Raw genomic sequence first — 112,257 nt, 5'->3', positions numbered from 1 at the left:
GCACCGAATGGATCGTGTTGGCGACACCAAAGAAATTGACATCAAACAGGCGACGGGCGTCGACTTCGGCGGTTTCTTCAATAGCACCGAAGAAACCGATCCCGGCGTTGTTGATCAGAACGTCGATGCGTCCGAAGTGTGCTTCTGCTGCATCAACGACCTTTTGGCACTGATCCTGGTCGATGACGTCGAGCGGGAGGATCAGGGCATCGCCCTTCTGCTCAAGATCCGCGATTTTGTCAGTCTTGCGAGCCGTCACCACGACCTTTTCACCGGCTTCCAGCAGGTGTTCCGCGATGTAGCGACCGAAGCCTGTAGAGCATCCGGTTACAAGCCAGACTTTAGGGTTTTGCGTGCTCATTTCATATACTCCTTTCTGTTTCAGGCCCGCGGAGACCGTTGCTGGTAGCCGCAGATTTCCACGTCTTCGACGCACAGGTCCGGGACCTTCGCCATGAAAGCCTGGACGTAAGGCGTGCTCATATGCAGTTCGAAGTCGGATGCATGCCGCCAGTCTTCGAGCACCATCCACACGTCGGGAACGTCATTGGATTGGTGGATCTGATAGCGTAGGCAGCCTTCCTCGTTGCGGGATGGAGCGACGAGCTGAAGCAGTTCGTCACCCAGATCGCGTGAGCGGCCCGGCTTTGCAGTGAAGTAGGCCACGTTAGTCAGTTCAGCCATTTCCGGTCTCCTTCTTGGTTGGAGCGGCACCCGCATAATTTACGGCATGAGCGGATAAGATCTCTCGCCCCTATGCGGGAGCTGTCGCGATCTTGCTCTTTTCAGACTCCGTCGAGTGCGATGATGCGCGATGCGGCCGCAGCCTGCCGCTGTGCGGCCAATGGCGCGTATTCGGGTGATGCGAAGAGCTGACGGATCGCATCCTTGTCGGGAAACTCGATGATGAGCACGTTGGTGGCTGTCCAGCCTTCTAACTTCAGAGGGCTTTCATCGATGGCGATGAGCTTCCCACCGGCTTCGGCGACGAGCGGCAATGCCTTCGACCGGTAGTCTTCGATAGACTTCATGTCGTGGATGTCGAGATCGACAACGAGATAAGCAGACATGGCACTCTTCCTTTCGTAAGGGGTTTTCAGGTGTATTCTGGGACGGAGCCTCTCAGGGGAGATGGCGCCACTTGACCATGCGGTCTTTGAGATCGAGTGTGCTGCCATCGACGGTGAACGTGCCGTCACCGCGGTGATGCATCATTCGACGCTCTTTTCGGTTCTCGTTGATCCACATCCTCGTGGCCTCAAGGATGAAGAGGTTGTAAGGCTCTAAGAGCCTGGTATCGACAACTCGACATTCTATGTTGGCCAAGCAGTCGGAGAGGAGCGGTGCGGACACGTCCTTGGCAGGTCGTGTCCTTAGACCGTACCTTTGGAACTTGTCCACCTGATCGCCCGAGCAGTTCCCGACGTCGACAACGGTTTCGGCGAGATCGAGAGCGGGTACAGCGATGACACACTCGCCGGTTTTTCGGAGAGCCTGGTAGCTGTGATCCCAAGGCCCGATGACACAACCGATCAGCGGCGGGACATGCTGCATCATCATATGGAAGCCCATGGTCATCACGTTGGGCTTGCCGTTATCACTCGTTGAGACCATGACGATCGGGCCAGGTTCCAGGACGCGGTAGGCTTGAGAGGCGGGTAATTCCTTCATGACAATCTCCCTTGAACGGTCCCTGCATTGAGGCAGGGACCCTTCAGGGCCGGTTTGTTACCAGCCCTGCTCAACCGGCAAGACAAACAGCTCAGCGACGTCGACATGCGCCGGAGCCTGGGCGGCGAAGACGATGGTGTCGCCAATGTCCTCGCCCTGAAGGAAAGTCATCTGGCTGGCCAGCTCATCCATCTGCTTGCGGTAGCCCGGATCGGTGATGTGGTCGTAGAGCTCGGTGGCAACAGCGCCTGGCTGAATGCAGGTCACGCGGATGTTGTGCTTCTGGCCGACTTCCATGCGCAGTCCGTCGGAGAAGGCCGTGACCGCATGTTTCGTGGCGCAGTAGACGGAAAGACCCTTGAAGACCTTGCGGCCCGCGATCGAGGACATGTTGAAGATGTGGCCCGAATGCTGCTTGATCATCTGAGGCAGAACGGCGGCCGTCGTGTTGAGCACGCCCTTTACGTTCACGTCCACCATCCGGTGCCACTCGTCGACCTTGAAGTGGTCGACGTCCGACAGTGGCATCAGGCCCGCATTGTTGACCAGGATATCGATCGAGCCGTAGGCTTCGACAAGCCTCCTGACGCCAGTTTCGATTGCGCTCGGATCAACGACATCCATCTCGATCACCAGAGCCTCGCCGCCCTTAGCTTCAATCCGCTTCTTCAGGTCTTCGAGTTTTTCGGTCCGGCGAGCCGCGATGCCGACCTTTGCGCCGGCTTCAGCGAGCTTTACGGCGGTAGCGGCGCCAATGCCGCTCGACGCGCCAGTTACCAATGCGATCTTTCCGTTGAGGTTGGCCATTGTCTTCACTCCTTGTCTTTGAAGTCCACCACCGCGGTGGGCGTTTCGTTTCGACAAGGAGGAACCTAAGCGTTTCACGCCGGCCCTTCTCACGGGGCCTTGCGCGACCTGTCGCGATCTTGCTCAAATCGCAGACGGATGAAAAATCATCCTCGACGATAGTGGCTCGGCGGCAGACCTGTCTCGCGGCGGAAGACCTGGGCAAAGTGACTTGGGCTCGAATAGCCAACGGCCAGGCCAATCTCGATGATGCTCGTATCCGTTTCCTGCAGGAGCTGCTGTGCCTTGGCGACGCGCTGGCGAATGAGGTAGCGGGAGGGCGAAAGGCCGGTTGCTTTCTTAAACAGTCGGCTGAAATGAAACTCGCTCATGCCCACCGCGACGGCGAGCTGCGCCAGGTTGAACGGGTCAGCCAGGTGCGCTTCGAGATAAGCCATGGCGCGCCGAAGCTTAAAGCCTGGCAAAGCCGTCTGCCGATTGTCTTGCCGATCCTCCGATACGTAGTTGCGGATCAGGTGCACCGTGAGACTTTGAGCCAATCCTTGCACGAACAATTGGCTGCCTTTGCCTTCAGCGGCAAGTTCCTGATGGATCAAGGCCAATAGATGCGAGAGCTGCTCATCTTTCCCGCCGGAGACGTCGAGCAGCACGGGCGGCCCATCGCCGCCAAGCACCTCTTGGGCGACGCGCTCAAACAGAGGAACCGATAAATACAGATGCATCACCTGAAAGGGCGCCGTCCCAGTCGAACGCCAGCGCATTTCGTAAGGCGTCGGGGAACGGGTCAGGAAGAAGTCTCCGACCGACACGATATTGGATACCCAATCGCCGCCGAGTTCGCGCTCTTCGACATTCGCTTCGCCCGACATAACCCAGACGATCAGCGGTTCCGCAACAGCTGGGACAAGAAACGCTTCCTGCTTGTCGCGGCGGGAATAGACCTGAACGAACAGGTCGTTCCACGCCGGGCCATCGCCACTGACAAGCGTCCTGCCCGCGATGTATTGCTCGAGGCCGAGCGGCGAGGTCCGCTCAGGTGGAGCAGCCGCTTCGTCCCGGTCTTGCGAGACCTGCAAGGTGGGGCCCTTCGATAACGCTCCTTTCGAAAGTGGACCGCGAGAGATTTCTTCCGGCTCTTCCAAATTCACGACCTCCTGGCGAGTGCTCGCGCCAGGCTCCGTTTAATCACATCCGGGTTGCCCCGTCGTCACCTCTTGACGACCCGATGCGCAATTTGCTTCTGGAGGGAAGCCAAACTCGACGGTTTCCGGGCCATTGGCGAGAAGCGGGGTAGATATCCGGCTACTTCTCGCGTGGGAGGTCGGCGTGCGATCGCTGTAGATGACGTGCGTTTGGGCCAACGTTCAGTAGACGGCCCGGTATACCAACGGCACCCAGTCGTAATTGTTCTCATCGCGGCGAACATGTCCGATCCCCGGAAAAGCATGATGCGCACCGGCGACCAGATAGCGCCCGTCGGCCGCCTCAGCAAAAGCCGTCGCGCGGGTTGCTGCAGCGGCGTTCTGGTCGACGTCAAATGCGACCGTGACATCCGGATGATCATATTGCAGCACGTCCCCATGGGCGACATCGCCCCAAAACACGATCTTTTCGCCCTTGCTCTCGACAATGATACCACTGTGACCGGGCGTATGGCCGGAAAGCAGAACGGACGCAAAACCAGGAAGCGGTGCGCCATTGTCATCGAATGTTTCAAGCTTCTCGGCGTCGACATACGGCCCGAGGCACCTTTCGGCCTGGGCGATCTGTGGCCCAAGTACCTGGTCGGCTTTCGCTTTGGCTTTTGCCTTCAGCCAGAATTCAGCTTCCCGGCGGTTGACGTGCAGAATGGCGTTTTTGTAGACGCGATCATCGCCCGAAACCAGTCCGCCTGAGTGGTCGGCGTGGATGTGGGTTAAAATGACGTCGTCGATTTCCGCGGGCTTATAGCCCGATGCTTCGATATTCGACACAAGTTTGCCCAGCGCGGGACCCATCAGGTCGCCTGTGCCGGTATCCACCAGCACGAGGCGCTCACCCGTGTTGACAAGGTAGGCATTCACGGAAACTTCTGCCGCGCCCGATTGAAACCGGTCGGTTAAATAGGTGTCGATTTCGTTCTCGGCCATGTTCTGATAGATCTTCGACATCGGCAGTTTCACCGTTCCGTCGGAAAGCGCCGTGATCTCGTAGTCGCCGAGCTTCATCCGATAAAACCCCGCCGCCTGCGTGCCGACCATGGGCGCCTTGGCGAAGCTGGTGGCAGGGAGTCCGATCCCGGTCCCTGCGGCCGCGCCAAATACAGCTGTATTGATGAGAAAAGAACGACGAGTTTGCATGAAAGGCTCCCGATTTACGCGAGGTGGCAAGTGCGGCCTTGAACTGACCTGGAGAGTAAATATGTACCGTAACATCAACGCGCAAATCGATGTGGGTCATGACAACTATCGATCATTTCAATCTTCGCTCTTTCGATCTCAATCTTCTTGTCGCCTTTGACGCATTGATGGCTGAGGGGAACGTGACCAAGGCCGCACGACGTCTGAAAATCCAACAGCCGGCGATGAGCCATTCTCTTTCGACGCTGCGTGTGCTGTTGCAGGATGAGCTCTTTATACGCGTTGGCCAAACCATGCAGCCGACCGCGCGAGCGCAAAGCCTCGCGGTTCCGATAAGGAAGGCATTAAGGCAGGCGCAACTGGCGTTAACGGGAGGCGAGGAATTTAATCCCGCCACGGAAGAGCGAATATTCCGGATCGCCATGTCCCCGGAAATCGAACTGCTGCTCATTCCAGATCTGACCGCGCGGCTGCGGCGACTGGCTCCAGGGATCAAGCTCCTCGCGCGTGTTTTTCCACATGAGGCGACCGAGCCTTCTCTGGAGGATGGATCGATCGATCTCGCCGTTGGTTGCACCTACACCATGACCAGCCGCAGGTCGTTTGAGAAGCTTTATGACACCGGGGTGTCGTGCTGTTTCAATACGGATCTCATGACCCTCACCAATCCAGTCGGCCTGGCTGAGTATCTTTCAGCTGAGCATTCCACCATATCCCAGAACGAGACACTGCAGGGGTGCATTAAAGATGCCCTTCAAATCGCTGGTGTCGATATCAACGTCGTTGCTGCCGCCCCAGGATACATGTCTGTTCTTTCAGCAGCGCAACTCAGTCCCGTAATTGCCACCGTGCCGACAAGGATCGCAGAACGCTACGGTCCTCTGTTGGGTCTAGAGGTCAGCCCATTGCCTGTCTCATTGACCTTCCCTGCGGTGAACATGGTTTGGGCGAAACATGCCGACACTGATCCAGCGAATGGCTGGCTTCGCCAGCAGATACGCGAGAGTTTTGCCCGCACGGGCCTTACCGAAGCGATCGCCGAACAAGAACTAGGTTCGAGTCTGGTGTTCGCCTGACCACTGATCACGGTGGCGAAGTCCGGTACGGGTGTGTCTGCCCCTTTTCCAAGCGCGGCTTGGGCATTCAAGCGTCTGGCGACTTGCCGGAAAGATGCAGCAACGGCTCCAAATCTCTCCAATAGAAAACCAATATACGTGAGGCAACGCTAAATTAACCAAAACGCTGCAATTTTGGTTGGTCGCCATCGTTCGTTCACGCACATCCCCGCTGGCACTCAGAGCCGCAGCCACGGAGCAAGTTTGCGGTTCTGCCAATTTATCTCATGGCACCAGCGCGGTTCTGGCGGGAGGATGACAATGATGGGAAAGGTAATACGCGCCGCAGCAATCGTGCTGCTGATCATCTCAGCCGCCGTTCTGATCTGGGTGATTTTGTCGCTCACGTGAGCGGAGCTGATGACGGTAGTGATCTGGCTCGCAGACGGTCGCGATTAAACGATGTCCGTGACTGCGCGCGGCGGCGCAGAGGCGTGGACTGCGAAAGCGCGGCACCTTCCTTCGATACAAGGTCCCTATAAACCAAAGACCGCGACCGCTGATTTGACGATGATCCCACCATCCGGACTTCTGCGCATATGTGGACGGCCCGTCGCGGCGCGAAAGATTTGCAGCAATTGCAGCGCTGGGGGCACTTACGACCACATGGTTTTCATGCGTTCCCTGGACGCGATTTAATAGCCCGAAGCGGACAATCAATTCGTTACGCAGGGACGCGGTTTTGCGCGCCATGTCGGTTGTCCAGGCTACTCGAACGAGATCCTAGAAGCCGAGGGTCTGCCTTCCGCTCATTCCTTGTGGAATCGCAGATCAGTGACCTACTGGCCGCGAACCGGTCATTCACGCCTTGCAAATCTGTCCGCTTGGAGCGTTGAAGAGACAAGCAAAGCTCTTCCACTGGCGGTTCAATTAGCTCACTCTCGCGAGCTCACGCGCAAGTTCCAAGAACGCCCTGACCCCGGCTGACAGATGTCGGCGCCCAGGGTAGTAAAGGCAAAGCCCCGGATACGGTGGCGTCCAGTCTTCCAGTACACGGACGACCCGCCCCGCCTCAATGTCCGGGAAAATGTCTTGCTCGAAGATGTAGGCTATACCGGCGCTTTCCAGGACAGCGGTTCTCGTGAGGCTAGCCTCGTCCAGCGATATCGGGCCGCGTGCATCGATTTGCACCTGCTCCCCGTCCTTCTCGAAACGCCACCGAAACAGGGAGCCATCGGGGAGGCGAACGCGAATGCATCGATGGCTGAGGAGGTCGGGAGGGACCACCGGCTTCCCATGCCTCTCGAAGTATTCAGGAGACCCAACCACAGCATGTCGCTGAGGCCGGCCGAGCGAAACTGCAATCATGTCGCTGGGAACGAGGCCCGCAACCCTGACTCCCAGATCAAACCCGTCCTTGACGATATCGACCATCTTTCCCTCAGTTACAATATCGACATTCATGTCGGGATAGCGGCGCAGGAACTCAAGCACGAGCGGCGAGATGATTGCGCGCGCCGCGAAGGGCGCCGCGTTGATCCGTATTGTTCCGGAAGGTGTCTCACGTTGCGCCCGCACCGAATCCAAGGCGGCATAGAGATCTTGAAGCGAGGGCGCCACCTGCTGCACAAAGAGCCTGCCGGCATCCGTCAGCGACACGCTGCGTGTGGTGCGGTTGAACAATCGCACCCCAAGCTCCGCCTCAAGCCTGCCTATTGTGTGGCTCAACGCTGTCGTAGACATGCCAAGATCAATGGCCGCTGCGCGGAATGTGCCGCGCCGGGCAATAGCGATTACCGCTTCAAGTTCCTTAAGGTTGGCTTGCTCCATTGTCCCGATCTGTTCATTGCTGCATGCCGGTTTATCCCACTTATTTACGCAATGGTCGAGCGCTACTATCGGGTCAACCAATGAGGAGAACCACAATGGATATGCCCGATATCGTGAACATGTACTTTGACGCTGACAGCGGCAGCAACGCGGATGCGCTGTCGGAGACCTTTGCGATCGAAGCCGTTGTCGAAGATGAGGGATCGCGCCATCAAGGCGTGGTCGCTATCCGTGAATGGTGGGTGGCTGCGAAGGAGGCGACGCAGTACGTTTCTGAACCGTTCGAATCCACCGTTGACGGCAACAAAGTGCTCGTCCGAGCCAAAGTTGGCGGCCAGTTTCCCGGCAGCCCGGTGACGCTCTCATATGCCTTCACCATCAAGGACGGCAAGATCGCCTGGCTGGAGATCCGGTGATGACAGACTTTCTCAACCTAAGAGGCAAGCGAGCCCTCATTACTGCTGGAACCAAGGGCACCGGGGCTGCGACCGTCAGCCTGTTTCGGGACCTCGGCGCGCAGGTGTTGACGACCGCGCGGACGCGTCCTGAGAACCTGCCGGAAGAATTGTTTGTCGAGGCCGATCTCACGACTGAAGAGGGGTGCGCGGCCGTCGCGGACGTTACGCGTCAACGTCTCGGCAACGTCGATATCATCGTTCATATGCTGGGTGGTTCGGCAGCAGCTGGCGGTGGCTTTGGGGCGCTAACTGATGCCGAGTGGTACAACGAAATGTCTCTCAATCTTTTTCCCGCTGTTCGACTGGATCGCGAACTGGTTCCAGACATGGTCGAACGGGGAACCGGTGTGGTTGTGCATGTCACGTCCATCCAAAGATTGCTACCTCTACCGGAAGCGACCACGGCTTATGCCGCAGCAAAGGCGGCACTCTCGACTTATAGCAAGGCCATGTCCAAGGAGGTATCGCCCAAGGGCGTCCGCGTCGTGCGAGTGTCTCCGGGTTGGATCGAAACGGAAGCGTCCGTTCACCTGGCCCAGCGCTTGGCGTACAAGGCGGGTACGGATCTTGAGGGTGGCAAGAAGATCATCATGGATAGTTTGGGCGGCATACCTCTCGGGCGCCCTGCCAAACCGACGGAAGTGGCAAATCTGATTGCCTTCCTGGCATCGGACCGCGCTGCATCGATCACAGGTACCGAATACACCATCGATGGAGGAACTGTGCCGACAGCCTAGATCGAGACGCCTTCGCAGATCAAGCGGGCGCGTCCCATCCGCCGATCTGTGAATAGATGGCGTCGCGGAGATGCCGGACATCGCGATTCAAGGATGCCAACTCCTGGGGCGTTTGTGTAGAGGCTGCGAGCAATGTGTCGCTGAGGCAGCCGGCCCGGTGCTGCAACGTGCGTCCCTCGCTCGTCAATGCAACGACAACCTGCCGCTCATTGCTCAGATTTCGTGTCCGTCGCAGCAAGCCTGATGCTTCCAGCCGCTTTAGAAGCGGCGTAAGCGTGCTGGATTCCAGAGCGAGGGTATGGGCGATGGCACCAACCGTCTGCTCGTCTTCGCGCCAGAGAACGTTGAGTACGAGGTACTGCGGATAGGTCAAACCCAACTCGTCAAGCACTTGCTTGTAGGCACGCTGGATAGCGATGCCAGCGGTGTAGATTGCGTAGCAGAGCTGATCGCTGAGCGGCGGCGGGTCGTTATGTCGTTTCGTCATTTTGAGCTCCTGTCGGCGCAGAATTAGCAAAAAGTACTGCAAAAAACAATATTGCGATAAATTTTGTTGACACGAAGAATGAAAACTGACAGGCATTATTTATCGCGATAACAGTTATCGCATGAATCAAGAGGAGGAAGCCATGACCACCAGGACCATATTGGCCACCGTCGCAGCCGTAGCCGCAATATCCGCCCCAGTGCCTGCGAACGCTGCGGACACGATCCCTGCTAACCGGGCCGTAAAGAACGTCGTACTCGTTCACGGTGCTTTCGCCGATGGTTCCGGCTGGAGGGCCGTCTACGACAATCTCACGAAGCGTGGATATCGTGTCACCATCGTCCAGAATCCGTTGACCTCCCTCGAAGACGACGTTGCCGCCACCAAGCGTGCACTTGAGCGGCAAGATGGACCGGCCATTCTGGTAGGCCATTCATGGGGTGGAACGGTCATTACGGAAGCCGGCATTGATACAAAGGTCGCGGGACTGGTTTACGTCTCCGCGCTCTCACCGGACGCAGGCGAGACGACGGCCCAGCAGTATGAAGGTTTTGCCCCGGCATCTGAATTCGTCATCGAAACCACGAAAGATGGATTTGGGTACGTTAACCCTGGGAAATTCAAGGCTGGATTTGCACATGACGCCAGCGACACCGACGTCGCGTTCATGCGGGATTCGCAGGTCCCAATCAACATGTCGGCGTTTGCCACGAAGCTGGAGAATGCTGCTTGGCGAACCAAGCCAAGCTGGGCCGTCATCGCCACAGAGGACAAAGCATTTGACCAAGCCATGCTGGTCCATATGGCAGAGCGGATTAAAGCCAAGATCACCAAGGTCGCAGCAAGCCACGCTCTGTTCATGACGCAGCCAACGGTGGTCGCGGACACCATCGACGAAGCGGCGAAAACTGTTTCGGCGCAGTAAGGATGGTCGTTCGAGCTTTATCATCGGGACAGGCATTCCTGTTCCGATGATCGGATGCTGGAATGTCCTCACCTCCCATCACACGCGGCTCTACAGGCAGTATGTAAAAACGTCGATCTCCGATTGAGATCGATTGCATCTCGGATGCCAATAGCGCTCGCGGACAACTTGCAATTTCAGCCCACCAATTCACAAAGGTAACCCCGTGGATCAGAATACGCATGACATAAACCGACGTGAAAATCCGGCGCCACGACATCCTGAGGTCCCAGCCGATTTTGACTTCATAGTATGTGGAGCCGGATCCAGTGGTTCCGTCGTTGCCGCCCGACTGGCAGAATGCGGAAACGCCCGCGTCTTGCTTCTTGAGGCTGGGGGAGACGATACGGCCGAGTCCGTTGTAAACCCGTCGCAATGGCCACTCAATCTCGGTACGAACCGTGACTGGGGTTTCGTTGGAGAGCCGGCGCCTGAGCTCTACGGGAGGCGGCTTCCTCTCAGCATGGGGAAGGGACTGGGTGGTGGTTCGAGCATCAATGTTATGGTCTGGGCGCGAGGCCACAAGGAAGACTGGAATCATTTCGCGGCTGAAGCGGGCGATGAAGCCTGGGGTTATGAATCGGTTCTCGGCTACTATCGGCGGATTGAAGACTGGCGCGGCACACCGGATGCGCTACGCCGCGGGGCTGGAGGACCGGTATATGTCGCCCAGCCACGTTCGCCACAACCAATCGCAGAGGCTCTGTTGAACGCTGCATCGGCGATGGGCATTCCGGTTTTCGACACTCCGAACGGCGAACTGATGGAAAGTCCCGGAGGTGCATCGATCGCAGAACTGCGCATCCGGGATGGCAAGCGGGAGTCCGTATTCGGATCTTATGTTCGTCCGCTCATGTCGCTACCGAACCTTACGGTCGTAACCGAGGCGTTGGTCACGCGCCTCATCTTCGATGGCAAACGGGCGACAGGCGTTGAGGCTCTCGTCAACGGACAGCGGCGTGCGTTCACTGCGCGATGCGAAACGGTATTGTCGCTGGGTGCGATCAATACGCCAAAGGTGCTGATGCAGTCAGGCATTGGCCCGAAGGACGAACTGAAAGCTCACGGGATATCTGTCGTGCAGCATCTCCCGGGTGTGGGTCGAAATCATCAAGATCATCTCGCGTTCGGCTGCACCTGGGCATATAGAAAGCCGGAAGGCGTCGGCGGGGGAGGCTGCGAAGCAAAACTCTATTGGAAAAGCGACTCCCGCCTCTCTCAACCGGACATTCTGCAGTGCCAGTTGGAGTTCGCCGTTCCTTCGCCGACAGAAACAGGTCTGGAAACCCCGGCGCATGGCTGGACGATGTTTTCAGGGCTTGCGCAGCCGAAAAGCCGTGGCCGGCTGAGGCTCTCCGGCCCCAATACAAACAACCCTATCCTGATTGAACCAAATTCTCTCAGTCAGCCGGAAGACATGGCTGCCGCCTTGGCGGCGGTTGAGCTGTGTCGCGAACTCGGAAATGGCGACGCCTTCACGCCGCTGGTCACGAGCGAGGCAGCTCCAGGCACACGCGACCGGGCAGGGATGATCGATTTCATCCGAAAGTCCGCTGTCACTTACTGGCACCAGTCCTGCACGGCCAAAATGGGACGCGACAGCATGTCCGTGGTCAATAACGAGCTCAAGGTCTACGGTATTGAAAGTCTTCGTATCGCAGATGCCTCGATCATGCCGCGTATCACCACGGGAAACACGATGGCACCGTGTGTCGTCATCGGAGAGCGCGCAGGCGATTTGATCAGGAAGACGCATGGTCTTGCTGACTTGAGTGGTGTCGCTCCATTCGCCTGAAGATGCTTTACAAGAGCTCGGCGGTCCGCACACACTGGCGTGCCGAGCTCTTTGCGCCCCTCTTCGGTCAACCGTTCGGCGTATTTCAAGACCTTCCACGAGCAGCTCAATAGACGAGCGCTTACAGAGTTGTGCTCTGCATGGGCAGCGTCGGCCGCCAACGCCAGTCGTCGAGGTCGATAGAGCTTCGCCCCGAAAACAGCCAGTCAACCATTGCATAATCAACCAAGGCAGCCCCGGGCCCGGAGCTCGGCGAAAGCAACGCCTTACCTTTCTCACGATCAGATCATGGGATGCCTGATGGTTTCACCCAGACATATCATCTCGCCACGCATCACTCACACACGCCTCTATCGCGCGCATGCCTGTGGCGCGCCTGTTCACGGTGTCGCCAGACCGAGCTCTATCTCAGAACCTTTTCGTATCTGCCAATTCGCCACCTGCGCTATGACAAAGGCCACACCGACGAAGAGACCGCCTATTAGGCCGAGTTGATGGCGTTCAAGCACCGTGATGCCAGCCGCCCCAATGAGACCGGCAGCCGATACGCCGACATAAAGGGCAGCCGAATTCAGACCCAGCAAGAGCGACGCCGATGCGGGCGACAAACTGATCAACCGGTGCTGTTGGGGAACCAACAAGCCCCAACCGCAAATGCCCCAGACAACCAGAGCCAGGGCAGAACTCCAAAGGTGCGCACTGCTCCACGGCATCAATGCGAAGTTCGCCACGGCGATCGCAAGCGAGCCGTTGACAATCATCCGATTGCCGAACCGATCGGTAAAGTATCCGGCTGCCAGGTTGCCAGCGGTGGCTGCGATACCCCAAAGGAGCAGAAGTGCGGCCAAGACCTCGGGCCTTCCACCTGTCGCGCGATCGAAGGTCACTCCGAGATACGTGTAAACCGCAAAGAATCCTGAATACGCCACTAGTGTGGTCAAAAGGGTGAGCGCCACGCGAATGTCTTTGAGTGGACCAAGGCGCGCGCGCAACGATACTGCCGGCAAGGGGGGGGACAGCCGGCAACAGCACGTAGACGCCAACAGTAGCGACGGCCCCAACGACAGTGACAAACCACATGGTGGCGCGCCAATCACCCAGCCCGCCAATAAATGTTCCAAGCGGAGATCCCAGGGCGGTCGCACCGGACAACCCGGCCACCACGATTGCTAGTGCACGCGCGCGTTTCTCCGCCGGCACAAGTGAGGCGGCTGTCGCCGTCGCCGTTGGGCTGAACATCGCTGCGCCGAGCCCCGCCACGAAACGGCTCGCCAACACCCATTCGATGGTCGGTGCAATGGCTGTGACGAGATTACCGATGACGAACACCGCCAAGCCGGCGAGGAGAAGTCGCTTTCGCGGCCAGTGAGCCGCCGCCGCGGCGATGACCGGCGAAAGCACGGCGAAACTCAACGCATAGACGGTGACCATTTGCCCAGCGACTGCGATTGAGACGCCGAGGGATTGCGTCACCTCAGGAAGAATTCCGGCGATTACGAAACTGTCTGTACCAATGGCGAACATGCCGACGGCAAGCACGAGCAAACGACGATCCATTGTGGTGGTCCTTAATCCGCGGCATCAGCCGCTGCGCAAAAGTTTCATGTTAAAACTTACCAGAAAAGTTGCACGACGCAACTGTTCTCGCTATATTGCTGGAATGCAACGCAAAGCCTTCAGTGAAATGAACTGCTCGATTGCCCGCGCCCTCGATGAAGTAGGCGAGTGGTGGAGCCTATTGATTATCCGGGAGTGCTTCTTCGGAACCACGCGTTTCGATCAATTTCAGGAACGCCTGGGCATCGCCCGGAATATACTGACGACGCGCTTGAGGCGGCTCATCGCGAACGGTGTCGTCGAAAGAGTTTCACTTGAAGAACATGGGCGACGGGAGGGGTATCGCCTCACCGCCAAGGGCGAGGAGCTTTTTCCGGTGCTGGTTTCGTTGCAACAGTGGGGCGACAAATGGGCCGTTGGAGAAAAGGGGCCGCCGATCCGAATAGTTGAACACGAGACAGATAGTTTGCTTGGACCTGTGGGCCCGATCTCGTCAACCGGGCGCATAATTAGTTTTCGTGACGTCCGCCTCGAGATGGGTCCAGGCGGAGGGCCGTCTACCGCAAAACGAATAGCGGACCGAAATCTCGCTATTCTCGGAGTGGCCGATGGAGCGTCCACCGCCGACAAATCGGTGGAACTTGACTCAAAAAGCACCTCGTGAGCGGGCAACCCCTCCCCGTGATTTTGGTGGCCAATGTTTTGATGTGCCAATAATAACATGGCGTGCGTTAGTGGCGCGTGCTTTAACGAAGACCGCCAGCGGGAAATCAATCTGGATCAGATTCGAAAGCTCAGCAAGGAATGGAACATTCCGGCTGGTTCACTGATCGGCGACGTCGCTGCTTAAGGAATCCCACAGCTTCCGCAGTTGAAACGGCCCCGCGCCCTGTCCTCCAGGCGGGTGACCTCCTTGATGCGATCGATCGCGCCCGCATCTTCGAACCTGAGCATGTTTGGGAACAAAGCCGGCGCGAGCGCCAAACAGCGATCGCAAGAATGATCGTCAAGAGCACGAACATCGTCTGATATGAGAGATCGATCAGGCTCACGGAGCGCGGATCGAGCACCAGCGCGATGATGTCAGCATCACTGAACCCGCCGTCGGTGGCGCCCGGCATCCGGGCGAACGAAGACGCGCGGTGGATGCACGAGAGGTGACCTTGCCCCGTTGAAATAATCCATTTTGAAGTAAGCTCTGGCCCATTGAGAGGACCAGGGAATGAAGCGCAATCGTTTCACAGACGAACAGAACATCGGGATTCTGAAGGAGCACGAGGCGGGCACGCCGGTCGCGGAGCTTTGCCGCAGGCACGGCGTCAGCGATGCCAGCATCTATAAGTGGAAAGCCAAGTCGGCGGCATGTAGCTGTCCGAAGCCAAGCGGCTGAAGAGGCTGGAGGTCCGTGGCAAACCGACCATGCCGACGGTATTGGACGTCTACGCACCGTCACGCTGGCCCGACGACGCGCTGTTCCGGCCGGAAGTCCGGAAAGCCTCATGCCGATCTCCTCGCCCAAGGCTGGACCGACGCCATCCGCCATATTCATCCGAAGGAACGCATCTACACCTTCTGGAAATACTGGCGCAGCGCCTGTGAGCGCGATGCGGGCCTGCGTATCGACCATCTTCTCCTCAGCCCGGCGCTTGCGCCCTGGCTCAGCAAGGCGAGTGTCCCACGTAGCCCTCGTGGCTTGGAGCACACCACCGGCCATGGGTCGGTCATCATCGAGATCGAACCACCATCGGATTGAAGTCAGGCCTGAGCCTTTTGACTGGCCCTGCGTTCGCGCGCCTTGGCGGTCAGCCGCGCCTCGCTCAGTTCCTCAAGAGTCGGCAGCCACCAGCCGCGCCGGCGCTCACGCTCTTCCGGCGCCCTTTTCGAGGGCCAGGTCTGCACCAGCTCCTCCAGCGAAGGCGTCCGCCATAGGCCCCAAACGTGATCCCCAGCGATGTGTGGATAAAGGTCGGCAACCTCATGGCAATCGACCAGCTCGCCGGTTATGTCTCCAACTACGACGATCCCGTAGAGCGGCGTCGCAAGCGGCCGACCTATCGGGGGCAAATCATCGACGGCAAGTGGGATGCGCCGGCGCTTGCGCTCGACCGCCCGGCGGCGGGACAGTCTTTCCTCGTAGGTTCCCTTGCGCGCCTCGGCGCGCTTGCGTTTTTCTTCAGGCTCATTTCGGTGCGCTTCCGCCTCGATAGCCCCCCAGCGATCGACAAGATCATCATAGGAAGCGAATGGCACCCGCCACACCTTATGCTCGCCATCCCAACGGGCAAATGGAACCTGGCGGATTTCGTCGACCAGTTTGCGTGAAAAAGGCGTCCGGATGCGAAACCCGTCCTTGTCGACGTTGAGGTAGGGGCTGAGGATCGGCTCGAACGCATAAGCATCCCTGCCCTTTCCCTCTGCGTATGGATCGACGCGGAATTCTTCCCTGGCCAGCCAGCGATCGATGCGCCGGCGCGCGGTCGTGCCGGGGACGATCCAGGCCTTTCGCCGGTCGCTCCAGCGGGCGCGTGGAAAAGCCTCGCGAAACCGCTGCACGGTCATACGGTCGAACGGAAATGCGACCGACACGCACTCGCCAGCCCCTTTGTCCTCATGATCAATCTCGACATCGTCAGCCATCGCATCACCCGTCGCTACGACAGAGGGCGGCCCGCGCGCCAATGCTTCCTATGCCAATCTCCGAGACCGCCTTGCCGGGCTTTGCCTCAGTCTTCGCCTTTGTGCGCTGATCGGCGAACGGGGACCCGGTTCACATCGATACTTTCCTTGAACTGGCGTTTCGCGCGGCGCCGAATATAGCGCCTATCGGTTCTGCTATCGACGAATTCACGTTTCGTCATGACATCTCCCTTCCAGTTGTGGCTTCGGAAGAACGCACGCCGCCCCGAAAAGATGCAGCGAATCAGCGGCATGGTGGAGACTGGTTAAAAAGGGCGCCCACGCATGCCTAAGTTATTGATTTTCGATTCCTTTCGAGTCGGAACAAATTCGCTCGTGATTCGCTTGACTCGCTTTGGTTGCGTCGAGTCGGGAGTTTAAAAGATGGCCGGTCATCGTGCCCAGTGGAAGGGCTTCATCAAATTCGGCGAGGTCAGTTGCGCAGTCGGCCTCTACACGGCCGCCAGCACCTCGGCACGCATCGCGTTTCACACCATCAACCGCCGCACCGGCAATCGCGTTAACCGTGTCTTCGTCGATAGCGACACCGGCAAGGAGGTCGAGCGGGAGGATCAGACAAAGGGCTTCGAGATCGAAAACGGCCACTACATCATGATCGATCCGGAGGAGGTGGCCGCTACCGTTCCGGACAGCGACAAGACCCTGCAGATCGAAGCCTTCATTCCCTGCTCCGACGTTGACGACGTCTATTTCGACAAACCCTACTATCTCGTGCCGACCGACCGGGTTTCGTCAGACGCCTTTACCGCGCTGCGCGATGCAATGGAGAAGTCGAAAGTCGCTGCGATCGCGCGCACGGTCCTGTTTCGTCGCATACGCACACTCTTGATCCGCACCCACGGCAAAGGCCTGATCGCCACCACGATGCAGTATGACTACGAAGTCCGCTCATCACAGAAGGCGTTTGAGGAGGTGCCGAAGCTGCGGATCAAAGGTGAGATGCTGGATCTCGCCAAGCACATCATCGCTACAAAGAAAGGAACCTTCGACCCGGCCGCGTTCGACGATCGTTACGAGACGGCGGTCGCTGAGCTGGTGAAGGCGAAAATTGAAGGCAAGGCCTTGCCGAAGCGAAAGGAGGTCAAGGTCTCCAAACCGGACGACCTACTGGCCGCCCTACGCGAAAGCGCGAAGATGCTGAAGGCCGGCGGCGATCAACTGACGCGACCCGCCGCCAATGCCAACAAGGGCGCCGGGCGCAAGCCGGCGTCGCGCGCCGCGGCCTCGAAATCGCGCGGCTCGACGTCCGGACAGCGTAAAGCCGGCTGAGGAGCACGATCATGGCGCCGCGCCCATACTGGAAAGGCTATCTGAAGCTCTCGCTCGTCACCTGCCCGGTCTCGATGTCGCCAGCAACGTCGGAGAGCGAAAAAGTCAGGTTTCACACGCTCAACAAAGAGACCGGAAATCGCGTCGTCTCCCAATTTGTCGACGCGGTCACGCGCAAACCGCTGAAGGATGAGGACGAGATAAAGGGCTATCCCCGCGGCGAGAACGACTTTGTGCTCCTCACGGACGACGAACTGGATGCCGTCGCGCTCGACACCGTCAAAACCATTGACATCGACAAGTTCGTCCCGAGCAACAGCATCGAGTGGATCTATCTCGAAAAGCCGCACTATCTTGTGCCCGACGATCCCGTCGGCCATGAGGCCTTCGCGGTCATTCGCGACGCCATGGCGTCCGACAAGGTGCTCGGCATTTCGAAACTCGTCATCGGCCGGCGCGAGCGGGCAGTCGTGCTCGAACCGCGCGGCGAAGGTATCGTGCTCTGGACACTACGCTTCGGCGACGAGGTCCGGCCAGAAGAGTCCTATTTCGAGGATATCGACGATGCATCGGACCCTGATCTTATTCCCCTTGTCGAGAAATTCATCAAGCAGCACACCAATACCTTGTCCCCGGACATGGTTTCCGACCCCGTGCAGGACGCTCTCCTCGACATTATCGCGAAAAAGAAGAAGGGGCTGAGGCCCTTGAAGAAGGGCAAGGCCAAGGAAGAGACCGGCGCGGCTGGCAGCAACGTCATCGACATCATGGACGCTCTTCGCCAGAGTTTGGCGGCGAGCGGAAAAGGAAAGCGCTCATCCTGAAAACTTCACGGAAGGCACTTATGTTCGTATTCTCTCTTGCGCATGATGGATCGCCATGAAAGCGAAGCGCCGATCGGCCATACCCTTGCTCGATGACTCCGGTACTGCGCTCCAGTCGCGGCCGGTCCGCCGACGCAATCGCGACCAGCCCACTCTGCCCTTCGATCCGATGCCCGGCCGCATCGAGCCGTGCCTGGCGCTTCTGCGGCCGACGCCGCCGGAAGGACCGGAATGGCTCTACGAAATCAAATGGGACGGGTATCGCCTCGCCATCCACATCGAACCGAAGGGTGTTAGGATCATCACGCGCGGCGGCCACGACTGGACCGATCGCTTTCCACGGATCGCGGAAGCCGCGAAGAGGCTCGACGTCGGGACCGCCATCCTCGATGGCGAGGCCGTGGTCCTCAACAAGGAGGGCCATGCGGACTTCGGGGCGCTGCAACGCTCGCTCGGGGGCCGCGGCGGCAAGCGCGCCTCGACGGAGGCGGCCTTTGTCGCATTCGATCTTCTCTATTTTGATGGCCACGATCTGACGAAGACGGAGCTTTCGGTTCGCCGGCATCTGCTTACGGATTTCCTCGACGGCGCAAGCGGCGCGGTGCAACTGTCGGAAGAAGCGCACGGTGATGGCGTCGAGTTGCTGGCAAATGCATGTTCGATGGGGCTGGAAGGCATTGTTGCCAAGCACCGCGAGCGGCCATACAGGTCGGGACGAACAGGCGACTGGATCAAGGTCAAATGCGTTCAAAGTGAGAGCTTCATGATCGTCGGCTATGAGCAGTCCGCTGCAGCGCGTAGCGGGATCGGCAGCCTTCTGCTTGCCGCCCGGCGGGGCGATAGCTGGGTGTCGGTGGGTTCTGTCGGGACCGGGTTCAAGGCGAAGGATGCCGAATACCTGCGCAAGACATTGGACAAGCTGAAGACGAAGAAACCGGTCGTGCCGGTCAAGGGCAAGAATTACGTGTTCGCGCTGCCGACGCTGATCGCCGAGATCGAGTTCCGCGGCTGGACGGTCGAGGGAAATCTGCGCCACGCCTCCTATAAGGGCTTGCGCGAAATCCAGGACAATGCCGCGGTGTTCGATATCGCCACGCTTGGAAACCGCAGCTGACCGGCGTTACCGATCGAGGTCAGCGTGGTCGAGGCCCAAGTGGTCCAGCACGAGTTGCAGATTGCGGCGGTTGGACTTGAAATAGATATCGAAGACATCGCCGAGCACCGGCACGCTTCCCGCGACCGTGTCGAAGCCGACATTGACAAGCATCTTCACCAGCTTGTCATTCGGCACGCCGAGACGGCGCGCCTCGTTTACGATGACGAGGCTGATAGCCGCCGCTGCCCAATCGCCCACGCCTGGGATAAGGCCAAGAACCGAGTCCGCGCCCAGCGATACGCGCGTGCCGGGAATGCGGAGCGCCGTGTCCATCAATCGTACCAGGCCGCGCATGCGCCGAAGGCGGGTCAGGTGCTCGATGGGGACAGTGTGATTTTTCATGCGTCCTATGTGGTCTTGGCGCCCCTGCCGTTCAAAGCTCATGCCGCAGCCTTGTGCTTGCCGAGCCGCTTGATGGCCTGTTCGAGCTCGCGCTGTCCGTCGCAATAGTCCTCCCACGCAATCGTCTTCGTTAGCAGCGCCGGTACGGTCCGCACGGTGAACCGCTTCGGATCGAGATCGGATTTGACCTGCGTCCAGGTTAGCGGCATCGACACGGTGGCGCCCGGACGCGCCCGTGGCGACAGCGGGGCCACCGCCGTCGCCATGCGGTCGTTGCGCAGATAGTCGAGGAAGATGCGGCCTTCCCGCAGGCTTTTCGTCATCTTGATGAGATAAAGGTCTGGATTATCGCGGGCCATCTCCTGGCAGACGTCACGGGCGAAGCCCTTCGCCTGCGCCCATGGAAGTGGCGTACGCGCGTTCACGGCCAGCGGCGTCACCACATGCAGTCCCTTGCCGCCAGTCGTCTTGCAGAAGCTGACAAGTCCGAGATCATCAAGCCGGTCCCGCATTTCACGGGCGGCCGCAACCACAGCCGCGAACGGCACATCCGGACCGGGGTCGAGGTCGAAAACCAGCCGGCCCGGCACCTCCGGTTTTCCTGGTTCGCAGTTCCATGGATGTAGTTCGATGCCGCCGATCTGGGCGACGGCGACGAGGCCTTCTACACGGTCGACTTGCAAATACGGCTTCTTGTCGCCGAACACCTTGACCAGCTCCAGCAGGTTTGACGTACCCGGCATGGCGTGGCGTTGGAAAAACTGTTCGCCGCCAATGCCGTCAGGCGCGCGGATGATCGAACACGGCCGGCCCCTGACATGTTCGATCAGCCAAGAGCCGACCGCTTCGTGATACCGGGCCAGCTCTTCTTTGGTGACGGCCTTGCCGTCGTCGGCGTCCGGCCATAACGGTTTGCCCGGATTGGAGATGAGCACGCCCATGACCTCGGCTTTCGCGCCCTTGCGGCGCGGGACCTTGTTCACCATCGGCGCGGGCTTGGGCGTTTTGGCCTTCGCGGGGGATGCCGGCTTTTCCGCCTCCACCTCATCGGCCGGCTTGTCCTCCCGCAGGCCCTTGAAGGCGGCCTGGCGGACTTGCCCGTCTGCGGTCCAGCCAGCGAATTCGATCTCGGCGACCAACTCGGGTCTCACCCAGACGACTTCCTTTTCGTTCTTCGGCGCGCCGATCCCCGTGAACGGCGACTTCGTCGTTTCCACAGCCTTCAACTTTGGCAGCAGTGTTTCGACCTTCTTGGCGCTGTAGCCTGTGCCGACGCGGCCGACATAAACGAAATGCTCACCGCGATTGACGCCGGCAAGTAGCGACCGGAACTTGCCATTCGTCTTGGCGTATCCGCCGATAACCACTTCATGCCCGGCGCGGCATTTCGATTTCGCCCAGGTGTCGGTACGGCCGGACTGGTAGGGCGCATCGGCATGCTTCGAGACAATGCCCTCGAGGGAAAGCTTGCACGCAGAACGCAGGACCGCATCGCCGCCCGTCTCGAAATGCTCGACGAAGCGAAGACGAGGATTGTCGGTCGCATCTGCTAGCAGCTCCTGCAAACGCGCCTTTCGATCGGTAAGCGGCCTCGGCCGCAAATCCTCGCCGCCGTCGAACAGGAGGTCGAACGCGAAATAGACCAGGTTGCCGGTGGTGCCTTCCGACAAGGCGGCCTGAAGCGCCGCGAAATCCGGAGCGCCATTGTCGTCGAGCGCGCAGATCTCGCCATCGATAATGCAGTCGGGCAGTTGGGAGGAAGCTCTCGCTATCTCCGGATATTTGGCCGTCCAGTCCAGCCCTTTGCGGGTCTTCAGCATGACCTCACCGTCAGCGACCCGCATTTGGATGCGGTATCCATCGAACTTGATCTCATGCAGCCACTTCTTCCCGGCCGGCGGGCGCTCCACGGTTTCGCAGAGTTGCGGAGCAATGAAGTCGGGCAAGTCAACCCCGGTCGACGCCGCCACATCCGTCCGACCCCTCTCTTTGCGTTTACCGGCTGCGCGCCCTCGCTTGCTATCCCAGACTGCGTCGGCCTCGACCTCACCGCTCGCCATCATGAACGGCTTGGGCTTGCGCCCCTTGCCGCTTGCGATCTGCTCCATGGTTCGTCCAGAAGCCACTGAGGTCATGTTCTCATCCAGGATGGCAGCGCCGTTCTCTTCAACGGAATGATCGTCATGATGCTTGATCAGCAGCCAATTGGTGCGCTTACCGCCGTCGCGATCGTTGCGCATCCGCACGAGCACGAAGCTGCCATTCAGGCGCTTACCCTGCAGCACGAATTTCAAATCGCCCTTCTTCAGGGCTTCCTCCGGCGACTTGTTTCCTTCCGGCTCCCAATAGCCCCGGTCCCACAGCATGACCGTGCCACCGCCATACTGGCCTTTCGGGATGGTGCCCTCGAAATCCCCATAGCCGAGCGGATGATCCTCCACCTCGACCGCCAGCCGCTTGTCATGCGGATCAAGTGACGGCCCCTTCGTCACAGCCCAGGACTTGAACACGCCGTCGAGTTCGAGGCGAAGATCGTAATGAAGGCGCGTCGCGTCGTGTTTCTGGATGATGAAGCGAAGCCGATTGGCCGGCTTGACAGCGGCCGCGCCGCTCGGTTCCTTTGTCTGCTTGAAGTCCCGTTTCTTCTTGTAGGTTGAGAGCTTGTCAGCCGCCATGATCGACCTCAATCCATCCCATCAGGAAATTCCTTACCCTGGAGTCGAAAACCCCCGCGCCGGATTGTTGTTCCTCCAAGGACAGGTCCCGCCTGTCCGATGGCAGGTGTTTCGTGTGAAGAATATCCTCTGCCGGCGGCGCGGTGGTTAGGCACAGCCGATGCCATTGCCAAGCAACCTACCGAGCTGCCTTGTCCGTCAATGGGCTCGCAGACCGTCAAGGTGCTTGATGGGATCTGCCTAGTCACTCGGCGCCTTGAGGGACATCGCCGCTCCCTTTTGGGATCGGCCTGGTGGTCGCTACCGCAGGCGCTCCGTTGGCGGCGGCGCCGACGATTTGCTTTCTAGCGGTAAATGTCGAGCGTGCGATTACGGTGGTTCGGATGGGTGCTGTAGACGAAGATGCGGTTGAGGTCGCGGTCCGTCAGCATGCGCAGGAACCGCGCTTCGATAATGTTGTTAGCATGCACCCGCTTTGTCAGGCAGCCGACCATCTGGATGCGGGCGCTCGGGATGTCCAGGTAGAAATTCTGTGGCAGCGTGTACTGCGTGAGGATGCTGATCAGGGCGCCGCTTTTCGAAAGCTTGATGATCTCGCAGCGACGAGAGCTCAGTCGCGTCATGCCCTTCTCAGTGTATTCGATGCGCGCATCGTTCCGCGTGTCCTCCATTGGGAAGTTGGTTTCCCGATCGTACATGAAGGACTCTTGCTTGTTCAGGAAGTGCTGATACATCACCGGCGCCGCGCCTCTCATCAAAATGCCTTTCCGTATCCCCTTTTGAAACAGACTAGCGGCAGAGATTTAACAGAGGGTTTGGGAGACGATCCACTGAGCCGTCAACCCGTCGGCTTCCAAACGTCGCGCGGTAACCTTGCTCACCGCTGTCGACCGCTGAATTGGCAAGAAAGCTGTTCGCCTTCGCCAAGCCAGCCTACATTCGTTTCGCATGCGACGGCGAGACTCTTGGGGATCTGCGAGCCCCGATTATCCCCGCGGACCCGGGCCGAGTTCCATCGATATTCCCCGGAATGGAGCTGATTGGCGCGTCCTCGGTCGCCGCTTCCCGACGGGGGGCGATCCTGGCTTGAAAAACCGGCCTTGAAGCGAGAGGTCAGAAGTTGCCGGGATCGCGAAACGGAAGCGCGACCGATATTATTCGACGAAAAGTCGCCGTATCGCGTGATCTCCAAAGGGCCCATGAAAGCCCCGCAAAGGCAATGGTTACAGCCGCGCCTACCAGTCGATACGTCCTTCGCCTCGGACGAATTGCCACTATGCCCATGTTCTCAACACGCGTCTGCAAGCGACGCACCTGCTTTCTAAGTCGATTGATTTCCTTAGCAGTGTTTCTCTGCTGTGCCGGAATGCCCACGAAATCTTTAGTGGGATCGACGATCGCCTTCGGAATAGGCAGCCCGATATCGGCCATGTTTGATCCTCCTGCATATTTGTAGGTAAACAGTACCTTGGGAGTTTTGTTCCAACCGACCGGCCCCTCGCTCAGGGCAGACGCGTGACCCGCCCGGATACAGGTCAAGATTGTCAGCCACAAAAGGGCGTTGACTGGGACTGCGTATTGGTTGAGGTTGACTTCTTAACACGCAAAAGATGCTGACCCGTGACACACGTGTTGAGCGGACCTGACGACCGGCCCAGGGTCCTGAAAGGGTGCACGATATGATTCTGGTTGCGAAGATTATAATGGCTGCGGCAGCGCTGCTGGTGGAGCAAAGCCAGACGCCGAGCATCATTGTCGAACGCAAACCATGTCTCGGCGAGTGCCCAGTTTACCGTTTCCAGGTGAGCGCCAGCGGGGGTATGTTCGAGGGCCGGCGCTTTACAAGCGTTCATGGCGAACAGCCTTTCTCGATCACGCCAAAGGAATGGTCCACCTTTCAGTCGGCACTCGCACCGCATCGGCCACAAGGAACGGAGACCATTACCGTGGGGCATGCGCGGTGCAGACAGTTTGCCACGGATCATGCTTCAGTCTCGGTGACGTGGATCGAGGTCGGACGTTCTGACCAGCTTGTCTTCAATTTCGGCTGCAGGGATCCGCGGAACGATGCTTTGGCGCGGACGCTTGCGGATGCGCCCGATTTGCTTCAGGTGGGGAAACTGATCGAGGATCGCCGTCTTGAGGATGGAGCCTGGGATCGTCCAGCAAAGTGAGGCTCTGAGGGCGACTTCCGACCAGGGCCTTAGAGTTAATCGCTGGGACGCTTGTGGGTTGAAAAGCAAGAGCCGTCGCCTTCCGCCTCCTTAGCGCACTGGGGGTACTTGGGAGCATTTCGGGGCTGAGGTGTGCTTCATCTGATCCCTCCGGCTTACCGCTTCCGGATGATGCACCCGTGCGCCATCCGAAGGTCCAGGAACGCCGGGAACTTTCGGCATGGTCGGAGGGCCAGGTCTGGGGCAGCCCGGAGCGCCCCAGGATCATGAAGGCGCAGATCGACTGGATCCCGCTGTCCGTCGGCTCGATCTGTGCGACGCAGGGGAAGTCCCTTGCGGTCATGCAAGTCGGGTGGTTCTCAGTCCTTCGATGCCATCAATACCCTCCGGCTGCCCGGCCGCTGGATGCGCATGATCACGATCCCCAAACGTCAGTCGCCAAGGCCTATCAGGAGTACGACGGAAATGGACGTATGAAGCCATCGTCCCACTACGACCGCGTTGTCGACCTCTGCGAGGAACTGATGAAATTCACGCTGCTGACGCGTCGCCTATCTCGTCGACCGATACAGCGAGCGCAAGGAAGACGTGGAGAAGCCGGAACAGCGCGTCAAACTCAAGTCGATCTGATCATCAAAGGGTATTCGATAATATTCGAATACCCTCTGACACGGAAATGAGGTCCGCGATGCCGTGAGACGTTGGAACTTAAGCAAGCGTCGACCTGAAAGCGCCACCGTCGAGCAGAATATTCTGGCCGACAATATAGCCTGCGTACTGGCTGCAAAGAAATGCCGCGGCAGCGCCGAACTCCTCAATCGTGCCGAAGCGCCCGGTCGGATTCTCCGCATGCGCCTCCTGCCGCGCCTGGTCGATTGAGATGCCCTTCACTTCTGCCCGTCGCTGGAGAAGCACGGCTACACGATCAGTCTCATGTGACCCCGGTAGGAGGTTGTTGATCGTTACGCCATGTTTCGCGACTTGCCTTGCCGTCCCTGCCACAAAACCGGTCAGTCCGCTGCGGGATGCGTTGGATAGGCCCAACTCCGGGATCGGTGACTTTACCGAGGCGGAGGTGATGTTGACGACGCGCCCCCAGCTCCTATCGATCATACCGGGCAGAACCGCTTTCATCAGCAAGATCGGGGTCAGCATGTTAGCGTTCAGTGCGTTCAACCATTCATTCGTCTCCCAATCAGTCCATAAGCCAGGCGGCGGTCCCCCTGCGTTGGTGACGAGGATGTCGGCTTTCGGTTCCGCTTCGAGAAGCTCTTGCCGTCCTTCTACGGTCGTCACGTCTGCTGCCACGGCATAGACTTCGGCACTTGTCAGCTCGCGAAGCTCCCTCGCGGTGGCCTCCAGCGCGTCCCGGTTACGACCGTTCAGGGTAACGATCACGCCCGCCTCTGCGAGCTTCTGCGCCACGCCTCTGCCCAGCCCTTTCGAGCTCGCGCAGACGATCGCGCGCTTGCCACTTATTCCCAAATCCATCGTGGTTCCGTCCTTCTATTGGATCGCATCTTTTGCGATGTGCTCAACCGCATGGATCAGGCCATCGACCTCTCCCGCCGTATTGAAATAACTGACCGAGGCTCGAGCTATTTCCTGCAGTCCGCGCGCCGTCATGTCGAAGGGCGTGTAGGGTACGCCGTTCGCCCCGATTGAGATACTCTTCTCTGCTAGTCTGCGTCTCACAACCGATGCCGAAATTCCCTCCACCGTGAAAGAAACAAGGCCCGACTGTTTCTCCCCGAGATCGCGCACCTCAACCGCCGGAATACGTTTCAACCCGTCCCGAAGCCGGGTTGCCAGTCGGGCTATGCGGGCTTGGATCGCCTCGACACCCAACTCCGAAGCCAGCGCGAGTGCTTCGCCGAGCCCCAGGAGCAGTGATATAGGCGCTTCGGACGTTTCGAATAGACGAGCATCTTTCCTCAGCTCGACTTTTCCATTCACGAGAGGGCCGGAGCTCACGTCAACGAAACTGGGATCGAGCTTCTCAAGAAAATTGGAGCGAACGTAGACGAGAGCCGTTCCGCGCGGCCCTCTAACGTATTTCCTGCCGGCCGCCTTGAGCACATCGCAACCTATCCTCGACACATCGATAGGAAGCTGACCAAGTGCCTGCCCGGCATCCACGAAGTATGGGATGCGAGCCGCGTTGGCGACCCGCCCGATGGCTTCGGCGTCGTTTATCAATCCCCCGTTGGCGGGAAGCCATGTTAGCGAGATCATGCGCACCTTGTCGTCGATCATTGCGGAAAGAGCGTTCGGATCGACACTGCCGTCTTCCGCGCAGGGAATGGTCTCGATACTTGCCCCGGCATGGCTTGCCGCACGCTGCATCGATGCGACATTACCGCCCCATTCCTGTCGCCCAATTAAAATGCGCTCGCCCGACCTCAGCTGTGGCAACGCGGCAAACACGCTCCCCCAAAGGGCAGACCCCGATCCACCGAAGGCAACCTCGCCTTCGTCGGCGCCGATGAACTTGGCAGCATTGGTACGAAGTATCGCAAACTCGTCCGCAACCAGTGCGGCAGCTTCCATCGGACCTCGCGTCGATTCCAGCATCAAGTGTCCGACAATCGCTTCGGTGACCCGCCTCGGTGGGAGCGAAGCTCCGGCGTGATTGAAGTGACTTCGCTGGGCGCAGCCGGGTGTGTCGTTGCGCAGGCCGTCGATTATTGCGTCGGTCAGCACCTGGTCTCCTCCAGTTCAACAACCGCATCGATCTCGACGGCTGCCCCCGAGGGAAGCGAGCTGACACCAATGGCGGCCCTCGTGTGCTGCCCGGCTTCGCCGAACACCGCAACCATCAGATCGGAGGCACCGTTTGCAACCTTCGAGTGATCCTTGAACTCGCTCGTTGCCGCGACGAATACGCCAAGCTTCACGATGCGGCGGACAGACGAAAGCGAGCCGTCTGTATTGGAAGCGATCTGTCCGAGAAGATTAAGGGCTGCGATGCGCGCCGCTTGCACCCCCTGCTCGTGAGATATGTCCGCACCCAGGGTGCCTGCAATGATCTCACCGGCCGGCGCCTTGCTGATCTGACCGGAAATGAACAACAGGTTGCTCGTGTGGACCACCGAAATGTAATTCGCAGCCGGAGACGTCGGCGCGGGAAGTTCCAGGCCAAGAGTAACCAGTTGGTCACGGATGGAAATCGTCATCGTTTTCTCCTTTTCTTTCTTGCTTCATGAAAGAAATCCGAGGGGCCCGCCAATTCAAAGCTTTGCGCCCTGCGATCGAATTCGTTAATGTCAGCCGTCATTGGTCCGCGAGGCATCGGCATTGCGCAGTTCCCCATTCCTCCCACCCCTTTCCGCGGCCAGGGTCTTCCAGGTGGTAGCAAACCGAGCGAGCTTTCGACTGGCCGGCGAGGAACTGCTCATTACGCAAAGCGCGGTGAGCCACCACATCAAGCAGCTCGAGAGTGCTCTCGGTACTCCACTCTTTCGTCGCAAGAGTAAAAGCATTGAGCTGACCGAGGCAGGCACAATGTTTCTTGCCACCGTCGACGAGGCCTTCACTGTGCTGTCGGAGGGCACCGCGAGGGTGCGCTCGCGATCCGGGCAGACCAGCTTGCGTGTGAGCCTGCTTCCCTCTTTCGCGGCCAACTGGCTGGTCAACAGACTTGGCAGTTTCCTCAAGAGCTACCCGGCGATCGAACTCGAATTGGATCCGACCCTGCGCATTGTCGATGTCGGGCGAGGCGAAGCGGATATCGCGATCCGATTTGGCGATTTTGGCGGGAGCAAACAGTTCTGCGTGCACCTCGCAAACGAAGATTTGTCTCCGGTGTTGAGCCCGGCGCTATACGGAGACGGATCCCAGTTTCAATCCGCGCTAGACCTACTCAACCAGGAGATATTACAGGCCAAGAGCGGCCTCGACTGGCAGCTGTGGTCGGAGGCAGCCGGATTTCCGCTTGAGAGGGCCAAACAGACCCGGCTGACTGACTACAACATTGTATTGCAAGCTGCTCTTGATGGTCAGGGTGTCGCCATGGGGCGAGGCCTTCTTGTTCGGGAGCATATTCGGGCGGGGCGCCTGGTTAGGCCCTTTTCGGCTTCGTTGAGCTCACAGAAAGCTGCATACTGGGCAGCCTTCGACCCGCTCTCGAAGAAACTCGAAGCGATAGAGGCGTTTGTCGCCTGGTTGAAAAGTGAGATGACCCTATCGGCGCAGAGAACGTCCGGCCCCATTTTTTGATCGATGCAATCGTCGTCCCAACGGTAAGATTTACCGGCGGATACCTCTGGACGCGCTCCACCAAGTATCTCTTCACAAAACCCGAATGTTGGATGACATGCAGGCTGGCTAGAACCTCAACACCGAGGAAGTAGCACTTGTTCCCCATAGAGTGGCAGACCCGGCTCTACCCCAGTGAGGCACCTTCCAGTATACATTGTGCGATCAGATCGTGAGGCTTTCGGTCTCTCCTCACTTTTTCTTTGGCGTGGAAAATGAAATCCGTCTAATTGGGGCTGCAACGACCGCTCGGCCGCTCCCGCCCCAAAAAACATTCTCGCCGAAGGCATGGAAGCGCAACCCGGGCGATGCAGGCGGAGTACAAGGGGAGACAGCGCCCCGCCCACTTGTCCGCCGACCCCTGTCGAATTAGGCTCCATTCTGGGAGCGACCATCGAGTGGATACTTATGTCGTCATTGTCGGAGCCGGGCCGGCCGGCCTTGCGGTCGGCGCCTGCCTAAGACGGGCGGGGCTGGATTTCGTCATCCTTGAAATGGCGTATGAGATCGCCCCCGCCTGGCGACGCCACTACCGGCGGCTGCACCTTCATACGGTGAAGGCGTTCTCCGCGCTGCCGCACATGCCATTCCCCAAGGACTATCCGCGCTATGTGCCGCGCGAGAAGATGGTCGCCTATCTCGACGCTTATGCCGAGCGTTTCGAGCTACGACCGCGCTTCGGCGAGACGGTCAAGTCCATCCGCCGCAAGGACGGCGGCTACCTGGTCGAGACCGGAACGGAGACCTTCTGCGCAGGCCACGTCGTGATCGCCAGCGGCAACAATGCTGAGCCCTTCGTTCCCAGCCTGCCCGAAATTGAGGCCTTCCAGGGCAGGCGGCTGCACAGCGCTGACTACACTGAAGCCGCGCCCTTCGCCGGCCAGTCGGTTCTGGTTGTCGGTATGGGTAACACCGGCGCTGAGATTGCGCTCGACCTTGCCGAGTGTGGCGCCCGCCCGACGCTTTCGGTACGAAATGGCATCCACATCGTGCCGCGCCAGCTGTTCGGCGTGCCGATCCAGATCATCGCCATGGCAACCCAACGGCTGCCGCGAGCTGTGAACGACCGGTTGTTCCCCACCATCCTCGACCTCGCGCTAGGTAAGCTCGAAAAATACGGCATCGCCAGGCCGAAGCAGGGCATTCTTGAGCAGATCAACGCCGGACGCATCCCGGTCATCGATGTCGGCACGGTGAGAGCGATCAAATCCGGCGACATCAAAGTGGCATCAGACATCAAGCGTTTCACCGAGCGCGGTGCCACTTTCGTTTCCGGCAGGCATGCGGAGTTCGACAGCGTCATCCTCGCCACCGGCTACCGGCCGAGTTTCGAGAAGTTCCTGCCGGCGGCATTGCGGCCCGGCAAGAGCGGCGTCACTCGCCAAGCCGCCGCGCTCGGCCTTTATCTCGTCGGTTTCCACAATCCGGTCACCGGCCTGCTCAGGGAGATCGGTCGAGAGGCGGCCGCGGTGAGCGCGGATATCGAGCGGCGGAGCAGCACAAAGTGATTGCGTCAAAGTTTCAGCGATGGGTGCTTCGTCCGCGCGCGCCCCAAACATGGAGCATAGGGGTGGTCGCTACCCGGACGCCGATCAGCGTGTCATCGCCGCCGACCTACAATAAGGTTCTCGCAATGGGAAAGTCCAAGGCTAGGCTCGGCTCGGCATCGCCATGCAACGCGAGCGCCTCGCAATAACGACCGTGATTGAGCCTCCGCTCACTGCGGAAGATCAATCAATTGCATACCGCAAGATCCAAGCCCCGGCGAACAGTTGGTCCGAAAAACTATCCTCGAGAAGGGTGTCCGTCGCGCCGGGCGGCCTCACGCCGACGTTTCCCAAGGACTGATTACGGAGGCATCTGTGTCTTCGAAATCCTTGAAGTTGCGCGTGACAAGGATGAGATCGCGGACGATCGCGGTCGCGGCGATCAACCCGTCAATATCACCGCGGGGGCGGATTGCCGCGATGCGGCCCCATTCGACCGCGATTTGGTCTGTTATAGGCAAAATGCGGTCGCCATGGTCGTGGCGCAGCTTGCGCAGCCATTCGGTGAGGTGCGCTGCAGTCTTCGGATCCGACATCTGTTTCAGGGCAATGCCGCGCATGATTTGGCCGAGGGTGAGCGCGCTCAGGTGGATGCTGAGCGGATCGACAGAGCGCAGCCAGGACACCGCCTGCGACGTGCCACGTCGCGCCTCTGACACAATGTTTGTGTCAACCAGGTACATCAGAATGCCACATCGCGGCTTGGCGTCTTGATGCGTACATTCACCGCATCAGCGAGTTGGTCGTCCCAAGCGGGACCGCCAAGCAGGTCATTGACCAACTCCGGCCGGCCAGCCCGTAGGGCGTCGTAGTCATGAGCGGACAGTACAACGGCGGTGCGCTCCCCGCGCAGCGTGACAATCTGCGGTCCCTCGTGGCGGGCCTTCTGCACCACCTTCGAGACTTGGTCCTTGGCGTCCTGCAGTTGCCATTCCATAGCTCCACTCCAAGTTGGCTGGACTGTCTAGATATATAATTCCTGTCGCTCGCGATTTAACGGGGAAAAGCGCGATCGATAGAGCTCTGCCCGCAACGCCACGCGAGCTCACTCGCAGGACTTGCATGCGACACTGAACTTGCTGAGCAATTTTGGCCAGATCTTCCTTTTGTCGGAAATGAATGGTGCACGTTACGCAATCATTTTGGCCCGGAACGGGAACAGCGCAGCAACTAGGGTTTGTCAACCCAGGCCCTTCGCACCTGGGTCGCCGGCGTCGGTCGGGGCAGGCAACGCGAGCCCGAGCCTTGCTCTTGCCTGACCGAAGACGGCTCGCACGGTTCATCCTCCATCCGGGCTAATGGCGGGACGGTCACACGCATGATAGATTAATATTAGTTATTGCGCATATTCATGTGCTTGTATTTGTACTTTTTGGAGGCGACATAACTCGCATTCCTTCAATGGACGTTTATGGCTTGCCTACGCTGTCGGTGGGGAATTTTTCCGGCTGACTTTCCTCTCGTCGACCTTTCCGACATTCGCCGGAAGCCACCGCAACCTGACGGGATCGCTCGGACCGCCGCGCGGCAGGCATGTGGGGGACTGCGCGGCTGCGACCGGCACCTAGGCCGGGTCGGATTCGCATCCGGTATGAGGGAGGGGACAGGCCGAAGAATATGATGCTGCTGTTGATCTCGCTCACCGTGGCGCCCGGTGCCGGGGAAGCAATACTGCGCATGTTTACGCCGTTTCCGATCGGCACACGGACGCACAAGAGCATCGACGAGAAATATGGCTATCGCCTCGATCCGGCACTCGGCGACGTAGGCAAGGCCGGCTTCCGGGATCCACCTGGAGCAGGTCATGACTTTCAGGTCGCGGCGATCGGCGATTCGCTGACCTATGGCAACAACGTTGATAGCGCGCATTCCTGGCCGCTGCTTTCGCGGCAATGACGGGCGAACGCACGTACAACTTCGGCGTCGGGAGCTACGGTATCTACACCTATCACGCCATCGTGCACGATGCTTTGGCCGCGGGCGCGAAAGGCAACATTGTCGCCGTATTCCCTGCCAACGACTTCGCAGTCGTCTTTTCCGCCTGTGATATCAAGAATGCCCGTTCCGACTTCTGGCTCTCAGAGCAGAGGCGGCTTCATCTGCAGGCCCTGTTCGGTGACGCGGGAGGTTATTGGCAGTGTGCCGAGCAATCCGCGAGCCTCAAGACGAAGCTTGTCGAGAATGTCGCGATCCTGAGTGTCTATCACCATGAGATCGGGGAACGACTAAAGACTCTTTACGCCCGACTGTTCAAACCGGGCGATGATGAAACATCCGAATACTACACATTTCCGGACGGATGCCTTCCGTCCTGAAGCGCTCTGTCGACGACCACGGCCGCATGGCGGATCTGGCGTCACCCGAAACCGCAGCAATGTTCAGCGACTTCCAGCGGTTTGCGGCCGATTGGGCACAGCAGCGGCCGGGGCGGGTGGGCATTCTGCTCATTCCATCGAAAGAGCGCGTGATCTTCGAATGCCTGCGTCACCATGACCGGCTGGCGTCAGCTGCGCCGGAATTTGTCCTCAGCGTTGAACGTCAGGTTGCGCTTGAGAAAAAGATCCGCGAGACCGCAGAGGAGCTCGGTTTGCCGTATCGCAGCGCGCTTGCCGCAACCGCCGATGCCCTGCAGGATGCGATCCTAGCTGGGCAGCGCCTTTATCCTGAAAGAGACGGCCATCCGTTTGAAGCCGGTTACAGCGCGTTCGCACGGACAGCATCATTGCTTTGGGATGAGATGACGGTGAGGGCCGCCCAGCCTGGCGACTAGTCGGGTTGACGAAGCAACGTGACATCGCTGATCGCGGCGAGCGTATGCATCCAGTCAGGCTCGGTCGTACGTAAAGGACGTCAGCAAGGTGGTTACGAAATTGCTCGCCCGTTCCTTAACGAGCACCTCGGTCCACTCATTGGTTCCTCGAAGCCTTAGATCGGTGTAGATGCTGTCGACGGCGGCCTCTTCGATGCGTTTGATGTGCGCCTTGAAATTTGCCTCGCCGCCGGCATGGTACATGTCCCGTATAACCATGCGCAGGATTTCTTGGATTGCGATTTGCCATGACGTGTTGATCGCCTGGAGTTCGTTCGCATCCGGTGCCATCGGGGTTACCTTTCGTATTGAGTGTCCCGAGCATGACATCGCCATGCTGTCGGGTAGCGGCGCAACGCAGAAATTTATCCTTGTCTTGCCTTGCGATTGGCATAGCGCCTGTCGCGGTTGGCCTTTCGCACCGCCTCATCTTCGATCACCCGCGCTATACGCGCGTTTTCGGCGATCGCCCGCGCTTCGGTTTCGGCGACTGCTGCCGCCTCAACGGCTGCCTGCCGCTCTGTCGCCTCGGTCTCGATACGCTTTTGTTCCTCAAGCTTCAGACGCTCGCGTTCAACGCGCCGCTCTTCACGAGCGGTGGAAAGGGCTTCGCGCTCGGCCTGCCTTGCCATCCTCCCTGGTTCTGCTGCAGTCCTTGCCGCTCGGTAGGCGTTCAAGAGAGCAGCTTTGGCGTCTGCCGATGCGGCTCGGCGGTCGGAGATGTCGTTTTTTCCGGCGTTCTTCATTCGTATCCCAATAGTAAGTGCGTCAGAGATCAGCGCGCCTTGGCGCGTTTGGCGATAAGGTTGCGTGTCGCCGACAAGCGGTCGGCCAACTCCTTTGCAAGGCGTTCCTCTCGAAGCCGGAGAGTCTTGGCATCCCGGGCCTGAGCAACGGATTCCACCTCTTCCATCGCGTTGTTTTTGGAGAAGAACTGCGTCTGGACTTTCATGAAGGCGATCTCCGCCTGCTGACGGGATTTGCTATGTGCTTCTATCATTGGAACCTCAACTAGTTCGGCGTGGCGAACAAAAAAGGCCAGGCGAAACGCCCGGCCTTGTTGAAACTGCTTCCGGCAATGCCAGTACATCCGTGGTCAAAGGGAAGCAAATCTCAATTTTAGGCAGACTGCAGATTGGTAGCAGACATCTTGCCCGACTTATTGTCGCGCTCGAGCTCGAAGCCGATCTTTTGCCCTTCGACGAGTTCGCGCATTCCAGCGCGCTCGACGGCGGAGATGTGCACGAACGCGTCTGCGCCACCGTTATCAGGCTGGATGAAGCCGAAGCCCTTGGTGGAGTTGAACCATTTTACTGTGCCTGTGGTCATGATGAACCCTTTCAAAGCATAGAGTGAGGGACCGCTCAGCCTATGCTGAGCAGGTGGAAACCGACTGTTTTTGAAAGGGAAGTTCGCTTAAGGCGCGGTGCCAATCGCGCGGTAGACAAAGCTCGGCAAGCAAAAGATCGATGCCGCATCTATAAGTGACTTGGATTGGCGCGTCAACGATTAGTTTTCTAAGATGCAGTATTCACCCTGTGATTGTACTCATATCATCGTGGCACGAGCGAAGGCGCGCCTCTCTCGGCCCTGTCGGCGGCTCGTCCCCCATCGTACGGATGACCGCATCGAACAGCAGATGGCTGAACAGGCTTGACCAGCACATCCGATGTTCCCGCCCTTCCCGCCGCCTTGACTACTTCCTCACAGCCACGGGCGCACCATGATGAGACACGGTGTGTCCGTCATCCTAAGCGAGCGGAGCGCCAGTGCAGTCTCTATTCAATCCATTTTCGGCATCTGCCAGTCGAGAAGAACAACACCGTAACGTGTTTGCGGAGGCTTGTTCCGAATGGCGTCGATTGCGTCCGTTCCGCGGCACGGCGCGAGTATCGAAAGACATCGCTGTCGACATCGCTCTCGTGCGCTAGCGGATCATACGTGGACTGACGGCACTCAGCATTTTCAGGATGTCGTCCTCCAACTTCCGGCACAGGTCTTCATATTCTTTCAAAAGTGCTGGGGCGGGACCCGCCTGCTCGCGCAGTTCATCACGGGCCATGGCGGCTTTACCGTAAGCTTCGAGCAGATCGGTTATCGCAAGGAAGTTTGCATCGGCAATTTGTTTCCGATGTCGTGGCAAGCGCATCATCATCCGGGCTCTACCGACCTTTTGGAAGTCCATTTTACACCCCTAAAGGTAAGGCTGAACGCAGTCTCCTCGAACACGACTTCATTAGCAAGTTGCCTAGCTACTTTGCCTGCCCCACGCATATCAGTAACCGGCGGGCCATCACCGCGCAGAGCAGGTCCGCGATGCCTCGACGGACAGGCCGCCAGAGCGACGACCGCTCGCCCTCGATGGTCCAGCCGACGAAGCAACAGAAATCGTCTGGTTGCATTCTGCGAGTGAATGCGCTCTCAATTGCGTCGTCTGTCGAAATCGAAGGCGCAGACGGAAGGCAACACTCAGACGAAGGCTCTGGATCGTACCCGTTTCGATCTGGAGCCTTTTCACATCAATATCACAATCCCTCCCCCTGACGACGATCACCGCGGCTCCAGGCCAAGCCGGTATCGCGGGGATCCAGTCAAGCAATTGCGGATAGTCCCCTCCGCCAGGGCTCTTCGATCGAGCCGCAATACACCTGCGATCAGCGCGATCACTCGCAAGTAGGCTCTCATTTCCTCCCTAAAGAGCTCGCCTCACCCAGCAAACCCTTCACATCCAATCGTCAAACTCCGCTGCTTGCCCTTGAGCCAGGAACTGCGCAAGTGCCGACATCAATGTCTCCGCGCTGTACCGGTCAAGCTGAACCTCGATCGTCGTACCAGCCGAAGTTGATAGTTCAAAAACCCCCAGGAGCGGCTCAATGGACGCGATAGAAAAAGAACCCAGAAATTCGCCCTGGACCGTTGTGCTGCCAAGCCCCATGGATGCCTCCTGCATGGTACGAAAGACATCACTAAAATAGTCGCTTTTGATCGATCCGCAAAGCCGGCGCCGGGTTCGCGATGCTTAAGGGGGTAGATTGAACGAGTGCAATCACTCAGCGTCAGGAGATCATGGAGACGCCGATGAAGACGAACGCGGCTCCAGGCCAAGCCGGCAGGGACCCCAGCCAGTCAAGGCGTCGGTGCCAGGCGGCGATTTTGCTCGATGGGAAGGTTTCGACCCTGGTTGAGGTTGCGTACGAGGCCCCCAGCAAGTGTTCTTCTGGTCAGCCGGAACAGCCCTGCGATCAGCACCGTCGCCCCCAAAGTATCCATCGTCTATTACCCTCTAAATAGCTCGCGTCACAACCTCCGTCGCGACGGACACCAACAAAGCGGCCAGCGCGACGGCCGTTCCAATTCGCGCGATCTTCATCCGGCGCCCGCGAGCACCATTCCAGTCATAGCCCATGTGTTCCTCAGCCGGCTTCATGCCATTCGTGAATGGTGGCTGGCGTTCCTAACAAAGAGGTAGATCCCGATGATGGCCCCTCCGGGCCTACGTTCGATGTTGGCCTCGTCTTCGGCCAAGCCGGAGGTCCAACATCACACGGACCAGCCATCTCCTGACATCTGATGTCGCCACGAATTCATCGATGTTTTCGATGGCGTATTCGAGTGTTTTTTCGGTGAGCGCGGTTGCCGCACGCTGTGAGGCGGTCAAGCTCCGCGCCCATGCCGTCAGCTCTGGCAGCAGATCCACGACCATGCCAACGCCTCCCGATGGCGGTGAATGGTCGAGCGGGCGGCGAGCATCTTTAAGTCGGCGTTCCAGTTCCCAGGCGTCTCGTATGCCACTCATGAACAAACGGAGCGCCTCGCGAGCCAGCCATTCGCCTTCTTCACTTTGTCGGGGGATATTCCGCGCGGTCACGACCTTATTAAAGACCGTGGAAATGACGGTGAGCCCCTCGGGAAGAATGTATCCGGATTGCAGTCGATCAAACATAACCTCCTCCATTTAAGGCGAAAGTGATGATGGTCCATCAGTCGCTGGAGCCCGTTTCATGGTCCAGCAATCAGACAAAATATGGTCTTCAAAACGGGCTGTGACTAGCCCTTAACAGCGCCAGCGCCGACTTCGGCCGGCGATTTTTATCTCATTTTTTCATCTCACTAAAGGAAAACCCGATGAACACAACGACGTCCCTCGCCTATGCGGGGCGCGCGCCTTTTGGCGGCCGCCTGATGCATCCGAGATCGGTGCCATGAGTGCCATCCGCGACGAGTGGGATCGGCCGCAATCGGCCGGCACGGTAATCGACGACCGGCGGCTCGCCTACCTGCTCGCGACCGTCTTTCACGAGACCGGCGGCACGATGCAGCGGGTGATCGAGAAGCTCAATTACTCGGCCGCGCGCCTGGCCCAACTCTGACCGTCAAGACAAGGCGACGACTAGCCGGCAAGTGGTTCATTGGCGCATGAACCAGCTTGTCGACCGCGTCGGCCATCTTGAGGCGTCCGCGATAACGATTGGGGAGGAGGTCTCCGAGATGAAGCTGGTGACCGATGACGTGAGGCGATGGAAGCTGAGGCATCGGTGGCTTGGAAACACCGGAATTGCGGCCAGGGCGCTTGGGATAAGTCAGGCCGAGGCGATACGGCGGATCATCTTCGTGATCATGGGGTAAGGTTGGTAAGCAGAAAGAAGAACCCCACCTCCGACGGCACGACGATGGGGCTCTCTACGTTTGATCCGGAGGGATCCGGGATCATCAGCAATGAACAAACCAATAGGTCCCGGATAGGTTCCTGCTGCCGTTGAATAAAGATGGCTCCGTAAGGTCGCGCAGGCTGCGCTAGTGGATGGTCTGGGGCCATGTCACGTCCACGAACCGACCAATGGACCGAAGGTAGGCGATGATCTCGGACCTCAGAGCTGCGCGGTCGCCATACCTCTCGCCGATCCGACTAAGTTCCTCCTTGGCTTCTTCCTGCTCATCGACATCGCCAAGCACATACATATCGTGTCCCACGGCGTTGATATCGCAACCCGCCGCGATCACTTCGGCCACAAAACTTGGGATCTCATTTGCGTTCATTTCGCGCTTGCTCTCAATCATGACGTCCTCGCTTTGAAACGAGAAACTACTGTGAGGTCGAGCGGTTCCCACAGGGACAAAACGCTCACCGGAATTCGGAGCAAACGGAAGAATGGCCCCGATGGGGTGTCGGGGCCAATTGGTATCGTTGGCGCTTCTACGCGGGGAATGGGAGTACCCCATGAAGCGGGCTGTGATCCCGGAAAGGATTATTGCCTATCCTCTAACTGCCGCGTGTGAAAGTGGTTCCCAGTTGGAGAAGAGACGGCCCCGTCCGGGGAAAGCGGGGCCTCGGCACGGAGGTGCCATGGGCTCCATGCTGGGCTATTAGATGGAGCCTAGCCTAGATCCCGCGGGGGATGGTGGATCGTAGGCAGACCTAGAAACGCGTAAATTTGACAGAGGTTCCAGCACCGAAGAAAAAAAAGGGGCCCCGAAAGCCGATAACGGGACCCTAGGAGGTACGTGCCAAAATCCTGGTGTAAGAGAGCCAGGACGACCTTCAAACCTACGACGTCAGGATTGGTTCCGGCTCGATCTGAAAGCCGGAAGGGGGAGAAAAAATGGCCGCAAACGGCGACGACAGCGCCAAAGCGAAAGGATCCGGTCTAAAGTACCAGAGTCCTTGGCCTTGGTGCGCACGGTTTTCAGTGTCGGTCCATTCGCGGAGATCGGTCCACACAGCGTAGGCGGAGAGGACGGTGTGTGTGAACGGTCATCAGGGAAATCATGAGGTTGCGATATGCTGCAGGCAGCAGGATCTGCCAGGCGGCCCCGTAATCAACCTCAAGCGCCCCGACCTCTTCGTATCCTCAGCAATGTTCTCGAAAGCCATGCCATTGGAACATGACCGAGCTGCTATAAGAATGCTCAGACACACTCTGCCACGGCGTAGCCGCCGGTAGGGCTGGATGAAAAGTGCCAGTTACGCCACTATGAAATCGTAGCGGCCGAATTTTCCGTCGCTCGTCGTTTTGATGTCGAGCAACAGGTCTGCATTGAATATGCGGTCACGCCTATTGTCCGGCTCATCGGCAAAATACAGCTGCGTCGTCAGCACGTTCCCGCCCGGCCTTTGGACTTTCACGTGGTAATGCCGGGTGCGACCAGGATAGAGCCCAGGCACGATCGTCTCGAACCACCATTTGCCTTCTGCGTCCGTGAATTGATGTCCGCGGAGTTTGTATCCGTTGTTGTCGTAGGTGCCGGTCTCATCGGCATGCCATAACTCGATCAACGCTTTTTCTACCGGCTGGCAGTCCTTGGTTAACACGTAGCCAACAAGTGTCATTCTTTCACCGCCCGGTGAATCGCTGGCGAAGTCCTTTTTTTCAGGGCTCTCCGGTGTGAAATACGGACCTTCGGTCTGTGCCGGCGTCAGATCGTCGTCATCACCGCAATTGGCCGTAAGCGGCAACTCCACGGAACCGCCGGCTGCATGGCCGAGTCTCGGCAGAACAATCGGCGTGGCGACGAAGCTGACAAGGAAATGTCGCCGGGTCGGCATGGCGCTATATCTCCAAACACGGAAGCCAAGATCGTTGCGGGTCCATTAGGCAGAACTGGGGCGGATATTACCAGATTTCGCGACCAACAACGTCATCAGGCGAATGCCGCTGCTGAAGCGTCGCCGGTCTACACGGTTGGCACGTAAGCATCTGGTGTCTGACTTGGAGCAGCAGCAATGCCGTTCCATTGACGCCGTCTGCTTTCTAGCGGAAGTAAGCTTCGTCGCCTTCATGTCTCGGCGAAGCTGCGTTTGGCAAAGCATCCTGTCTTCATTCTGGGCTACGGGCACCGCGAGTTGCTCGACGCCCTGGCAGCTGCGCGCCATGAGGGCGCGATGGTCAGGATCATTGCGAATGCAGCTGGTGTGGGGTGACCGGCGTCCCGCTGATGGTCGTCCATGTTTCCAGCAGAGATGCGATCGACATCATCGCAGCCGCCCCACGCCGCGGCGTGACCTAAATCGACGCTCGTTAAGTTAGAGCTTCGCCGTCGTCGACCACGGCGTGGAAAAGATCGTTTCGCTGCCTATAATGCCGTGCCGGGCACGAGACGGATTTTGCGCAGCACAGCATCAAAGTTGCCCAGGCTAGACGCGCTGAGTTCTACCAGCAGATCCCACCGGCCGTTCGTCGTGTGAATCTGCGAGATTTCAGGAAAGCCGCCACGCGATTGATCTATCGGTTCTGCTGTCCTTAGAAAAGTGATGGTGCTCAATGCTCAGCGCCGCCGGCTTAGCCGCCAAGAAGCCCACGGCGCGGTGACCGACTGACTTTCGGGGTTGGAAAGATACCAGAACGCAGCGCGGGCAGTGTCAAGGATAGCCTGGCTCGAGTTGCTCCAGGTTTCGACGAACCATCATCGCAATTTGTAACTAATCGTTTCAGCCAATCTATTGGCGCAGATTCGGTACAAACCCCTGCTCATCGAGAAACAATCCATACACAAGCAGCGCGTCAACTCAGCGCGGTAATAGAAACGGATTTCGTGAGGACTGAGGTCCCGCCGCAAAAGCGCGACTGCATCTTCGGCTGCACGCTCCAACTTCGACAACTGGTCACCACTGGAAAGGGTTCCAAATGAAAATTATGCATAGCATCGCGATCGCTGCCGCGGCGGCTTCAATCAGTTTCGCGCTGGGCGGCGTTGCCCAGGCCCAGGAACTCAAACGGACTGGTCTGGTTCAAAGCGATATCAGCGTGCCGGGCAAGGAAGCGCTTCAGGTCCGGGTAGATTTCCCGCCAAAGGCTGCATCTATCAATCATAAACATCCCGGCGAAGAAATTGCATATGTGCTCAAAGGTGCGCTTGAGTACACGCTCGAGGGTCAGAAGCCGGTAACGCTGAAGGCCGGTGAAGCCCTTTTCATTCCGGCGGGTGTTGCGCACATCGCCACGAATGTTGGCGATGGCGAGGCGTCGGAGCTTGCGACTTACATCGTCGCGAAGGACACGCCGCTTGCTGCCCCGGTGAAATGAGTTCGCTGCGATAAGGAGCGATCCACTCACCGGTGCGGCAACCCATTGCAGGAAAACGGCGGCGCCAGCCGCAGCGACACCCGTCGAAGTGAGTTTCTAGGTCGACGCTCGTCAGGTTAGAGCTTCGCCCTCGTCGACCGCGGCGTGGACAAAAGAAGGCTCGTCTCGCTGCCCATAATGCCGGGCACGAGACGAATCTTGCGCAGCACGGCATCGAAGTTGGCCAGGCTCGATGCGCTGAGTTCCACCAGCAAATCCCACCGGCCGTTCGTCGTGTGAATCTGCGAGATTTCAGGAAAGCCGCCGAGCGTGCGGATCACCCGATCGGTCACATGGCCCTCGATCTCAACCATCATCACCCCACGAACGACATCTTCAAGCGCATCGGCACGCAGCATCACCGTGTAGCCGAGGATGGTGCCGTCCAGCTCCATCCGCTCGATGCGCGCCCGCACTGTCGCCCGCGAGGCGCCCGTTTCCAGCGCGAGGTCCGAGACACTTCGACGCCCATTGCCGCGCAACAGCATCACGATCTTCTGGTCGAGAGCATCCATGCCGATTTGGATTCCGTTCTTATCAATTTGGTCAAACTAGCATCTCGATATGCCAAAATTCAATGTTCAATCCGCCATCGGTGACTTTTATAATCATGAAAACAAACGGGAGTACACTATGGACTGCACGCTCATCGGCGCGCCCCTGCAAATCGGGGCAGGGCAGCTTGGCTGCGAGATGGGGCCGAGCGCCCTGCGCATCGCTGGCCTTCGCACGGCACTGGAAGAACTGGGCCATTCGGTCAAGGACAATGGCAATCTCAGCCCGCGGGCGTTCGACGAGATGCCCCATCCGAACAAGGCCGTCCATCACCTCGGGGAAACGGTCGCCTGGGTCGAAGCGCTGTCTGCTGCTGCCTACGAACACAGCAAGGCGGGCATGCCCATTTTCCTCGGCGGCGACCATGCCATCTCCGCGGGTACCGTTCCCGGTCTCGCACGCCGAGCCGCCGAACTCGGGCGGCCGCTGTTCGTGCTCTGGCTGGACGCCCATACCGACTTCCATACTCTCGAAACGACGGTCAGCGGCAACCTGCACGGCACGCCCGTCGCTTACTATACCGGCCAGACCGGTTTCGATGGCTTCTTCCCTGCGCTTGCCCATCCCGTTGCCACACAAAACGTCTGCATGATCGGTATCCGCAGCGTTGACGCCGCCGAAAAGGCCGCCATTCGCACCACCGGCATCACGGTGCACGACATGCGCGTAATCGATGAGCATGGCGTGGCCGTCCTCGTCCGCAATTTCATCGAACGGGTCCGGGCCGCAAACGGCCTCCTGCACGTCAGCTTCGATGTCGACTTCCTCGAGCCGGACATCGCGCCGGCCGTCGGCACCACGGTACCGGGAGGAGCAACTTTCCGCGAGGCGCACCTGATCATGGAAATGCTGCATGACAGCGGGCTCGTGACCAGCCTCGACATTGTCGAGCTCAATCCGTTCCTCGACGAGCGCGGCAAGACCGCACGGCTGCTCGTCGATCTCGTCGCCAGCCTGATGGGCAAGCGGGTGATGGATCGCCCGACTGTTACTGGCTGATTTCGAATGTTCTTTGGTTGGAGGGAAAATGAATACTGATCCGAAACTGAACGTGGTTCCGTTCGTAAGCGTCGACCACATGATGAAACTGGTTCTGAAGGTCGGCATCGACCGGTTCCTGACGGACCTGGCGGCCACAATCGAGGAGGACTTCCGCCGCTGGCCGGTCTTCGACAAGACCCCGCGCGTCGCTTCCCATTCGCAGGAAGGCGTCATCGAGCTGATGCCCACCAGCGACGGAACGCTTTACGGCTTCAAATACGTCAATGGTCACCCGAAGAACACGCGCGATGGCCGCCAGACCGTGACGGCCTTCGGCGTGCTCTCGGATGTCGGCAACGGCTACCCGATGCTGCTCACCGAAATGACGATCCTGACCGCGCTGCGCACTGCGGCAACGTCCGCGGTCGCGGCGAAGTACCTCGCCCGGCCGAATGCCCGGACCATGGCCATCATCGGCAATGGTGCGCAGAGCGAATTCCAGGCTCGCGCCTTCAAGTCGCTGCTCGGCATCGACAAGCTTCGCCTCTACGATATCGACGCCTCCGCCACCCGGAAATGCGCACGCAACCTCGCGGGCCTCGGCTTCACCATTGAAGAATGCACCTCGGTTGAAGAGGCGGTCGAAGGCGCAGACATCATTACCACGGTCACCGCCGACAAGCAGTACGCGACGATCCTATCGGACAACCATGTCGGCCCCGGTGTCCACATCAACGCGGTGGGCGGTGACTGCCCCGGCAAGACCGAACTCAGCAAGGACATTCTGCTGCGCTCGGACATCTTCGTCGAATATCCGCCGCAGACACGCATCGAAGGCGAAATCCAGCAGCTACCGGCTGAGCACCCCGTCATCGAACTCTGGCAGGTCATGACCGGCGAGACAGAGGGCCGCAAGAGCCCGGATCAGATCACGCTCTTCGACAGTGTCGGTTTTGCGATCGAGGACTTCTCCGCCCTTCGCTACGTCCGGGACCAGATTGCCGAACACGGTATGTTCACAGAACTCGACCTCCTCGCTGATCCCGACGAGCCACGTGACCTCTACGGCATGCTTCTGCGCTGTGAGAAGAAACTCGAAGCGGCATAGACTAACGCGAAGTAATCACGTTACCCGGTTTGTCGACGGTCAAACCGGGGAACGTTGGGCGTCAGTCGCAAAGCAGCCTGATAGAGGCCAATTGAGCGCCTTGATGGGAATCGAACTTACTACCCAGTTCCTTGAAACCGCGACAAAAAGTAATACCTTGGATAAATCATTCCTTACACAGGTCCGGCCATGACGACGACAGTTACATCCAAGGGACAAATTACAATTCCCAAGCCTGTGCGCGATCTCTTGGGTATCGTGCCTGGAAGCAAGATAGACTTCCGACGCACGTCAGATGGAAGCGTTGTCCTCGTCCATGCTGCGAAAAAGCAGCCGCCCAGCCGCTTCGCGAAACTACGAGGGCATGCGGGCAAGGGCCCCGACACTGACGCGATCATGGCGCTTAAGCGTGGCGAACCGTGATACTCGTAGACACGTCCTTCTCGACGTCGTTACCGATGATCCAACTTGGGCCGATTGGTCGATAGCGCAGCTGGAAGCTGCAAGCCTCGGGGGAGCAATCTGGATCAACGACATCGTCTACGCCGAACTCGCCGTCCGCTACGATCGGATCGAAGGCGTTGACGGCTTGCTTGATCAAGCGGGGTTGAAGCTGGCGGCGGTACCGCGTGAGGCCCTCTTTCTGGCAAGCAAGGTTTTCACACGATATCGCAAAGCAGGCGGAACGCGGACAGGGGCGCTCCCTGATTTCTTCATCGGTGCGCACGCAGCGGTTAGCGGATATTCACTGCTCACACGCGACGTCGGCCGTTATCGCACCTATTTCCCAACGTTGACGCTGATTGCGCCGAACTTGCCGACCTGATGAAGCTGCTCATGGGAGGCTCAGTTCCCGTCGATACATTATGCGATCCAAAATGCACAGAACCGGAAGATGCACGTTGGGCAAACGCGGGAGGAATACTGTGCGTTGGCGCACGGCGACCCCACTCCCCTTTGCTGGAACATTGTCGCAGCTCAACGGTTTTGCGTTCACAAACCAGGAGGTGGAAGATGATTGGTGTGAACCAGCAATCGATTGAAGATCAAATCGCCGAATTGCGATCGCAGATCGCGGAGGTGAAGCAAGCTGTGAGTGAGGGGATCAATTCTGCGGCTGAAGGCGCCTCTGGAATAGCTAGGAACGCAGCCCAGACGGTCCGTCAGCAAGGACAGGGCGCAATAGAGGCCGCGCGGGAAAATCCCGGAACAGCAACGACAATCGTCAGTACGGCCGCGCTTATCGGATTTTGCATCGGCCTATACCTGGGCCTTTCTTCGACTAGTGGCGTTCGGGCGCGCTGGTAGGCAGGAGCCCCTTATCTTTCGAAGCCCAATCGAACATCCCTAGCATTTCTAACCGAGCAAGTGATCCGCAGCCGGATGGCATCTGTTAGTCGGCAAAGGGCGTGTTAGGTAAAGACTCCTTGCCGATTGCCGATTTGTCGGTGCCGCCGCCCGCCAGCGATCCCGGTCAGCCGGCTCTTGCGGTCGAAAGCTGACGACGAATTTGGACGCGCGCGGCTCGAAAGGCCGAGGCGCAAGGGTGAGCTTCCCTCCACTCAAGCCAAAGCCAACCGAAGTGTTGCCGACAGAGTTCGCCTCGACGAACGGGGCGCGACGCTCGACGTAGTTGCCGTTCGAGTTACCAGCGACCTGCACGCCGATTGGCCGATTGATGCCGGGGGTGCCATGTTCACAGAACTCGACCTCCTCGCTGAACCCGACGAACCGCGTGACCTCTACGGCATGCTGCTTCGCTGCGCGAAGAAGCTCGAAGCGGCATAGACTGACGCGAAGCAATCACGGTTTGTCGACGCTCAATTGGGGGCCAAAGGATCAGTTGACCCGGGCTCCTTCGGCGCAGAACAGATGGATCTTCTGGTTGTTCGGCTGGAGATAAATCTGCTCCTCAGGCTTCAGGTCCACGCGGCGATGCAGCACGACCCCCGCCGTGTGCGTGCCCACGCGCACCAGAAGGTGGGTTTCGGCGCCGGTTGGCTCGACGGTCAGCACGGTTGCCGGTATGCCGGTTTCGGCTATCTCCAGATCTTCCGGGCGGATGCCGTAGGTGCGTGCTTCACCGTGACCCAGCGACGCCGGCAGCGGCAGGGAAACACCGCCGTCAATGAAAAAGCCGCCATCACCGACGTTGCCCTCAAAGAGGTTCATCGACGGCGAGCCGATGAAGGTGGCGACAAAGGTATTGCCCGGGCGATCGTAGAGGTCGAGCGGCTTGCCGATCTGCTCCACGCGGCCGGCGCGCATGACGACGATCTTGTCGGCCATGGTCATGGCTTCGATCTGGTCGTGGGTAACGTAGACGATGGTCGTGCCGAGCCGCTGGTGCAATTCCTTGATCTCGCTGCGCATGGTCACGCGCAGCTTAGCATCGAGATTGGACAGCGGCTCGTCGAAGAGGAATACCTTGGGGTGACGAACGATGGCGCGGCCCATGGCGACACGCTGGCGCTGGCCACCGGAGAGTTGCTTGGGCAGGCGGTCGAGCAATGGTTCGAGCGCAAGAATTCCGGCGGCCTCCTTCACCAGCTTATCGATCGTCGCCTTGTCTCGACCCTGGAGCTTCAGGGAGAAGCCCATGTTCTCCTTGACCGTCATGTGCGGATAGAGTGCGTAGCTCTGGAACACCATGGCGATGTCGCGCTCCTTGGGTGCGACGTCGTTGACGACGCGCCCATCGATGCGGATTTCGCCGCCGCTGATGTCCTCGAGCCCCGCAAGCATGCGCAGGAGCGTGGACTTGCCGCAGCCGGACGGTCCGACGAGCGTGACGAATTCTCCATCCTCAATGTCCACGGAAACGCCGTGGATGACGGAGGCTGCGCCATACTGTTTCAGAACGCGGTCGATCGCTACCGATGCCATTTTTCTTCCTCCCTCAAAGCTTGAGTTGCCAGATTTGCGCGCCCGTGACGGCGCCCGTCAGCCTTGCCGATCGCGCGGCGGCAAATCCCGGAATGCGCTTGGTGCCTGTCCAGCGGCCGTTGTCGGCAAAGACCTCGATCGAACCCGCATCGAGGAAGATGCGCAGCTGCGAAGGTCTGGCGCCTGACGCCAGATATCGCGGTGGCGGCTTACCGGTACCGGCATCGAAGAGGATTGCAAGGCCCTCGTCATCGAGCCTGACGCCAAGCGCGACATCCGGGTGATCGAGGACGAGCTCGAAAGCCGCGCCGGCCTCGGGCAGTGCAAGCACGATCTCGACCGCACCGCTTTCGAGTGGAACCGTTTCGCCCGCAGCAAGGGCTGTTTCATCGAGCAGCGTGTGGCGCAGGCTTTCGACTGCCGCGACCGGCGGCGTCAACACGGCACCCCCATCGAGAAGCACGCGACGCGGCAAGGTCATCGCCGTCGGGAAATCGTCCTTCTTGGAAAAGTCGGTCCAGTTGGCAAGCCAGGCGATGCCGACCGGTTCGTCGCCGTCGACGAAGGCCTGGAAGGCGTAGGCGTCGGAGCCGAAATCCAGTTCCTGTTCGAATTCGGCCGTGAACGCCCGGCCGTCGAAGCGGCCGACGGTGACGGATGTGATGTTGCGCCGGCCGGTGGCCGGGTCACGGCTTGTGAGCAGGCCAAAGATCAGCGCCCAGCGGGTCTCCGGATCATCCGCCATGCCGCCGACCGGCAGCATGCACGGGCACTCCGCTGCGGTCATGCCGAAACCGTCCTCGCGATGGATGATGTCGAGGAAGGTCCAGCCCGTGGCACCCTGCAGATCCGCCGTCTCGTAAAGCAGGACGACACCGCCCGATCGGTCGCGACTGCCAAGCAGCATCTTCCAGCGGCCGTCCGGGCCCTTGAACACATAGGGATCGCGGAAATCAGTCGTGAGGTTCAGACCCTCCGGACGGATAGGCAGGATCACCTCGGACGGGCCGGCAACGATGCCGTCTCGGCTGACGGCCGAGAGCTGGATCTGCTCCTCCGGCTCCCGGTCGCGAACGTGTTCGGTGTAGAAGACCCGGATGTCGTCCCCGTCCGGCCCGGAGACGGGGACGGCCGAGCCGGAAAAGGCGCCGCCACGGCCATCGTCCTTTTCCGACAGGTGGTCCGCCGGAAACAGGAACATCGGCAAGTGCGTCCAGCGGATCAAATCTTTCGAGACCGCATGGCCCCAGTGCATCGTGTTCCAACGCAAGCCATGCGGATAGTGCTGGTAGAAGAGATGGCCGAGACCCTCGAACCGGCCGAAGCCGTTCGGGTCGTTCATCCAGCCGAAGGGCGGTCGGAAATGGTAGCTGCCGGGAACCTCGGGCGGCGCCGTGCGGACGTCGCAATGGAGGACGCGGATCCCCTCCTCCAGCACCGTCTGCGGGTGGAACGCATAGGCGACGGAGAGCGCGGTTGTTTCCGCATCATAGGCAAGCACCGTGGGGCCAGTCGTCTCGAGCGTCACCGCGAAGAATTCGAACTCCCCGGCGCGGCGCGTGGACGGACCGGCAATCTCACTGCGGTCTAAGGTGACGGACAGTATTGCCTCGTCGCCAATTTTGCGCGACTTCAGCCAGAGATGCAGCACGGTCCCGGCCGGGAGTTCGGCCTCGACGATTTCAAGCACGCGGCTCGCGGGTCTTGTCTGCGAAGTCATAATCAACCTTTCACGGCGGAGCCGACGAACGAACTTACGAACCAGCGCTGGAAGGCGAGGTAAAGGATGAGGACAGGGATCATCATCAGCACGGACGCGGCCATGGCGCGGTCCCAGTAAATGCTGTCCTGTCCGAAGAAGGTGGCGATCGCGACGGAGATCGGCCGGGCATAGTCGGTCTGGGTGACCAGCGTCGGCCACAGATACTGGTTCCAGCTCTCGATCCCCATCAGGATCGAGACCGTCGCAAGCGCCGGCAGGCTGAGCGGCATGTAGATCGACCGGTAGATGCGAAACGCCGACGCTCCATCCATCTCCGCAGCTTCGTAGAGTTCCTTCGGTAGCTGGGCGAAGAACTGGTAGAACAGGAAGACATAGAGCGGGCTTGCCACCCAGGGCAGGATCTGCACGGCAAACGTATCCGTCAGGCCCACCCGCGACATCATCACGACGAGCGGCATGATGATGCTTTCCTGCGGGATGACGTAGAGCGCGACCACGAGGGCAAGCAGGATCGCCTTGCCGCGAAGCGACCCCCAGGCGAGAACGAAGCCCGCCATGGAATTGATGATCAGCCCGGACACGACGGTGACGACGAGGATCACTAGCGAGTTGACGAGGTAGCGACCATAGGCAAGTTCGCCGGAGAAATTGGCGATCTCGCGGTAGTTCGACAGGGTCGGATCGCTGACCCAGAAGGCGCGGAAGCTGCCCATGTCCGCAAGGATGCGGAAACGGTCATCCTTGAGGCTGGCGATCAGCAGCATGAAGAGCGGCGAAATCATCACCAGAGCGATGATGAAGATGCAGACGGTCTGGACGACACGCAGGCCCGTCTTGCTGTTGCCGCGGGGGATCGCCAGCGGGGCTGGCTGGCTAAGCACGAGATCAGACATCGAAGCGCCTCAGGAGTTTGCGCTGGAGAAGCGCGATCAGAAGAACGATGACGAAGAGAATGACGGAGACGGCGGATGCGTATCCGAGCTTCTGTTCCTCGAAGCCGGCACGCACCATGTAGTGCACGACGGTCTCCGTGCTTTCCTTCGGTCCGCCCTGGGTCAGGATCGCAACCTGCGTGTAGAGCTTGAAGGCCTGGATCGTAGTGATGACCAGCACGAAGACGTGGGTCGGACGCAGGCCCGGCATGGTGACGTGCCAGAAGCGGCGAAACGCGCTGGCGCCGTCGATGCGGGCGGCATCGTAAAGTTCGTCCGGAATGCCCTGCAGGCCGGCGAGGTAAATGATCATCTGGAAGCCATAGGCCTGCCAGGCCGAGAGCAGCACGATCGAGAACATCGCCCAGTTCGGGTCGCCGAGCCAGTCGATCGGCTGGATCATGCCGCCGGACAAGAAACCGACGATCTGGTTGAGCGGACCGCTCGGATACTGGAACAACGTGCCCCAGATCACGCAGACGACCACCATGGATGTAATCGCCGGCAGAAAGAACATTCCGCGCAGAAGGTTCTGCATCGGCAGCTTCTGGTGCAGCAGCAACGCCGTCAGGAAGGCAAGGCCGCACTGGACCGGCAGCACCCACACCGTGAAGCGCGTGACGTTCCAGAGTGACGTCCAGAAAAGCGGATCGGTGAAGACCCGCTGGAAATTCAGGAGGCCGACGAAACGCACCGGCGTCGGACGCGGCACCAGCGGCTGATTGGTCATCGCCGTCCAGAAGGATAGAAGAAACGGCGTGATCAGGAAGATGGCGAGCAGCAGCACGGCCGGTGCGATCATCGCGACCTCCTGCCAGAACCGCTGCCGGTCGCGCCGCCTGGCGGGGTGCGGCAGCGCGGGCATGGACGTCTGTTGCAAGGTCATGGTCTCCTCCTCATCGCTCATCCTCCCGAAATCGCGCAGGGCCGGCCAGCGGGACGGCCCCGCAAAATACGCCCTATTGCTGCTCGTCGAAGGGCGGGTAGCCGGCGTTGTCCTCGATGTCCTGATCGATCTTCTTGGCCGCAGCCGTCAGTGCCTCCTGCGCATCACCGCCATTGAAGATCTTGTCGACCGCCTGCATGAAGGCCGAGGTGATCGTCGGATAGGCCGGGTGCGGCGGACGGGCGACGGCGGTTTTCGAGGCCTGCTCGAAGGCGACGGCAAGCGGCCCGCCTTCAGCGTAGAGCGGGGATTCTGCCGCAAAGCTCTTCAGGCCCGGATAGGCCGACTGGGTCTTTGCATAGTTGCGATAGTCCTTGTCCTTCAGAAGGAAGCTCAGGAATTTTCCGGCGGCCTCAGGGTTTTCGGAGCTCGCCGAGATGCCCCAGATCCAGGTGCCGTTCGGGCTGACGCCCTTTTCGCCGATCTTCGGCAGCGGCATGACGACGATGTTGTCCTTCATCGCAGCGGCAGCTTCGGCGTAGAACCAGTGCCCACCCATGGCGAGCGCTGCCGGCTGCCCCTCTGCATAGAACTGGTTGGTGCCGGACGAGGTCGGAACAACCCAGCCGTTTTTCACCCAGGTCTGCATCATCGTCAGCGCCTTGACGCAGGCTTCGCTGTCGAGCGTGCCGCTCGCCTTCCAAGCCTTGCGATCGATCAGGTCGCAGCCCGCACTTTCGAGCAGCGGGCCGTAGGCATAGGTGATCCACTCGGTCTTGATCCCGTAACCGCGGAACGTGTCGATCGGCCACTTCACGCCTTCGAGTTTGGAGAGCTTTTCGAGATAGCCTTCGAATTCCTCGCGCGTCCAGGCGTCGTCGACGGATTTCGGAATGCGTGCGCCGATGGCTTCGAGATACTTTTTGTTGCCGTAAAGAACGACCGAGGAGTCAGTGAGACCGATTGCATAGAGGTCCTTGTCGATCGGGTAGGTTCCCTGAGCGATGTTCGAGCCGGTCATGTCGTCGAGGACATCCTTGTCGACGAGTGGCTTGATGGGCTGCAGGTAGCCCGACCAGACGTAGTTAGCGAGAAACGGCGCGTCGAGTTCCATCACGTCGGGCAACTGCTTTGCCATGACGGCGGCGCTGAACTTCTCGTTGTAGGCGTCGTGCGGCGCGTAGATCATCTCGACGTCGATGTCGGGATTGGCTTCCTCGAAGCGCTTGGCGACGTCGCCATAGGCCTTCACCCAACCCGGATCGCCCTGGTGCATCACATGGATGACTGATTTTGCCTCTGCAAAACCGGCGGTCCACAAGAGTGCGGAAGACGCGAAAAGCGCGCTAAGTAAACGATTACCCAGATAAGTTGTCATTGATCTTCTCCTCCTATTCAGTTCGACAAGAATGCTGGTTGCTAGACCGATGCCCGCTCGACCAGATGAAACGGCAGCTTTCGCAGATGCGGCGGCTCAGGCTCCCCTGCGAGCAGGATCTCCATGGCCAGGCGCCCCATCGCGCGGTGCGGCAGGGCCATCGTCGTCAACGGCGGATCCAGCCGCGAGGCAAGCTCGACCTGGTTGTCGAAGCTGGCCACCGCAATGTCGTCCGGGATTTTAAGGCCGGCGCGCGCAAGGGCCGCATAGACTTCCATTGCGACACGGTCGTTGCCGCACAGGATCGCGTCCGGCCGCTGACCGGTGGCCAGCAATGTCTCGACATGCGACGCAACGAGGCTCGGAGCGCGGTCGCTATAAACGCTGCGGCGCACGGCCGGAAGCACACCAATCGGTTCGATGCCTGCCTCTTCAAGGGCTGCGCGAAAACCTTTTTCCCGTAGCGCCCCGGCAAGGATACCTGACAGGTTGATGAAGGCGATGCGGCGGCGCCCAGAGGCGAGCAGGTAACGCACGATCTCGCACGCCCCACCTTCTTCGTCGGGGACCAGTGACGTGACGCGCCCGGAGGCCTCGCGGCAATTGATCATCACGCCGACGGAGCCCGCGAGTGCCGGCGGCAGATCGACGTCCTTGTGGTACATGGCGGCATAGGCAACGGCACGCGGACGGAACTGCTGCACCTCGTCGACCACCGAGCCGATTGACTGTCCGCTGCTGTGATTGACGGCAAACACCGCCATGCCTGCACTGCGCGCGGCACCATCGAGCCCGCGCACGATTTCGGTGGCGAACGGCGAAGTGATCAAGCCATCGGAAACGACGCCAACCAGCGGCAGCCATCCCTGACGCACACCGCGCGCGGCGAGATTGGTAACGTAACCCAGTTCCTCGGCGATCGCCTTGACCTTCTGGCGCGTATCGTCCGACATGCGCGCGGAGCCGCCGTGCAATGCGCCGGAGACCGTCTTCACCGAGACGCCTGCACGCTCCGCAATGTCAGAAAGCGAGATTGCCACGATGCTCCTGAACTCCGTTGGGTTATCGATTACCCTATAGTTTAAACCACGGTCTTTTGTCAAGCGCAGCCGACGGGTCCTTGTGACTTCGCCGACAAACCGCTGGTTCGTCGCAGGCGTCTATCTGACCCAAGCGACCCCTCTGCCCTTCGTTGCCCGTGGCCAAGGCGTCACGGCCGTCTTCCCTGGGGACCAAGCGACGGCGACGATCTTCGACGTGCTCGGCAACGCCGTCGAATGCGAGAGCAAGGTGGAATATGACCTTCTCGCCAAAGCCAGCGCCTTGATGGCCGCCTATTTCGGCATCATGCACGCACGACAGAATGGCTCGCCCAAAATGGCCTGCCGGAAGCAAAGGGCCGCGCCTATCCCGTGCCCCTGTTTGCCGGTCGTTCCGAAGCGGCACTTCATGCAAGGCAAGGATGTCGATTTCGTCGATATGAGCCGCGAGTTTGCCACCAAGAGCGGCCTCAACGAACAGGTGTTCCGGGACTTCGACGAAAGGTGCGGAACCCTAGCGCTGACGCGAGTGCTCGACAGAGTGTTCGAGCGGATCAACAACCGCTAACAGGTGACACTCGCCGCCATTTCTCCCCATGCGGTTGATTAGATCACGAATTCCTCCTCATAGGTCTGCGGCTCGGGAACGACCGTAACCTCCACCGGTACGATCCAATTGGCCGCGTAGCTCTCGAAGTCGGAACGCTGCTGGTCGGGCTGCACGCGCCCCGCCGCATCGATCGCGCGACATCGCAGTTTGTATTGCCCCACCTTTTCAGGGGTCCACATGTACTCCCACAAGCGCCATGCAAAGGGACGTTCTTTCTCGAGGAGGCTTGCCTCGCGCCAGCCACTACCATCTTCGGTGCAGACCTGAACCTGCCGGATAGCAGCCTCGCCGCCCCAGGCGGCTCCAAAAATTCGATAGGGTTGGCCGGCGATGAGACGCGCGCCCTGCACGGGTCGCGCGATCTGCGCTTTGACCTCCATCTCCGTGAGGGGGATTAGGCTCGGTTCCCCGAGGTTGCGCTCCCAACGGAAGTACTCACGCGCTTGCCAGTAGCCAAGGAATGGTTGTTCCAAAACCGTGATATGGGTGATCCACTTGACCCAAGCCATGCCGAACCAGCCACCCACAACCGCGCGCAGCGGGTAGCCGTGATCGCGCGTCAACGGCTCCTCGTTCATCGAATGGGCAAGGATCGTGCTGTGCGCCATGGCCTTCTCCAGCGGTAGACTGCGCGCAAAAGCGATGGGGCCAGGAGAAGCCGTTTTTTTGTTCGTGTCGACGACGCCGCTGTCTGCGCCCACAAGCAGGACCTCACGCGCGTTAGGCTTAACGCCCGCCATTTCCAATATCTCGCTGAGAAGAACTCCTGTCCACGCAGCATTACCGACGGCTCCGTTCTGCCACTGCAACCCCTCCTTCGGTGGCACATAGTAGACGCGGCCATTCCCGGCGCATTCGACGACGGCAGTCAAGGTCGTCCTCCGCATCGCCTTGATGCTGTCGAGGTCAAGTTCGAGCGGCCGCGCCACCGCCCCGTCAACGCGCAATCTCCAGTCTCGCGCATCGAGGTCCGGCGAGGGGAAATGGTTCCGCACGAAGAACAGCTCGGTTGGGATCAGCAAATCGGAGAGCGACGCAAATGGAAACTCGGTATTCTGTGGGGATTTTTGTCGAACTATCAGGCTGGGTTGCTCTGGTGTCGGCATCGTTCTCGTCTCTCCTTCCAAAAGCACAACCTCGGTATCCATCCCCGCGGGTTCCGGTTAGATCACACCCCGCGCAGTGCGCCTGTCGCGTTCCGCCTTCGGCTGCATTCTCGCCTATACCGCACGTTTCGGGCATCGACCTCGGACGGCAGCTTACTGCATGGTCACATCTCTCTTTCGCGCCGGCTTGTCGTTGAGACAGTACCTCTGCAGAAGACCAGCAACATGTTGTTGGCAGGCATTTCGATCGTCTCGCGGAGAACAAGTCCAGCGGCCTCACCCAATTGTTCAAGGTCAGCGATATCACGCACACCCCAAGATGGGTTGCGCTCCTTTAGAGCAGCGTCGAAAGCAGCATTCGAGGGGGCGTTGTGTACCCCGTCGCGCATAAAGGGACCGTAGAGAAGGAGAAGCCCACCATCGTGAAGCAAACGGCCAGCTCCTTCGAACAATCCTGAGCTTGCCGTCCATGGCGCGATGTGGATCATATTGATCGATAAGATGGCGTCAAAATGCCCCGTTTGTTCGACGATCCATTGTCCTAAGCACACATCAATATCCCGCGGTGCCAGCACATTCTTCAGCCTTGAGAATTTGATCCAGCTAGACGTACTGGCGCGGGCGTCGGCATCCGGATCGCTCGGCTGCCAGGTGATGTCTGGCATTGCCCCCGCAAAACACACGGCGTGCTCGCCGGTCCCGCATCCAATCTCCAGCACGGTGCCACGTGTTGGAAGGACACGTTGTAGGACCGCGAGGATCGGCGCCGAATTTCGCGCAGCGGAAGGTGAGAACATGCGCTGGTCGGCGCTGACGTCGCGCTGTTCCAGCGCAACAGGCGAACGGTCCTTCTTCTCTGGGAGCATTGGCCTGTAATCCCCTTTGGGCAATGCCTCCACCTTATAGCTGAAATAACTGAAATCAAGGATTGCGGACTTACAAAGGGTCGTCGGTGCTGCGTTCGGGATCATGTCCCAGGGAGTGGTGTAAGTGGCGGCTTTGGTCGCCGCGTTCTCCGGCATGGGCCGGGATGATCAGCGCGCCACGGCTGGCAGGCTGATGAGCGGATCATCGCTCATCTGGCTGATGGTTTCCAGCGTCATGTATCTGGCGCGTTGGACAGCCCATTCGTCGTTCTGCTCGAGCAGGATCGCGCCGACGAGGCGGACGATGGCGTCAGAAGGCATCAAGGCAATCATCAGCAAGACACTGCGCGAGCAATGGCTGACGCTCGAGGCGCCTCCTCTCGCACCGGTCGTCGCCGAAATCCGTGCGCGTAGAGGCTGGTCTTGCCCTGCCGTCCTATGTCACCATTGCCCGGCGCATCCCGGCGCTGTTTTCGCCTGAAGAGATCGCCAGAAAGCGGTCGGCCAATCCAAAGCACCTGCTGCGGTTAAAACCGCGACCAGGCTATATCCACGCACCGCACCCACTGACGTCTGCCAGATCGACCATACGCCGACCGATTTGAGCGAAAACAAGGTCGCGCGGCCCGGCTGATCACCTGAAAGCGCCGGTCATACCGGCGGGTTCCGGCCAAGAGGCACCGCTGGAGCAGAGCAAACACTGCATGCAGTAAGCTGCAGAATCGCAATGCGCTCAGGCCTGGATGTTGTCCGCCGACATCTTGCCGGACTTGCGGTCTTTCACCAGCTCATAGGTAATCTTCTGGCCGTCGTTGAGTCCGCGTAGACCACCTCGCTCTACCGCGGAAATGTGGACGAACACATCGGCAGTTCCGTCATCCGGCTGGATGAAACCGAAGCCTTTTGTTGTATTGAACCATTTTACTGTACCGGTTGCCAAAGTATCCTCCTTTGATCATCGTCGTGTCGGACCGATAGGCTCGAATGATACTGGTACGCTCACATTAGTAGACGGTTCCGGCGTCAACGAAAAGCATGCGAGCTGTCGCGTCTATCGCACCGGACCAAAATTCCGGATCTTGGTTGCTTACCTTTGCTGTAAGCACGGTAGAGCGGGCGTAATATGGCTGCAAGATCAAGACGCAGTCGTAAAGGGCCTGAACGCGTTAATTGCGCCGATGCGCCTAATCCCAGGACAGTTGATCCTTCGGAAGCCGACCACTTGGGTCGTGTACCTGCACTTTATGCGGCAGGTTGGGGCCCCAGTTCCAAAGCACCAGATTTCGATCTCCCTCTTCGGCGCCGGGCGCAAAGCTGGGTACTATGATGCCTGCCGTGCCCCTCGCCTTGAGTCGATCGTATATCGACCAGGATGGGGGTCTCCTTCCTTCGGAAAGCGTGGTGGCCCAACTGCAGGCCATTTCCTCCACCGAAACGGAATTCGAGGCCCGACCAACTTCAGAAGCAAGATCCGTAATGTCATCACAGTCGACATCGTAGGAACAAAGTACACAAGGGTCGATGCGATGGGCAAACCCTTGATTGGCTTCCTTTACCGCCGTCATCACACTAAGGGCGAGATAGAGAGCTGGCACGCCTTTTGGGTTGAACCGCGCGCCTCTTATAGCCGCGCCATCTCCTGAAACCGGTTTGAAAGCCCAGCGTGGATCGTGCGCACGGTAACAATTGCCCACAAACCTCAAGCGAAGCCCCCTAGGGCCATATGATCGAGGTAATCTCGCACCGCCGCGGCCTTGCCGTCTTTTACGAGAGCCTCGGGCGTACGCCCGCCAAAAGCTGGTAGAGGTTGGGCCCGGTACCAAGCCATTGCCTGCTCCTTACCACCGGCCCAATCTGAGACACGACTGATAATCTCCAGCATTTCCCGAAGACGGCTCTGCGTTTTCGCGCCCAGGCTACGTTCACTTCTATACAGTGTTTCGCGGGCTAGCCCCGCCGTCTCGGCCAACTGGCTCTTAGACATGCCGAAGCCGGTTGCGACCCGTTCCACAGCGATCTTTCCCGAGCGATCCATATAGGACAGCACCAAGGGACCGCTGTGCTCTAAAGATTTCAGAACCTGAGGCATGATCATTCCGCCATATCCAGCAACTCATTTATTGTGCGAAATATATGACTCTATTGACGGTAACGCAAGCGACTACGACATTCGCCGGGGTAGCGAGAAGTTTCAAGCCACTGCCACCCCCAAAGAGCCGTTCGCTAGGCGCTTCGAGCAACCACTGGATTCGCCCGCAACAGAGCCATCAACACCGGCCCGAGCGAAAACTCCGCGCCTTGTCCGTCAGATTGCGCAGATATCCGCCGGCCGAGTTGATGTGCCCTGCCCTTTCGAGAATACAGGCCATTGTCGCAGCCGCATTTTCCGGCCCCATCGCCTCGCAGGCGTCCTGGTAGGCGCTTGGACTGACGCCCAGCATCGATCGGACCACCACTCGCCTACTCATCCCACCTACCTGAAGGTCCGGCTGCGGCAGGTGTTTGGTGAAGATCTGTTGCTGAACTCAGTTATCAAATCGACCGCTGTCCCGGGCGCTCGCCGCTGCCGCCACCCCGTTGCTTTTGCGACGGGCTTGGGTCTTTTAGCGGTGATAGGTCCACCTTTCATATCGCTCCTCGATCGCGCTAAGGGCGATGTTTGCGAGCAAAGGTGAGATGATCCCGCCCTGAGGGGTACCGGCGTCCGTCCGGAGGAACTGATCCTCAGTCAAAACACCGGCCTTGAGGAATAATCCGACCAATCTCACCACTCGTCGATCACCGATGCGCTTGCGCATCCGCTCGAGCAGGTGATGATAATTGATATTGTCGAAGCATCCTTTGATGTCCCCCTCAATAACCCAAGGATATGGCAACCGGTTTCGCCGAGTGTCCTTGTCCCGCTTCTGCGGCAAGGCTGCCCGACGAATGTACTCCAAGGCGCCGTGGGTGTTTCTGCCGGGTCGAAACCCATAAGAGACATGCCAGAATTGCGCCTCGAAGATCGGCTCCAAAAGGATTTTGGCCGCGCCTTGTACGACGCGGTCTCTGATGGTGGGGATGCCCAAGGGTCGGAATTGCCCCGGTTTCCCGGCCTTTGGAATGAGCTTGCGTCTGGCCGGACTTGGCCGATATGCACCACTGCGCAGATCAGCTTGAAGATCGACCAGGAAGCGATGTTCACTCCTGTTTCGGATACGTCCCACCGTCATCCCGTCAACCCCGGCCGTGCGTCCACCTTTGTTGGAGGCAACGCGCTGCTAGCCAGGCAACAAGGTTGAGCCAGCTTCGTCCAGCGAGGGCGGCGTGACGGTCGGAAAGCGCCCGTTTCGGCGCGTTGCTCCCTATCAAGGCCAGTGGCTCTATCCTGCGACGTCCAGGCACGGGACCCGCCCTTGATCAGGCTTTCAGGAAGACCAGCGCTCGCAGGATCTCCGCAAAATCCGCATGCTTGAAGGCGACGGCGCGAGGACCGTGCGCATATGCACCGGGATACCAGCCGGCACGATAGGCATCTGTCGGATTGTTGAACTCGATCACCACTTCGTAGCGCTCGGCTCTGGACGGCAGCACCTGAGTGAAATCGCCGGACAGCGCTTCTGCCACGCCTTCACGAATAAGCCGGCGCGACCAAGCAGGCGAGATCGACGTCGTCGAACGACCTTTACCCTCCAGCGTTTCCACGGACTTCAGCCCCGGCACCATCGCCCGCGCCTCAGAGCAAATACCGGCATCGCCGGCAAGGAAGACCGACGGTACACCGTAACCGGCGGCACAGAGCGCGTTGACGGTAAATTCCGAGGCGACCTCTCCGTTCAAAAGCAGGCGCGAGATGCGCATCGTGGAGGTATGGGCGAGCGGATTTGCCTCGCTGCCCGCTTTGGAGTGATAGCCCGTATAGAGCGCGGCCGCGAAGCCGGCATCGAGGCCGAACATCATCGCATCCGGATGGCCGGACCAGCCGCGCACAATGCGGACATAGTCCGGCAGGCGGTCGAGGATGAGGTTGCGACCGCTGTCATGGGCGTCTTTCACCACGACTTCCGTCGCACCGGCGGCACGCGCGCCCTCGCAGGCAGCGACCACCTCGGCGGTCATCAGGGCGCGAAATTCGGTCCAGTCGGAATGGGTGCGCTCGGCTTCGTCCCATTGCGCGATGCCTGCGGTGCCTTCGATGTCAGCGGAGATGAAAACTTTCATGGGTGGGTTCCTCTATCGGTCAAATCGGGAAGAGCGGGATAGATGCGGTCGTTTCAGGCAGGCATCGCGAAGGCCAACCAACGCGATGGGCGCCGCCAACCGCGGGGGCCTCAGCGGCCACTTTGGCAGACTTGGTTATCGGCGAGGCACGTCTGACCGGTGATCGGCGATTTGCATGTCGTTTAACGGAACATTGGTGCAGCTCGCCGCCACAGGCCAATTCAATTTGGGCAAAACTCCATGCAAGAATCGCCTAACTCCCGAGATTTCAATCGGTTATGGATAACTCCCTCACGAGCAGGCGTGCGTGCACGGTCGCTAGCGCGGAGTTCTCGCCGACGCCAACGTCTCTGAGAACTCCACACGCAGGTCTAGAGAAGTTCGCCCATCGACTGCAGGAGCCGTTCGATCTGATCGGCCGTGTGCTCGGAAAACACCGCAAGCCGCATGGTCGCAACATCTGACGCGTCGGAATAACCACCAGGCTGCTGCACCCTGACGATGATGTCGCGCTCCGCCAGACGATCGCGCAGCTGTTCGAGGTTGGTGACGCCCTTGATGGTGACGATCGGTACCGGCGTGTCGGCAACGTCGAACCCGAGGGTCCGCAACCCGCTGCGCATATGCTTGACGTTGCGAACGAGGTTGGCGCGCTTTTCCGGTGTCGCCTGCAGAACGCGCAACGATGCGGCTGCAGCGGCTGCAAGACCCGGTGGCGCCGGCGAGGCACCACGCATGATCATCGCATTGCCCGCGATCTTGGCGGCCAGATCCGCACTACCGGGAACGATGCCGCCGAGCGCGCCGAACGCCTTGCTCATCGTGCCGGCGAGATAGTTGCCCTCGCCTTCGAGCCCCGCGTGCTGCAGCGATCCGCGGCCGGTCTCACCAAGAACGCCGACACCGTGGGAATCGTCGATGCAGAGCAGCGCACCATCATAGGGGGCCATGGCCTGCCGGTAATCCCCAAGTGGCGCCAACCGCCCGGACGACGGAAAGACACCGTCGGTCAGCACTGCCGGCCGCTCGCCCGCCTTCACATGCAACGACAGTTGCGCAGCAAGATCCTCCGGATCGGCATGCCGAAATTCATGAACCCGTTTGCCGAGCGTCGGGATCGCGTCGCGGGTGCTGTAATGCGTTGCGCAATCCATGAGGATGACATCGAATTCGTCGCGCAGCCCCTGCAGCAACACCATGGGGCTGGTGTAGCCGGAAATCATGTAGACGACCTCGTCTGTGCCGAACCAGTCGCGCAACCGCTCCTGCAAATCGGCATAGACCTGCATATGGGCGAGCGTCCCCGGCCCCATGCCGTAGCGCCTCGTCGCTTCGCAGGCCGCCTCGATCACTTCGGAGTGGCCATGCAGGCAGAAGTACGACGTGCCGCAATAATAGTCGACCTCGCGCCCGCCGATGAACATGCGGGCGCCAAGAGGTGACTCCATCTTGATTGGAGCGGTCATGGTCACGCCGCTTCGGCCTGGGACGGGCTGCGTCGCTCCAGGAACATCGGCCCGACGCGAATGCCGCGCTTGCCGTTGTCGTCGACGGCATCAAGTTCGAGGATCTCGTCTTCGTAAAGCCGTCCATGCATGCGGAAGCGTCCCTCCTCGACCGGCTCGCATGTGTGCGTGCAGAAGTACTCGATCAGGCATTTCAGGCCGCCATGGCTGTAGGTCAGGTAGGTGATGTTGAAGTCCGGCCCGTATTCGCCGAGATGCGGCGCAATGGCGTCGGGCACAGTCTCGTCCTCAGGCGTCTCTATGCGTGTCCAGCTTGTATCCCGCCAGGCGAGCTTGCCGGCTGCCGGGAAGGAGAGGTTCATATGGGCATAGTCCGCGCCGCGCCCGTAGATGCGACCGTCGATGACGAAATCGTTGCCCGCCACCGGACGGATCCGGTGCGGAACGCCCTCGCCCATCAGGTAGACCTTGCCGTCCTTGGATTTGACCTCGACGATCTCCTGCGTGGCGTCGTCGCGGTAATAGCCCGGCAAGGCCTTGAACTGCGCTTCGGAGATCTCCGGCGGACGCTGTGTCCGCTCCGGCATCGTGCCCATCTTGCGCTCGGCAAGAACGATGCGCACGCCGTCGACCCCAAGCCGGGAGGCAATCTGGTTGGCGAAATCAAGGGTCGCAAAAATAAGCACGCCGACGCCGGCGGCAGGCAAAAGCATCATCTGCGAAGCATAACCATAGACAGCGCCACCATGGCCGACCGAGGTCCAGCCGTCGACGTCACCGGAACCAAAGCACAGGCCATACCCGTTGAGCGTCTTGTCGTGGCCGGCCGGACGTTTGCCGAACGGTGTCCACATCTCGCGCAGCGACGCCGGCGAGATGATCGAATTGCCGGCAGCGTCAAAGCCGCCGCGCAGTAGGCACTGGGCGTAGCGTGCCATATCGCCGGTGGTGGAAAAGATGTTGCCGGCCGGCGAGCCGCCAAGGCTGAACACCGGCGCCGGCGTATCGCCGTCGAGCGTCCACATGTCGGCCGGCGCAAGCCGCTCGCGAATGCCCGGCGCCATGCCGCAGGAGGAACTGTCCATGCCGAGCGGCTTCAGAATGTTGGTAGCGACATAGTCGGAATAGCTCTGGCCAGTGACGACCTCGATCACCCGACCGACGACGGCGATACCGGCGTTGGAGTAATGCATCACCCCGAGGCTCGGATCCTGCTTCAAGGTCGAGCTGGCAAGCTCGTCGACCGTGTCCTCCAGCGGAGGACGGGTCGCGTCGAGATAGTGGCCACTCTTCGGTTCGCGCACGAGCCCGGCCGTATGGGTCATCAGCTTGCGCAGGCTGATGACCGAGCCGTAGGGCCCGCCTTCAGCGCCGGCGAACGGGTTCACCGGCTTGAATCCGGGCAGGTAGGTCGAGACGTCGACATCGATATCGACAAGGCCCTTTTCGACCAGTTGCATGATCGCCAGCGAGGTGAAGGTCTTGGTGATCGAGCCGATACGGAAGCACGTGTCCTTGCCCATGTCGAAATGGCGGTCATGGCGCTGGACATGGCCTTCGGCAAGCATACCGTCTCGGTCGACGAGGGCGTAGGAGATCGACGGGATCGCCTTGTCCTCGACCTCGTACCGGATCAGATCCTCGAACAGCTCGATGGAAGCAGCAGACAGAGAGGACATGGAAAATGCTCCTTGGTCGTAAGGGATTGGGTCTCAATGGGCGTGGCGTGGGTCGAGCATGTCGCGCAGCGCATCGCCGACGAGGTTCCACGACAGTACGAAGAGGAAGACGGCCGCGCCGGGGAAGGCCAGCGTGTACCAGAACTGGAAGGGATTGCCGGGCTGACCGACGATCCAGTTGCGCGAATAGGCGATGAACTGGCCCCAGTCGGCATAACCTTCTTCGGTGCCAACGCCGAGGAAGCTGAGCGCTGAGGCGGACAGCACCATGGAACCGGTCGCCATCGTCGCGAGAACCAGCACCGGGAACATGGCGTTGGGCAGGATATGCAGGACGATCAGCCTGAGATCGCTGGCGCCGTAGCTCCTGGCTGCGTGGATATAATCCATCTCGCGGATCCTCAGGATCTCGCTTCGAACGATGCGGGCATAACTCATCCAGCCGAACGTCGTCAGCGCGATCGTGATGGGCACGATGCCTTTGCCGAGCAAAGCCGTCAGCACCATGGCGGCGATCAGGAAGGGCACGGCCATGAACACGTCGACGATGCGCATCAGCACTTCCTCGACGACGCCGCCGTAATAGGCCGCGACAGCGCCGACGACCGTGCCGATCAGCACTGAGATCGCCACGACCCCGAGCCCGATCTTGAATGCCGTGCGCGTACCCCAGACGACGCCATAGAAGATGTCGTACTGGCCCTGGGTCGTGCCAAACACCGCCTCCGGCGAAGGCGGTTGCGGCGTCGCCAGGAAACCCGCGCGCGGCGTGTCGTAGGGCGAAAGCTGGAAGCTCTGTGGCGGGGCCAAGACGGGAGCGAAGACGGCGATCAGCACGAAAGCGAGCAGGATCACGACGCCAAACAGCGACACCGGATTGCGTGCGAGGTAACGAAGAAACTTCATTGCGTCTTCACCCTCGGGTCAAGCAACGGATAGATGAGATCGACGACCAGGTTCATCAGCACCAGCACGACCGCGAAATAGAGGCCGAAGCCGAGAACTGCGGGAAAGTCGAGATTGGCAGCGGTCTTGGCGGCGAACTGGCCGAGCCCGGCGTAGTCAAAGATGGTCTCGGTGATGACCACGCCACCCATCATCACGGCGAGTTCCATGCCGGCGATGGTTGCAAGCGGCAGAAGCGCGTTGCGCCTGGCGTGATGCAATTCGACGACGCGGCGCGGCAGGCCCTTGGCGCGGGCGGTGCGTACGTAGTCCTGGCGCAGCGTTTCCAGCATCGAGGTGCGCATCACCCGCGTCATGCTGGCGACGTTGACATAGGTCAGCGTGATGACGGGCGCCGCAAGGTGACGAAGTGCATCGCCGAAGATCGCCAGGTTGCCGTTGAGCAGCGCGTCGATAGTATTAGCGCCGGTGTAGCGCACGAAATCGCCGGAGCTGACCACGGTTTGCGCCCACTGGCTGAGCCGGCCGGGCGGAAACCAGTCAAGCGCCGAATAGAAGATCAGCAGCATCAAGAGGCCGAAGACGTAAACCGGAAAGGACCAGCCGAGAATGGTGAAGATGCGGATGACGTGGTCGGGCCAGCGGTTGAGATAGATGCCGGCGCGCGAACCGAGGTAGACGGCGAGTAGCAGACAGGGCACGAAGGCCAGCACGACCAGCTCCAGCGTCGCCGGAAACAGCGACATCAGCGCCGTCGACACCGGTTGGCGGGCGGTCTCGGACCAGCCGAGATTGCCGCTGAGAACGCCGCCGATCCAGCGGCCGTACTGAATGTAGAAGGGATCGTTGAGCCCGTACTGCTCGATCATCCGACGGATGCTCTCCTGACCACCCTTGAGATAGTCGGGCGACGGCGCATAGGCCGCCAGTCTCTGCGTCGGCGAAAGCGACATCTGCAGCGCGAAGATCATCAACGACAGCGCGAAGAGGACGATCGGCAGCATCATCAGTCGTCTGAGTGCGTAATTCAGCACGGTTCACACGTTCCGATTTCAGGGAAAATGAAACAAGGGCTGCCGGGCGGGATCGCCACCCGGCAGCCCTGGCCAATCAATCGTTGGCCTTGGTGACCGGGTAGAAGTCCCACGCACCGTAGAGGATCATGTTGTCGACATAACCATCGATATTGCTGCGTGTGACGACGTAGCCGAAATCTTCCCAGAGGAACTGGGTGGTGGCGTATTCGTACGACATCTCCTGCAGCTTGGCGTAGATCGGCTCGCGAACCGCCGGATCGACCGATGCCCAGGCTTCATCCAGGAGCGGCTTGAACTTCTCCGCCATCAGGTCGCGATAACCTTGGCCGACCATGCCGCCGACGAGACCCGTGGGCGAGAGGTAATAGCTGGCGGCACCGAGCGGACCACCCGGATCGGAATAGTCAGGACCCCAACCCATCACCGTCAAGGGTGCTGCCGGCTTTTCGCGGTTGTTGAGCTTGTCCGAAACGGACGCCCACGGCAGAGCCTGGATCTGCATCTTGAACTTCGGATTGATGCGCGACAGCCCCTGCTGCAGCGCCGAGAGTGCCGCCGTCAGCTGCGGGTTGCCTTCGGTCACATAGGCGGTGAAGGCAAAGCCGGTATCCCAGAGCTTGCCGTCAAATGCCTTCTTGAAGTGTTCTTCGGCCTTGGCGGGATCGTAGCTGTAGACAGGTGAATCCGGGCGGTAACCCATGATGCCGCGAACCGTCGGCCCACGAGACTGCACGGTCTTGTTGAGCAGCACCTGGGTGAGCAGCGCGTCGTAGTTCTGGGCGTAGTTGAAACCCTTGCGCACGTCGATGTCGGCGAAGAAGTCCGGCGGAATGCCGGCGCCGTCGAGCTTGCCGCTGCCGATCGCCGGATTGTCGTTGTCGTCGAGCGGCCAGGCGAAGAAGATGCCGCGCGAGAACACTTTCTGCAGGCCGTCAATGACCTTGACGCCTTCAGTCTTGCTGAGTTCATCGATGAACTCGACGGGTGCCGTGACGAAATCGGCGTCACCGGACAGAAGCTGCAGGCGCCGCGTCGTCCATTCCGGCACCGTGCGCATGACCACGCGCTCAAGCTTGGCGGGGCCCATGAAGTAATTGTCGAAGCGCTTCAACGTGATGCGCCGGTCGGTTCGGTCCCATTCCTCGAGCATGAACGGCCCGGTGCCATTTTCTTCCGCAAACAGCGGATTGGCGCCGAGTTCCGGACGGTAGTGGGCCTTCCAGGTGTCGCCCGAGCCATCCCAGCCGCCGACCGATGCAACCCATTCCTTGTCGACGACCGAAGTGCCGAAGGGCAGCGCGATCACCCCAAGCGTGGCCGGAAACGACTTGGGCAGCTTGAGCGTGACATTGTCGCCATCGACGACGATCTGCGACGCGAGTTGGTCATAGACCTTGCGCAGGATCTCGGGGCTGGCGTCGTTGATGGATTTCACCTCGCCTTCGGCCTCAACCCACTTGGCGATGTCGGTATATTTGCCGGCTGTGATCACCTCGGTGATCGCGTTCGACATCCAGGACTGGCCTTGAAGAATGGCGCGCAGCAACGAATAGCGTACGTCTTCGGGCGTGATCTGGCCGTAACCCGGCTCGATCGTCGCCTTCTGGGCGTCAGTCAGCTTGTCGTAGTATTCCCAGGTGACTTTGCCGTCGGCGCCCTTGATCCCGACCTTGTGGGCTGAAACGCCTTTGCGGATCGGGAAGGTATAGCTCACCGAGCCATCGGCCGCCTGCTTGATGAGGCCGTTTTCGAGCGACGGTACTTCGGTCGAGAGCGACGGCACGAACTCGGAGATCTTCGAGCCGTTGAAGTTCAACAACCGACTGTAGATGTTGAGAGCGCCGTAAGAGCTCGGCGTGTTGGCGATATAGGCCGGATCGAACGATTGGATGTCGTCGGTCCACATGAAGACTAAAGTGCCGGGGTTCTTGGTCTCGGCCATAGCGGGCGCAGCCGCGATACCGAGCCCCAGGCACAGAGCGAGGGCTAAGGTGCGTTTCATCGTTGTTCCCATTTGGTGGAGGCGGAAGTTTTCTTCTCGTTATAGGGGAGGCTAGAAGAGCGCTTGCAGGTCTGTCCAATGTGTAATTAGGATAGACTATGCAAATCACGCATGAGGGCCGGCATGGAACTGCAATGGCTTGAAGATTTTCTCGAAATTGCCGCCACGCGGAACTTTTCGACGGCGGCGACTGCGCGCAACATTTCGCAGCCGGCCTTCAGTCGCCGCATCAAATCGCTTGAGAACTGGATCGGCGCGGACTTGATCGACCGCAGCACCTATCCCGTGCAACTGACACGGGCGGGAACGATGTTCCTTCCGGGTTGCCAGCGTCTCGTGCGTGAGGCCTACAGGCTGCGCACCGATTGCCGCAATGTCGCCGGCGAAAGCTCGGCCATGCTGACATTTACCTCGCTGCATACGCTGGCGATGTACTTCTTCCCGAGATGGATCGGCTCGCCGCTGATATCGCGGATACCGCTTCGCACCAGCATGCATGCCGCCGACTTCCTTGAAAGCATCGATCATCTGTGTTCGGGCCAGTGCGATTTTGCCATCACCTATGTGCATCCCGATGGCCCGCCGGTGCTGGAAGGCGGCCCGTTCGAATCCCTGCAGATCGGCAAGGACAGGCTGATCCTGGTGTCGGGAGCCGACGAGAGCGGCCGACCGCTGTTCGACATCGACGGACCCGAAAGCACGGAGATCCCTTATCTCGCCTATTCCTGGAGCGACGGCTACATCGGCAAGCTGGCGACCTTGATCCAGTCGCGCTGGCGCCGGCCGCTCAATCTCAGCATCGTCTATCAGTCGGGCCTCGCCGATGGCCTGAAGCACATGGCCGTCGCCGGGCGTGGCGTCGCCTGGCTGCCGCAGATCTGTGTGGCGGAAGCCCTGCGCCAAGGCCGCCTCGTCCAGATCGGCGGACCACAGATGTCGCTCGAAATGGAGATCCGTATCTTCAGGCGCGCCGGCCCTGGTAGCGCCGACAGCGATGGGTTGTGGCAGCATCTCAAGCAGTGTGCGGCATTGCCACAGTACAAGAACGGATTCGATGCCGGCATCGACGCCGCCTGAGGCACGGTGATGACCCAAATCGCCTGACCGAGGCCATATGCGAAGACAGGCGACACGATGCAGAAAGCGCATAGTTTCGATTGCCACATTCGTGACACATTGATTTCACTCGGTTTTGCGGCACGGACAAAAGCCGGTTGCGTGCCGCCCGGGCACTGACGGCCTGCCTCGCAGGGAGTTCTCCGCCACCCGAGCATATTGACAGGATGCAACCCCGTTGCGAGACCTGATAGGGCAACGTCCCCTCGAAATCGGGTCCATGTGCTGATGTTCCTGTCTAAATCCGCGCCCCCTGAACTGCCCGAGGATGTCATCCTATCCGTGGAAGACCTTGAGGTTTCCTTCGCGGCCGGCACCCGCTCACAGCTGCGCGCGGTGCGGGGCGTCTCCTTCCGCATCGCGCGCGGCGAGACAGTTGCTCTGGTCGGCGAGTCTGGATCCGGCAAATCGGTGACCGCCATGACGATCATGCGTTTAACCGAGTATGATGGCGCGGCGATTACCGGCGGGCGGGTGTTGATGCGCTTGAAGGACGGCAAGGTCGCCGACCTCGCGACATTGTCGGAAAAGCGGGTCGAAGCCCTTCGTGGCGCGGACATCTCGATCGTGTTCCAGGACCCGATGTCGAGCCTGAACCCGGTCTTTACCGTCGGCGACCAGATTGCCGAAGCGGTGATCCATCACCAGAACAAGGCACCCGAGAAAGCGCGCCAGATCGCGCTCAACACCCTCAAGCTGGTACGTGTGCCCGATGCGGAACGCAGGCTCGACCAGTATCCTCACCAGCTCTCCGGCGGCATGCGCCAGCGCGTCATGATCGCTATTGCGCTCGCCTGCCGCCCGTCGCTGATGATCCTCGACGAGCCGACGACCGCGCTCGACGTGACCATTCAGGCGCAGATCCTCGATCTGGTTCGCGCCCTGCAGCACGAAATCGGCATGTCGGTGCTGTTCATTACCCACGACATGGGCGTCGTCGCGGAAGTCGCAGACCGGGTCTGTGTGATGCTCAAGGGTGAAATCGTCGAGACGGGATCGGTTTACGACATCTTCGCCAAGCCGAAGCATGCCTATACACGCGCCCTGATTTCCGCCGTGCCGCGCCTCGGCAGCATGGCCGACAAGGATGCGCCGGAGAAATTTCCGCTGCTGGTGTTCGAACCGGAGCGGCAGCCCGCGGAGGCGACAGAATGAACGCGCCGGCTCATATGACGCAATCCCCTCGCCCGCTCGTCGAGGTGCGAAACCTGGTGACGCGCTTCGATCTCAAGGCCGGGCTGTTCGGCCACGTCTCCGGCCGGGTGCATGCGGTGGAGAACGTCTCCTTCGACATTTTTCCCGGTGAGACCCTGGCGCTGGTCGGTGAATCCGGCTGCGGCAAGTCGACGGTCGCCCGCTCGCTCATGCAGCTCGATCGACCGCGCTCTGGCTCCATCCGCTTTGATGGAACCGAACTGATCGGCGCGCCGCGCCCTGTCCTCGCGCGATTTCGGCGCGAAGCGCAGATGGTCTTCCAGGATCCGTTTTCTTCGCTCAACCCGCGCATGACGATCGAGCAATCGCTGATGGATCCGATGCGGGTCCACAAGCTTGGTTCGACCGGGGACATGCGCGCCCGCGCTGCCGAACTTCTGGCAAAGGTCGAGCTTTCGCCTGAGCATCTCGAGCGCTATCCGCATGCATTTTCCGGCGGGCAGCGCCAGCGCATCTGTATCGCCCGGGCGCTTGCGCTCAACCCGCGTCTCATCGTCGCCGACGAAGCAGTCGCTTCGCTCGACGTGACGATCCAGGCGCAGGTGATCAACCTACTCATGGACCTGCAGCGCGAGATGCAGATCGCTCTTCTGTTCATCAGCCACGATATGGCGGTGGTCGAGCGCATCGCTCACCGCGTTGCGGTCATGTATCTCGGCGAAATCGTCGAGATGGGCGATCGCCGCTCGGTGTTTAGCAATCCGCAGCACCCCTATACCCGCAAGCTGCTATCGACCGTGCCGATTGCCGATCCGACGCGCCGTCCGGAAGGGCGCCAGCCGATGTCCGACGAAATTCCAAGCGCGGTGCGTGCGCCGGACTTCGTGCCTCGCGAACTGCCGATGCGGCAGATCTCATCGACCCACTACGTGCGCCAGGTCGCAACCGCCTGACATAGCCGCTATACCCCGTTCCAGATCAGAGTATCCCAACATGAGCACTTTCGAAGTGACGCAACCGGCTGCGAGCGCTGCCGGCATGGCGTCGACAGATATCCGCGACAGCACAAGCGGGACCACGGCCGCAATGTTCCTGCGTCCAGCGGCCGCCGACCGACCGACACCCTATATCGAGGTCGACGAGAAACGGCTCACCCGCAATATCAAGGCCATGCAGCAGCGCGCCGATGCAGCCAGCGTGGCGATGTTTCCGCATGTGAAGACGCACAAGAGCCTCCACATCGCCCGGCAGCAGCTTGCCGCTGGTGCGCGCGGCATCACCGCCTCCAAGCCCAGCGAAGCGCTTATCTTTGCCGAAGCCGGGATTGCGTCGATCATCCTGGCCTATCCCATCGTCCACGCGGCGTCGCTCGATCGCCTTCTGCCTGCGGTCAAGGCGCGGGGCGTGGAACTGCGCACGATTGCGGCGAGCCAAACAGGTGTCCATGCGTTGTCGCAGGCCGCCAGCCGGCACGGCATCGAGATCGGCGTGTTCCTCAAGGTCGACGTTGGCCTCGGCCGCGTCGGCCTCAAACCCGATGACCCGGCAGCGCCTGAACTGTGCGCAAGCATCGCCGGCACCCCCGGTTTGCGATTTGCCGGACTGCTTTCGCACGCCGGACATGCCTACGGGGCTCCGGAGCCCCATGCCCTGGCCAAGATCGCCGACGACGAGGCCGAGGCCCTCTTCGGTATCGCCCAGAGGCTTCGGCAACGCGGGCTCGCCGTCGATTGCATTTCCGTCGGCGCAACGCCGACTTGCGTCGGTGCACCGCTGCCCCGGGAAGTCGATTGCATCCGTCCCGGAAACTACGTCTTTCTGGACGGCACCGCCCTTCGGCTTGGCATCTGTACCGCCGACGACCTCGCGCTTTCAGTCGTCGCCCGGGTCGTCGCGTCGAACGACGCGCACTTCATCATCGACGCTGGTTCGAAGTCCATGAGCTCCGATCGCGGCGCACATGGCATGGGTGGCGCAGGGTTCGGCACCGTCGTCAGCGCCGAAGGCGATGGCGAAACCGGCCTGTGGACGCTCGAGCGACTGTCCGAGGAACACGGGTTCGTCCCCCATTCCGGGCGCCCCCTGCCGCTCGGCAGTCGCGTGCGCGTGTTCCCCAACCATTCCTGCGCCTCGATCGCCAACTTCGACAATTTCGTCCTGGCGCGTGCGGATGGCACTGCAGCCAACCTGCCGGTCGACGCCCGCAACGGTCAGACCTGAAGAGCGCACCGGCCTTTCGGCCACCTGGGCGGCGATTTATCGCCGCCCATCAACGCGTTGAAGTTCTCGCTCCTTCGTCCATCATCGAGATGGAAAGCTGGATTGTGAGACCTAGATCTCCCAAATATCATTGCGATGCCAATATCAGTGCATCGAGAAGCCGACGCGGCTGATCGGACTTCAAATCTACGCCTCCAGTGTAAAGGATATGATCCATGAAAGTCCTAATGGTCCTCACTTCGCACGACACCCTCGGTAACACCGGCAAGAAGACAGGGTTCTGGCTCGAAGAGCTGGCGGCTCCCTATTACGTCTTTAGGGATGCCGGAGCCGAAATCACCCTTGCCTCACCCAAGGGCGGCCAACCGCCGCTCGACCCGAAGAGCGATGAACCGATGTTTGAGACCGACCTCACTCGGCGTTTCAAGGCAGACCGGGAAGCCAAGGCCCAGCTCGCCGAGACGGTTCGCCTCGACAGCGTCAACCAAGGGGACTTCGACACCGTCTTCTATCCCGGCGGTCACGGTCCGATGTGGGATCTCGCCGAGGACGGAAACTCGATCAAGCTGCTCGAAGCCTTCATTGCGGCGGGCAAGACGATTGCCCTTGTATGCCACGCACCCGGCGTTCTGCACCGCGTCAAGAACCCGGACGGCACACCTTTCGTAAATGGGCGAAAGGTCACGGGCTTTACGAATTCCGAGGAAGCGGCCGTCGGTTTGACGGAGGTCGTGCCCTTCCTGGTAGAAGATGAGTTGCTCGGTCTCGGCGCCGTTTTCTCGAAGGTTAAAGACTGGGGCGTCCACACGGTCGTCGATGGCCGGCTCATCACCGGCCAGAATCCCGCCTCATCTGGCGAAACGGCAAAAGCCCTCCTGGCCGCCTTGAAACCGTAATCGAAGATTGGATCGGAGCGCGTCGCCAGAAAGAGCGTCCGCCTTCGGCGGAGCGTGTCTTGCAGACAGAGGACTATTCCGTCTCCAATTCCCTTGGCGAAACAATCGATCTCAAGGGCTTCATAGAGGAACAAGCCCGCTTCAGCGTCGGGTTCGATGTCGAGAGAACGCTGGGGCTCGAAAACGGACTAACGCTATCACCGTCGATCGGCGCGGATATCGGCTTTGCCTCGCTTGATGGCGAAGGCCTGTTCGGGAGGATCTCCGCCGGGCTCACTCTCTCCAACCACGACAACTGGAATATCGACTTCTCACTGCTGTTTAACGTCGAGGGCGATGGTTCGCGCTCGGGCGGCGGGAAGATTGGCGCGCGCGTGAGCTTTTGACCGAACGATCACACGCCAGACGTCTTCGCCAAAGAAATGACGGCCCCTCTCAGCGCTCACATACGTTTTCCAAGCGGCCTAACCTAGGCCGAAGGAGATATTGAGGATGCGCTGCGGAGCATAGACATGTTAGGCACTTAGGGAAGGACAGCCGCACCTTGCAGCATTCGCACCGGTGCGCCTCACTGCTATCAACGGGGTGCGCCTGAAGCGGGACGCTAGTAAGCCAGCTGAGCACGTAGGCTTGGGACGATCCAGTCGAGGAAGCACCGCACCTTCAGCGGCAGGGGATCGGCTGGTCCATGGATAACGTTCACAGGTAGCGGTTCCGGTGCAAAGTCCGTCAGCAATTCGTGCAGAGCGCCGGAGCGCAACTGATCGGAGATCTGGTAAGACAGCACGCGGATAATGCCGATACCGGCTATTGCAGCCTGAATGGCAGCCTCCGTCGTATTGACCGCGAATTTGGGGCGCGGCTCGATGGCAAAGGCCGCGCCGTCCCGGCGGTAGCGCCATTCCGGCGCGGTCGCAAAGCCCTGAAAGCTTATGCCATCATGGTGGCTGAGGTCTTCCGGCTGAAGCGGAGCGCCTCGGCGGGCAAGATAGTCGGGGCTCGCGCAGATCACCCGTCGGACGGCGCCGACGCGCGTTGCGATAAGCGCGCTGTCCGCCAAGTGTCCGATCCGCAGGGCCACATCGACGTGCTCGTCCGCCAGACTTAGCTGACGATCGGCGAGGGTCAGACGCAGGTTGATATCGGGTTGCTCCTTCAGGAACTCCAGAGCTATTGGCAGCAGATGGCGCTCGCCGAAGGCAATCGGTGCGGTCACGTGCAGCCCTCCACGCAGCGCGCCATAATCGCCGCTGGCCTGCCGCTCCGCCGCGTCCAGCTCCTCCAGAATACGACGTGACGCGGCGACGAAGCTGCGCCCCTCATCCGTCAAGGAGAGGCCGCGGCGGGTGCGCACGACCAGGCGCACGCCAAGGTGTTTCTCAAGATCCGCGACCCTGCGGCTGACCGTGGCGAGCGGTGCATGCAATCGCCGCGATCCAGCCGAGAGGCTGCCGGCGTCCACCACCGCCAGCAGCACCGACATCGCTTCAAACCGATCCATAGTATCCTTCCGGAAACTGAGAGGAAAGTTCCAGAAATGGAAGGATACCCTATTGCTTTCGGATATCCTAGCTTTTGCGTCGATCCAGCCGACGCCGGCCGGCTCCCGTATTGCCAATGATCAGGAGAAAGACGTCATGCCTCAACTTTCACGTCGTGCCTTTGCAAGCGCTCTTCCTCTCGGCCTCCTCGGGGGAGGACTGATCAGTGGCGCACCGGCCCCTGCCGCCGCGCAGAATACCCCCAACACGCCGGTCAGCATTACGCCGCTGGCGCAGATCCGCATCGGTCGCTTCACGGTGACGGCGCTGACAGACGGGTACGCCGATATGCCCTTCGACTATTTTCCCGGACGCGCGCCGGCCCAGGTGGAGGAGGCGGCAGTCGCTCAGTTCACCGCCCGGCCGAGCGGGGTGCGGTTCCTCTTCAACCAGTATCTCATCGATGATGGCGAGCGCCGCATCCTGATCGATGCCGGTGCAGCGGGCTCGATCGGTCAGACCGGCAAACTGCCGCAGGCGCTTGGTGCGCTTGGCCTGCAGCTTGACCAGATCGACGCGGTGATCGTAACGCATATGCATCAGGACCACATGGGCGGTCTGATCGCCGGAGGCAAGAACAACTACCCAAAGGCGGAGCTCTACATCGATCGTCGCGACGTCACCCATTGGACCGACCCGGCCAAGCGCAGGGGCGCGCCCGACTATCTGCAAACCAGCTTTAAGATGGCGGAGGAGGTGGTGCGCCTCTACCCGAAACTCCAGGCGATTGACGGAGAACGCGAAATTGTGCGCGGCGTCTCAATTGTCGACCTGACCGGCCATACACCCGGCCATATCGGCGTGCGGGTCGAAGATGACGGAAAGAGCCTCATCATGGCCTCGGACATGATCTTTCCGGTCGTGCATCCGGGGGCGACCGACGTGTTCTTCCTGTTCGAGCAGGACCGGGCAGCGGCCAAGGCAATGCGCGACCGCTTTTTCCCTCGCGCCGCTTCGGAAGGCGCACTCATCGCCGCCACGCACATGCCCTTCCCAGGGCTCGGCCGTGTCGTCGCCGACCGTGGCCAGATGCGCTGGGAGGTGGCCGACTGGGCCCTACAGGATTGAAGTTAGCTACGGCGGTCTAGAAAGTCGTTCATTTCTACGGCATCAATATTCCGGCGCAAGGCGCGGTCGAACCGATGGTTGCCGGATGGGTTCCCGTCTTTTCCGGAACGCCATGCGATGCGCCATTTTGCTTGCAGGAACAAATCGCATTTAGGAACCACGCGGGGTCGCCTGATGTATTTGGATGCGCGCGAGCCCGGCAAAGCGACGCTTCACCTCTTCGAATAGGGCTGGAGGCAACGGGCCGTGGTAGCCGCTATCGGTGTCGAGCGGCCGGACGTCCGGGTCTGGCGGGGCAAAGCGGTTACTTCCCGTCGAAACAATCCAGGAGCGCTCGTCATACAGCCCTAGCGAGCTTTGTCGCCGGCGAGATCTCGACGGCATCGGCCGGGCGGAGGGTGGCGAATGCGTGATCGGGAGTGGGGCGGGTGCTGTTGATTGCACCGGTCTCCTCGGTGATCGAAGTCGCCGCAAAGCTTCACTGCCTGATCGTTACGCATGACCCGGACCTCAAACTCGAGGATGCCCCCTGGCCAGAGCTGCGAACCCTGTTGAAGGACCTCATCCGGATCAACGGTGCGCGAGACGATCAGTACCGTCACGAACGACTGCCGACGCGGTCGGAACCCGCCCGCAGTTTCACTCTGAGGGGGAGATCTAGCAACATGGACCTCGGCTAATCAACGGGCGTGCGAGACGTTTTGAACCTGGCGACGCAATACAAAGCCGCCGCCGTCAAGCTGGGTGAGAACCCATCCGGTCCTAACCATCTTCCGCAAAGGCTGCTGGCTCTTCATGTCGTCGAGCTTTATCTCGATGCTCTTCTTCAGGCGAGAGGCCTCGATGACGAGCCGATCCACAACTTCCAACATGACCTTGGCGAGCCGGCCCGAAGAGCGGGGGCCGCAAGACTTGTGTTGCGCAAGCGCACGCTGGCGCACCTGGCAACGCTCTCCTCAGCTCAAGAGTATCTCATTGTCCGATATGCTCCTGAGCTGACGTCCACGCTCTCGCAGGTGAACCGGGTTATGACGACGCTTGAGGAGGTTTCGCGGAAGGTCCCAAAGATGGTGAAGGCGACCAAGCCCCATAAGTGAACTTGATCGCTGGCGGCCAAAGGGATGGCGGGTTTTCCGAGTTGGACCCGCATTCGAAGGTATGTCAGACAGTGCTGCCCGAGATTTGCATTCAGCGTTGACTGGAACATATCAAAAAATGACTCGCAACAAAATTCCCAAATTGGAAACTTTGTGCTTGTTTCCAAATTGGAATTCGTTAAATAGGGACTCAAGTGAACGTTATCGCTAAATCTGCGCTGGTCAGCTTTTGGAATAGCTTGCCGAAAGGCGTCCCCAGAGAGACCGCGCGAGCCGCAATGACGGAATGGTATACTACCGCATCGAAGGCGAGCTGGAGTAATTTTAGCGGGTTAAAGAAGACATTTAACTCAGCTGATCTGGTGGCCGGCAACAAGGTTATCTTCGACGTCGGCGGCAACAAGTACCGCATTGTGGGGCTGGTCGCATTTCGGTCCAAGCGGATTTTCGTCCTGTTTGTCGGGACGCACGCCCAGTACGATGCGATCGACGTCAAGAACTCTGACGTGAAAGGAAAGACATGTTGGATTTGAAAGGGTTTCGGACGCTTCAGAGTGAGGCCGAGTACAACGCCGCACTGAAGGAAGTTCGGCCATATTTCGAAGACGAACCCGAAGAAGGCTCTGAGGAAGCTGCGCACTTTGACGCGCTCGTCCTTCTGATCGAACAGTACGAGGGCAAGCACTATCTAATCCCGACGGCGAGCCCTGTTGAGGTGGTCAAGTCAGTGATGGCTGCGAACAACTACACGCGGGCCGATCTCGTGGCGGTCATTGGTTCGAAAGCGCGGGCGGCCGATCTTCTGAACGGAAAACGGGAAATTAATCTGGATCAGATTAGAAAGCTCAGCAAAGAATGGAACATCCCGGCTGGTTCACTGATCGGCGAAGTGGCGGCCTAAGGGATTCCGGCTAAGCTCGCCCCATTAGTCCGATCGACCAGGCGAGCAACGTCGTTGATGCGCTCGATTACGACCCGAATCATTCAACCCCGGACGATCGAATTCGTTCTTTCAGGGTCGAGTCGGGCCGAGCCCACCATACCACCATACTTAGCGCTAAACGACCAACACTCAGTCATCAAAAGAGCGGCGAGACCCGGGGAAGCTGGCAGGTGCCAGTCGATACAATATGCGATCATTCGAGCGCATACATGAACACTGCGCCATTTCCGCCCGATGAGGCTTTCGCAATTCGCGAGTCATAAGCACCGATTGAGCTGCGGTTACGAAACGGTACGGGTGCGACCGAAGGCACGTAGCAACAGGTTCACGGAAACCGCGACCTTGTCGATATCAGGAATGTCCTGGGAATAGCGGCCAGTATAGAGCTTGACGATCATCTTGTCGCGTTCCTTGCCGTTGAGGTCGTAGTAAAGGTGAAGATAGAAGCGCCGCTTGTCGCCGGTACGCGATATGTCGCCGCGCCGCTGCGTCACTTGCCTCAGATCAGCCTGCAGCGGCTCGAAACCGTCGAGCCTGAGGGTCACCTGCGCATACTCGAAGCGCACCTCCGGCGGAACCGCGACCACCGCCTTGTCGAGCGAGAGGCTGACCACGCGCCCCGGCGTCCCGTCGACATTGGCGGGCTCATCGAGCTTGAAAGCCTGGAAAAGTCGACGCGGCTTTTCGAAACAGATCAGCGACGCGATGACGAGGACGACGATGTTGATCCCCGACCAGACGGCTCCGATCGCCGAGAACGACCCTTGGACCTGCGCCGTTTCCGGCACGAGGTTGATCAGAAGTCCGAGCGCCGTGACGGCGATGAATGCGGCAATCCAGGTAAACGTGTAGGCGTCAAAGCTGTTCGCCTCGTTGCCGGTGCCTTTCGGGGTTACCTTGAACGGCTTGCCGAAGGGCCGCACGAGGCTGGAGAGAACCGTCGGCAGCATGCGGAACGTCGCGAAGGTCCCGACCGCGCTGGAGACCACGGGCAGATAACGTGTCGGCGTTATCCAGAGCATCAGGAGGAAATAGGCCGCGAGCACCGGAAGCTGATTTGAAACATAGTCGGCAACGCCCGTGAAGTGCAGCGGCAAGGCGCCGAACCAGAGATAGGCGATCGGCACGATCAACACGATCAGGCGCACCACGTACTGAACCAGCCAGGACATGGGGAGAAACATGATCCGCTGGAACAACGACAGGCCCGGTCCACGCAACGGACCGTTGTGGAGATAGAGCGTCTGGATGCCGCCCTGGCACCATCGTTCCCGCTGAACAAAATAGCCCGTCAGGTTCTCGGCTGCCAATCCCATCGACAGCCGTTCGTTGAGGTAGCGGGTCTTGTATCCCTTGTTAAGCATCGACAGCGTCGTCAACAGGTCTTCGGTAATCGACTCCGTCGGGAAGCCTCCGATCGCATCGACGGCCTTGCGGCGGGCGATCGAGCACGAACCGCAGCAGAAGCTGACGTCCCAGACGTCGCGGCTGGGCGCGATCTCGTCGAAGAACAGGCGCTGCTCGTCCGGCCAGATGTTCTCCAGGCCCAGGTTCGATTGCACCGGATCGACGTTGAAGAAGTGCTGCGGGGTCTGGACAATCCCGATCCCCTCGTCCGAAAAGAACGGCAAGGTGCGCTTGAGAAAATGGCGATAGGGAACAAAGTCTGCGTCGAAGATGGCGATGAAATCGCCCGAACTTGCGCGCAGCCCATTGTTCATGTTCCCGGCTTTCGCGTGCGCATTGTCCGTCCGGGTCAGGTGGACCGCGCCCCGCTCTGCGCAGAAGGTCTTCAGCCAATCACGCCGGCCGTCGTCGAGGACATAAACCTTGAACTTGTCCTTCGGATAGTCGAGCGCCAAAGCCCCGACAATCGTGCGCTCCAGAACATCGAGCGGCTCGTTGTAGGTTGGAATGAAAACATCGACTGTCGGCAGATCCTGCGCCTCGCGCGCGAAGAACGTCTTTCCCAAACGGTCCGCCTCGCGACTGCGGTCGACGTATCGGCTCATCAGAATGAGGAAAAGAACGACCTCCGTGAAGGCAAGGAGCTCGATGACAAAGACGATCCAAACCCACCAGACGTTCGCGCCATCAGCGGGATAGGGAAGGACGGTTTCGAAGAGGCGCCAGACCATGTAGCGCAATGCGACCGCCCCAACGACCGCGCAAGTGATGGTGCGCGCCCAGCTTTGATGCCGCGACCAGTTCGATGGCCCAAGCAGGAAGAAGGCGATCACCAGCAATGTGGGCGCGAGCGCTAGAAGAGGTTGAACCACAGCCCTTTGATCCACTGTGTCAATTGCAGATTGTGCCGAGAGATGCGGACCTGGGCGGACCGCCCCACCTGGCAAAAATTGCCGAAATCGGTGTTGAGAGCCGAGGGGAGGAGTTGAACGCGGATTCTCGCGTCGCGCTCCTTGGCCTCCGGCTCCTTGGCGGCGAGATTGTCTTTCTCGACGACGGCGGATGAGCCTTTTACGGCCTGCACCTTTCCCTTGAAGACTTCGCTCCGGCCCAGAAGCCGCACTTCCGCTTCGCGGCCCGGATAGATCTCGTCGTAATCGACTTCAGGAACGAGAATATCGACGAACAGTTCGCGGCAATCGAGGATGCGCAACAGCTCGTTGTTGAGGATGACATTGGAGCCGTTGACGACGTTGCGGGTCCACACCACCCCGCTGAACGGCGACGCTATTTCTGCCTGTTCGAGACTGCGAACGCGCTTCTCCTCTTCCTCCAGCTGCCGTTCAATCTGGTCGGCGCGCGTGCTGTTTTCGACAATGCGGGTGTTGATGTCGTTTATGCGAACGATCACCTCGTCCTGACGCTGGCGCGAATAGGGCACGTCGTTTTGACCATCGCCGACGATGAATATCCCCTCACGCAGGGCCATCAGCCGTTGTTCGAGAAGATCGAGCGACAAATTGCTGATCTCGACCTCGCCGCCCGTGGCCGCGCCGGCGGCGGCTGCCGCCTCGACCATCTTGCGCGTGAATATCCCCTTAGATTCCAGTTCCTGCCGTCTATCTAGGTCTACCCTTGCAACGACGTCCTGGGCACGCGACACCTCCACCCGCTTCTGCATTATGCGAAGTTCGCGCTCCAGACTGGCAATGGTGGCGTTCTTGAATTGCTCCAGCCGATGGGCGAGTTGGTTGCGCAAGGCGACGAGTTCGTCCCGTTCACGCTCCAGCGCCGTGACGCGATCGGCGGCCGTTTTTCCTTCCGCTTGCAGGGAAGCAAGGATCGCCCGATTAACCCGTTCGTTGCGGATAGTCAGAAGCGTCTCGTTTTCGGCGACCGGCGTGCCGATGCGTGGCGGCGCTTGTCCGATTTCCCCGTCAATCGGTGCGTTGATGACGGCAAAGCGGGCATTCACGGTGCCGTCGAGGCTGGTAAAGCCGGTCAGTCCAGGCAGGAGCACGACGACAGCAAGCGTCAGAAGCAGGATGCCGACGGTGATGCGCGTGATGCGATGGTTCAGGAGCATGCCAACCGTTCCCACTCACTACGTTGCCGAGCACGACAAACGCCAGAGCGCAGTCCCGGCTCTGTCCATGGCTCCGGCTGCGTAAAGAAGATTGTGCGCAAACGCGCCTCGGGCAACCCTCAGAAGTTGGTGCTTTTTCGATTGGTTAAGCTTTTACGAACAACTCGGCTAGGTATTTCAGCCTCCACCCAACAGAGTGGTCGAACTCATGTTTTGACGAGTGAACCGGAAAGGCGCGCTTCGTGTTGCGCCATAGATTGTCTGAGACGGGCCTTACTATATGCACGTCCTCGGGCGCGTTGCATTCCGTGATTGAGCAGACTGCGCCCCCACGGGATGCGGCAGATAGAACTCAGCTTTGCCGACATCCTTCGCGAGCGTGGCTTTCAAAAAAGTCCGAAGATGGATCGTAAGGCGACTTCTCGATTGCGAACTATCAATCCCTCGATTTGAAGGGATACGAAAATACGAACCGGCGATAACTGGATAGGAATATAACATTGCCGGCGTCGACGACTCAGACCTGCTTCCCTCACAGCGCCAAAGTTTGTACGGAGATTCGTCCAGACCAGAGCTTGATCGATCGGTTGCCCTCAGAGGTTCTCTGCTGGGAGGGAACTCGATGGTTAAGGCCGTCGGCTCCGGTCCTGCCGGGCCCACCATATCCCTCATTTATGTTCTAAGGCCTCCGGCAGTGTCGTGGGCCAAGAGGATCACATCCCAGGTCTCTTGGCACGACAGCTCGGAAAACTCGTCAGGAGCAGGAACGCTTGGTCAGAAGTCCCCATTCAGATGTAGTCCTCGCGGTCGAGACGAACGCAAAGATCGCACTCATCTTCCGAGGATGATCCAACCCGTCTTCTTCCAGCGCTCCACGATTTCTGAAACGCGGCGTGCGGCAATTTTCGCCCAATGGCGGTTGCCATGAGATATGGACAAACCCTCAACCGCTGACAACATGTCTTCCATCAGAAATGGGACGCCTGCGAAGGCGCGCTGACATCCATAGAGGATGCTGCGCTTCGAGCCTGATCAAACATGGTGAGAACAGGCGCCAATCCGAAACCATCCAGGTCGCAGCAGCACCCGAACGGAAGCCCGGTGGAAAATTTGCGCTCCGGCTGGTCGTGGCGGTGTCGTTCGTACATCTAAATGCCTCCATGGCGACGGAGACAACGGCACCAGAGCTAGCTGAAGGGACGAAGGCCGCTCTGGTGTCGTTGTCTGCCAGTGGGGAGGCGAGCCCCACAGGCTAAGGGGAATCTAGTGCGACTGGATCAGCCGGCCCAGAGGAGTAGGACTTTTGCGCGGGGGTGAGGGGACTGAAGTCCCATGGCGGAACATTTTCCCGCACCCCACGTTTCTGACGCTTAGGCCCTGTCGGCTAGGCACTTGCCCTCTCTGGAACCAATTTCTCCGCAGCCACGCTGCGGTGACTGTGCCATGTCGACCGCCCAAGCCTTCATTTGTGACCGTGGGTGCAAGAATGATCCGACATCCTGGACGGACTTCGAGCAGACTTGATCTGACAATGATCAATAGGCATTTGCGCCTTGCCCAGCGGCATGTCGAGGAGGCTGCCGGCGAGGTATCTATGCAACGGCAAGCGGTCGAAAGATTGCCAGCTCAAGGCGTCAGGACCAAAGTCGCTCGAATGTTGCTGAATGCCTACGAGGCACAACTCGAAATGCAGATCGCCACACGCGATCGTCTGGCGCGACTGAGGAATGAGGCGGAAGTCAAACGCGGTTCATTCTTGACGCAGAGATGGCTTTGAGAGACCAGCTTGACGAGGGCTTCATCTATCGACGGTTGAATTACAATCCGGCCGGCTTGGGTTTCCCTACACCTTCCAAAAGAACCGGCCTGAGGTGCGTCAATTTCTAGAATGATAGAAAAAGGAAGGCCCCGTCGGTAACGATAGCCGTTGCGCCAGGTTTGGCGGCTTTCGCCACGCTCGTAGCGTCCGGCTCCAATCAGCCCATCAACATCGGCCTCCATGATCATTTGCAGGACGCTTTCGGCAATCGCACGAAGAAAATCTGGATCGCCGCACGCCGCCGATCTCGGATGCATACTGCCGCGAGCCGCCATCATAAATCGAAGCCAGCGCCAACAGCCGCCGAACCTGGGCCGCATCCTTTGACTTCTTCGCCAGCCGCCTCAGCGCAGGCCCGTCAAAGTCTCCACGCAACGAAATCGCTCTCGTCATGCCAAATCTCCGTTTGACACAATGAGTCAGAAATCAGCCGATTTGGGAATCCCAAACGAGTCGCAATCAGCGCTCGCTGGTATTACTTCGCGGAATCCGCATGCTAATTGCCGCCGATCGAATGTTGCCCGCCATGACTGACGCGACGCTCTAGTTTGAGCAGCGCACCAAAGGACGTGGATGGCAGCGACTGAAGCTCAGGTTTTCTCTCGCAAAGGCCTCGTTGACGGCGCACAGGGTCGTGCCATGCAATCTGGCGTTTGCCACGGTATCGTGCCAATCGCGTAATTCACGTTCAGGTTAACCTCAGCCCACGCAGCACGCGTGGGGCTGAGACTACATTGTCAACCGCCTGAGGAATCGGCCGGTTCATCCGCCGCAAAGGGGTCCCTCTCCGCTGAAGGCGCGCTTTCGGTTGTTCCCGGGATCAGTTCGAAGTCAGTGGTGAACCTGACTAGAGTGCTCCTCAGCTGGTCGAAGAATTTCCGATCTCCATCAAACTTCGCTTTTCCAGCTGTGAGCAACTCGTCGAACGTCGCTTTTCCGCTCATAACCTGCTCCAGGTCGGAACGATTGAGCGTGAGGGTCAGGTCCGGTTTTTTCGCAAGCTGACCCTTGATGTTGGTGAGCGTCGAATTGCTCATTTCAATTGCGTAGCTCTCACCATTATCCGGCGTGACCAGATTGATCGTGAACTGCATTCCCTCGGCCTTCTTGGAATCCATACTGATGCCAAGGAAATCGAGCCACAGCCCGGTCGACATTCCCCGGATCACGTCGGGACCCGATTTGGGCGATGCGCCCCCGGGCACTCCCGAGCGCAGCTCGTAGGCAGCTGCAAGAAAGCTGTTTCGAACGCTGGGGCTTTCCTTTTGATAGCCGATCTGCTCGTAGACGTCTGCCAGCAGGTCCTTGGCGGCGCGGTTTTCAGGCTCGGCGTAGACGAGCTTGTTGAGGATCTCCATCGCTGCAAGATACTTGCCCTGATCGTACAACTCCTTGCCCTTGGCCATTATTTTGTCGGCGCCCCCCATCATCTCGACATAGAGCGGGGCAGAGTCGCGAGGCGATAGTGGGATGAGCGTAGCGGGATTGGCATCCCAGTAGCCGAGGTAACGGTTGATCACCGCACGGCTGTTATGCTCCTCCGACCCATGGTAGCTGTGGGCTGCCCACTGGTTCTGCAGACTCTTGGGCAGCCTGTAGACGTTGTGAATTTCATTGATCGTCACCCCCTTGTTTGCATGGTGGAGGACATCGTTGTTGAGGTGCGCATAGACGTCGCGCTGTGTGCGCATCACTTCCTGGATGCGGTCGTTGCCCCAACGCGGCCAGCTGTGTGAGGCGAACATCACCTCCGCTTCCTGACCATAGCGATAGAGCGCTGCATTTATATGCTTGGACCATGCCAATGGATTGCGCACCAGCGCACCCCGCAACGTGTAAATGTTGTGGATGGTGCCAGTAATATTCTCCGCGGCCCAGAACGCCTTTATATCTGGAAAGTAAGTGTTCATCTCGGCCGGCGCTTCGGTCCCGGGCGTGTTCTGGAACTCCATCCTCACGCCGTCGATGGTTAATTCCTCGAAATCGTCGGCGATGTATCTGGTGGGTTCAATTAGACCTACGTTGCCGGCGGCCGTGTTCTTGCCGATCGACTGATCGACGTGACCGAATGGGCTGCGAGGCAGCAGAACGCCATACTGGAAGAACATGCGCCGGGTCATAGCATTGCCCGCGTAAACGTTCTCGGCAACCGCATGCTCCATAAACCCAATCGGGGCAAGGATGTGCACCTTGCCGCTCCTGACATTGGCTTCATCGACAACCCCGCGCACGCCACCAAAGTGATCTGCGTGAGAATGCGAGTAGACGACGGCCACGACCGGGCGTGCTCCCAACTTCTCGCTTATGAAATCGAGCGCCGCCTTGGCGGTTTCCTTCGTCGTTAGCGGATCAAAAACGATCCAGCCGGTGTCACCCTTGACGAAGCTGATGTTAGCGAGATCGAAGCCGCGGACCTGGTAGATCTTGTCTGGAACGACTTCATAAAGGCCGTACGCCATGTTTAGGATAGCCTGACGCTGCAGCGAGGGGTGAATGCTGTCGAAATCCTTGCCCTGAAGCAAGAACTCGTAACTTTGCATATCCCAGGCCACATTACCGGCCTCAGCCATGATCTGCTTATAGGGCGGGGCCGCGATGAACCCCTTCTTGGCTTCTTCGAAGTCGCGCTTATCATCGAACGGGAGCGTCTTGCGTTGCCCGTTCTGGAAGTCGATCGTGAATTGCGAGGGCATTTTGCCATTGGGGTGGAAGTGCTTTCCCTCCATTGCGCCGGAATCAGCCAGCACGCTTCCGCCGGCGGCAAGGGCTGATCCGCAACTTCCAATCAGGAGCGCTGTAATCAGCGCAACGACACCAGTATTTCTCCGAACGGCCATTTCGGCTTGGGATGCACGTCTCGAAGCGAATGTAATTCTCATTTCATCCTCCCGTTTGTGCTCATTCGGTCCGTTAACCTACTTTAACTTAAACCTTCTGTGAAGACTGGCGCCAAGAACAAGCAACATACTATGGGGCTACTTATTAGACTAGGTATTGCAATTTCAGAAGTGCGCTTTACTCTCGGCCCCAGCAAGATTCCTTGGGTAGGCGGAGGGACTGCCGGATGCGCTGCTACAAATGCCTCACGTGGACAGTCGCACTGACTGCGAGTTTGCTGGTTGGTTCGCCTGTCGGAGCCGCAGACGTAAACGAGCAGAGCTCTTTACCCGGCGTGGTCTCCGATGATGCCGGATGGACCTTCAGTATCGCTCCCTATTTTTGGGGAGCCAGTCTGAGAGGCGACGTCGGAGTTCGCGGTCGTCAACCCTTCGATGCTGACGTCCCGTTTAGCGACCTTTTCGACAATCTTCGTTTCGGCGGCATGATAGTCGGGGAGGCCCACAACGGGACATGGGGCGTGTTTGCCGACTTGATTTACCTCGACATCCAGGTAGACAAGGCGCTCACGCGCACAATCGCGGGCGTCCCTGTTAGCCTGTCAGGTTCACTGGAAACCACCAGCATGACGGCAACCCTCATGGGCGAGTATCGCGTGCTCGCGGAGCCGACGGCGACCCTCGACTTGATGGCCGGCGCTCGCCTCTGGAGCGTCGACAACGAACTAGACCTCGCCTTGTCAGCGGGCGGACCAACGCTTGCAGCTTTCAGCGGCAGTGACGCGCAAACCTGGGTCGATCCTATGCTCGGCGTAAAGGGACGGGCCGACCTTTCACCATCGTGGCATTTGACCGGGTGGGCCTTGATCGGCGGCTTTGGCGCGGCGTCCGACTTCAGCTGGGATGTGCTTGGAGCAATCGGCTACCAGTGGACGCAGTCTCTGTCGATCGCCGGAGGATATCGGGCAGTCGGCGTGGATTACAGGGGCGACGGCTTCACGTTCGACGTCATCGAGCACGGCCCGATAATCGGAGCAGTGGTCCGGTTCTAGCCTTTGAGCCACTGAGAGTGCCTGAACAGAACGATCAGCCGTGCTATTGGTGGCTCGGAGCTCTTTTAATAGACGTCCTGGCGCGCAACCTGACGGCTGAGCGATCCTTGGATGCGCTCTATGCCCGAAAAATGAGGGGCCACTGTTGATTTCCACGCGCAACCCAGCCTGATGGCCCCATTGGTGCCTGCCCGATCGAGACAAGCCGGGCCAACGGCGCGAAGTGCGGGCGTCCTCGGAAGATCAGCTAAGGCTGGCCAATCGCCGCAGCGCGCTGTTTCAGTCGATACATTATGCAATCATTTTGGCCCAAAGGGTGAACATCACAGCAACAAGGTGCGGATTTCGGTAACTCGGGACAGTCATGTCCGCGACTTACTGAAATCCTTGTCCCGTACTTTCTGAAACCCGCAACAAGGCCTGCAGGGCTCTGGAAGCACAGTTCTGTCCGGCGCGTCCACGCGTCCACGGTTAGGTCTGCAAACGACAGCATTGCGCCCCATTTCGGTCGTTCACACTACACAATCGAGATCTCTAAAGCCGTCGGTCTGCGCCGGGAACGCGCCGCCACCCCCATATTCTGAGGAACTGGGCGTTCCGGACCTGTTTGGACGGAACTGAGGCAAAAGCAACCCTCGCAGCAGCGATCGGGAGCGTACCTCCACTCACCTGCGGGCCGTGCACCCGCCCCCGCCTCCCATTCGATTGAGGAACGGATGCCGTCCCACCTACCGCAATCTCGATAGTAGCAGCATCAACTGGCCTTGCCGCGACGTCTGCGTTTTCTGGAAAATCGATTTCAGCCGCGTCCTCGCGGTTTCGATGGTAATGCCGAGCTGTTCCGCCGCGTCTGCCACGGACTCGCCGAGCAGTAGCCGCCGGCAGAACGCGATTTCGGCCGGTGTTAGGCCCGCCAGGGCTTTCAACGTTGACAAATTGGTGGCGTCCGCAGTCGGCAGCAGCTCGGTGGCGAGGATCAGAACAAGCCGGCGAGGAGGTAGGAGCAATGGCGAGTTGGTGGACGTCGCTACCGCAGGAAGAGCAGTCATCGTTACTTGCCATGCTCCGGAGAGAGTGCGGAAAAACAGGTTCGCCCCCTCAGTCGTCATGCCGCGCGAGAGTTTTTCCAGCGTGGAGCCGAAATGGGCGTCCGCCTCGCTATCCGCGATGAAACACCGGTTGTTGCGGACAATCACCGCGCGCGACGACGAAAACAAATGCTCAGCCAACGCGTTTGCTTCGCGCACCTGTCGATTGCCTTCGATCACGAAGGCTGCGCAACGGCCGCGCTCTACGAGCGCCGCGGCGGTCGTTGCGTCTTCAAGCCGCGCCTGAATAGCGCCAGCGAGGCTGATGGAACGCTCCAGGCCGCTCCGAACCTGCCTCAAGACCTGAGCCGCCGCACGGCCGTACTCCTCGGAAAGGTGAAGCGGGAAGTGCATCACGAACAGGATGGCCTCGCCGCGATTTCCGACAAGCTTTAGACCAACCGCAGCCTCCGCATCTCGCTGAGGGCGCAACCAGTCGTTATAGAATTCCGTCTTCGCGAACAGCCGCGCGGGCGATACCTCTTCAGAGAGGGCGACGAGACCACTCTTGGCCATATTCCAATAGGCCGACCAGGGATTCACATAGGCGAAATGCTCGGCATAGGATCTGGCGAATACGGGATCGACGTTAGCCCAACTCTGGAAATTGAGCCTGCTCTCGGCAAAGTTCATGTTCCACAGGCCTCCGAAGGAGCCTGGGAATGCTTTGCTCAGCGCCGCCGGCACCTCGTCCCAACCCCCGCTGCCAAGTGCAGCCGCATCGATCGCAGCACCGACCTCTTCGGTGATGGCGATCACTCGCTCTTCGTCGTAGTGGCGAATTGGCCGTTGCCCCATGCCCCTCTTGCGTTCTCCCTACCCTTCCCCTCCCGCGGGTCGACTTCTTCGACTGCAACCGCGATGATACGCATGTTAGAGAATTCTTGTAGTCAATCCTATACGCGACGACGGAATCCTAGGAAGATTTGTTCCTACGCCTCTGCCCTGACATCCGTGGATCCGAGAATGCGGGAGCGCAACCAGCGCCACGGTAAGCCTCTTCATCTTAGCCCCATTTGGGAGTCGTCGCATCTTGTGCCGGTCGGTAGTTTCGCTCCAGAGCCAGATGGGGTCCACATGTTCCCTAGGCATCTGATCGACCCTTGGCCGACGCCCATCCTGCTAAGCCAACGGTAGAGTCCAGAATCGAGGCTTCGACTACAGGAGAGAAAAGGAAACGAACGATTTCGGCTTTAGCGTTGCTGATTATCCCGACATCTGTTTTAGCAGGTGATCCATTCGGACAATGGTCGATGAAAGTGCAATGCAGCTACGGCAGCGGGAGCTACCTGTTCAACATTGACGAGAGCGGTGACTTCCAGGGCAGCATAAACGGCAAGATCACGGGCGGCAGGATTTCAGGGGCGAGCGTTCAGTTCAGCACGTCGAACTTCCTGAACTCGGTCAACTACACGGGGACGATCTCAGCGGACGGCAACTCCATGTCGGGTCAATACAGCCAATCGACCTGGAGCCAGCCATGCACATGGAACGCAGTCAAGATCATACGCTATCGCCAGGAGCCGCGAACGTCCGAGAGGGATTATCGCAAGGATGCGCTTCAGGCGATCGAACTTGCCCAGGAAATGGCAAAGATCTGCACCTATGCGGATCAGATGGCTGCTGCGGACCAGCTTCAGAGAGCAGCCTCAGCTTATCGGAGCATCGGCGACCAAAGAAAGCTGACGCAGGTAAACGCCGCGATCACGAAGATAACGAGGGACGGTGGCACTGCCGATCAATGTGCTCGACGCCAAAAATCTGCCAACACTAGAAACAAGATCGCGGCACCCGTTCAGTCAAACAAGAACCCAACAGCACAGCAGTGCAAGGACATAAACAACTGGGCGCTTAAAATGATCAAAGAGCATCCGGACCAAACCAAATTCGCTAAAGAAAGCGTTGAGAAGGTCGGCTGCAAGCCAGTTGAACTGCCCCCACTTTCGACCGGACACTCAGCATAAGCAGGAAGGCTCAAGCACAGGCTTGATGATAGGCTTATGTCTAACGAGTTTCGACAGGTTGACCTGATGATCGGTGACGTCCGGCGGCGGCGCTGGACAACGGAACGCAAACTGCAGATCATCGAGGAGAGCTATGCCCCAGGGGAGACGGTTTCCTCTGCGGCTCGGCGGCATGGAGTTGCGCCAAACCTTCTCTATCGCTGGCGTCGGCTCTTGAGCGAGGGAGGTGCGGTGGCGGTTGACTCCGACGAGCCGGTAATCGGCAATTCTGAGGTGAAGAAGCTGGAAGATCGAGTGCGCGAGCTTGAGCGCATTCTCGGACGCAAGACGCTGGAGAACGAGATTCTTCGCGAAGCCCTTTCCAAAGCCCAGTCAAAAAAACCGATATCGCGGCCGATATTGTTGCCGAAGGGCGGTTCCCGATGAAGGCGGTGGCGGAGGCCTTACACGTGTCGCGTTCTAATCTCTCCGAACGTCTGAAGGGCAAGTCCAAGCCTCGCGGACCCTACCTCAAAGCGGACGATGCCGAGCTGCTGCCTGCCATTCGCAAGCTGGTGGATGCCAGGCCAACTTATGGCTATCGGCGGATCGCTGCCCTTCTCAACAGGCAGCGGCGGGCCGCCGATCAGCCGGTCGTCAACCGCAAGCGGGTCCACCGCATCATGGCCAACCACGCCATGATCCTTGAGAAGCACACCGCCGTGCGCAAGGGCCGCGTCCACGACGGCAAGGTCATGGTGATGCGGTCGAACCTTCGTTGGTGCTCCGATGGCCTGGAGTTCACCTGCTGGAATGGCGAGGTGGTCCGCCTTGCTTTCATCATCGACGCGTTTGATCGAGAGATCATCTCGTGGGCGGCCGTCGCCAATGCCGGGATCTCCGGTTCTGACGTCCGCGATATGATGTTGGAAGCAGTCGAGAAACGCTTCGGTGGCACGCGTGCCCCACATGCCATCGAACATCTGTCCGATAACGGCAGCGCCTACACAGCAAAGGAAACCAGGCTGTTTGCTCAGGCCCTCAATCTGGTCCCTTGCTTCACGCCGGTCGCCAGCCCTCAATCAAACGGTATGTCGGAGGCTTTCGTCAAAACCCTGAAACGCGACTACATACGCATCTCACCCATTCCCGACGCCGACACAGCGCTCCGGAACATCGATGGATGGATCGAGGATTACAACGAAATCCATCCGCATTCAGCGCTGAAAATGGCATCCCCAAGGGAATTCATCAAAGCATTGTCTCAATAGCTGACTTGTCCGGCGAAATGGGGGGCACTCCACCAGTATTCTCCGCCTTGCCGCGGGGGTGCAAGCTGAAAGATCAGCTTAGGTGGCAGCATCAAGGGCTTACCACTGAACAAATCGCACGGGAAAAGCGGCGACTTAATTGCTCTGGCTGAAATCAAGCCTCCGGCCACCGATTGCGAAGGTGCGGGACGCAGCAATTGCCATTCAAGAGTCAGCAGACAGCTTAGGGGGTGGGAATGACGCGCGCGGTATGTATTAAATGCGGCGAACAGAAATCGGGCTGCTGGACGAAGTGCCCTGCATGCGGGCACACACCCCATGGGGAGACGGAACTGGCCGACTCTCTCTGCATGTCGGACCAAATTCTAGATGACGAAGAGGGTCTTGAGGGGGTTGCCGAGTACATTAGGGAGCACAACGCGGTGCCTGTATTTCCCGCAGCTTACCGGTATGCACTATCAACGATACGCAAAGGCCAGGCGAGTTTGGTTAAGCGAGGTTTATTGCCGGAGGATCCAGACAGTTTCATCAGCGTCATTCCCCGTCGAGAAATTCTATCTTGATAAGGCGGGACTTGACGACGTCGCTGACCACGTCGGGAAATACGGGCGGAGGGATCTAAGAATGGATCGAACCGCGAAGGTTTGCTGCGTGCTGGTCGTCGTCCTATCGACACAGATCGCCATAGCGGCGGTCCTGCGACCTGATCTGTTGCAGCCTGTAAAAGCACTTTGGCGCGACAGCGCCCGACAGGCTGTCCAATCCGAGCAACAGCACGTGGTCTTCAAAGGTTGCTTCCCGGTTAGTGGGGCCAGCACCATATCTCTCGACGCTCCTTTGGTTCTCAATGCCCCAACTTCAGATGGGGAAATCACCCTGCCGGCCGGTAGCTCCTATGCTATTGCGACATACGAAATCGAAAACGACCAACTTCACCTTGGCTTCTATCGGGACGACGAGCGGACAGCCCTGACAATAGCGCGCGACCAGTTCTGGGCAGTACGTTTCTGCGACGGCTATTGTCGCGAACTTAAGCCAATCCAAGGACGCAACCCGCTCAGAGATGTATCGCCTTGCGGCTGGGCTGATCGCCAAGAAGCGGCCCAACGCCTGTTGGCACTAGCGTTCTCATCCCTGCAGAAAGGCGACGACACCTTGGCGCAATTTCAGTTCCAGTATGGCTTGAAGCTGAACCCGCTTTCCGCGGAAGGATGGTTCTACTACGGCGAGGCAAATCGGTCATCGGCAATATGGGACTGGGAGCCCTACCGATATGCTTTGGAACTCGGATTGCCGGCTGATCTCGAGCAGCTAGCGCGAACACGCATGAGCGAGAGATGGACACAAAACTGATCCGGCACCCGAAAAGCGCTCTGCTGTGCTTAATGACAAGTCTTCTGCTCTGGGCGTTGGCGGTGTCAGCGCTGGCGTCCGTCGAAGCCTTTGAAAGGGCGCGAACGAAAATCGAAGCCCTCTTCCCGGGCGTCACCTTTTTCGCACGTTGGGAATACGCGCGAGATGAATGCGGTTCGGGTAATTATCTCAATCGGGATGTCACCGTTGATGAGGGATCAGAAACGCTAAGATACTGGTTCTATTACTGCGGAAAGGAGGAGGGTGTTGAACTCGTTCCGATGGCGTCTGCACCTTCATCCAACGTCGACGAAGATCTGGAGCTGAACGAATACGCGCGCGAGGCGTTCGAAATTACCTACAGTGCCGACGTGAGTACCCAGGCGCTCAGCGCCTATCACCGCGCCCTCAACAAACTTATCGAACCAGTCGCGCCATCCGGAACGATAAAGCAAACGGACTACTCCGAAGAGCGGAACCCGTTCGTAGCGCCCGAAACCCTGGAGAACAAGGACGCCATAAAAGAGTGTCGGGCGAACACTGCGGCGGCGATCAATGAAATTGATGCCCGCATCGGAGAATTGCACCAGTCGATGCCGACATGGGGTGAAGGACCTCAGGTAGATGTCGGGAGTTGCGCTTCGCGGCTGCGCAAGCTCGAAGGCAACTTTCTGTGCTGCAGGACCTTCTCCAATTACGCCGCTACGTGGGAGGAAATCAGCTGCCTCAGCCTGAAGAAATTCTACTTACGTAAGAGCTGCTCGTGCCAAGGCGGCTCCTATTCTACCAACGAGGCATTGCAAGACAGCGTTTTGGAACGATACGCTGCGGTGAAGCTGTTGCGAACCCAGGCTCTTAAGAAAGGTATCAAAAATCCACTAATTCGGCAGTATGTGAAGGACGCAAGTGCCGCCGTCGACTGCATCTCGGATAGCTCGCTTGCGAAGCTCAATAGGATCGAGGCTGAGCTGGGATACGCAGTCTCTTTGGAGTGAGTTTGTGACGCGCCTCGACCATGAGGTGTGTGACCAGCAGGCTCCCCCTTACCTCCCCAGCCGCGCCAGCGACCGGGCAATGTCGATGATGTCGTCCCCTGATGCGGTCGGGTCCTCCTCACATGAGGAGTATGGCGTCAACGGTGATCAAGGGGGCATATCGATCTCCTCGTTTCGAATCCAAGGTCTGAGTCCGATGCTTTACTGGCTCGACCTGCGAGCCTGTACAAACTCACATACGGTCGCCGCTCCAGGCGGCTGCACCACGATCCCGCTTGCGGCGGGCAAGGGCTCAGGAGAACGGGACCAACCTTGTTCCCGGCTGGTAAAGCCATGAAGACTCACGGTCCGTTCGCCTGGATCCGTCAGGGCTGATCCGACCCTGGGGATTGAAAGAGCTTTGCAGTTGAACTGTCGTCAGCCGGCGGGCTTTAGGACTGCCCCGTCGATGACGATACCGGCATTTACATACTTCCATAAAGCGACCAGTAGCTTGCGGGCGAGCGCCACGATCATGGTCTTCTTGAATCGTCCGCTATTCTGTTTCACGCGCTCCTTAAACCAGCACGATAGCCTGGAGTCCGGCTGATAGCGCAGCCATAACCAGGCAAGCTCAACCATCGCCGTTCGCAGCCGTGGATTACCCGCCTTCGAGACGCCCTGCTCCCGATTGATCGCACCACTCTGCCAAGGTGACGGCGCCAGCCCCGCGTAGGCGGCAACCTGACGGCGGTTGTCAAAATGCCGGAACAAGCCCTCAGAATGAAGGACGGCCGCAAACTCCGCGCCAACGCCCCTGATGCCGACGAGCGCCTTTAGCGGCGCCGGCAAACTCGTCGTCTGCTCGGCGATAGGCGCATCCCGTTCAGCCTCTACTGCCTTGACCTGCTCCAGCACCAACTCGAGACGATCGAGTTCTCGGGAGATTTGCGCCTTAATGTGCGTGGGGACTGCACGGCCGTCGCCCGTGCGCAGCCCTTGCAGACGCGATCGCCGATCACGGCGCAAAGGCGCTGAGATTGTCATCAGGTCACTAGAAATCAAGCGGCTGCAGCAAGGAGAGACAGCGCCCTCAGTCGGTGACCGCTCGCTCCATCGCACCGGGTGATACCTGGCTTCCGGGCGGATCGGGCGCTCTACAGCGGACGTGACGCGAAGCGTGCGGACGGAACATTCAACCGGGCCGGCGGTTATGGCAGGTGAGCGCGAGGAATATCCTATGAGCACCTACAAGGACGAACGCGGCGATAGAGTTTCGAGTGTGGAGACCCAGAAGGTCGTGGAGACTACGCCCGTGCAAGCCCGGCAGGGTTTGCTTGGGAGGCCAGTGTTGATGGTGCTGATAGGCAGTCTTGTTCTTGCCGTCATCGCCTGGGCTATTGCGGGGCTTTATGGCGAAGCTGTCGACAACGACGCCGCCACCGGATCGAACCAGGCCACGACGACCGATACGAAGGCCAGGGTGACACCGACCGAGCAGAAGGTCATCGACAACACCCCTCCCGCCGGGGAAGCCCAGCAGACCGCGCCCACGGACCGCGATCCCACGGCGGAATCCGGAACCGGCGGCGATTCGCAATCGGTGGCCCCGACTGGGACCGAGAAGACGCAGTGAAAATGACGGGCCGAAACCGGAAATATTCCGTTAGATCCTATCGATAATGTTAGCGCATGAGGCTGCACATTCCCGGAGCGCGGAGCGCCGCGGGCGATATTTCCGCTTGAGTTTGGGATCTTCGTTCTGCTCCGCTGGTTCCATCTAGCCATTCTGCCATAGCGACGCCAGATTAGCCTGGCACGCCACGAAACGCCCCCTAGAGGCGGCCGCTCACCAGAGACCTGGATTATGAGCGCGAGGCGGGAGGATCTCACGCATGAACGGCTTGATCTCGGAACCGCCGCGGCCAGACTTCCGTCTCTCCGACGCCGATAAGTTATCGGCTGAAGCGGCCGCGCAGGAAGTCAGCGGCCTCCTTGGCCTCCTCGGCGGAGATCGTGTGACCGACTTCCGGGAAGAGCTTATACGTGACATCGAATCCGGCCGCGGGGGGAATTGTCCTATCAGCCCCGCCATGCATTAGAAGGATCGGCGTGGCTCTCGAAGAGGATGTCGGGGGCAGCGGCAATATTCCCGCGAAACTCACGAGTGCTCCAATCTTCCATCGACCGGAGGCGACGCTGTCGAGAGCCATAATCGCGCCTTGGGAAACGGCGACGAATGCGACGTTCTTCAAATCGTTCTCGAAGCCTTGCCTTTCAACGATCTCGGAAACGAGGTCATCGAATGCCCGCCGTGCCGCCGCGATACGCTCCGGCCGCATGACGTCGTTATCGACGGCAAACCATTGCCGACCACCCGATCTGGTTGGAAACGGCGCGTCAGGGTATGCGAAAACCGTGTTGGGTAGAGTGGACTTCCAGGAACCGCCCAGACCGCCCATCTGCGTGCCTCTTGCTCCGATACCGTGAAAGAAGATCACCAGATGACGAGGACGGTCTGCCTTGCGGTTTGCATCGCGCGAGCTCACGACGCTTTCGACATACTGGACGGTTGAGTTCGGGTTGTCGGATGAAGTCGACTTCAAAGCGATCCGATGCGGCCACGCCGAAGCTTCGGCGTCCAGTGAAATTGCGATGGCGGCTAACAGGACAGCGAGCCCGACGAGGGCGGACAATAGCGCAAGTGTCCCATGGCGTCATCATGACGGCTCCCCACTGGACGAAGGCCCTCTTCTGTCGATCCAGCGCATCGTCGGAGTTACGGTTATGCCGTGGACCACGATTGAAGCCAGCACGATCAGTACTACCGTAGCCCAGATTGTCTCGAATCCATCGAACTCCGCCTGTCCCGTTGCGTAGGCAAGGTAGTAGATCGATCCGAGGCCTCTGATCCCAAAGACTGCGATCACCGCGGTTTCTCCTGGCGAATGCCCCGACCCGACCAGGCACAGCCAGCCGATAAGAGGTCGGACCAACAGGAGCGCGAGCACCGCAACGACGCCTACGCGCCAGTCGACGGCAGCCAAGAGCTTGCCGCTAACGGCGACCGATCCAAGGCATACCAAAAGTACCATCATCAGCAACCGTTCAATTTGTTCGGCGAAATCGTGAAGCTGCTCGTGGAAGTCGTTGTCCCGCTCGCTCGCCCGGAACGCCACGGCCGCGAGAAACACGGCGACAAAGCCGTATCCGCCGACGAGCTGGGTAAGCCCGTAAGTAACGAACGTCATGCCAAGAGCGACAAACCCGTCCTGCGTTTTCGCAAGTCCGCCGCCACGCATTCGAAACGAAAGAACTCCAAACAGTTTGCCCAGCCCCCAACCTAAAGCGGTGCCCGCACCGAGCCGCCATGCGACGTCGAGCGCGGCCCAGTGTGCAAGGACGTCAGTCCCCTCCTTCGCTGCCAGTGCAATGGCAACGGCAAGGTGAACGAACGGAAATGCAAGCCCGTCGTTCAGGCCCGCCTCCGACGTCAGGGCGAAACGAACCTCGTCCTCCTCTCCTGACCGCGGCGGTCCGACCTGGACGTCGCTGGCGAGCACGGGATCTGTCGGCGCGAGCGAGGCTCCAAACAGGAGCGCCGACGCAAGGCCGAGACCCAGTATCCAAAACCCGAGGAAAGCGAGTGCGGCAATGGTCAGAGGCATCGCTAAACCTAGAAGACGCCAGGTTGTCCCCCAGCGCTGCCAACCGAAGGGTGGTCAAGTTTCAGCCCCGCCCCCATCAACGCGACGATGACGACAATCTCGGTCATCCGTTCGGTGAACTCCCGATTTTCCAGAGGATTGAAGCGCGGCAGCAGGGGAAAGGGAGACAAGGCCAACAGCGTGCCGATGGCGAGACAGGCTATCGGGAGCGAGAGAGGAAGACGCCGGAACGCCATCGGCAACCACGCCGTCAGGAGGACAACGAAGCCGAGGACCGTCAGCGTAACGATGTAGGCGTCCATTCATCCTGCTTTCTGCTGGAGCCCGAAGACGCGATAGCCTCAATCTTTCCCTGAAATGGCACTTGGCCAGTCGTTTGACGGCTCGTCGAGGATACCGCAAGAACTGTCTTCAGCCGGATCGGGATCACGCGCGAGCGCGTCACGGAGGCCTGGGAGCTGATCGCGGATGGCGTCGAAGATGTCTTCCTGTCGGACACCTTCGACTACGAACGTATCAATGAGTTCTTCCAGCTTCAGCCTGAGGTCATCCTTCCATTCCCTGGAGTGCGTATGGTTGGTCATTTTCTCCTCCTTCTTTTCGGCATGTCATCTGCGAGTTCGATCCAAACCGGGGCATGGTCGCTGGTGTGTTCCCAGCCTCGGACGTCCTTATCGACGCCCGCCTTGACGAGCCTTTCGGCAACCCCGGGACTGAGAAGGAAATGGTCAATCCTCAAGCCTGCATCCCGGCCGTATGCATTCCGGAAATAGTCCCAGAACGTATAAACCCGCTTCCCCGGGTTCAGATGGCGAAGTGCGTCAGTCCACCCCCGTTCGACGAGTTCCCGGTATGCATCGCGAACCTCTACCCGGAACAACGCGTCATCCACCCATCGCTCGGGCTTGTAGACATCCAGTTCGGTAGGCATGACGTTGTAGTCGCCGGCAAGAACGACGGGGACTTTCAGGGCGAGCAGTTCGTCAGCATACTCCGCCAGGCGCTTGAACCAGGCGAGCTTGTAGTCGAATTTTGGCCCTGGGTAGGGATTGCCGTTCGGCAAGTAGAGACAGCCAATCACCATGCCGTCGATAGCCGCTTCGACGTAGCGGCTATGCAAATCGTCGGGGTCTCCGGCAAGTCCCCTACGGATAAGTAGCGGTTCGCGACCTTTTTCGAGGATTGCTACCCCGTTCCAACCTTTCTGACCGTGCCAGATGGCACCGTAGCCTGCCGCCTCAATAGCTTTGGCGGGGAATTTGGCGTCAGGGGCCTTCAACTCCTGTAAACACACGACGTCAGGCGAGGCCCGTTCAAGCCAACTCAACAGCACTTCCAGGCGGCCGTTGACACCGTTGACGTTGTAAGTCGCGATTTTCACTTGGACTCATGATCGCCCTTGTCGCCCTCCCCGGGTTTTGCGTCGTGTTTCGCCTTTTGGCGTTTGTCAGCGGACAAGGATCGACTCACATCCACTGATTCTTTGAACTTGCCGTCTTCGTCCCGCCGGACGTAGCGCTTGTCGGTTCCGGTATCGATCAGTTCTCTCTTTGACATGCGTGCCTCCCTGGTTGTCGATGGAAACGCACGGAAAGAGGAAAAGTTACAGCCCGACCGCGTTGGGTGTAACGGCAAACTCGGGTTCATCTCGACGCGTTCAGGCCTGTGTATCCCCGGCCTCGCTCTCAACTACCTCTCGACCTTTCCAGCCCCGCTCCGAAAGAAGAGTGAGCGCTGGCTAGAGCTTGCAATCGCTTCCCGCTTTCAAGGCCTTGGCAAACGCTCGTCAGCCGCTCACGGCCGTCGCTGAATGCAGGAATGGTGGCATCCGCTTCTCCAGTTCCTCCAGAATGGCATCCATCCGGTAGGGCTTCGCCAGAAAGGAGACGCGATGTCCGTCGATTTCAGCCGCGGTATGGCCACCCGAAGTGACGATCACGGCGACACCTGCCGTGTAGCTGTGAACCAGTTTCACCAGATCAAAGCCGTTCAACGCGCCGGGCATGTCCACGTCGGTGATCAGCGCGTCGATCCGATGCCGACCCAGCACCGCGACAGCCTCCAGGACATTCGACGCCTCTAGCACTGCAAATCCTTCGTCTGCGAGGAAATCCCCCAATGTCATCCGGATCAACGGCTCATCGTCTACCACTAGGACGGTGCGCTGATACATTCTCGCCTCCGAAGCTCGTTGGCTCTCACCGCGCTCCCCACGAAGAAAGGGCGCCCGTGAATTGGACTCTTTGCCAACAAACTTAATAAAATGCCAACGATCGTCGCTCGCCCCTGCCATGCCGGCGCGCTTGTACGGAAGAACCAGAGAATCCCTGTGCGGTCGCGGTAAAACGGGGCAGCAATAATTGTTGTCGCTCCGGATGAAGGCAATTCAATCCGGTTTGTTCTCGGGGCCGTCTGGTTTGAGATTGGCATTGAGGCGAAGGGTGAGGAAAGTCATGACTGAGAGCACGATTGCTACGTCGTAAGCGCCGAGACCCACGGAGGTGCCGATCGCGCCTGTCGCCCAAAGGCTCGCTGCTGTCGCAGTTCCACGCACGCTTGCTTTGACAACAAGGATAGCTCCGCCTCCGATGAACCCCATGCCAGTGATCAGCCCTTCGACGATCCGGGCTGTGGCTTCCGGGCTTCCCGTGGTCAAGCGTTCGGTGGCCTGTATAAATCCGCAACTCGCTATGGCGACGAGTGGGAATGTGCGCAACCCCGCGCTTCTTTCGCCCTTTTCCCGGTCCCATCCGATAGGAAGCGACAGTAAATATGCGCCCACGAGCGCGCCAAGATGTGGAATGACATCGAATGTTACTCCTAGTGCGGCAAGCTGATCGATCAAATTCCATCCTCCCTCGTTGTTGTCGACAGCACATAGAAGCGCAGACCAACACATCAAGCGGATGGCCCTGGCAACGTAGGCTCAGATGACGAGAAAGCCTCATGACCGACAAAACTACCCCGACACCCCCGACGGTAGGTACTTCGTCGTTCGTGGCCGTCTTTGGCGGAAAAGCGATCCAGCTCTCCCGGCAGACGAGCGCGATCGACTGGTCAGGGAGCTCATGTCCGCCCGACGGGAGGCGATAGCGTAGCGACGATCGTTGCAAGGAGCCGGGTCGACAAAGCCAAGATCGCCCTTGGCGAGAGAGGTCCCGTCGGGTGGGACGACGGTAAGCCGGACTTCAACAGGCATTTAATGGAAAACACCCCGTATGCGGATTGGTTCGCATCTTTGTAGCCAGTGCGGCACAACTGATCGCGGCAACATCCTGATAACGTCATTTCGGGGTAAGGCCTTTGCTACGTTGAACTTGTCGGACGAAAACCCATCTAAGCTGCATGCCGAAACAAAAGAATGAAATCGAGCTCCTCAGGAGTTGGACCTTGCCGCCAGCGGCTACACTCGGGTCATCCGCGCGCGCTCATGGTATCCTGTTGGAAATGCGGGCGCGACTTCCCCTATCGTCGAAGAAATCGCTCGTTCTGGAGGCGTGTGAACTCGTGCTGACAATGCCAGCGAACGACAAGAGCCAATTCGACACCGCATCGGGCATCGTCTCCTCCGCGATGAAGGACATCGAAAACCTCCCCGTGATTCCCCGCGAGACACAGGACATCCTGACAATCAAGCCAGGCGAGCGACATCGGTGGCTAGCGGACGGTCGCCTCCCCAGCGTCGGGACACGGACGGTGCGACTGGCAGGACGGGCAAGGCAGATTACCTTCCACGTCTTTGATCCGCGGGTCGTCGAAGAATTCTTGACCGCGGGCTGGTGGATCAATGGCGGGACGAAGATGTAGATGCTGCCGCCGAGAACCGCCGGAGGGCCGCATACAAAGCGAAGCTGACGCGTCCAGTTCCCAGCGGAAGTGGGCGGCAACGTTCCCCCAGTAAACGGGCTCGTAGCCAGTGTCGGCGCCATTTACAGCCAGCTTTCCATTAAGCCAGCGCCTGAATGGCTTCCCAAGTTCAATGCCTTGCTTCTCGTCACGCACCTTCACACCCTGAACATAGATCAAATTCCGCATACACGGTGGCTCCGGTTCCAATAGTTGGGTCTGACCAAATTTTGTATCTAATTTCTGGTCAGTAAGCGGTGCGGCTTGCATACTGACCAAAATTTGTATACTTTTTTTGGTCAGAAAGCGGATGCACGATGCCTGACCCAACCTCTGATACCCTCAAACGAATCCGTGACCGGATCGCAAAGGCTGCACCTTCCGGCGTCTGGTCCCGAGCCGACTTCCTGGACATCGGTACGCCGAACGCCGTCGAAAAAGCGCTCCAGCGGCTGGTGCTTCGCGGCGAAATTCGCCGGCCCTACCGCGGTCTTTACGACAAGCCAGGCACGAGCAAGTTGACCGGGCAAATGGTCTTTCCGCCACGCTCCTCCTTCGTCGACGCCATCGCCCGACGGGATAAGCTTCGGGTGCTCGTTGACGGCATGACTGCCGCAAATGACCTCGGCTTGACCACGGCGGTGCCCGCCAGGTCTACGATTTACGCGGACACCTACCCGAGAACAATTACGATTGAGGCCAATGCCGGCGACCCAAACGCAACCAAGCCAGTTATCTTCACACTCGACTTCAAGCGCGTCTCCGCCAAGACGGCCTATTGGGCTGGCCGCCCCGCAATGCGCATCGTACAGGCTCTCAACTGGTTTCGAGACGACCGGCCAAATATTGAAACCGCCATCGCTGGAATCGTCCGGTACCTGTCGCGAAGTCCGCACAGACAACTCATCATCCAGGATCTCCGAGAAAACATTCACGCTCTTCCCGCATGGATGTATTCCGTTGTGAATTCCATCATCTCCGAACTGCCCTCCCCAAACGAAGATGGAAAAGCAGAGCAGGAACCAGAGACTCGACATGAATCCAACCTTCCTTGAGATCCTCCGGTCGAGCCCCGATGAGCAAAGAGCGCTCTTTTCTGCGGCCGCAGCAGGCCTCGATACGCGGGCAGAGAACACCGAGAAAGTCCTCTATGTCTGTTGGGTACTCGACTTCCTCTTCAATCGTCGTCCGGAGGGCTCGGCGCGACTCTACTTCAAGGGGGGCACGAGCCTCAGCAAGGCTTACGGACTTATTCAACGCTTTTCCGAAGACATCGACATCGGAATCTACAAGGCCGACCTTAACGTTCCTCTCGAAGCTGACATTGCCGCGCTGAAGTCCGTAAACCAGCAGCAGAAGGTGCTGGTGGAGCAGGTCGATGAGGCCGCCCGGCAGTACATTTCCGACCCTCTCAGGGAGCTGCTCTCAACCGAAATTGCCGACGTAGAAAAGTCGATCGACCGCGCCGGGCACTTCTCCCTCTCATTCGGTTTCGACGCATATCGAAAGAAAGAAGCGCCGGACGTTCTCGTCGTCGGCTACAAAAGCGTCTTCGACACCAGCGGCGGCTATGTTGAGGCCGCGGTGCGGATCGAAGGTGGAGCTCGTCCCGATCCGGTCCCGGCTGAGCCACGCCATATCGTGCCTTATGTGGCCTCGATGTTCGCAGCGGAAAGCGACCTTTCCGTATCAAACGTGATGACCGTCAAGCCCGAGCGCACTTTTTGGGAAAGGTCCTCATTTTGCACGCGATGACGAAGATGTCGGAGAAACGGAGGGTAGACGCAGATCCGGCCCGCAAGGTCCCAGATCTTAACCGCTACTCACGACATTACTACGATGTTCACCAGATATGGAACCATGCCGACTACGGTGCCAAGACCGCCTCGAGGAGCGATCTCGCGGAGGCAAGCCGCCGGCACAAGGAATTGACGTTTCGAGCACCTGACCATCGCTATGACCGCGCTGTACCTGGCACTTATCGATTGATGCCGACGGCCGATATGCGCGAGAAACTCGCAGCTGACTACCAACGCATGTCTGCAATGATCTTCGGCGGACCGCCGGCTCTCGACGACGTCCTGGGTAGCATTGCGCAGTTGGAGAAGTTCCTGAACGAGCTGGTTCAACCGAAGGCCTGATCATTCCCGTGCCCTCGCGCTTTCACGAAGCCTTGAGGCTCGGTGATTGCCGCATCAGCGCCATCAGCATTGGTCCGAGTGAAAACTCCCCCCGCTCGGCCTTTCGCGTCAGATCGCGCAGATAACCGCCGGCCGAATTGATGTGCCCTGCCCTTTCGAGAATGCATGCCATGATAGCGGCCGCGTTCTCCGCCCCAAGGATCCCGCAGGCCTCCTCGTAGGCGCTCGGACTGACCCCGAGCATCGATCGAACCACCACGGCGGCCGACATCAGGTCCCGCCAGCTCTCGATCGCGCCGCTTCACGCAAGGAATACGAGGGTACGAGCCGGTAAATCGAGACCGTCGCCAGCGTCTCGACGCGCTTCGAACTGGAGATGGCCGTGCGCTGTCAAAACACCTGAAGGCAGAGATTTGCAGAGAGCTTGATCGCCTCGAATTGCTGCTAGCACAAATCAAGGATGTAGAAGCAGAGCGAGATGCCTTAATCGCCCACGAGACGCCGGAAACGCCGGCAGGAGCGACCGCTCTTTTGGGCATCAGAGGAATTGGTCCAGAGTTCGCTACGATACTCTACACGGAAGGCCTGTTCCGACACTTCGATAATCGACGCCAAATCGCATCTTACGCGGGCCTCGCCCCCCCGCCTTGGCAAAGCGGCAATGTCAATCGTGAGCAAGGCGTATCGAAAGCGGGAAATCCGCGATTGCGAGCGACAATGGTCGAGCTCGCCTGGCTATGGCTGCGGCATCAACCAAAGTCGGCGCTAACGATATGGTTCAAAGAGCGCATCACACGCAACAGCCGCCGCCTTAAAACGCCGATGATTGTAGCACTGGCTCGCAAGTTGCTGGTTGCTCTGTGGAAGTACGTGAGTTCCGGTGTCGTAATAGAGGGCGCGATCATGAAAAGCGCCTGAACGCAAACGCAGACACTATCGTCAGAACACTCATCCTCAGGGCCTGATCAGTCCTGACGGATCCAGGTGGACGGACCGGGAATCCTTTTGGCTCTCAAACGCCGATCTTGAGTTTGGTCCCGTTCTCCTGAGCCCGTGCCCGTCGAAAACGGGATAGTGGTGCAGCCGCTACGGACGGCGACCGAATGTGAGGTTGTACAGGCCCGCGAACGGGCCGGTAAGACTATGGGCTCAGACCGTGCGACCGCCAAAACGGAGAAATTCGATGCCACTCGAATGACCAATTGACAAAGATCCTGATGTGAACGGATTCGAACCTGCCAAGCCGGTTTGCCTCATGATTAGGCCGATCGACGGTGACTAGGAAAGAAACCGACGGCAACCTCCTGACCGTCCCAGAATAGGAAACGGCAGCCTGTCCACGGCCGCCGTTTCGTGAGAAAATGGAGAAAACTGGAAGGACCCGCTCAACGGGTAAGCCGGGTCGGGCCCAGTCACGTTTCTGCCTGTCGAATAGATGGCCGCGGATCATGGAACTTCTCGTCGCCCTTGGCCTTATCGCCCTCAAGATCGCATTGCTCATCGCAATGCTTCTACTCTTGCCTTTGCCGCTGACCTGGCTGGAGCGAAAGATTGCCGGTCACATGCAGCAGCGCATGGGTCCGATGCGCGTGGGGTGGCACGGCCTGCTGCAGCCGGTGGCTGACGGTATCAAGCTCCTGACGAAAGAGGATCATATCCCTGCCGAGGCAGATCGCTTCCTATTCAAGCTGGCGCCGATCCTGGCGCTCGCTCCGCCCTTTGTGGTTTTTGTCGCAATCCCCTTCGGCGAGACCGTCTCAGTGCTCAATGCAGAGATCACGCTCTACGTTTCCAACCTCAATGTGGCTCTGCTCTTCGTCTTCGCGGTGATCGGTCTGGAGGTCTATGGCGTCATCTTCGGCGGCTGGGCCGCCAACAGCAAATACGCCGTTCTCGGCAGTCTGAGGACCTGCGCACAGATGATCAGCTACGAAATCCCCATGGGTTTCGCAGTCATCGGCGTCGTGATGCTCGCACAGTCGATGAGCCTCGTGGACATCGTGCGCGCCCAGAGCGATCTCTGGAACATAGTCTATCAACCGATCGGGTTCTTCGTCTTCTTCGTTGCGGGATTGGCCGAAGCGCAGCGCATTCCCTTCGACCTGGCCGAAGCGGAAGGGGATCTCGGCGCCGGGTTCCATACCGAGTACAGCGGTATTCGTTTCGCGCTCTTCATGGTCAGCGAATACGTCATCGTGCTCCTGGTATCGGTCCTCTCCGTCATCCTGTTTTTTGGCGGCTGGAACGGTATTCTCATTCCGCTGCCGCCGCTTCTCTGGTTTGCGCTCAAGGTGGCATTCTTCATTTATGTTTTTATGTGGTTCCGTTTCACTTTGCCCCGCTATCGATATGACCAACTGATGGCGATCGGATGGAAAGTCTTGCTTCCTCTGTCAATGGCGAACATAATTATCACTGGTATTGCTTTCACTTAGGAGCCAGGGCGGCTTGTCCACGCGCCTTCTAGGTTCGGTGTCGATCTGACGAAGATGCGTGCAGCAATCGAAGGGACTACAGCGACCCTCCCGCGTTGGAATAGACGCACGCCGCTGTAGAACGGCGCGACGATGTCACGCGTAGTCGACAGAGCTGGAACATGGATCGGCTGGGCGCTTTTTGCCGACCTGGCGAGCGCCTTTACGCTGACCTTTGGCTATATGTTCTCCAAGCCGGTGACCATGCAGTATCCGGACAAGGAGAAGTGGCTCCCCTATTCGCGCTATCGCGGCCATCACTTCCTCAAACGCGACGAAGAGGGCGAGATCAAGTGTGTCGCGTGCGAGCTTTGCGCTCGCATCTGCCCCTGCGACTGCATCGAAGTCGTTCCCTACGAGGACGAAAACGGCAACCGACACCCAGCAAAATTCGAAATCGACACGGCCAGGTGCCTTTTCTGCGGCCTGTGTGAGGACGCCTGCCCTGCGGACGCCATTGCACTTGGCCAGCAGTACGAATTCTCGAGTTTTTCGTCACGCGACCTCGTGATCGGACGCGACGATCTGCTCGAAAAACCTGGAAAGGCAATGACCGGCGGTGGTGTCGTCGCCGCACGCCTGAATACGGATGAGGACGTGCTGGTCGAAACGAGCGAACCGCATGGATACAACTGGTGGCGCAATATCCGGCGAACGTGAGGAGCAGCAAACCGGGGCGCGCAGATAGGAGGCTCAGATGCTTGTCGGTGAAATCGTGAAGGATAAGGGTGCTGGAGTGATCGCAGTCGCTCCCGACCAGGCGATGGTGGAGATCCTGCGGCTCTTTCGTGACAACAATATCGGCTTCGTGGTCGTCAGCCACGCGCCCGGAAGGTACATGGGCACGGTCTCGGAACGGGATTGCTGCAATGCGCTTGCGGAATATGGGCCTGAGGCAGCGCTGATGCCGGTCGCCGAGATCATGAACCGCAACGTGGCGATCTGTTCGGCTGTCGATGGGCTGCCCCTGGTGATGTCGATCATGACCCAGAGACGGACACGTCATGTGCTGGTCATTGAGGAGGAGGCCATTGTCGGCGTCGTCAGCATCGGCGACGTGGTCAAGCACCGGCTCGACGAGGCGCAGCGCACGGAGCGGCACCTGTACGAATACATTGCCGGGGCCGGCTACCACTGAGAGTGGCTTTGCGCCCACAGGTCGGGACACGGGCCTTGCAGGGGCCTCGCGCGCACATCCTCATGCTCCTCGCCAGACCCGGTTCGTGCCCTCGATTGCGTGCGCTGCTGCTGCCTTGTGAACCTTAACCGGACACGGGTATTCACCGCGCCTCATCAAGCTGTTGAGGCGAAGAGACCGATAGTTTTCGGGAACAAAGACAAGACCCTTGGGAAACGGCTTTTCGACCTTGAGCTGCGCTACCAGTTCACCGCGGGTTGAACGAACGACCACCTGGTCGCCGTCCGAAAGGCCAAGCTTAGCCGCATCCTCAGCGCTCATCGCGACATAAGGATCGTTGGCGACCGTGTTCAGGATCTCCGAACGCTCGGTCAGATAGCCATTGTGGAATAGACAGTTGCCGGTGACGAGCAGGAGCCCGTCGCGCGGTTGCGAAACGGTCGGCGGTGCATGGAAGGCTTCCGCCGGTGGCGTCGGGCCTTCTTTCGTGAAGGCACCGTCGGCACCAAGTCCGGTCCAGGTGAGCGCCTGATAGGCCGGTATCAGCCGGGCGATCTCATCGAAAACCGCGACATGCGTCGAAGGCTGCAATATTTGGCCGCGCTCAGCTGCGACAAAATCGAAGATAGCGAGATTACCCCGCGCCTCAAAGACTGGTTCCCGGAACTTGGCGACCTGCTGGATGCGACCCTCGTTGTTGGTAAAGCTGCCGGGCTCTTCACCGTAGCCCGCCGCTGGCAAGACGACCTCGGCCAGTGCGGCCGTCTCGTTAAGGAAACTGTCCTGCACGATCAAGAGATCAGCGGCGCCAAGTGCCCGCGCCACGAACTCCCTGTCCGGATAAGAGACCAGGGGGTCAGTTCCGACAAGGTAGAGCGCGCCCATTTGCCCAGCCACGCAGAGATCCAGCATCGCGTCGAGGTCACCACCCGGCCCATGGGGGATTTCGGCGCCCCAGTTCCGGGCAAGAGCGGCGCGCGCCGTCTCGTCGACAACCGGCTGCAGCCCCGGCAAGCCGCCCGCCAGGGCCCCCATATCAAAGGCGCCCAGCTGGTTGGCGCGGTCGAAGAGGAACTGCAATGCTGGGGTCTTGCCGAGGAGGCGAAGCAGTTGCAAGAGATTGGTGAGTTGCTGCAACGCTCCCCGCGCGTCGGACGATCTCAGGAGGTCGACACTGACAAGCACGGTGACAGTGCTGCCTTCGTTGAGTGCTGCGGCCAGACGATCCGGTCCATCGCCGCCATTGCCAGCCACCGGGCCGCCGACTGCCACGCCGATCTCTGCAACAGCGTCACCTGACAGTTTGTCACCGACGGCCGCAGCAAGTCCGGCAACCACGGCTGCAAGGCTCGCGACCTCTCCGCCAGGCGATACACGAACCACAGCCTTAGCATCGGCGTCGAGGCGGGACGGTCGCGTCGAGAGCATGAGTAATCCAGTCCCGCGCCGCCTGGCGGCATCCCGCAGCAGATACTCGGTGACCGGGTTTTCCTCGGTCACGTTGCCGCCGATAACAAGCACGTGATCGACGCCGATCACGTCCGTCAAAGGTGCACGACTGTAGCCTGCCATCAGCGGGGCAAGCGCGTCGAAGGGTGTGGACCAGCGCGACGAGCTGTCGATGTTGTTGGTCGCAAAGACCGTGCGCATGAGCTTTTGGAACTGATAGAGAACCTCATTGGGCAGGCGCGGCGAGACAAGTCCGCCGGAAGCCTTGCTTTCGACCGCTGCTAGCCGCCGGCGCAGATAGTCTCCTGCTTCGTCCCAGGAGACCGGCACAAGAGTGCCGTCGCGGCGGATCATCGGTCGTTTGATCCGATCATGCCCTTCGATGAAGTCGAGGCCGAAACGGCCGCGTGCGCAGAGCGTTTCGCGGTTGACGCCGTGTTCCTCCTTGGACCGGACACGCATGAATTCGCCCTTGCGCGCGCCGACGGTCAACTGACATCCCGTGCCGCAATGCGGACAGATCGTGTCGACCTCGGCGAGATCCCAGGGCCGAGCCTTATAGCGATAGGGAAAGCTCATCAGCGCGCCGACCGGACAGACTTCGATGCAGTTGCCACACTGGTCGCAACTGGCAAGACTGCCCTCAAAGCCGGTGACGGCCGTATCCATGCCTTTCTCGACGGTGCCAAGGGCGACCGCGCCGACGACCTCCTCGCACATGCGCACGCAGCGCTGGCACTGGATACAACGGTTGACGTTCATGATGACGACCGGGCTCAGGCGAATGTCGCGAGAATGGAAGACGCGCTTGGGATCATGAAAGCGGCTTCTCCCCGGGCCATAGGCCATCACCATGTCCTGGAGCTCACACTCGCCGCCCTTGTCGCAGATCGGGCAGTCGAGCGGGTGGTTGGCGAGCAGCATGTCCAGCATGGACGAACGTGTTTCATCAATCAGTGGCGTGTCCGTTCGCACGACCATGCCTTCAGTGACGGCTGTGGCGCAGGACGGCTGTAGCCGCCGCAGTCCCTCGATCTCGATGAGACACATGCGGCAGGAGGCAAGCGGCGGCAGGCGCTTTAAGTAGCAGAAGGTCGGAATTTCGATGCCCAAGCGCTGAGCGGCCTGCAACACAGTCGAGCCGGCCTCGACGTCCAGTGTTTGCCCATTGATCGTAACGCTCACCATGACTTACTCGCCCGCGCTAGAGCGCTCCTCAGTGGAACGGACACTTCCGCTCCTCGATATGGGCGACGAACTCCTCGCGGAAATGCGCAAGCGAGGCCCGCAACCCCATCGCAGCACCGTCACCCAAAGCACAAAACGTATTGCCAAAAATGCCCTTGCAGAGCATGTCCAGCTGCTCCATGTCGCCGGGGGCTCCCTCGCCCGCCTCGATCCGGCGCAGCACTTTCACAACCCAGTTCAACCCCTCGCGGCAGGGTGTGCACTTGCCGCAGGACTCGTGGTGAAAGAACTCGATGATGCGGGTGGCGACCTTGACCATGCAGGTCGTGTCATCGACGACGATCACGCCTGCCGAACCCAGCATCGTGCCGGCAGCAGCAAGCGAGTCAAAGTCCATTCCGACGTCTAGCCCCTTCTCCGGGATCACCGGTGCGGAAACACCACCTGGTATTACCGCCTTGATCTTGCGACCGGCCGGCGGCCCGCCGGCATGGTCCTCGACCAGTTCTCGAAGCGGGATCCCCATCGGCAGTTCGTAAAGCCCGGGCATGCGCACCTGCCCGCTGACGCAGTAGAGCTTCGGGCCGGGGCTCTTTTCGGGTCCGATACCGCGGAACCAGTCAGGGCCCCGCGCCACGATATGCGGCACGCACACCAGCGTCTCGACATTGTTGATGACGGTCGGGCTGGCATAGAGCCCCGCAACGGCTGGAAATGGCGGCTTCAGGCGCGGCTGCGCCCTCTTGCCCTCGAGCGAGTCGAGCATCGCGGTCTCTTCGCCACAGATATAGGCACCAGCACCGCAATGGACGTGGACGACGAAATCGAAGTCCGAACCCAGTATCCGCGTTCCGAGATAGCCTTTGGCCTTGGCCTCGGCAATCGCCTGCTCCAGCCGCCTGATCGCCAGCACATACTCGCCGCGAATGTAGACATAGGCGACCTCGGCTCCGATCGCATAGGCACTGATCGCCATGCCCTCGACCAGCTGGTGCGGGTCGCGCTCCATGACGATCCGGTCCTTGAAGGTGCCAGGCTCCCCTTCGTCGGCGTTACAGCAGAGATACTTCGGCTTGTCGGCCCGCTTGGGGACGAAACTCCACTTCATGCCGGTCGGAAACCCTGCACCGCCGCGGCCACGCAGGTTCGACCGCTTGATAAGATCGATGATCTCATCGGGCGTATGTTCCTTGAGGGCTTTGTGAAGCCCTCGGTAGCCGCCGCCGGCCTCATAGGTCGAAAGAAGATGCCCATCCTGCACGTTCACATTCTTCAGAAGAACCGGTTCGTACATGGCTATTCCCCCGGCGGTTCGACGGCAGCGAGATCGGCGCCGGTCGTGTCAGGCACCATGGCGCGCAGCCGGGCAAGCAGCGCGTCGATCCGCTCGATGTCGAGATTGCCGTGATAGTCGTCGCCGACCTGCATGACCGGAGCCATTTCACAGGCGCCGAGGCATTCGACGGTCGAGAGCGTAAACAGACCATCCGCCGTCGTGCCTCCCTTCTTGATCCCGAGCACGTTCTCCAGATGCGTCAGCAGATCCTCGGATCGCCGCAGCATGCAGGATACGTTGTCGCAGAGTTGCAGATGGAACTTGCCCACCGGCTCGGTATGGAAGAGCGTGTAGAAGGTTGCGAGCTCGTAGACCCAGATCCGTTCGACGCCGAGGATTTCGGCGACTTCCTCCAGCACCGGGCCGGGCAGATGGCCATGTTCGCGCTGCGCGATCAAAAGTGCGGGCATGATCGCCGAGCGCTGGTCGGGATACCGCGCCGCCGCCTGTTCGATCTTCTCGCGCATCGCCATCACGTCCAAATCTCCGCTACTTGTCGACCTCCGCCATCACAGGATCGAGGCTGCCGAGCACGGCGATCATGTCCGCCAGATAGCGGGCGTTCGTGACGCCGAAGACGCCTTGAAGGTTGACGAATGAGGGTGCCCTGACCTTCATGCGGAACGGTTTCGGCGATCCATCGCTGATGATGTAGAACCCGAGCTCGCCCTTGGGCGCCTCGATTGCCGAATAGACCTCGCCCTTCGGCACGCTGAAGCCGTAGGCAGAAAGGTCGAAATGCTGGATCAGGGCCTCCATCGAGCAATGCACGCGCTCCTTGTCGACGGGGAAGGCAATCGTCGGCATGTCGACCTGGAACGGCCCCTCGGGCATCTGGTCGATGCATTGTTCGATGATGCGCATGCTTTCACGCATCTCATCGACCCGGCAGCGCCAACGCGCATAACAATCGCCTTCGTCGCGCGTGATGACATTGAAATCGAGCCGGTCGTAGATCTCGTAGGGCTCGTCACGACGGATGTCCCAGTCGACGCCGGAGGCACGCAGGTTCGGACCGCTGAGCCCGAGATCGATGGCGTCTTCGGCGGTGATGACGCCGATCCCTTGGGTGCGTTTGAGGAACACCCGGTTGTCTTCGAGCAGCCGCTCATAGTCGCGGATCCGGTTTGGGAAGATGTCGCAGAACTCCCTGATCTTTGCGAAGAACCCGTCAGGCAGATCCTCGCGAACGCCACCGACCCGGCAGAAGGAGGTGTGCATGCGCGCACCGGTGACCATTTCGAGGAGATCCATGATCATTTCGCGCTCGCGCATGACGTAAAGCAGCGCGGTCATGGCGCCGAGATCCATCGGCAGCGCGCCGGTGATCAAAAGATGACCGGAGATGCGCGCGAGTTCCGCCATCATCACGCGGATATATTGCGCCCGGATCGGGGCCTCGATGCCGAGCAGCTTCTCCACCGCGAGCGCGAAGGCCAGGTTGTTCGAGGGCGGGCAGAGGTAGTCGAGCCTGTCGGTCAGCGGGAAGATCTGCGTATAGGTAAAACTTTCTGCCAGTTTTTCCGTGCCGCGATGCAGGTAGCCGATATGGGGGTCCACCCGCTTGACATACTCGCCGTCCAGTTCGAGCACGAGCCGGAGGACCCCATGAGTGCTGGGGTGTTGGGGTCCGAGATTGAGAAGCACTTCCTTGCTGTTGAGCGCTTCTCCTTCCGGCCTCGTGAGCTCGGTGACTTCGGTCATCTCAACTTTCCGGTATCGATCGGTCTCCGTGGTTCATGTGATTTCGGATCGGTCCAAAAGGAAACCGCCCGCACCTTTCCTCCTATGGAATGTTCCGCGTGGCGAGGTCGGGCTGGGTCGGCGGCGGACCTTCGGCACCAAACGGGTTCAGCTTGTCCTTGTACCCCTTAAGCGGGAAATCCTTGCGCTGGGGAAAGCCCTCGAAGCCCTCCCACATATAGATCCGGCGCAAGTCAGGATGCCCCGTGAACCGGATGCCATACATGTCCCAGGCCTCGCGCTCATGCCAGTTGGCCGTGCGCCAGACCCCGGTGACCGAGGCAACCTCGGGCGGATCGCCAAGCCGACACTTGATGCGGACACGCCACCGATTGGGCAGCGAATAGAGATGATATACCGCCTCAAAGCGCGGCGTTTCGGGATAATGGTCAACGCCGCAGATGTCGGAAAGGAAGTTGAACCTGAACTCGGGTTGGTCCTTCAGGAACCGGCAGAATTCGACGATCTTTTCGGGCGGAACGACAAAGACATCAATGCCATGCGCAGTGCCGAGATCCTCGATGGTTTCCCCGAAGC

The 112,257-nt window shown here is 59.5% G+C and carries 108 protein-coding genes and 20 pseudogenes (2 of these 128 running past the window's edge); 53 read left to right on the top strand and 75 right to left on the bottom strand.

What is annotated here, in order from left to right:
• The 7 genes from AC3WVQ_RS29430 to AC3WVQ_RS29400 form a co-directional block, all read right to left on the bottom strand.
• Positions 1-361, bottom strand: the 5' portion of a protein-coding gene (locus AC3WVQ_RS29430; RefSeq protein ID WP_090428598.1) for an oxidoreductase. 479 nt of this gene lie to the left of the window's left edge; 361 of the gene's 840 nt are visible here — the first part of the coding sequence; it begins with the start codon at positions 359-361; its stop codon lies off the left edge, out of view.
• A gap of 20 nt (positions 362-381) precedes the next feature.
• Positions 382-684 (bottom strand): putative quinol monooxygenase, encoded by a 303-nt coding sequence (locus AC3WVQ_RS29425; protein ID WP_113080614.1) that lies wholly within the window; start codon positions 682-684, stop codon positions 382-384.
• Between the two features lie 101 nt (positions 685-785).
• Complete coding sequence (locus AC3WVQ_RS29420) at positions 786-1,070, bottom strand: DUF1330 domain-containing protein (protein WP_090428604.1); 285 nt, start codon at positions 1,068-1,070, stop codon at positions 786-788.
• Positions 1,071-1,122: 52 nt separating this feature from the next.
• The gene (locus AC3WVQ_RS29415; protein WP_192445588.1) at positions 1,123-1,671 is read right to left on the bottom strand and encodes a flavin reductase family protein; all 549 of its coding nucleotides are present in this window, start codon (positions 1,669-1,671) and stop codon (positions 1,123-1,125) included.
• A 57-nt stretch (positions 1,672-1,728) separates the two neighbouring features.
• Positions 1,729-2,478, bottom strand: coding sequence for an SDR family oxidoreductase (locus AC3WVQ_RS29410; RefSeq protein WP_192445589.1), 750 nt, complete (start codon positions 2,476-2,478; stop codon positions 1,729-1,731).
• A 146-nt stretch (positions 2,479-2,624) separates the two neighbouring features.
• On the bottom strand, positions 2,625-3,554 hold the full coding sequence (locus AC3WVQ_RS29405; protein ID WP_246810470.1) for an AraC family transcriptional regulator: 930 nt from the start codon (positions 3,552-3,554) through the stop codon (positions 2,625-2,627).
• 288 nt (positions 3,555-3,842) lie between these two features.
• Entirely contained in the window at positions 3,843-4,817 is a 975-nt protein-coding gene (locus tag AC3WVQ_RS29400) for an MBL fold metallo-hydrolase (protein ID WP_113080612.1), read from the bottom strand.
• A 98-nt stretch (positions 4,818-4,915) separates the two neighbouring features.
• Here AC3WVQ_RS29400 and AC3WVQ_RS29395 point away from each other — a divergent pair, with 98 nt between their 5' ends.
• Positions 4,916-5,893 (top strand): LysR substrate-binding domain-containing protein, encoded by a 978-nt coding sequence (locus AC3WVQ_RS29395; RefSeq protein WP_090428626.1) that lies wholly within the window; start codon positions 4,916-4,918, stop codon positions 5,891-5,893.
• A 515-nt stretch (positions 5,894-6,408) separates the two neighbouring features.
• Here the strand turns inward: AC3WVQ_RS29395 and AC3WVQ_RS29390 are convergent.
• Both AC3WVQ_RS29390 and AC3WVQ_RS29385 read right to left on the bottom strand, forming a co-directional pair.
• Positions 6,409-6,558, bottom strand: a pseudogene (locus AC3WVQ_RS29390) (IS1595 family transposase); the annotation flags it as partial.
• 244 nt (positions 6,559-6,802) lie between these two features.
• A complete protein-coding gene (locus AC3WVQ_RS29385; protein ID WP_034799828.1) occupies positions 6,803-7,702 on the bottom strand; it encodes a LysR family transcriptional regulator in 900 nt (299 codons plus the stop codon).
• A gap of 95 nt (positions 7,703-7,797) precedes the next feature.
• Here AC3WVQ_RS29385 and AC3WVQ_RS29380 point away from each other — a divergent pair, with 95 nt between their 5' ends.
• Together AC3WVQ_RS29380 and AC3WVQ_RS29375 are read left to right on the top strand one after the other, a co-directional pair.
• Positions 7,798-8,118 (top strand): nuclear transport factor 2 family protein, encoded by a 321-nt coding sequence (locus tag AC3WVQ_RS29380; RefSeq protein ID WP_060608845.1) that lies wholly within the window; start codon positions 7,798-7,800, stop codon positions 8,116-8,118.
• Complete coding sequence (locus AC3WVQ_RS29375; RefSeq protein ID WP_090428617.1) at positions 8,118-8,897, top strand: SDR family oxidoreductase; 780 nt, start codon at positions 8,118-8,120, stop codon at positions 8,895-8,897. Before AC3WVQ_RS29380 ends, AC3WVQ_RS29375 begins: the two co-directional genes overlap by 1 nt.
• A 19-nt stretch (positions 8,898-8,916) precedes the next feature.
• On the opposite strand, the gene AC3WVQ_RS29370 is transcribed toward AC3WVQ_RS29375, so the two are convergent.
• Positions 8,917-9,384 (bottom strand): MarR family winged helix-turn-helix transcriptional regulator, encoded by a 468-nt coding sequence (locus AC3WVQ_RS29370; RefSeq protein ID WP_090428629.1) that lies wholly within the window; start codon positions 9,382-9,384, stop codon positions 8,917-8,919.
• A 142-nt stretch (positions 9,385-9,526) separates the two neighbouring features.
• Between AC3WVQ_RS29370 and AC3WVQ_RS29365 the strand changes: the two genes are divergently transcribed.
• Complete coding sequence (locus AC3WVQ_RS29365) at positions 9,527-10,309, top strand: alpha/beta fold hydrolase (RefSeq protein ID WP_192445591.1); 783 nt, start codon at positions 9,527-9,529, stop codon at positions 10,307-10,309.
• Positions 10,310-10,514: 205 nt separating this feature from the next.
• Positions 10,515-12,143 (top strand): GMC family oxidoreductase, encoded by a 1,629-nt coding sequence (locus tag AC3WVQ_RS29360; protein WP_192445592.1) that lies wholly within the window; start codon positions 10,515-10,517, stop codon positions 12,141-12,143.
• Positions 12,144-12,523: 380 nt separating this feature from the next.
• Here the strand turns inward: AC3WVQ_RS29360 and AC3WVQ_RS29355 are convergent, their stop codons facing one another.
• The gene (locus AC3WVQ_RS29355; protein WP_492383582.1) at positions 12,524-13,099 is read right to left on the bottom strand and encodes an MFS transporter; all 576 of its coding nucleotides are present in this window, start codon (positions 13,097-13,099) and stop codon (positions 12,524-12,526) included.
• A gap of 82 nt (positions 13,100-13,181) precedes the next feature.
• A pseudogene (locus tag AC3WVQ_RS29350) lies at positions 13,182-13,667 on the bottom strand (MFS transporter); the annotation flags it as partial.
• On the opposite strand from AC3WVQ_RS29350, the gene AC3WVQ_RS29345 reads away from it, so the two are divergent.
• The 4 genes and pseudogenes from AC3WVQ_RS29345 to AC3WVQ_RS29330 all read left to right on the top strand — a co-directional run.
• Entirely contained in the window at positions 13,657-14,364 is a 708-nt protein-coding gene (locus AC3WVQ_RS29345; RefSeq protein WP_492383379.1) for a winged helix-turn-helix transcriptional regulator, read from the top strand. The pseudogene AC3WVQ_RS29350 and the gene AC3WVQ_RS29345 sit on opposite strands and share 11 nt — an antisense overlap.
• A gap of 96 nt (positions 14,365-14,460) precedes the next feature.
• Positions 14,461-14,550 (top strand): annotated as a pseudogene (locus AC3WVQ_RS29340) (helix-turn-helix domain-containing protein); the annotation flags it as partial.
• Between the two features lie 372 nt (positions 14,551-14,922).
• Positions 14,923-15,101 (top strand): annotated as a pseudogene (locus tag AC3WVQ_RS29335) (transposase); the annotation flags it as partial.
• An 18-nt stretch (positions 15,102-15,119) separates the two neighbouring features.
• Positions 15,120-15,453, top strand: a pseudogene (locus AC3WVQ_RS29330) (exonuclease/endonuclease/phosphatase family protein); the annotation flags it as partial.
• A 2-nt stretch (positions 15,454-15,455) separates the two neighbouring features.
• Here the strand turns inward: AC3WVQ_RS29330 and AC3WVQ_RS29325 are convergent.
• Complete coding sequence (locus tag AC3WVQ_RS29325; RefSeq protein ID WP_192445593.1) at positions 15,456-16,337, bottom strand: hypothetical protein; 882 nt, start codon at positions 16,335-16,337, stop codon at positions 15,456-15,458.
• A 423-nt stretch (positions 16,338-16,760) separates the two neighbouring features.
• On the opposite strand from AC3WVQ_RS29325, the gene ku (AC3WVQ_RS29320) reads away from it, so the two are divergent.
• Genes ku (AC3WVQ_RS29320) through ligD (AC3WVQ_RS29310) form a run of 3 tightly spaced genes read left to right on the top strand, consistent with a single transcriptional unit; the run spans position 16,761 to position 19,604 of the window.
• Positions 16,761-17,666: a non-homologous end joining protein Ku gene (ku, locus tag AC3WVQ_RS29320; RefSeq protein ID WP_113080611.1), complete on the top strand. Its 906-nt coding sequence runs from the start codon at positions 16,761-16,763 to the stop codon at positions 17,664-17,666.
• Positions 17,667-17,677: 11 nt separating this feature from the next.
• Entirely contained in the window at positions 17,678-18,490 is an 813-nt protein-coding gene (gene ku / locus AC3WVQ_RS29315; protein ID WP_492383378.1) for a non-homologous end joining protein Ku, read from the top strand.
• 55 nt (positions 18,491-18,545) lie between these two features.
• On the top strand, positions 18,546-19,604 hold the full coding sequence (ligD, locus tag AC3WVQ_RS29310) for a non-homologous end-joining DNA ligase (RefSeq protein ID WP_192445594.1): 1,059 nt from the start codon (positions 18,546-18,548) through the stop codon (positions 19,602-19,604).
• Positions 19,605-19,610: 6 nt separating this feature from the next.
• Here the strand turns inward: ligD (AC3WVQ_RS29310) and AC3WVQ_RS29305 are convergent, their stop codons facing one another.
• The 4 genes from AC3WVQ_RS29305 to AC3WVQ_RS29290 all read right to left on the bottom strand — a co-directional run bounded on the left by AC3WVQ_RS29305 (position 19,611) and on the right by AC3WVQ_RS29290 (position 24,094).
• Complete coding sequence (locus tag AC3WVQ_RS29305) at positions 19,611-20,030, bottom strand: DUF4112 domain-containing protein (RefSeq protein ID WP_192445595.1); 420 nt, start codon at positions 20,028-20,030, stop codon at positions 19,611-19,613.
• Positions 20,027-22,663: a DNA ligase D gene (gene ligD / locus AC3WVQ_RS29300; RefSeq protein WP_492383377.1), complete on the bottom strand. Its 2,637-nt coding sequence runs from the start codon at positions 22,661-22,663 to the stop codon at positions 20,027-20,029. The genes AC3WVQ_RS29305 and ligD (AC3WVQ_RS29300) overlap by 4 nt, the downstream gene beginning before the upstream one ends.
• 344 nt (positions 22,664-23,007) lie before the next feature.
• Positions 23,008-23,418, bottom strand: a complete 411-nt coding sequence (locus AC3WVQ_RS29295; protein ID WP_192445597.1) for a hypothetical protein — start codon at positions 23,416-23,418, stop codon at positions 23,008-23,010.
• Positions 23,419-23,776: 358 nt separating this feature from the next.
• Positions 23,777-24,094 carry a hypothetical protein gene (locus AC3WVQ_RS29290; protein WP_034799802.1) on the bottom strand — a complete coding sequence of 106 codons (318 nt, stop codon included), beginning with the start codon at positions 24,092-24,094 and terminating at the stop codon, positions 23,777-23,779.
• 272 nt (positions 24,095-24,366) lie between these two features.
• Between AC3WVQ_RS29290 and AC3WVQ_RS29285 the strand changes: the two genes are divergently transcribed.
• The gene (locus AC3WVQ_RS29285; RefSeq protein ID WP_234798858.1) at positions 24,367-24,837 is read left to right on the top strand and encodes a DUF6438 domain-containing protein; all 471 of its coding nucleotides are present in this window, start codon (positions 24,367-24,369) and stop codon (positions 24,835-24,837) included.
• 112 nt (positions 24,838-24,949) lie between these two features.
• Positions 24,950-25,467, top strand: a pseudogene (locus AC3WVQ_RS29280) (NAD(P)H-dependent oxidoreductase); the annotation flags it as partial.
• Between the two features lie 78 nt (positions 25,468-25,545).
• Here the strand turns inward: AC3WVQ_RS29280 and AC3WVQ_RS29275 are convergent.
• From AC3WVQ_RS29275 to AC3WVQ_RS29265, 3 genes are read right to left on the bottom strand one after another with little or no spacing between them, the layout of a single operon-like run.
• Positions 25,546-26,328 (bottom strand): SDR family oxidoreductase, encoded by a 783-nt coding sequence (locus tag AC3WVQ_RS29275; RefSeq protein WP_192445599.1) that lies wholly within the window; start codon positions 26,326-26,328, stop codon positions 25,546-25,548.
• 15 nt (positions 26,329-26,343) lie between these two features.
• A complete protein-coding gene (locus AC3WVQ_RS29270) occupies positions 26,344-27,540 on the bottom strand; it encodes an aminotransferase class V-fold PLP-dependent enzyme (protein WP_244495229.1) in 1,197 nt (398 codons plus the stop codon).
• Positions 27,534-28,013, bottom strand: a complete 480-nt coding sequence (locus AC3WVQ_RS29265; RefSeq protein ID WP_060520498.1) for a RidA family protein — start codon at positions 28,011-28,013, stop codon at positions 27,534-27,536. The genes AC3WVQ_RS29270 and AC3WVQ_RS29265 overlap by 7 nt, the downstream gene beginning before the upstream one ends.
• 100 nt (positions 28,014-28,113) lie before the next feature.
• Between AC3WVQ_RS29265 and AC3WVQ_RS29260 the strand changes: the two genes are divergently transcribed.
• A complete protein-coding gene (locus tag AC3WVQ_RS29260; protein WP_492383376.1) occupies positions 28,114-29,055 on the top strand; it encodes a LysR substrate-binding domain-containing protein in 942 nt (313 codons plus the stop codon).
• Between the two features lie 437 nt (positions 29,056-29,492).
• Positions 29,493-30,602, top strand: coding sequence for a flavin-containing monooxygenase (locus tag AC3WVQ_RS29255; RefSeq protein WP_492383375.1), 1,110 nt, complete (start codon positions 29,493-29,495; stop codon positions 30,600-30,602).
• Positions 30,603-30,916: 314 nt separating this feature from the next.
• Here AC3WVQ_RS29255 and AC3WVQ_RS29250 read toward each other — a convergent pair whose 3' ends face one another.
• On the bottom strand, positions 30,917-31,324 hold the full coding sequence (locus AC3WVQ_RS29250) for a type II toxin-antitoxin system VapC family toxin (protein ID WP_034799905.1): 408 nt from the start codon (positions 31,322-31,324) through the stop codon (positions 30,917-30,919).
• On the bottom strand, positions 31,324-31,578 hold the full coding sequence (locus tag AC3WVQ_RS29245; RefSeq protein ID WP_134887574.1) for a type II toxin-antitoxin system Phd/YefM family antitoxin: 255 nt from the start codon (positions 31,576-31,578) through the stop codon (positions 31,324-31,326). The genes AC3WVQ_RS29250 and AC3WVQ_RS29245 overlap by 1 nt, the downstream gene beginning before the upstream one ends.
• Before the next feature lie 683 nt (positions 31,579-32,261).
• Here AC3WVQ_RS29245 and AC3WVQ_RS29240 point away from each other — a divergent pair.
• From AC3WVQ_RS29240 to AC3WVQ_RS29230, 3 genes are read left to right on the top strand one after another with little or no spacing between them, the layout of a single operon-like run.
• Positions 32,262-32,537, top strand: a complete 276-nt coding sequence (locus tag AC3WVQ_RS29240) for a hypothetical protein (protein WP_492383374.1) — start codon at positions 32,262-32,264, stop codon at positions 32,535-32,537.
• Positions 32,534-32,956, top strand: a complete 423-nt coding sequence (locus AC3WVQ_RS29235) for a hypothetical protein (RefSeq protein WP_246807000.1) — start codon at positions 32,534-32,536, stop codon at positions 32,954-32,956. Before AC3WVQ_RS29240 ends, AC3WVQ_RS29235 begins: the two co-directional genes overlap by 4 nt.
• A 26-nt stretch (positions 32,957-32,982) precedes the next feature.
• A complete protein-coding gene (locus AC3WVQ_RS29230) occupies positions 32,983-33,411 on the top strand; it encodes a hypothetical protein (RefSeq protein ID WP_246806999.1) in 429 nt (142 codons plus the stop codon).
• A 54-nt stretch (positions 33,412-33,465) separates the two neighbouring features.
• Here the strand turns inward: AC3WVQ_RS29230 and AC3WVQ_RS29225 are convergent, their stop codons facing one another.
• The 7 genes from AC3WVQ_RS29225 to AC3WVQ_RS29195 form a co-directional block, all read right to left on the bottom strand.
• Positions 33,466-33,741 (bottom strand): hypothetical protein, encoded by a 276-nt coding sequence (locus AC3WVQ_RS29225; RefSeq protein WP_034799791.1) that lies wholly within the window; start codon positions 33,739-33,741, stop codon positions 33,466-33,468.
• A gap of 74 nt (positions 33,742-33,815) precedes the next feature.
• Positions 33,816-34,196 (bottom strand): DUF6481 family protein, encoded by a 381-nt coding sequence (locus AC3WVQ_RS29220; protein ID WP_034806060.1) that lies wholly within the window; start codon positions 34,194-34,196, stop codon positions 33,816-33,818.
• Positions 34,197-34,225: 29 nt separating this feature from the next.
• Positions 34,226-34,450, bottom strand: coding sequence for a hypothetical protein (locus AC3WVQ_RS29215; RefSeq protein WP_060608879.1), 225 nt, complete (start codon positions 34,448-34,450; stop codon positions 34,226-34,228).
• Between the two features lie 119 nt (positions 34,451-34,569).
• The gene (locus AC3WVQ_RS29210; protein ID WP_034806062.1) at positions 34,570-34,779 is read right to left on the bottom strand and encodes a cold-shock protein; all 210 of its coding nucleotides are present in this window, start codon (positions 34,777-34,779) and stop codon (positions 34,570-34,572) included.
• Between the two features lie 598 nt (positions 34,780-35,377).
• On the bottom strand, positions 35,378-35,635 hold the full coding sequence (locus AC3WVQ_RS29205) for a hypothetical protein (RefSeq protein WP_134887575.1): 258 nt from the start codon (positions 35,633-35,635) through the stop codon (positions 35,378-35,380).
• 537 nt (positions 35,636-36,172) lie between these two features.
• Positions 36,173-36,385 (bottom strand): hypothetical protein, encoded by a 213-nt coding sequence (locus AC3WVQ_RS29200; protein ID WP_492383373.1) that lies wholly within the window; start codon positions 36,383-36,385, stop codon positions 36,173-36,175.
• Positions 36,386-36,943: 558 nt separating this feature from the next.
• Entirely contained in the window at positions 36,944-37,393 is a 450-nt protein-coding gene (locus tag AC3WVQ_RS29195) for a hypothetical protein (protein ID WP_492383372.1), read from the bottom strand.
• A 259-nt stretch (positions 37,394-37,652) separates the two neighbouring features.
• Here AC3WVQ_RS29195 and AC3WVQ_RS29190 point away from each other — a divergent pair, with 259 nt between their 5' ends.
• Both AC3WVQ_RS29190 and AC3WVQ_RS29185 read left to right on the top strand, forming a co-directional pair.
• Positions 37,653-37,820, top strand: coding sequence for a hypothetical protein (locus tag AC3WVQ_RS29190; protein ID WP_492383371.1), 168 nt, complete (start codon positions 37,653-37,655; stop codon positions 37,818-37,820).
• Positions 37,789-38,076: a DUF1515 family protein gene (locus tag AC3WVQ_RS29185; protein ID WP_492383563.1), complete on the top strand. Its 288-nt coding sequence runs from the start codon at positions 37,789-37,791 to the stop codon at positions 38,074-38,076. The genes AC3WVQ_RS29190 and AC3WVQ_RS29185 overlap by 32 nt, the downstream gene beginning before the upstream one ends.
• A 168-nt stretch (positions 38,077-38,244) precedes the next feature.
• Here the strand turns inward: AC3WVQ_RS29185 and AC3WVQ_RS29180 are convergent, their stop codons facing one another.
• The 3 genes and pseudogenes from AC3WVQ_RS29180 to AC3WVQ_RS29170 all read right to left on the bottom strand — a co-directional run.
• Positions 38,245-38,508, bottom strand: a complete 264-nt coding sequence (locus tag AC3WVQ_RS29180; RefSeq protein WP_034803228.1) for a Y4lK-related protein — start codon at positions 38,506-38,508, stop codon at positions 38,245-38,247.
• A 904-nt stretch (positions 38,509-39,412) separates the two neighbouring features.
• Positions 39,413-39,994 carry a dioxygenase family protein gene (locus AC3WVQ_RS29175; protein ID WP_492383370.1) on the bottom strand — a complete coding sequence of 194 codons (582 nt, stop codon included), beginning with the start codon at positions 39,992-39,994 and terminating at the stop codon, positions 39,413-39,415.
• Positions 39,995-40,471: 477 nt separating this feature from the next.
• A pseudogene (locus AC3WVQ_RS29170) lies at positions 40,472-40,659 on the bottom strand (Lrp/AsnC ligand binding domain-containing protein); the annotation flags it as partial.
• A 413-nt stretch (positions 40,660-41,072) separates the two neighbouring features.
• Between AC3WVQ_RS29170 and AC3WVQ_RS29165 the strand changes: the two are divergent.
• Entirely contained in the window at positions 41,073-41,471 is a 399-nt protein-coding gene (locus AC3WVQ_RS29165; protein WP_192442351.1) for a cupin domain-containing protein, read from the top strand.
• Between the two features lie 116 nt (positions 41,472-41,587).
• On the opposite strand, the gene AC3WVQ_RS29160 is transcribed toward AC3WVQ_RS29165, so the two are convergent.
• Positions 41,588-42,025, bottom strand: coding sequence for an Lrp/AsnC family transcriptional regulator (locus tag AC3WVQ_RS29160; protein WP_034800698.1), 438 nt, complete (start codon positions 42,023-42,025; stop codon positions 41,588-41,590).
• A 118-nt stretch (positions 42,026-42,143) separates the two neighbouring features.
• Between AC3WVQ_RS29160 and rocF the strand changes: the two genes are divergently transcribed.
• From rocF to AC3WVQ_RS29135, 5 genes are all read left to right on the top strand, one after another.
• Positions 42,144-43,064 carry an arginase gene (gene rocF / locus AC3WVQ_RS29155; RefSeq protein ID WP_034800696.1) on the top strand — a complete coding sequence of 307 codons (921 nt, stop codon included), beginning with the start codon at positions 42,144-42,146 and terminating at the stop codon, positions 43,062-43,064.
• A 28-nt stretch (positions 43,065-43,092) separates the two neighbouring features.
• Positions 43,093-44,154, top strand: coding sequence for an ornithine cyclodeaminase (gene ocd / locus AC3WVQ_RS29150; protein ID WP_034800695.1), 1,062 nt, complete (start codon positions 43,093-43,095; stop codon positions 44,152-44,154).
• Positions 44,155-44,343: 189 nt separating this feature from the next.
• A complete protein-coding gene (locus tag AC3WVQ_RS29145; RefSeq protein ID WP_492383369.1) occupies positions 44,344-44,577 on the top strand; it encodes an AbrB/MazE/SpoVT family DNA-binding domain-containing protein in 234 nt (77 codons plus the stop codon).
• Positions 44,564-44,980, top strand: a complete 417-nt coding sequence (locus AC3WVQ_RS29140; protein ID WP_492383368.1) for a type II toxin-antitoxin system VapC family toxin — start codon at positions 44,564-44,566, stop codon at positions 44,978-44,980. The genes AC3WVQ_RS29145 and AC3WVQ_RS29140 overlap by 14 nt, the downstream gene beginning before the upstream one ends.
• A gap of 188 nt (positions 44,981-45,168) precedes the next feature.
• Positions 45,169-45,462, top strand: coding sequence for a hypothetical protein (locus tag AC3WVQ_RS29135; RefSeq protein WP_060517231.1), 294 nt, complete (start codon positions 45,169-45,171; stop codon positions 45,460-45,462).
• A gap of 531 nt (positions 45,463-45,993) precedes the next feature.
• Here the strand turns inward: AC3WVQ_RS29135 and AC3WVQ_RS29130 are convergent.
• The 6 genes from AC3WVQ_RS29130 to AC3WVQ_RS29105 form a co-directional block, all read right to left on the bottom strand.
• Positions 45,994-47,040, bottom strand: coding sequence for an ABC transporter ATP-binding protein (locus AC3WVQ_RS29130; protein WP_060529609.1), 1,047 nt, complete (start codon positions 47,038-47,040; stop codon positions 45,994-45,996).
• A 13-nt stretch (positions 47,041-47,053) separates the two neighbouring features.
• Positions 47,054-48,760 carry a glycoside hydrolase family 32 protein gene (locus AC3WVQ_RS29125; RefSeq protein WP_492383367.1) on the bottom strand — a complete coding sequence of 569 codons (1,707 nt, stop codon included), beginning with the start codon at positions 48,758-48,760 and terminating at the stop codon, positions 47,054-47,056.
• A 2-nt stretch (positions 48,761-48,762) separates the two neighbouring features.
• Positions 48,763-49,656, bottom strand: coding sequence for a carbohydrate ABC transporter permease (locus AC3WVQ_RS29120; RefSeq protein ID WP_034800691.1), 894 nt, complete (start codon positions 49,654-49,656; stop codon positions 48,763-48,765).
• Positions 49,649-50,581, bottom strand: a complete 933-nt coding sequence (locus AC3WVQ_RS29115; protein ID WP_112983465.1) for a carbohydrate ABC transporter permease — start codon at positions 50,579-50,581, stop codon at positions 49,649-49,651. The genes AC3WVQ_RS29120 and AC3WVQ_RS29115 overlap by 8 nt, the downstream gene beginning before the upstream one ends.
• A gap of 73 nt (positions 50,582-50,654) precedes the next feature.
• Positions 50,655-51,959 carry an ABC transporter substrate-binding protein gene (locus AC3WVQ_RS29110; protein WP_492383366.1) on the bottom strand — a complete coding sequence of 435 codons (1,305 nt, stop codon included), beginning with the start codon at positions 51,957-51,959 and terminating at the stop codon, positions 50,655-50,657.
• 41 nt (positions 51,960-52,000) lie between these two features.
• Positions 52,001-52,999, bottom strand: coding sequence for a LacI family DNA-binding transcriptional regulator (locus AC3WVQ_RS29105; protein WP_492383365.1), 999 nt, complete (start codon positions 52,997-52,999; stop codon positions 52,001-52,003).
• A 109-nt stretch (positions 53,000-53,108) separates the two neighbouring features.
• Between AC3WVQ_RS29105 and AC3WVQ_RS29100 the strand changes: the two are divergent.
• Positions 53,109-53,567, top strand: a pseudogene (locus AC3WVQ_RS29100) (pyrroline-5-carboxylate reductase); the annotation flags it as partial.
• Between the two features lie 38 nt (positions 53,568-53,605).
• Here AC3WVQ_RS29100 and AC3WVQ_RS29095 read toward each other — a convergent pair.
• The 3 genes and pseudogenes from AC3WVQ_RS29095 to AC3WVQ_RS29085 all read right to left on the bottom strand — a co-directional run.
• A complete protein-coding gene (locus tag AC3WVQ_RS29095) occupies positions 53,606-54,757 on the bottom strand; it encodes a sulfite oxidase (protein ID WP_492383364.1) in 1,152 nt (383 codons plus the stop codon).
• Positions 54,758-54,879: 122 nt separating this feature from the next.
• The gene (locus tag AC3WVQ_RS29090; RefSeq protein WP_492383562.1) at positions 54,880-55,581 is read right to left on the bottom strand and encodes a DUF938 domain-containing protein; all 702 of its coding nucleotides are present in this window, start codon (positions 55,579-55,581) and stop codon (positions 54,880-54,882) included.
• 168 nt (positions 55,582-55,749) lie between these two features.
• Positions 55,750-55,899 (bottom strand): annotated as a pseudogene (locus AC3WVQ_RS29085) (IS256 family transposase); the annotation flags it as partial.
• 10 nt (positions 55,900-55,909) lie between these two features.
• On the opposite strand from AC3WVQ_RS29085, the pseudogene AC3WVQ_RS29080 reads away from it, so the two are divergent.
• Positions 55,910-56,188, top strand: a pseudogene (locus AC3WVQ_RS29080) (Mu transposase C-terminal domain-containing protein); the annotation flags it as partial.
• A 126-nt stretch (positions 56,189-56,314) separates the two neighbouring features.
• Here AC3WVQ_RS29080 and AC3WVQ_RS29075 read toward each other — a convergent pair.
• The 11 genes and pseudogenes from AC3WVQ_RS29075 to AC3WVQ_RS29025 form a co-directional block, all read right to left on the bottom strand.
• On the bottom strand, positions 56,315-56,521 hold the full coding sequence (locus tag AC3WVQ_RS29075) for a cold-shock protein (protein ID WP_127890564.1): 207 nt from the start codon (positions 56,519-56,521) through the stop codon (positions 56,315-56,317).
• A 244-nt stretch (positions 56,522-56,765) separates the two neighbouring features.
• Positions 56,766-57,284, bottom strand: coding sequence for an RES family NAD+ phosphorylase (locus tag AC3WVQ_RS29070; protein ID WP_082584653.1), 519 nt, complete (start codon positions 57,282-57,284; stop codon positions 56,766-56,768).
• Entirely contained in the window at positions 57,281-57,670 is a 390-nt protein-coding gene (locus tag AC3WVQ_RS29065) for an antitoxin Xre/MbcA/ParS toxin-binding domain-containing protein (RefSeq protein WP_029742583.1), read from the bottom strand. The genes AC3WVQ_RS29070 and AC3WVQ_RS29065 overlap by 4 nt, the downstream gene beginning before the upstream one ends.
• A gap of 134 nt (positions 57,671-57,804) precedes the next feature.
• Positions 57,805-58,049, bottom strand: a pseudogene (gene repC / locus AC3WVQ_RS29060) (replication initiation protein RepC); the annotation flags it as partial.
• Positions 58,050-58,184: 135 nt separating this feature from the next.
• The gene (locus AC3WVQ_RS29055) at positions 58,185-58,793 is read right to left on the bottom strand and encodes a reverse transcriptase domain-containing protein (RefSeq protein WP_492383363.1); all 609 of its coding nucleotides are present in this window, start codon (positions 58,791-58,793) and stop codon (positions 58,185-58,187) included.
• Positions 58,794-58,980: 187 nt separating this feature from the next.
• The gene (locus AC3WVQ_RS29050) at positions 58,981-59,781 is read right to left on the bottom strand and encodes a M55 family metallopeptidase (RefSeq protein WP_192439488.1); all 801 of its coding nucleotides are present in this window, start codon (positions 59,779-59,781) and stop codon (positions 58,981-58,983) included.
• 371 nt (positions 59,782-60,152) lie between these two features.
• The gene (locus tag AC3WVQ_RS29045; RefSeq protein WP_492383362.1) at positions 60,153-61,247 is read right to left on the bottom strand and encodes an aminotransferase class I/II-fold pyridoxal phosphate-dependent enzyme; all 1,095 of its coding nucleotides are present in this window, start codon (positions 61,245-61,247) and stop codon (positions 60,153-60,155) included.
• 2 nt (positions 61,248-61,249) lie between these two features.
• Entirely contained in the window at positions 61,250-62,926 is a 1,677-nt protein-coding gene (locus AC3WVQ_RS29040; protein ID WP_492383361.1) for a serine hydrolase domain-containing protein, read from the bottom strand.
• Positions 62,927-62,959: 33 nt separating this feature from the next.
• Complete coding sequence (locus AC3WVQ_RS29035) at positions 62,960-63,832, bottom strand: ABC transporter permease (RefSeq protein WP_029742577.1); 873 nt, start codon at positions 63,830-63,832, stop codon at positions 62,960-62,962.
• Entirely contained in the window at positions 63,829-64,866 is a 1,038-nt protein-coding gene (locus AC3WVQ_RS29030; protein WP_029742576.1) for an ABC transporter permease, read from the bottom strand. Before AC3WVQ_RS29030 ends, AC3WVQ_RS29035 begins: the two co-directional genes overlap by 4 nt.
• A 76-nt stretch (positions 64,867-64,942) precedes the next feature.
• Positions 64,943-66,871 (bottom strand): ABC transporter substrate-binding protein, encoded by a 1,929-nt coding sequence (locus AC3WVQ_RS29025; RefSeq protein WP_492383360.1) that lies wholly within the window; start codon positions 66,869-66,871, stop codon positions 64,943-64,945.
• Between the two features lie 123 nt (positions 66,872-66,994).
• Here AC3WVQ_RS29025 and AC3WVQ_RS29020 point away from each other — a divergent pair, with 123 nt between their 5' ends.
• The 5 genes and pseudogenes from AC3WVQ_RS29020 to AC3WVQ_RS29000 all read left to right on the top strand — a co-directional run bounded on the left by AC3WVQ_RS29020 (position 66,995) and on the right by AC3WVQ_RS29000 (position 72,644).
• Positions 66,995-67,948: a LysR family transcriptional regulator gene (locus AC3WVQ_RS29020; protein ID WP_029742574.1), complete on the top strand. Its 954-nt coding sequence runs from the start codon at positions 66,995-66,997 to the stop codon at positions 67,946-67,948.
• Between the two features lie 267 nt (positions 67,949-68,215).
• Positions 68,216-70,095: pseudogene (locus tag AC3WVQ_RS29015) on the top strand (ABC transporter ATP-binding protein).
• 40 nt (positions 70,096-70,135) lie between these two features.
• A complete protein-coding gene (locus AC3WVQ_RS29010; protein WP_492383359.1) occupies positions 70,136-71,362 on the top strand; it encodes an alanine racemase in 1,227 nt (408 codons plus the stop codon).
• Between the two features lie 215 nt (positions 71,363-71,577).
• The gene (locus tag AC3WVQ_RS29005; protein WP_029742572.1) at positions 71,578-72,258 is read left to right on the top strand and encodes a type 1 glutamine amidotransferase domain-containing protein; all 681 of its coding nucleotides are present in this window, start codon (positions 71,578-71,580) and stop codon (positions 72,256-72,258) included.
• Positions 72,259-72,317: 59 nt separating this feature from the next.
• Positions 72,318-72,644 (top strand): hypothetical protein, encoded by a 327-nt coding sequence (locus AC3WVQ_RS29000; protein ID WP_089045265.1) that lies wholly within the window; start codon positions 72,318-72,320, stop codon positions 72,642-72,644.
• Positions 72,645-72,862: 218 nt separating this feature from the next.
• Here the strand turns inward: AC3WVQ_RS29000 and AC3WVQ_RS28995 are convergent, their stop codons facing one another.
• On the bottom strand, positions 72,863-73,759 hold the full coding sequence (locus tag AC3WVQ_RS28995) for a LysR family transcriptional regulator (protein WP_060517266.1): 897 nt from the start codon (positions 73,757-73,759) through the stop codon (positions 72,863-72,865).
• A 136-nt stretch (positions 73,760-73,895) separates the two neighbouring features.
• On the opposite strand from AC3WVQ_RS28995, the gene AC3WVQ_RS28990 reads away from it, so the two are divergent.
• The 5 genes from AC3WVQ_RS28990 (at position 73,896) to AC3WVQ_RS28970 (ending at position 76,865) form a co-directional block, all read left to right on the top strand.
• Positions 73,896-74,867 carry an MBL fold metallo-hydrolase gene (locus AC3WVQ_RS28990; protein WP_113553787.1) on the top strand — a complete coding sequence of 324 codons (972 nt, stop codon included), beginning with the start codon at positions 73,896-73,898 and terminating at the stop codon, positions 74,865-74,867.
• 428 nt (positions 74,868-75,295) lie between these two features.
• Positions 75,296-75,547 (top strand): hypothetical protein, encoded by a 252-nt coding sequence (locus tag AC3WVQ_RS28985; RefSeq protein WP_246810496.1) that lies wholly within the window; start codon positions 75,296-75,298, stop codon positions 75,545-75,547.
• Between the two features lie 21 nt (positions 75,548-75,568).
• Positions 75,569-75,964 (top strand): hypothetical protein, encoded by a 396-nt coding sequence (locus AC3WVQ_RS28980; RefSeq protein ID WP_255381797.1) that lies wholly within the window; start codon positions 75,569-75,571, stop codon positions 75,962-75,964.
• A 194-nt stretch (positions 75,965-76,158) separates the two neighbouring features.
• A complete protein-coding gene (locus tag AC3WVQ_RS28975; protein ID WP_492383358.1) occupies positions 76,159-76,497 on the top strand; it encodes a type II toxin-antitoxin system HigB family toxin in 339 nt (112 codons plus the stop codon).
• Positions 76,485-76,865, top strand: coding sequence for a helix-turn-helix domain-containing protein (locus AC3WVQ_RS28970; RefSeq protein ID WP_492383357.1), 381 nt, complete (start codon positions 76,485-76,487; stop codon positions 76,863-76,865). Before AC3WVQ_RS28975 ends, AC3WVQ_RS28970 begins: the two co-directional genes overlap by 13 nt.
• A gap of 323 nt (positions 76,866-77,188) precedes the next feature.
• On the opposite strand, the gene AC3WVQ_RS28965 is transcribed toward AC3WVQ_RS28970, so the two are convergent.
• The 5 genes and pseudogenes from AC3WVQ_RS28965 to AC3WVQ_RS28945 all read right to left on the bottom strand — a co-directional run bounded on the left by AC3WVQ_RS28965 (position 77,189) and on the right by AC3WVQ_RS28945 (position 85,098).
• Positions 77,189-79,186 (bottom strand): glycosyltransferase family 2 protein, encoded by a 1,998-nt coding sequence (locus tag AC3WVQ_RS28965; RefSeq protein ID WP_492383356.1) that lies wholly within the window; start codon positions 79,184-79,186, stop codon positions 77,189-77,191.
• The gene (locus tag AC3WVQ_RS28960) at positions 79,168-80,400 is read right to left on the bottom strand and encodes an HlyD family secretion protein (RefSeq protein WP_060585661.1); all 1,233 of its coding nucleotides are present in this window, start codon (positions 80,398-80,400) and stop codon (positions 79,168-79,170) included. Before AC3WVQ_RS28960 ends, AC3WVQ_RS28965 begins: the two co-directional genes overlap by 19 nt.
• Before the next feature lie 1,910 nt (positions 80,401-82,310).
• A pseudogene (locus AC3WVQ_RS28955) lies at positions 82,311-82,497 on the bottom strand (transposase); the annotation flags it as partial.
• A gap of 221 nt (positions 82,498-82,718) precedes the next feature.
• Positions 82,719-82,906: pseudogene (locus tag AC3WVQ_RS28950) on the bottom strand (IS21 family transposase); the annotation flags it as partial.
• 50 nt (positions 82,907-82,956) lie between these two features.
• On the bottom strand, positions 82,957-85,098 hold the full coding sequence (locus AC3WVQ_RS28945) for an alkyl/aryl-sulfatase (protein ID WP_492383355.1): 2,142 nt from the start codon (positions 85,096-85,098) through the stop codon (positions 82,957-82,959).
• A gap of 185 nt (positions 85,099-85,283) precedes the next feature.
• On the opposite strand from AC3WVQ_RS28945, the gene AC3WVQ_RS28940 reads away from it, so the two are divergent.
• Positions 85,284-86,108 (top strand): hypothetical protein, encoded by an 825-nt coding sequence (locus AC3WVQ_RS28940; RefSeq protein WP_250807621.1) that lies wholly within the window; start codon positions 85,284-85,286, stop codon positions 86,106-86,108.
• 728 nt (positions 86,109-86,836) lie between these two features.
• On the opposite strand, the gene AC3WVQ_RS28935 is transcribed toward AC3WVQ_RS28940, so the two are convergent.
• Positions 86,837-87,955, bottom strand: a complete 1,119-nt coding sequence (locus tag AC3WVQ_RS28935; RefSeq protein ID WP_492383354.1) for a helix-turn-helix transcriptional regulator — start codon at positions 87,953-87,955, stop codon at positions 86,837-86,839.
• Positions 87,956-88,299: 344 nt separating this feature from the next.
• On the opposite strand from AC3WVQ_RS28935, the gene AC3WVQ_RS28930 reads away from it, so the two are divergent.
• The 4 genes from AC3WVQ_RS28930 (at position 88,300) to AC3WVQ_RS28915 (ending at position 92,758) form a co-directional block, all read left to right on the top strand.
• Complete coding sequence (locus AC3WVQ_RS28930) at positions 88,300-89,160, top strand: hypothetical protein (RefSeq protein ID WP_492383353.1); 861 nt, start codon at positions 88,300-88,302, stop codon at positions 89,158-89,160.
• 36 nt (positions 89,161-89,196) lie between these two features.
• Positions 89,197-90,410 (top strand): IS3 family transposase gene (locus AC3WVQ_RS28925; protein ID WP_112977463.1). Its coding sequence is split into 2 segments (ribosomal slippage): positions 89,197-89,533 and positions 89,533-90,410, totalling 1,215 coding nucleotides; the frame shifts between segments, so codons are not numbered across the junction.
• A 624-nt stretch (positions 90,411-91,034) separates the two neighbouring features.
• Entirely contained in the window at positions 91,035-91,763 is a 729-nt protein-coding gene (locus tag AC3WVQ_RS28920; protein ID WP_492383352.1) for a hypothetical protein, read from the top strand.
• A complete protein-coding gene (locus AC3WVQ_RS28915; protein WP_492383351.1) occupies positions 91,748-92,758 on the top strand; it encodes a hypothetical protein in 1,011 nt (336 codons plus the stop codon). Before AC3WVQ_RS28920 ends, AC3WVQ_RS28915 begins: the two co-directional genes overlap by 16 nt.
• Before the next feature lie 417 nt (positions 92,759-93,175).
• Here the strand turns inward: AC3WVQ_RS28915 and AC3WVQ_RS28910 are convergent.
• Positions 93,176-93,769: pseudogene (locus tag AC3WVQ_RS28910) on the bottom strand (transposase); the annotation flags it as partial.
• 208 nt (positions 93,770-93,977) lie between these two features.
• On the opposite strand from AC3WVQ_RS28910, the gene AC3WVQ_RS28905 reads away from it, so the two are divergent.
• Positions 93,978-94,373 carry a hypothetical protein gene (locus AC3WVQ_RS28905; protein WP_063979551.1) on the top strand — a complete coding sequence of 132 codons (396 nt, stop codon included), beginning with the start codon at positions 93,978-93,980 and terminating at the stop codon, positions 94,371-94,373.
• A 319-nt stretch (positions 94,374-94,692) separates the two neighbouring features.
• On the opposite strand, the gene AC3WVQ_RS28900 is transcribed toward AC3WVQ_RS28905, so the two are convergent.
• The 8 genes from AC3WVQ_RS28900 to AC3WVQ_RS28865 form a co-directional block, all read right to left on the bottom strand.
• Positions 94,693-95,433, bottom strand: coding sequence for an alpha/beta hydrolase (locus AC3WVQ_RS28900; protein WP_492383350.1), 741 nt, complete (start codon positions 95,431-95,433; stop codon positions 94,693-94,695).
• Between the two features lie 24 nt (positions 95,434-95,457).
• Positions 95,458-96,405, bottom strand: a complete 948-nt coding sequence (locus AC3WVQ_RS28895; RefSeq protein WP_492383349.1) for a cation:proton antiporter — start codon at positions 96,403-96,405, stop codon at positions 95,458-95,460.
• Positions 96,406-96,413: 8 nt separating this feature from the next.
• Positions 96,414-96,707 carry a hypothetical protein gene (locus AC3WVQ_RS28890; protein ID WP_492383348.1) on the bottom strand — a complete coding sequence of 98 codons (294 nt, stop codon included), beginning with the start codon at positions 96,705-96,707 and terminating at the stop codon, positions 96,414-96,416.
• 39 nt (positions 96,708-96,746) lie between these two features.
• Positions 96,747-96,989 (bottom strand): hypothetical protein, encoded by a 243-nt coding sequence (locus AC3WVQ_RS28885; protein ID WP_060644969.1) that lies wholly within the window; start codon positions 96,987-96,989, stop codon positions 96,747-96,749.
• A complete protein-coding gene (xth, locus tag AC3WVQ_RS28880; RefSeq protein WP_492383347.1) occupies positions 96,986-97,786 on the bottom strand; it encodes an exodeoxyribonuclease III in 801 nt (266 codons plus the stop codon). Before xth ends, AC3WVQ_RS28885 begins: the two co-directional genes overlap by 4 nt.
• Positions 97,783-97,962 (bottom strand): hypothetical protein, encoded by a 180-nt coding sequence (locus AC3WVQ_RS28875; RefSeq protein ID WP_060644967.1) that lies wholly within the window; start codon positions 97,960-97,962, stop codon positions 97,783-97,785. Before AC3WVQ_RS28875 ends, xth begins: the two co-directional genes overlap by 4 nt.
• Before the next feature lie 229 nt (positions 97,963-98,191).
• A complete protein-coding gene (locus AC3WVQ_RS28870) occupies positions 98,192-98,578 on the bottom strand; it encodes a response regulator (RefSeq protein ID WP_113135621.1) in 387 nt (128 codons plus the stop codon).
• Between the two features lie 213 nt (positions 98,579-98,791).
• On the bottom strand, positions 98,792-99,250 hold the full coding sequence (locus tag AC3WVQ_RS28865; protein ID WP_060645007.1) for an MgtC/SapB family protein: 459 nt from the start codon (positions 99,248-99,250) through the stop codon (positions 98,792-98,794).
• A gap of 85 nt (positions 99,251-99,335) precedes the next feature.
• Between AC3WVQ_RS28865 and AC3WVQ_RS28860 the strand changes: the two are divergent.
• From AC3WVQ_RS28860 to AC3WVQ_RS28845, 4 genes and pseudogenes are all read left to right on the top strand, one after another.
• Positions 99,336-99,649, top strand: a pseudogene (locus tag AC3WVQ_RS28860) (hypothetical protein).
• A gap of 101 nt (positions 99,650-99,750) precedes the next feature.
• Positions 99,751-100,355, top strand: a pseudogene (locus AC3WVQ_RS28855) (hypothetical protein).
• Between the two features lie 213 nt (positions 100,356-100,568).
• Positions 100,569-101,306 carry a type IV toxin-antitoxin system AbiEi family antitoxin domain-containing protein gene (locus AC3WVQ_RS28850; RefSeq protein WP_113135620.1) on the top strand — a complete coding sequence of 246 codons (738 nt, stop codon included), beginning with the start codon at positions 100,569-100,571 and terminating at the stop codon, positions 101,304-101,306.
• Positions 101,287-102,392, top strand: a pseudogene (locus AC3WVQ_RS28845) (nucleotidyl transferase AbiEii/AbiGii toxin family protein). The gene AC3WVQ_RS28850 and the pseudogene AC3WVQ_RS28845 overlap by 20 nt, the downstream one beginning before the upstream one ends.
• A 22-nt stretch (positions 102,393-102,414) precedes the next feature.
• Here AC3WVQ_RS28845 and repC (AC3WVQ_RS28840) read toward each other — a convergent pair.
• Positions 102,415-102,690 (bottom strand): annotated as a pseudogene (repC, locus tag AC3WVQ_RS28840) (replication initiation protein RepC); the annotation flags it as partial.
• A 2-nt stretch (positions 102,691-102,692) separates the two neighbouring features.
• Between repC (AC3WVQ_RS28840) and AC3WVQ_RS28835 the strand changes: the two are divergent.
• The 4 genes and pseudogenes from AC3WVQ_RS28835 to AC3WVQ_RS28820 all read left to right on the top strand — a co-directional run.
• Positions 102,693-103,310: pseudogene (locus AC3WVQ_RS28835) on the top strand (transposase); the annotation flags it as partial.
• 530 nt (positions 103,311-103,840) lie between these two features.
• Complete coding sequence (gene nuoH, locus AC3WVQ_RS28830) at positions 103,841-104,827, top strand: NADH-quinone oxidoreductase subunit NuoH (RefSeq protein ID WP_034796768.1); 987 nt, start codon at positions 103,841-103,843, stop codon at positions 104,825-104,827.
• A gap of 132 nt (positions 104,828-104,959) precedes the next feature.
• Positions 104,960-105,526, top strand: coding sequence for an NADH-quinone oxidoreductase subunit I (locus AC3WVQ_RS28825; protein WP_110819590.1), 567 nt, complete (start codon positions 104,960-104,962; stop codon positions 105,524-105,526).
• Between the two features lie 37 nt (positions 105,527-105,563).
• Positions 105,564-106,004, top strand: coding sequence for a CBS domain-containing protein (locus AC3WVQ_RS28820; RefSeq protein ID WP_034796770.1), 441 nt, complete (start codon positions 105,564-105,566; stop codon positions 106,002-106,004).
• Between the two features lie 60 nt (positions 106,005-106,064).
• Here the strand turns inward: AC3WVQ_RS28820 and nuoG are convergent, their stop codons facing one another.
• The 5 genes from nuoG to AC3WVQ_RS28795 all read right to left on the bottom strand — a co-directional run.
• Positions 106,065-108,641 carry an NADH-quinone oxidoreductase subunit NuoG gene (gene nuoG, locus AC3WVQ_RS28815; RefSeq protein ID WP_492383346.1) on the bottom strand — a complete coding sequence of 859 codons (2,577 nt, stop codon included), beginning with the start codon at positions 108,639-108,641 and terminating at the stop codon, positions 106,065-106,067.
• 28 nt (positions 108,642-108,669) lie between these two features.
• Entirely contained in the window at positions 108,670-109,935 is a 1,266-nt protein-coding gene (nuoF, locus tag AC3WVQ_RS28810; RefSeq protein ID WP_492383345.1) for an NADH-quinone oxidoreductase subunit NuoF, read from the bottom strand.
• Positions 109,936-109,937: 2 nt separating this feature from the next.
• Entirely contained in the window at positions 109,938-110,450 is a 513-nt protein-coding gene (gene nuoE / locus AC3WVQ_RS28805) for an NADH-quinone oxidoreductase subunit NuoE (protein WP_492383561.1), read from the bottom strand.
• Positions 110,451-110,466: 16 nt separating this feature from the next.
• On the bottom strand, positions 110,467-111,681 hold the full coding sequence (nuoD, locus tag AC3WVQ_RS28800; RefSeq protein WP_060517298.1) for an NADH dehydrogenase (quinone) subunit D: 1,215 nt from the start codon (positions 111,679-111,681) through the stop codon (positions 110,467-110,469).
• Positions 111,682-111,763: 82 nt separating this feature from the next.
• Positions 111,764-112,257: the 3' portion of an NADH-quinone oxidoreductase subunit C gene (locus AC3WVQ_RS28795; protein WP_492383344.1), read on the bottom strand. Its footprint extends 43 nt past the window's final position; only the last 494 of its 537 coding nucleotides appear in the window; its start codon lies off the right edge, out of view; its stop codon occupies positions 111,764-111,766.

This window comes from Ensifer sp. EB106-05-01-XG146 (assembly GCF_058791875.1).
This window is presented reverse-complemented; position numbering and strand designations above follow the sequence as displayed.

Bases quoted from the DNA above. Each gene is read 5' to 3' on its own strand.
- AC3WVQ_RS29265 (WP_060520498.1), bottom strand. From the start codon at position 28,013: ATGACGATTTCCATCCGTGACCAACTGGTTACTCTTGGCCTGGAACTT.
- AC3WVQ_RS29195 (WP_492383372.1), bottom strand. From the start codon at position 37,393: ATGTTTGATCGACTGCAATCCGGATACATTCTTCCCGAGGGGCTCACC.
- AC3WVQ_RS29410 (WP_192445589.1), bottom strand. From the start codon at position 2,478: ATGGCCAACCTCAACGGAAAGATCGCATTGGTAACTGGCGCGTCGAGC.
- AC3WVQ_RS29065 (WP_029742583.1), bottom strand. From the start codon at position 57,670: ATGCCTCAGGTTCTGAAATCTTTAGAGCACAGCGGTCCCTTGGTGCTG.
- AC3WVQ_RS29175 (WP_492383370.1), bottom strand. From the start codon at position 39,994: ATGCCGACCCGGCGACATTTCCTTGTCAGCTTCGTCGCCACGCCGATT.
- AC3WVQ_RS28945 (WP_492383355.1), bottom strand. From the start codon at position 85,098: ATGAGAATTACATTCGCTTCGAGACGTGCATCCCAAGCCGAAATGGCC.
- AC3WVQ_RS29245 (WP_134887574.1), bottom strand. From the start codon at position 31,578: ATGGAATGGCAACTGCAGGACGCCAAGGACCAAGTCTCGAAGGTGGTG.
- AC3WVQ_RS29420 (WP_090428604.1), bottom strand. From the start codon at position 1,070: ATGTCTGCTTATCTCGTTGTCGATCTCGACATCCACGACATGAAGTCT.
- AC3WVQ_RS28890 (WP_492383348.1), bottom strand. From the start codon at position 96,707: ATGGACGCCTACATCGTTACGCTGACGGTCCTCGGCTTCGTTGTCCTC.
- AC3WVQ_RS29250 (WP_034799905.1), bottom strand. From the start codon at position 31,324: ATGTACCTGGTTGACACAAACATTGTGTCAGAGGCGCGACGTGGCACG.
- AC3WVQ_RS29040 (WP_492383361.1), bottom strand. From the start codon at position 62,926: ATGTCCTCTCTGTCTGCTGCTTCCATCGAGCTGTTCGAGGATCTGATC.
- AC3WVQ_RS29225 (WP_034799791.1), bottom strand. From the start codon at position 33,741: ATGGCACCGGATGCGAACGAACTCCAGGCGATCAACACGTCATGGCAA.
- AC3WVQ_RS29055 (WP_492383363.1), bottom strand. From the start codon at position 58,793: ATGACGGTGGGACGTATCCGAAACAGGAGTGAACATCGCTTCCTGGTC.
- AC3WVQ_RS29400 (WP_113080612.1), bottom strand. From the start codon at position 4,817: ATGCAAACTCGTCGTTCTTTTCTCATCAATACAGCTGTATTTGGCGCG.
- AC3WVQ_RS28885 (WP_060644969.1), bottom strand. From the start codon at position 96,989: ATGACCAACCATACGCACTCCAGGGAATGGAAGGATGACCTCAGGCTG.
- AC3WVQ_RS28820 (WP_034796770.1), top strand. From the start codon at position 105,564: ATGCTTGTCGGTGAAATCGTGAAGGATAAGGGTGCTGGAGTGATCGCA.
- AC3WVQ_RS29295 (WP_192445597.1), bottom strand. From the start codon at position 23,418: ATGAGAGGCGCGGCGCCGGTGATGTATCAGCACTTCCTGAACAAGCAA.
- AC3WVQ_RS29020 (WP_029742574.1), top strand. From the start codon at position 66,995: ATGGAACTGCAATGGCTTGAAGATTTTCTCGAAATTGCCGCCACGCGG.
- AC3WVQ_RS29275 (WP_192445599.1), bottom strand. From the start codon at position 26,328: ATGGATTTGGGAATAAGTGGCAAGCGCGCGATCGTCTGCGCGAGCTCG.
- AC3WVQ_RS29180 (WP_034803228.1), bottom strand. From the start codon at position 38,508: ATGATTGAGAGCAAGCGCGAAATGAACGCAAATGAGATCCCAAGTTTT.
- nuoD (WP_060517298.1), bottom strand. From the start codon at position 111,681: ATGACCGAAGTCACCGAGCTCACGAGGCCGGAAGGAGAAGCGCTCAAC.
- AC3WVQ_RS28905 (WP_063979551.1), top strand. From the start codon at position 93,978: ATGAGCACCTACAAGGACGAACGCGGCGATAGAGTTTCGAGTGTGGAG.
- AC3WVQ_RS28870 (WP_113135621.1), bottom strand. From the start codon at position 98,578: ATGTATCAGCGCACCGTCCTAGTGGTAGACGATGAGCCGTTGATCCGG.
- AC3WVQ_RS29005 (WP_029742572.1), top strand. From the start codon at position 71,578: ATGAAAGTCCTAATGGTCCTCACTTCGCACGACACCCTCGGTAACACC.
- AC3WVQ_RS29125 (WP_492383367.1), bottom strand. From the start codon at position 48,760: ATGACTTCGCAGACAAGACCCGCGAGCCGCGTGCTTGAAATCGTCGAG.
- ku (WP_492383378.1), top strand. From the start codon at position 17,678: ATGGCGCCGCGCCCATACTGGAAAGGCTATCTGAAGCTCTCGCTCGTC.
- AC3WVQ_RS28940 (WP_250807621.1), top strand. From the start codon at position 85,284: ATGCGCTGCTACAAATGCCTCACGTGGACAGTCGCACTGACTGCGAGT.
- AC3WVQ_RS29095 (WP_492383364.1), bottom strand. From the start codon at position 54,757: ATGGATACCGAGGTTGTGCTTTTGGAAGGAGAGACGAGAACGATGCCG.
- AC3WVQ_RS29045 (WP_492383362.1), bottom strand. From the start codon at position 61,247: ATGACCGCTCCAATCAAGATGGAGTCACCTCTTGGCGCCCGCATGTTC.
- AC3WVQ_RS29380 (WP_060608845.1), top strand. From the start codon at position 7,798: ATGGATATGCCCGATATCGTGAACATGTACTTTGACGCTGACAGCGGC.
- AC3WVQ_RS28895 (WP_492383349.1), bottom strand. From the start codon at position 96,405: ATGCCTCTGACCATTGCCGCACTCGCTTTCCTCGGGTTTTGGATACTG.
- AC3WVQ_RS29375 (WP_090428617.1), top strand. From the start codon at position 8,118: ATGACAGACTTTCTCAACCTAAGAGGCAAGCGAGCCCTCATTACTGCT.
- AC3WVQ_RS29205 (WP_134887575.1), bottom strand. From the start codon at position 35,635: ATGGACTTCCAAAAGGTCGGTAGAGCCCGGATGATGATGCGCTTGCCA.
- nuoE (WP_492383561.1), bottom strand. From the start codon at position 110,450: ATGGCGATGCGCGAGAAGATCGAACAGGCGGCGGCGCGGTATCCCGAC.
- AC3WVQ_RS28995 (WP_060517266.1), bottom strand. From the start codon at position 73,759: ATGGATCGGTTTGAAGCGATGTCGGTGCTGCTGGCGGTGGTGGACGCC.
- AC3WVQ_RS29010 (WP_492383359.1), top strand. From the start codon at position 70,136: ATGAGCACTTTCGAAGTGACGCAACCGGCTGCGAGCGCTGCCGGCATG.
- AC3WVQ_RS29285 (WP_234798858.1), top strand. From the start codon at position 24,367: ATGGCTGCGGCAGCGCTGCTGGTGGAGCAAAGCCAGACGCCGAGCATC.
- ku (WP_113080611.1), top strand. From the start codon at position 16,761: ATGGCCGGTCATCGTGCCCAGTGGAAGGGCTTCATCAAATTCGGCGAG.
- AC3WVQ_RS29385 (WP_034799828.1), bottom strand. From the start codon at position 7,702: ATGGAGCAAGCCAACCTTAAGGAACTTGAAGCGGTAATCGCTATTGCC.
- nuoF (WP_492383345.1), bottom strand. From the start codon at position 109,935: ATGTACGAACCGGTTCTTCTGAAGAATGTGAACGTGCAGGATGGGCAT.
- AC3WVQ_RS28850 (WP_113135620.1), top strand. From the start codon at position 100,569: ATGCCTGACCCAACCTCTGATACCCTCAAACGAATCCGTGACCGGATC.
- AC3WVQ_RS29025 (WP_492383360.1), bottom strand. From the start codon at position 66,871: ATGAAACGCACCTTAGCCCTCGCTCTGTGCCTGGGGCTCGGTATCGCG.
- AC3WVQ_RS28825 (WP_110819590.1), top strand. From the start codon at position 104,960: ATGTCACGCGTAGTCGACAGAGCTGGAACATGGATCGGCTGGGCGCTT.
- AC3WVQ_RS29130 (WP_060529609.1), bottom strand. From the start codon at position 47,040: ATGGCATCGGTAGCGATCGACCGCGTTCTGAAACAGTATGGCGCAGCC.
- AC3WVQ_RS28990 (WP_113553787.1), top strand. From the start codon at position 73,896: ATGCCTCAACTTTCACGTCGTGCCTTTGCAAGCGCTCTTCCTCTCGGC.
- AC3WVQ_RS29395 (WP_090428626.1), top strand. From the start codon at position 4,916: ATGACAACTATCGATCATTTCAATCTTCGCTCTTTCGATCTCAATCTT.
- AC3WVQ_RS29345 (WP_492383379.1), top strand. From the start codon at position 13,657: ATGGCGAACATGCCGACGGCAAGCACGAGCAAACGACGATCCATTGTG.
- AC3WVQ_RS29115 (WP_112983465.1), bottom strand. From the start codon at position 50,581: ATGACCTTGCAACAGACGTCCATGCCCGCGCTGCCGCACCCCGCCAGG.
- nuoH (WP_034796768.1), top strand. From the start codon at position 103,841: ATGGAACTTCTCGTCGCCCTTGGCCTTATCGCCCTCAAGATCGCATTG.
- AC3WVQ_RS29190 (WP_492383371.1), top strand. From the start codon at position 37,653: ATGAGTGCCATCCGCGACGAGTGGGATCGGCCGCAATCGGCCGGCACG.
- AC3WVQ_RS29050 (WP_192439488.1), bottom strand. From the start codon at position 59,781: ATGAAAGTTTTCATCTCCGCTGACATCGAAGGCACCGCAGGCATCGCG.
- AC3WVQ_RS29200 (WP_492383373.1), bottom strand. From the start codon at position 36,385: ATGGGGCTTGGCAGCACAACGGTCCAGGGCGAATTTCTGGGTTCTTTT.
- AC3WVQ_RS28960 (WP_060585661.1), bottom strand. From the start codon at position 80,400: ATGCTCCTGAACCATCGCATCACGCGCATCACCGTCGGCATCCTGCTT.
- AC3WVQ_RS29235 (WP_246807000.1), top strand. From the start codon at position 32,534: ATGACGGGCGAACGCACGTACAACTTCGGCGTCGGGAGCTACGGTATC.
- AC3WVQ_RS29165 (WP_192442351.1), top strand. From the start codon at position 41,073: ATGAAAATTATGCATAGCATCGCGATCGCTGCCGCGGCGGCTTCAATC.
- ocd (WP_034800695.1), top strand. From the start codon at position 43,093: ATGAATACTGATCCGAAACTGAACGTGGTTCCGTTCGTAAGCGTCGAC.
- AC3WVQ_RS29325 (WP_192445593.1), bottom strand. From the start codon at position 16,337: ATGGCTGACGATGTCGAGATTGATCATGAGGACAAAGGGGCTGGCGAG.
- AC3WVQ_RS29365 (WP_192445591.1), top strand. From the start codon at position 9,527: ATGACCACCAGGACCATATTGGCCACCGTCGCAGCCGTAGCCGCAATA.
- AC3WVQ_RS29145 (WP_492383369.1), top strand. From the start codon at position 44,344: ATGACGACGACAGTTACATCCAAGGGACAAATTACAATTCCCAAGCCT.
- AC3WVQ_RS28875 (WP_060644967.1), bottom strand. From the start codon at position 97,962: ATGTCAAAGAGAGAACTGATCGATACCGGAACCGACAAGCGCTACGTC.
- AC3WVQ_RS29210 (WP_034806062.1), bottom strand. From the start codon at position 34,779: ATGACCACAGGCACAGTAAAATGGTTCAACTCCACCAAGGGCTTCGGC.
- AC3WVQ_RS28970 (WP_492383357.1), top strand. From the start codon at position 76,485: ATGTTGGATTTGAAAGGGTTTCGGACGCTTCAGAGTGAGGCCGAGTAC.
- ligD (WP_192445594.1), top strand. From the start codon at position 18,546: ATGAAAGCGAAGCGCCGATCGGCCATACCCTTGCTCGATGACTCCGGT.
- AC3WVQ_RS29135 (WP_060517231.1), top strand. From the start codon at position 45,169: ATGATTGGTGTGAACCAGCAATCGATTGAAGATCAAATCGCCGAATTG.
- rocF (WP_034800696.1), top strand. From the start codon at position 42,144: ATGGACTGCACGCTCATCGGCGCGCCCCTGCAAATCGGGGCAGGGCAG.
- ligD (WP_492383377.1), bottom strand. From the start codon at position 22,663: ATGGCGGCTGACAAGCTCTCAACCTACAAGAAGAAACGGGACTTCAAG.
- AC3WVQ_RS29090 (WP_492383562.1), bottom strand. From the start codon at position 55,581: ATGCTCCCAGAGAAGAAGGACCGTTCGCCTGTTGCGCTGGAACAGCGC.
- AC3WVQ_RS29415 (WP_192445588.1), bottom strand. From the start codon at position 1,671: ATGAAGGAATTACCCGCCTCTCAAGCCTACCGCGTCCTGGAACCTGGC.
- AC3WVQ_RS29370 (WP_090428629.1), bottom strand. From the start codon at position 9,384: ATGACGAAACGACATAACGACCCGCCGCCGCTCAGCGATCAGCTCTGC.
- nuoG (WP_492383346.1), bottom strand. From the start codon at position 108,641: ATGGTGAGCGTTACGATCAATGGGCAAACACTGGACGTCGAGGCCGGC.
- AC3WVQ_RS29305 (WP_192445595.1), bottom strand. From the start codon at position 20,030: ATGAGCTTTGAACGGCAGGGGCGCCAAGACCACATAGGACGCATGAAA.
- AC3WVQ_RS28920 (WP_492383352.1), top strand. From the start codon at position 91,035: ATGGATCGAACCGCGAAGGTTTGCTGCGTGCTGGTCGTCGTCCTATCG.
- AC3WVQ_RS29035 (WP_029742577.1), bottom strand. From the start codon at position 63,832: ATGAAGTTTCTTCGTTACCTCGCACGCAATCCGGTGTCGCTGTTTGGC.
- AC3WVQ_RS29215 (WP_060608879.1), bottom strand. From the start codon at position 34,450: ATGATAGAAGCACATAGCAAATCCCGTCAGCAGGCGGAGATCGCCTTC.
- AC3WVQ_RS29290 (WP_034799802.1), bottom strand. From the start codon at position 24,094: ATGGCCGATATCGGGCTGCCTATTCCGAAGGCGATCGTCGATCCCACT.
- AC3WVQ_RS29110 (WP_492383366.1), bottom strand. From the start codon at position 51,959: ATGACAACTTATCTGGGTAATCGTTTACTTAGCGCGCTTTTCGCGTCT.
- AC3WVQ_RS29240 (WP_492383374.1), top strand. From the start codon at position 32,262: ATGCTGCTGTTGATCTCGCTCACCGTGGCGCCCGGTGCCGGGGAAGCA.
- AC3WVQ_RS29120 (WP_034800691.1), bottom strand. From the start codon at position 49,656: ATGTCTGATCTCGTGCTTAGCCAGCCAGCCCCGCTGGCGATCCCCCGC.
- AC3WVQ_RS28915 (WP_492383351.1), top strand. From the start codon at position 91,748: ATGGACACAAAACTGATCCGGCACCCGAAAAGCGCTCTGCTGTGCTTA.
- AC3WVQ_RS29230 (WP_246806999.1), top strand. From the start codon at position 32,983: ATGGCGGATCTGGCGTCACCCGAAACCGCAGCAATGTTCAGCGACTTC.
- AC3WVQ_RS29160 (WP_034800698.1), bottom strand. From the start codon at position 42,025: ATGGATGCTCTCGACCAGAAGATCGTGATGCTGTTGCGCGGCAATGGG.
- AC3WVQ_RS29425 (WP_113080614.1), bottom strand. From the start codon at position 684: ATGGCTGAACTGACTAACGTGGCCTACTTCACTGCAAAGCCGGGCCGC.
- AC3WVQ_RS29220 (WP_034806060.1), bottom strand. From the start codon at position 34,196: ATGAAGAACGCCGGAAAAAACGACATCTCCGACCGCCGAGCCGCATCG.